This is a genomic window from Methylobacterium sp. 88A, assembly GCF_000376345.1.
GTDB lineage: Bacteria > Pseudomonadota > Alphaproteobacteria > Rhizobiales > Beijerinckiaceae > Methylobacterium > Methylobacterium bullatum.
The window spans coordinates 556,223-671,565 of the sequence record NZ_AQVT01000001.1 but is presented as its reverse complement, the minus strand read 5'-3'; the positions used below and the strand labels follow the sequence as shown (position 1 = coordinate 671,565).

At 68.7% G+C, this 115,343-nt stretch carries 86 protein-coding genes (1 of these 86 cut by a window edge); 42 read left to right on the top strand and 44 right to left on the bottom strand.

What is annotated here, in order from left to right:
• The first annotated feature begins 84 nt into the window (after positions 1-84).
• The gene (locus tag A3OM_RS0103045) at positions 85-1,800 is read left to right on the top strand and encodes a DEAD/DEAH box helicase (RefSeq protein ID WP_018042261.1); all 1,716 of its coding nucleotides are present in this window, start codon (positions 85-87) and stop codon (positions 1,798-1,800) included.
• A 261-nt stretch (positions 1,801-2,061) separates the two neighbouring features.
• On the opposite strand, the gene A3OM_RS0103040 is transcribed toward A3OM_RS0103045, so the two are convergent.
• Together A3OM_RS0103040 and A3OM_RS0103035 are read right to left on the bottom strand one after the other, a co-directional pair.
• Positions 2,062-2,745, bottom strand: a complete 684-nt coding sequence (locus tag A3OM_RS0103040; protein ID WP_018042260.1) for a hypothetical protein — start codon at positions 2,743-2,745, stop codon at positions 2,062-2,064.
• Positions 2,746-2,767: 22 nt separating this feature from the next.
• Positions 2,768-3,802, bottom strand: coding sequence for a hypothetical protein (locus A3OM_RS0103035; protein WP_018042259.1), 1,035 nt, complete (start codon positions 3,800-3,802; stop codon positions 2,768-2,770).
• Positions 3,803-4,136: 334 nt separating this feature from the next.
• On the opposite strand from A3OM_RS0103035, the gene A3OM_RS0103030 reads away from it, so the two are divergent.
• Both A3OM_RS0103030 and A3OM_RS0103025 read left to right on the top strand, forming a co-directional pair.
• On the top strand, positions 4,137-5,612 hold the full coding sequence (locus A3OM_RS0103030; RefSeq protein WP_081612610.1) for an ATP-binding protein: 1,476 nt from the start codon (positions 4,137-4,139) through the stop codon (positions 5,610-5,612).
• On the top strand, positions 5,609-6,271 hold the full coding sequence (locus A3OM_RS0103025; RefSeq protein ID WP_018042257.1) for a response regulator transcription factor: 663 nt from the start codon (positions 5,609-5,611) through the stop codon (positions 6,269-6,271). The genes A3OM_RS0103030 and A3OM_RS0103025 overlap by 4 nt, the downstream gene beginning before the upstream one ends.
• 37 nt (positions 6,272-6,308) lie before the next feature.
• Here the strand turns inward: A3OM_RS0103025 and A3OM_RS0103020 are convergent, their stop codons facing one another.
• The 5 genes from A3OM_RS0103020 to tsaD are packed head-to-tail and all read right to left on the bottom strand — an operon-like array spanning position 6,309 to position 10,191.
• On the bottom strand, positions 6,309-6,725 hold the full coding sequence (locus tag A3OM_RS0103020) for an EVE domain-containing protein (RefSeq protein WP_018042256.1): 417 nt from the start codon (positions 6,723-6,725) through the stop codon (positions 6,309-6,311).
• Between the two features lie 50 nt (positions 6,726-6,775).
• Entirely contained in the window at positions 6,776-7,240 is a 465-nt protein-coding gene (locus A3OM_RS0103015) for an opioid growth factor receptor-related protein (RefSeq protein ID WP_018042255.1), read from the bottom strand.
• Positions 7,237-8,226 (bottom strand): NAD(P)H-dependent glycerol-3-phosphate dehydrogenase, encoded by a 990-nt coding sequence (locus A3OM_RS0103010; protein ID WP_018042254.1) that lies wholly within the window; start codon positions 8,224-8,226, stop codon positions 7,237-7,239. Before A3OM_RS0103010 ends, A3OM_RS0103015 begins: the two co-directional genes overlap by 4 nt.
• A complete protein-coding gene (locus tag A3OM_RS0103005; RefSeq protein ID WP_018042253.1) occupies positions 8,223-9,128 on the bottom strand; it encodes a GNAT family N-acetyltransferase in 906 nt (301 codons plus the stop codon). Before A3OM_RS0103005 ends, A3OM_RS0103010 begins: the two co-directional genes overlap by 4 nt.
• Before the next feature lie 19 nt (positions 9,129-9,147).
• Positions 9,148-10,191, bottom strand: coding sequence for a tRNA (adenosine(37)-N6)-threonylcarbamoyltransferase complex transferase subunit TsaD (gene tsaD, locus A3OM_RS0103000; protein WP_018042252.1), 1,044 nt, complete (start codon positions 10,189-10,191; stop codon positions 9,148-9,150).
• A 149-nt stretch (positions 10,192-10,340) separates the two neighbouring features.
• Here tsaD and A3OM_RS23410 point away from each other — a divergent pair, with 149 nt between their 5' ends.
• From A3OM_RS23410 to A3OM_RS0102975, 4 genes are all read left to right on the top strand, one after another.
• Entirely contained in the window at positions 10,341-11,084 is a 744-nt protein-coding gene (locus A3OM_RS23410) for a uroporphyrinogen-III synthase (RefSeq protein WP_051074362.1), read from the top strand.
• A 102-nt stretch (positions 11,085-11,186) separates the two neighbouring features.
• On the top strand, positions 11,187-13,424 hold the full coding sequence (locus tag A3OM_RS23405; protein ID WP_018042250.1) for a hypothetical protein: 2,238 nt from the start codon (positions 11,187-11,189) through the stop codon (positions 13,422-13,424).
• A 138-nt stretch (positions 13,425-13,562) separates the two neighbouring features.
• Positions 13,563-15,143, top strand: a complete 1,581-nt coding sequence (locus A3OM_RS0102980) for a heme biosynthesis HemY N-terminal domain-containing protein (protein ID WP_018042248.1) — start codon at positions 13,563-13,565, stop codon at positions 15,141-15,143.
• 107 nt (positions 15,144-15,250) lie between these two features.
• Positions 15,251-16,384 carry a DUF2336 domain-containing protein gene (locus A3OM_RS0102975; protein WP_018042247.1) on the top strand — a complete coding sequence of 378 codons (1,134 nt, stop codon included), beginning with the start codon at positions 15,251-15,253 and terminating at the stop codon, positions 16,382-16,384.
• Between the two features lie 24 nt (positions 16,385-16,408).
• Here A3OM_RS0102975 and A3OM_RS0102970 read toward each other — a convergent pair whose 3' ends face one another.
• Positions 16,409-16,750 carry a DUF1491 family protein gene (locus A3OM_RS0102970; RefSeq protein ID WP_018042246.1) on the bottom strand — a complete coding sequence of 114 codons (342 nt, stop codon included), beginning with the start codon at positions 16,748-16,750 and terminating at the stop codon, positions 16,409-16,411.
• A 184-nt stretch (positions 16,751-16,934) separates the two neighbouring features.
• On the opposite strand from A3OM_RS0102970, the gene A3OM_RS0102965 reads away from it, so the two are divergent.
• Entirely contained in the window at positions 16,935-18,968 is a 2,034-nt protein-coding gene (locus tag A3OM_RS0102965; protein WP_018042245.1) for a YgiQ family radical SAM protein, read from the top strand.
• A gap of 266 nt (positions 18,969-19,234) precedes the next feature.
• Here A3OM_RS0102965 and A3OM_RS0102960 read toward each other — a convergent pair whose 3' ends face one another.
• Positions 19,235-19,969, bottom strand: a complete 735-nt coding sequence (locus tag A3OM_RS0102960; protein ID WP_018042244.1) for a peptidoglycan-binding domain-containing protein — start codon at positions 19,967-19,969, stop codon at positions 19,235-19,237.
• 161 nt (positions 19,970-20,130) lie between these two features.
• Positions 20,131-22,008: an ATP-binding protein gene (locus tag A3OM_RS0102955; protein ID WP_085984242.1), complete on the bottom strand. Its 1,878-nt coding sequence runs from the start codon at positions 22,006-22,008 to the stop codon at positions 20,131-20,133.
• Positions 22,009-22,416: 408 nt separating this feature from the next.
• Between A3OM_RS0102955 and A3OM_RS0102950 the strand changes: the two genes are divergently transcribed.
• A complete protein-coding gene (locus A3OM_RS0102950; RefSeq protein ID WP_018042242.1) occupies positions 22,417-22,698 on the top strand; it encodes a hypothetical protein in 282 nt (93 codons plus the stop codon).
• Between the two features lie 40 nt (positions 22,699-22,738).
• Here A3OM_RS0102950 and glgX read toward each other — a convergent pair whose 3' ends face one another.
• Positions 22,739-24,838 carry a glycogen debranching protein GlgX gene (gene glgX, locus A3OM_RS0102945; protein ID WP_018042241.1) on the bottom strand — a complete coding sequence of 700 codons (2,100 nt, stop codon included), beginning with the start codon at positions 24,836-24,838 and terminating at the stop codon, positions 22,739-22,741.
• Positions 24,839-24,998: 160 nt separating this feature from the next.
• Complete coding sequence (locus A3OM_RS0102940; RefSeq protein WP_026175661.1) at positions 24,999-26,420, bottom strand: trehalose-6-phosphate synthase; 1,422 nt, start codon at positions 26,418-26,420, stop codon at positions 24,999-25,001.
• A gap of 463 nt (positions 26,421-26,883) precedes the next feature.
• Here A3OM_RS0102940 and A3OM_RS0102935 point away from each other — a divergent pair, with 463 nt between their 5' ends.
• The 6 genes from A3OM_RS0102935 to A3OM_RS0102910 all read left to right on the top strand — a co-directional run bounded on the left by A3OM_RS0102935 (position 26,884) and on the right by A3OM_RS0102910 (position 30,993).
• Positions 26,884-27,336, top strand: coding sequence for a hypothetical protein (locus A3OM_RS0102935; RefSeq protein WP_043764431.1), 453 nt, complete (start codon positions 26,884-26,886; stop codon positions 27,334-27,336).
• Between the two features lie 10 nt (positions 27,337-27,346).
• A complete protein-coding gene (locus A3OM_RS0102930) occupies positions 27,347-27,742 on the top strand; it encodes a phage holin family protein (protein ID WP_018042238.1) in 396 nt (131 codons plus the stop codon).
• Complete coding sequence (locus A3OM_RS0102925; protein WP_018042237.1) at positions 27,739-28,128, top strand: DUF3618 domain-containing protein; 390 nt, start codon at positions 27,739-27,741, stop codon at positions 28,126-28,128. Before A3OM_RS0102930 ends, A3OM_RS0102925 begins: the two co-directional genes overlap by 4 nt.
• Before the next feature lie 80 nt (positions 28,129-28,208).
• A complete protein-coding gene (locus A3OM_RS0102920; protein WP_018042236.1) occupies positions 28,209-28,919 on the top strand; it encodes a YtxH domain-containing protein in 711 nt (236 codons plus the stop codon).
• 323 nt (positions 28,920-29,242) lie between these two features.
• Entirely contained in the window at positions 29,243-29,971 is a 729-nt protein-coding gene (gene pxpB, locus A3OM_RS0102915) for a 5-oxoprolinase subunit PxpB (RefSeq protein ID WP_018042235.1), read from the top strand.
• On the top strand, positions 29,968-30,993 hold the full coding sequence (locus A3OM_RS0102910) for a biotin-dependent carboxyltransferase family protein (RefSeq protein WP_018042234.1): 1,026 nt from the start codon (positions 29,968-29,970) through the stop codon (positions 30,991-30,993). Before pxpB ends, A3OM_RS0102910 begins: the two co-directional genes overlap by 4 nt.
• Positions 30,994-31,223: 230 nt before the next feature.
• Here A3OM_RS0102910 and A3OM_RS0102900 read toward each other — a convergent pair whose 3' ends face one another.
• Complete coding sequence (locus A3OM_RS0102900) at positions 31,224-31,451, bottom strand: hypothetical protein (protein ID WP_026175660.1); 228 nt, start codon at positions 31,449-31,451, stop codon at positions 31,224-31,226.
• Positions 31,452-31,643: 192 nt separating this feature from the next.
• On the opposite strand from A3OM_RS0102900, the gene A3OM_RS0102895 reads away from it, so the two are divergent.
• Entirely contained in the window at positions 31,644-32,195 is a 552-nt protein-coding gene (locus tag A3OM_RS0102895; RefSeq protein WP_018042231.1) for an alpha/beta hydrolase, read from the top strand.
• Between the two features lies 1 nt (position 32,196).
• Here the strand turns inward: A3OM_RS0102895 and A3OM_RS0102890 are convergent, their stop codons facing one another.
• The 8 genes from A3OM_RS0102890 to A3OM_RS0102855 form a co-directional block, all read right to left on the bottom strand.
• The gene (locus tag A3OM_RS0102890; RefSeq protein WP_018042230.1) at positions 32,197-33,228 is read right to left on the bottom strand and encodes a TIGR01620 family protein; all 1,032 of its coding nucleotides are present in this window, start codon (positions 33,226-33,228) and stop codon (positions 32,197-32,199) included.
• A 259-nt stretch (positions 33,229-33,487) separates the two neighbouring features.
• Complete coding sequence (locus A3OM_RS0102885) at positions 33,488-34,927, bottom strand: YcjX family protein (protein ID WP_018042229.1); 1,440 nt, start codon at positions 34,925-34,927, stop codon at positions 33,488-33,490.
• 95 nt (positions 34,928-35,022) lie between these two features.
• Entirely contained in the window at positions 35,023-36,144 is a 1,122-nt protein-coding gene (locus tag A3OM_RS0102880; RefSeq protein WP_018042228.1) for a hypothetical protein, read from the bottom strand.
• Positions 36,145-36,217: 73 nt separating this feature from the next.
• Positions 36,218-36,742 (bottom strand): histidine phosphatase family protein, encoded by a 525-nt coding sequence (locus tag A3OM_RS0102875; protein WP_018042227.1) that lies wholly within the window; start codon positions 36,740-36,742, stop codon positions 36,218-36,220.
• Positions 36,743-36,754: 12 nt separating this feature from the next.
• The gene (locus tag A3OM_RS0102870) at positions 36,755-37,735 is read right to left on the bottom strand and encodes an aldo/keto reductase (protein WP_018042226.1); all 981 of its coding nucleotides are present in this window, start codon (positions 37,733-37,735) and stop codon (positions 36,755-36,757) included.
• 79 nt (positions 37,736-37,814) lie between these two features.
• Complete coding sequence (locus A3OM_RS0102865) at positions 37,815-38,666, bottom strand: MoxR family ATPase (RefSeq protein WP_018042225.1); 852 nt, start codon at positions 38,664-38,666, stop codon at positions 37,815-37,817.
• A 136-nt stretch (positions 38,667-38,802) separates the two neighbouring features.
• Positions 38,803-39,447 (bottom strand): hypothetical protein, encoded by a 645-nt coding sequence (locus A3OM_RS0102860; RefSeq protein ID WP_018042224.1) that lies wholly within the window; start codon positions 39,445-39,447, stop codon positions 38,803-38,805.
• Positions 39,444-40,646: a hypothetical protein gene (locus A3OM_RS0102855; protein ID WP_018042223.1), complete on the bottom strand. Its 1,203-nt coding sequence runs from the start codon at positions 40,644-40,646 to the stop codon at positions 39,444-39,446. Before A3OM_RS0102855 ends, A3OM_RS0102860 begins: the two co-directional genes overlap by 4 nt.
• 362 nt (positions 40,647-41,008) lie before the next feature.
• Here A3OM_RS0102855 and A3OM_RS0102850 point away from each other — a divergent pair, with 362 nt between their 5' ends.
• Entirely contained in the window at positions 41,009-42,862 is a 1,854-nt protein-coding gene (locus tag A3OM_RS0102850; protein WP_051074361.1) for a cation:proton antiporter, read from the top strand.
• A 261-nt stretch (positions 42,863-43,123) separates the two neighbouring features.
• Here A3OM_RS0102850 and A3OM_RS0102845 read toward each other — a convergent pair whose 3' ends face one another.
• Entirely contained in the window at positions 43,124-43,576 is a 453-nt protein-coding gene (locus A3OM_RS0102845; protein ID WP_018042221.1) for a hypothetical protein, read from the bottom strand.
• A gap of 311 nt (positions 43,577-43,887) precedes the next feature.
• Between A3OM_RS0102845 and A3OM_RS0102840 the strand changes: the two genes are divergently transcribed.
• Positions 43,888-45,063 carry a VWA domain-containing protein gene (locus A3OM_RS0102840; RefSeq protein ID WP_018042220.1) on the top strand — a complete coding sequence of 392 codons (1,176 nt, stop codon included), beginning with the start codon at positions 43,888-43,890 and terminating at the stop codon, positions 45,061-45,063.
• A complete protein-coding gene (locus tag A3OM_RS0102835) occupies positions 45,060-45,512 on the top strand; it encodes a VOC family protein (protein WP_018042219.1) in 453 nt (150 codons plus the stop codon). The genes A3OM_RS0102840 and A3OM_RS0102835 overlap by 4 nt, the downstream gene beginning before the upstream one ends.
• On the opposite strand, the gene A3OM_RS0102830 is transcribed toward A3OM_RS0102835, so the two are convergent.
• Entirely contained in the window at positions 45,490-45,810 is a 321-nt protein-coding gene (locus A3OM_RS0102830; RefSeq protein WP_018042218.1) for a 2Fe-2S iron-sulfur cluster-binding protein, read from the bottom strand. The two genes, A3OM_RS0102835 and A3OM_RS0102830, sit on opposite strands and share 23 nt — an antisense overlap.
• A 157-nt stretch (positions 45,811-45,967) precedes the next feature.
• The gene (locus A3OM_RS0102825; protein ID WP_018042217.1) at positions 45,968-46,294 is read right to left on the bottom strand and encodes an Hpt domain-containing protein; all 327 of its coding nucleotides are present in this window, start codon (positions 46,292-46,294) and stop codon (positions 45,968-45,970) included.
• A gap of 292 nt (positions 46,295-46,586) precedes the next feature.
• Between A3OM_RS0102825 and A3OM_RS0102820 the strand changes: the two genes are divergently transcribed.
• Positions 46,587-54,515 carry a hypothetical protein gene (locus A3OM_RS0102820; RefSeq protein ID WP_018042216.1) on the top strand — a complete coding sequence of 2,643 codons (7,929 nt, stop codon included), beginning with the start codon at positions 46,587-46,589 and terminating at the stop codon, positions 54,513-54,515.
• A 58-nt stretch (positions 54,516-54,573) separates the two neighbouring features.
• Here the strand turns inward: A3OM_RS0102820 and A3OM_RS0102815 are convergent, their stop codons facing one another.
• Positions 54,574-55,014 (bottom strand): DUF1489 domain-containing protein, encoded by a 441-nt coding sequence (locus A3OM_RS0102815; RefSeq protein WP_018042215.1) that lies wholly within the window; start codon positions 55,012-55,014, stop codon positions 54,574-54,576.
• 52 nt (positions 55,015-55,066) lie between these two features.
• Positions 55,067-56,149, bottom strand: coding sequence for a hypothetical protein (locus A3OM_RS0102810; RefSeq protein WP_026175658.1), 1,083 nt, complete (start codon positions 56,147-56,149; stop codon positions 55,067-55,069).
• A gap of 171 nt (positions 56,150-56,320) precedes the next feature.
• Here A3OM_RS0102810 and A3OM_RS0102805 point away from each other — a divergent pair, with 171 nt between their 5' ends.
• From A3OM_RS0102805 to A3OM_RS0102785, 5 genes are all read left to right on the top strand, one after another.
• Positions 56,321-57,514 (top strand): MFS transporter, encoded by a 1,194-nt coding sequence (locus tag A3OM_RS0102805; protein WP_018042213.1) that lies wholly within the window; start codon positions 56,321-56,323, stop codon positions 57,512-57,514.
• A gap of 66 nt (positions 57,515-57,580) precedes the next feature.
• Positions 57,581-58,750: an MlaE family lipid ABC transporter permease subunit gene (locus tag A3OM_RS0102800; RefSeq protein WP_018042212.1), complete on the top strand. Its 1,170-nt coding sequence runs from the start codon at positions 57,581-57,583 to the stop codon at positions 58,748-58,750.
• A 14-nt stretch (positions 58,751-58,764) separates the two neighbouring features.
• Positions 58,765-59,583, top strand: coding sequence for an ABC transporter ATP-binding protein (locus A3OM_RS0102795; RefSeq protein WP_018042211.1), 819 nt, complete (start codon positions 58,765-58,767; stop codon positions 59,581-59,583).
• A gap of 308 nt (positions 59,584-59,891) precedes the next feature.
• Positions 59,892-60,974, top strand: a complete 1,083-nt coding sequence (locus A3OM_RS0102790; RefSeq protein ID WP_018042210.1) for an MlaD family protein — start codon at positions 59,892-59,894, stop codon at positions 60,972-60,974.
• A gap of 109 nt (positions 60,975-61,083) precedes the next feature.
• Positions 61,084-61,662: an ABC-type transport auxiliary lipoprotein family protein gene (locus A3OM_RS0102785; protein ID WP_018042209.1), complete on the top strand. Its 579-nt coding sequence runs from the start codon at positions 61,084-61,086 to the stop codon at positions 61,660-61,662.
• Positions 61,663-61,686: 24 nt separating this feature from the next.
• Here the strand turns inward: A3OM_RS0102785 and A3OM_RS0102780 are convergent, their stop codons facing one another.
• From A3OM_RS0102780 to thiE, 4 genes are all read right to left on the bottom strand, one after another.
• Positions 61,687-63,621 carry a calcium-binding protein gene (locus A3OM_RS0102780; RefSeq protein ID WP_157196427.1) on the bottom strand — a complete coding sequence of 645 codons (1,935 nt, stop codon included), beginning with the start codon at positions 63,619-63,621 and terminating at the stop codon, positions 61,687-61,689.
• 181 nt (positions 63,622-63,802) lie between these two features.
• A complete protein-coding gene (locus tag A3OM_RS0102775; protein ID WP_018042207.1) occupies positions 63,803-64,432 on the bottom strand; it encodes an XRE family transcriptional regulator in 630 nt (209 codons plus the stop codon).
• 106 nt (positions 64,433-64,538) lie between these two features.
• A complete protein-coding gene (gene thiD / locus A3OM_RS0102770) occupies positions 64,539-65,345 on the bottom strand; it encodes a bifunctional hydroxymethylpyrimidine kinase/phosphomethylpyrimidine kinase (RefSeq protein ID WP_018042206.1) in 807 nt (268 codons plus the stop codon).
• A 233-nt stretch (positions 65,346-65,578) separates the two neighbouring features.
• Positions 65,579-66,289 (bottom strand): thiamine phosphate synthase, encoded by a 711-nt coding sequence (gene thiE / locus A3OM_RS0102765; RefSeq protein WP_018042205.1) that lies wholly within the window; start codon positions 66,287-66,289, stop codon positions 65,579-65,581.
• Positions 66,290-66,424: 135 nt separating this feature from the next.
• On the opposite strand from thiE, the gene A3OM_RS0102760 reads away from it, so the two are divergent.
• Together A3OM_RS0102760 and A3OM_RS0102755 are read left to right on the top strand one after the other, a co-directional pair.
• Entirely contained in the window at positions 66,425-66,997 is a 573-nt protein-coding gene (locus A3OM_RS0102760) for a sugar O-acetyltransferase (RefSeq protein WP_018042204.1), read from the top strand.
• 82 nt (positions 66,998-67,079) lie between these two features.
• Positions 67,080-68,081, top strand: a complete 1,002-nt coding sequence (locus A3OM_RS0102755) for a hypothetical protein (RefSeq protein WP_051074296.1) — start codon at positions 67,080-67,082, stop codon at positions 68,079-68,081.
• Positions 68,082-68,138: 57 nt separating this feature from the next.
• Here A3OM_RS0102755 and A3OM_RS23400 read toward each other — a convergent pair whose 3' ends face one another.
• The gene (locus tag A3OM_RS23400; protein ID WP_157196426.1) at positions 68,139-68,333 is read right to left on the bottom strand and encodes a MerR family DNA-binding protein; all 195 of its coding nucleotides are present in this window, start codon (positions 68,331-68,333) and stop codon (positions 68,139-68,141) included.
• A gap of 357 nt (positions 68,334-68,690) precedes the next feature.
• Between A3OM_RS23400 and nadA the strand changes: the two genes are divergently transcribed.
• From nadA to A3OM_RS0102725, 4 genes are all read left to right on the top strand, one after another.
• A complete protein-coding gene (gene nadA, locus A3OM_RS0102740; RefSeq protein WP_018042201.1) occupies positions 68,691-69,701 on the top strand; it encodes a quinolinate synthase NadA in 1,011 nt (336 codons plus the stop codon).
• Complete coding sequence (locus tag A3OM_RS0102735) at positions 69,698-71,239, top strand: L-aspartate oxidase (RefSeq protein WP_018042200.1); 1,542 nt, start codon at positions 69,698-69,700, stop codon at positions 71,237-71,239. The genes nadA and A3OM_RS0102735 overlap by 4 nt, the downstream gene beginning before the upstream one ends.
• A gap of 55 nt (positions 71,240-71,294) precedes the next feature.
• The gene (gene nadC / locus A3OM_RS0102730; RefSeq protein WP_018042199.1) at positions 71,295-72,155 is read left to right on the top strand and encodes a carboxylating nicotinate-nucleotide diphosphorylase; all 861 of its coding nucleotides are present in this window, start codon (positions 71,295-71,297) and stop codon (positions 72,153-72,155) included.
• A 274-nt stretch (positions 72,156-72,429) separates the two neighbouring features.
• A complete protein-coding gene (locus A3OM_RS0102725; protein WP_018042198.1) occupies positions 72,430-73,104 on the top strand; it encodes a L,D-transpeptidase in 675 nt (224 codons plus the stop codon).
• 85 nt (positions 73,105-73,189) lie between these two features.
• Here the strand turns inward: A3OM_RS0102725 and A3OM_RS0102720 are convergent, their stop codons facing one another.
• A complete protein-coding gene (locus tag A3OM_RS0102720; RefSeq protein WP_018042197.1) occupies positions 73,190-73,537 on the bottom strand; it encodes a DUF6460 domain-containing protein in 348 nt (115 codons plus the stop codon).
• Positions 73,538-73,789: 252 nt separating this feature from the next.
• Here A3OM_RS0102720 and A3OM_RS0102715 point away from each other — a divergent pair, with 252 nt between their 5' ends.
• Genes A3OM_RS0102715 through pdeM form a run of 3 tightly spaced genes read left to right on the top strand, consistent with a single transcriptional unit; the run spans position 73,790 to position 78,129 of the window.
• Positions 73,790-74,752, top strand: a complete 963-nt coding sequence (locus A3OM_RS0102715) for an alpha/beta hydrolase (RefSeq protein ID WP_018042196.1) — start codon at positions 73,790-73,792, stop codon at positions 74,750-74,752.
• A 6-nt stretch (positions 74,753-74,758) separates the two neighbouring features.
• Complete coding sequence (locus A3OM_RS0102710; RefSeq protein ID WP_018042195.1) at positions 74,759-77,383, top strand: ligase-associated DNA damage response DEXH box helicase; 2,625 nt, start codon at positions 74,759-74,761, stop codon at positions 77,381-77,383.
• Positions 77,384-77,415: 32 nt separating this feature from the next.
• Positions 77,416-78,129 (top strand): ligase-associated DNA damage response endonuclease PdeM, encoded by a 714-nt coding sequence (gene pdeM / locus A3OM_RS0102705; RefSeq protein ID WP_018042194.1) that lies wholly within the window; start codon positions 77,416-77,418, stop codon positions 78,127-78,129.
• 107 nt (positions 78,130-78,236) lie between these two features.
• Here the strand turns inward: pdeM and A3OM_RS0102700 are convergent, their stop codons facing one another.
• Complete coding sequence (locus A3OM_RS0102700) at positions 78,237-78,536, bottom strand: hypothetical protein (RefSeq protein ID WP_018042193.1); 300 nt, start codon at positions 78,534-78,536, stop codon at positions 78,237-78,239.
• A 552-nt stretch (positions 78,537-79,088) separates the two neighbouring features.
• On the opposite strand from A3OM_RS0102700, the gene A3OM_RS0102690 reads away from it, so the two are divergent.
• Positions 79,089-80,555: an FAD-dependent monooxygenase gene (locus tag A3OM_RS0102690; RefSeq protein ID WP_018042191.1), complete on the top strand. Its 1,467-nt coding sequence runs from the start codon at positions 79,089-79,091 to the stop codon at positions 80,553-80,555.
• 4 nt (positions 80,556-80,559) lie between these two features.
• Here the strand turns inward: A3OM_RS0102690 and A3OM_RS0102685 are convergent, their stop codons facing one another.
• Both A3OM_RS0102685 and A3OM_RS0102680 read right to left on the bottom strand, forming a co-directional pair.
• Positions 80,560-80,997, bottom strand: coding sequence for a DUF3429 domain-containing protein (locus A3OM_RS0102685; protein ID WP_018042190.1), 438 nt, complete (start codon positions 80,995-80,997; stop codon positions 80,560-80,562).
• Positions 80,998-81,230: 233 nt separating this feature from the next.
• Positions 81,231-84,728 carry an SEL1-like repeat protein gene (locus A3OM_RS0102680; RefSeq protein ID WP_026175655.1) on the bottom strand — a complete coding sequence of 1,166 codons (3,498 nt, stop codon included), beginning with the start codon at positions 84,726-84,728 and terminating at the stop codon, positions 81,231-81,233.
• 285 nt (positions 84,729-85,013) lie between these two features.
• Between A3OM_RS0102680 and A3OM_RS0102675 the strand changes: the two genes are divergently transcribed.
• The 3 genes from A3OM_RS0102675 to A3OM_RS0102665 all read left to right on the top strand — a co-directional run bounded on the left by A3OM_RS0102675 (position 85,014) and on the right by A3OM_RS0102665 (position 88,808).
• Positions 85,014-86,801, top strand: a complete 1,788-nt coding sequence (locus A3OM_RS0102675; protein ID WP_026175654.1) for an acyl-CoA dehydrogenase C-terminal domain-containing protein — start codon at positions 85,014-85,016, stop codon at positions 86,799-86,801.
• Between the two features lie 206 nt (positions 86,802-87,007).
• Positions 87,008-88,216 (top strand): acetyl-CoA C-acetyltransferase, encoded by a 1,209-nt coding sequence (locus tag A3OM_RS0102670; protein ID WP_018042187.1) that lies wholly within the window; start codon positions 87,008-87,010, stop codon positions 88,214-88,216.
• A gap of 103 nt (positions 88,217-88,319) precedes the next feature.
• On the top strand, positions 88,320-88,808 hold the full coding sequence (locus A3OM_RS0102665; RefSeq protein WP_018042186.1) for a hypothetical protein: 489 nt from the start codon (positions 88,320-88,322) through the stop codon (positions 88,806-88,808).
• 125 nt (positions 88,809-88,933) lie between these two features.
• Here A3OM_RS0102665 and A3OM_RS0102660 read toward each other — a convergent pair whose 3' ends face one another.
• Positions 88,934-89,722 carry an EAL domain-containing protein gene (locus tag A3OM_RS0102660; RefSeq protein WP_018042185.1) on the bottom strand — a complete coding sequence of 263 codons (789 nt, stop codon included), beginning with the start codon at positions 89,720-89,722 and terminating at the stop codon, positions 88,934-88,936.
• A 111-nt stretch (positions 89,723-89,833) separates the two neighbouring features.
• Between A3OM_RS0102660 and A3OM_RS0102655 the strand changes: the two genes are divergently transcribed.
• Positions 89,834-92,038: a 3-hydroxyacyl-CoA dehydrogenase NAD-binding domain-containing protein gene (locus A3OM_RS0102655; RefSeq protein ID WP_018042184.1), complete on the top strand. Its 2,205-nt coding sequence runs from the start codon at positions 89,834-89,836 to the stop codon at positions 92,036-92,038.
• Between the two features lie 60 nt (positions 92,039-92,098).
• Positions 92,099-92,515, top strand: a complete 417-nt coding sequence (locus A3OM_RS0102650) for a DUF779 domain-containing protein (protein WP_018042183.1) — start codon at positions 92,099-92,101, stop codon at positions 92,513-92,515.
• A 125-nt stretch (positions 92,516-92,640) separates the two neighbouring features.
• Here the strand turns inward: A3OM_RS0102650 and A3OM_RS0102645 are convergent, their stop codons facing one another.
• The gene (locus A3OM_RS0102645) at positions 92,641-93,015 is read right to left on the bottom strand and encodes a VOC family protein (RefSeq protein ID WP_018042182.1); all 375 of its coding nucleotides are present in this window, start codon (positions 93,013-93,015) and stop codon (positions 92,641-92,643) included.
• A gap of 185 nt (positions 93,016-93,200) precedes the next feature.
• Positions 93,201-95,732 (bottom strand): glycogen/starch/alpha-glucan phosphorylase, encoded by a 2,532-nt coding sequence (locus tag A3OM_RS0102640; protein WP_018042181.1) that lies wholly within the window; start codon positions 95,730-95,732, stop codon positions 93,201-93,203.
• 318 nt (positions 95,733-96,050) lie between these two features.
• On the opposite strand from A3OM_RS0102640, the gene A3OM_RS0102635 reads away from it, so the two are divergent.
• Both A3OM_RS0102635 and glgA read left to right on the top strand, forming a co-directional pair.
• Entirely contained in the window at positions 96,051-97,676 is a 1,626-nt protein-coding gene (locus A3OM_RS0102635; RefSeq protein ID WP_018042180.1) for an alpha-amylase family glycosyl hydrolase, read from the top strand.
• A 146-nt stretch (positions 97,677-97,822) separates the two neighbouring features.
• The gene (gene glgA, locus A3OM_RS0102630; RefSeq protein ID WP_018042179.1) at positions 97,823-99,352 is read left to right on the top strand and encodes a glycogen synthase GlgA; all 1,530 of its coding nucleotides are present in this window, start codon (positions 97,823-97,825) and stop codon (positions 99,350-99,352) included.
• 117 nt (positions 99,353-99,469) lie between these two features.
• Here glgA and A3OM_RS25670 read toward each other — a convergent pair whose 3' ends face one another.
• From A3OM_RS25670 to treZ, 6 genes are all read right to left on the bottom strand, one after another.
• Positions 99,470-100,651: a DUF6161 domain-containing protein gene (locus A3OM_RS25670; RefSeq protein ID WP_157196425.1), complete on the bottom strand. Its 1,182-nt coding sequence runs from the start codon at positions 100,649-100,651 to the stop codon at positions 99,470-99,472.
• 126 nt (positions 100,652-100,777) lie between these two features.
• Positions 100,778-102,931 (bottom strand): 1,4-alpha-glucan branching protein GlgB, encoded by a 2,154-nt coding sequence (glgB, locus tag A3OM_RS0102625; RefSeq protein ID WP_245257826.1) that lies wholly within the window; start codon positions 102,929-102,931, stop codon positions 100,778-100,780.
• Between the two features lie 159 nt (positions 102,932-103,090).
• Positions 103,091-106,348: a maltose alpha-D-glucosyltransferase gene (gene treS / locus A3OM_RS0102620; RefSeq protein WP_018042177.1), complete on the bottom strand. Its 3,258-nt coding sequence runs from the start codon at positions 106,346-106,348 to the stop codon at positions 103,091-103,093.
• A gap of 169 nt (positions 106,349-106,517) precedes the next feature.
• Complete coding sequence (locus A3OM_RS0102615; protein WP_018042176.1) at positions 106,518-109,901, bottom strand: maltotransferase domain-containing protein; 3,384 nt, start codon at positions 109,899-109,901, stop codon at positions 106,518-106,520.
• 134 nt (positions 109,902-110,035) lie between these two features.
• Complete coding sequence (locus A3OM_RS0102610; RefSeq protein ID WP_018042175.1) at positions 110,036-114,946, bottom strand: malto-oligosyltrehalose synthase; 4,911 nt, start codon at positions 114,944-114,946, stop codon at positions 110,036-110,038.
• A protein-coding gene (gene treZ, locus A3OM_RS0102605; protein ID WP_018042174.1) for a malto-oligosyltrehalose trehalohydrolase crosses the window boundary here: on the bottom strand, positions 114,943-115,343 show its 3' portion. Its footprint extends 1,405 nt past the window's final position; the window shows 401 of its 1,806 coding nt (coding positions 1,406-1,806); the start codon falls outside the window, past its right edge — the gene reads right to left on this strand; it ends in the stop codon at positions 114,943-114,945. Before treZ ends, A3OM_RS0102610 begins: the two co-directional genes overlap by 4 nt.

Genomic DNA, 115,343 nt, shown 5'->3' with positions numbered 1-115,343 from the left:
CCACGACCGGATGAAGCGACGTCGCCACTCAGGGTGACTCGAATCCGCAGGGTTTGCCTTGTCTGCCTGCAAGGCCTCTGCCCCGTGCCCTTTCCTACCCTGCCGGCCCCGCTCGTCCGAGCGCTCGAGGCCCGCAACTACGAAGACCCGACCCCCGTCCAGAGTGCCGTGATCGAGGCGGCGGCCCAGGGCCGCGACCTTCTCGTCTCGGCCCAGACCGGCTCCGGCAAGACCGTGGCCTATGGCCTCGCCTTCGCCGAGACGCTTCTGGGCGATGGCGAGCGGCTGGAGCCGGCCGGCCCGCCCCTGGCCCTGGTCATCGCCCCGACGCGCGAACTCGCGCTTCAGGTCCAGCGCGAGCTCGAATGGCTCTATGCCGAGACCGGAGCGCGCGTGATCGCCTGCGTCGGCGGCATGGACCCGCGCCGCGAGAGCCGGGCTCTCGCCGAGGGCGCCCATATCGTCGTCGGCACGCCGGGCCGCCTGCGCGACCATCTGGAGAGGCGCAACCTCGCCACCCAGAACCTGCGCGTCGCCGTCCTCGACGAGGCCGACGAGATGCTCGATCTCGGCTTCCGGGACGACCTCGAATTCATCCTCTCGGTGACCCCGAAGGAGCGGCGCACCCTGCTGTTCTCCGCGACCCTGCCGAAGGCCATCGCCAGTCTCGCCGAGCGCTACCAGAACGACGCCCTGCGCATCGCCGTGAAGGGCCAGGAGCGCGGCCATACCGACATCACCTACCGCGCCGTGCGGGTAGTGCCGCGCGAGATCGAGCATGTGGTGGTCAACACCCTGCGCTACACCGATGCGCCCACCGCCATCGTCTTCTGCAACACCCGCAACGCCGTGCGGCACCTCCAGGCGGTGCTCACCGAGCGCGGCTTCTCGGCGGTTGCCCTGTCGGGCGAACTCGGCCAGGGCGAGCGCAACGCCGCGCTCCAGGCCCTGCGCGACGGCCGCGCCAAGGTCTGCGTCGCCACCGACGTCGCCGCCCGCGGCATCGACCTGCCGACGGTGAGCCTCGTCATCCATGCCGACCTGCCGCACGACGCCGAGGTGCTGCAGCACCGCTCCGGCCGGACCGGGCGCGCGGGCCGCAAGGGCACCAGCGTCCTGCTGATCCCGGCCTCCAAGCGCCGCCGCGCCGAGCAGATGTTCGCCATCGCCAAGGTCAATGCCGAATGGGCCGCCCCGCCCACGGCCGACGAGATCCGCCGCCTCGACGGCGAGCGCATGTGGCAGGACCCGCTCTTCACCGAGACGCCGGCCGAGGAAGACCTCGCCATGGGCGAGGCGCTGCTCGCCCAGCGCACGCCGCAGGAACTCGCCGCCGCCCTCGCCAAGATCTACCGCGCCCGCCTGCCCGAGCCCGAGGACGTCACCGATCCGGGTGCCGGCCCCGAGCGCAAGGAGCGCAAGGTCTACGACCCGGCCGATTCGGCGCGGATCGATGCGGAAGGCCCCTCGGTCTGGTTCCGGCTCAATCTCGGCCGGCGCGACAACGCCGATCCGCGCCGCCTCCTGCCGATGCTGACCCGTCGCGGCAATATCGGCCGCCAGGAGATCGGCGCCATCCGCATCTTCGACCGGGAGACCAAGTTCGAGATCCGTGGCGGCGCCGCCTCGCGCTTCGCCGCCACCTTCGCCAAGAACGGCTCGCCGGAAATCCAGGTCGAGGCGCTTCTCGGCGGCGAGCCCGACCGCGAGGCCGAGGGCCCGAAGGGCTTCAAGAGCCCCCGCGCCGCCCGCCACGAGCGCGAAGCCGGCAAGAAGCCGCCGCAGCGCCGTCCGCGCTGAACGCTTCTTCTCTCCCTCGTCCCGTGTGCGGCTACGGCATTCCCGCATGTCGCGGGTTGCGCTGTCCTCCCCTCCTCCCCCTTGTGGGGAGGAGTTGGAGGTGGGGGTGGTTGGGTGACCCTCGACCGGCAGAGGCTAGCGGCGCCCCCCCCACTCCTGACCTCTCTCCACAAGGGGGAGAGGGACGCCGTCTGCTTGTCAAAGCAGAGGTATGAAGCCAGCCGCTCAAGGGGAAAGAGCAGTACCGGCGAGCCCGCTCCGTCACTCGAACGACGCCGTGACGAACCGGTCCATCTCGTTCGCGGGCCGGTAGGGCTCCCGGCGCAGGGTCACGGAGCGTCCCGTGAAATCCGGGTCGTCCTCCCGCACCGCCTGGACCTTGCCGTCCGGTGAGACCCGGCTGAACGAGAAGAGCGAGACCGCGAGGTTGTCGAAGGCGGCTTCGGTGGACCGGAACCGGCCGGGGGCACCGTTCGCCCGCTCGAACAGCCGCAGCACCTCCCTCGCCGTCAGCGAGAAGACGCGCTCCTTCCAGACATGCGTCTCGGCATGCCGCGCCTCGACCGTCACGCCGTCCAATCGGCCGTCGCGGTATTCCAGAAGGATCGGCGTGCGGTCCTTCTCGAGGTTCTGCCGGTCCAGGCTCACCAGATCGGTGGCGGCTTGCCTCATGGCCGAGATGTCGGCCGCCGACAGGGATGGACCCAGCTCGGCGATCATGGCGTCCACATCGGCGGCGGCCTGCGCACCTCGGATGAGCGGCGAGGGCGAACCGTAGACCGGGTCCGCCACCGCCGCGACCTCCTCCGGCGTGAGGCCGAAGACGAGGCGACCGATCCCGATACGAGGCGCCACCAGCCAGTCGGGATTCATGACGGTCCCCTGGCGACCAAGCGGATCGGCGAGGGCCGAGGCTGCCGCGAGGAGACAGGCCAGGACTGCCATGCACCGTCGCATGGCTCGCCCGTCAGAACTGGTTCGGCAAGTTTTTCACGGCGTTGCCGAGGGCTTCCACGCTCTCGGCGATCTTGCGGCCGGCCGGGGCGAGGGACGGCACCTTCAGGCCGAAGATCTCGCTCTGTTCGGGTTCCGGCGCGGCGGCGGGGGCCGCTGCGGGTTCGGCGTTGGCCTCCTGCACGGGCTTGGCCGCCTTGACCGGCTTGGGCTTTGCCGCCGCCACGCTGGGCTTGGCGGCGGCGGGTTTCGCCACGACGCTGGCGGCGGGCTTGACCGGCTCGGCCTTGGTCCGGGCGGGCTCGGCGGGAAGCGACGCGAAACTGATCTCGGCCGAGCGAGCCTTGATCGTCTGGGCCGCGCTCGGGGCGATCACGGCGGCGACGCGGTTCGGCACGATGGGCGAGAGCGCGTTGGGCGGCAGGGCGAGACTCACCGGCTCGATCGGCGGCAATGCCTTCGAGCGCGGCACTTCGGCCTTGACGACGGGGGGAACGGGCGTCGCCGCCGCCAGCGTCACCGGAGCTTCGACCGTCGCGGGCGCTTCGACCTTGGCAGCGGCTTCGACCTTGGCAGCGGCCTGGACCGATGCGGGGCTCTGGACCTTCGCAGACGTCTCGGCCGTCGCCGGCTCCTCGACGAGGGCACGCCTTTCCACGAGTTGGATACCGGGATCACGGGGCGGCACGGACGATCCGGTGGCCGAGGCCAGGGCCGGCACGCCGTCGCGCAGGTCGGGCCAATCGGCGGCTTTGGCTTGGGGGCCTTGCGCCTTCTGCATCTGGTAGAGGTTCGGCCGCACCACCTGCGGGCCGGCGAGGCTGCCCATCGCCGAATAGGCCGCGTAGGACAGGCCGGCCACGGCCACGCAGCCGAGCGTCCCGAGGGCGATCATGCGACCGCGTGCGGCGGGCTTCGCCACGGGCTTCACCGGCCGCGCCAGTGCCGGCTTGGCCGGAGCGGGCTTGGCAGGAGCCGGCTTGGCAGGAGCCGGCCCGCGGGAGCCGGTGTCGCGCCTTTCGCTCGGGTCGATGGCAACCTGCATCATCGGGCGAGTTCTCTAGCAATGCTCGAAAAAAACGTTTGACCGTCACGGAATCGCGACGGCGTAGTGCCGACGTGAGGCCGACATTCGGGCACAAAGATGTCCTCGGACACCTCGCCAGTCACGCCCGTGTCGTCGCTCACATGAATCTCGATAAAGCATTGTCGCTTAACGCTCGGTATCCGGCGAGGACTTGAGGCCGGAGGCCATTTCCAGATGGCCTTGCGGCGGGGAGAAAGGAGCGCGGTGCGCGCCGTTCCGGATGCGCGCATTCCAAGCGGATGGGATATCGCTACAAGCGCGACGCCGCCCCCGATCCATCCCGGTACGATCGACGATGACCCTGTCTCCCCCAGGCCCTCCCCCCGTGGAAACCGCGAGTGGCGCCTCGCGACGCCCGACCTGGGCCGCCCTGCCGACGCGGGCACGCCTCGTCGTCCTCGTCCTCGCCATCGACCTCCTGGCCGCCCTCGTCTCCTTCAGCCTGATCGTGGTGAACGCCCGCTCGGCGGTGGAGGTGGAGATGAAGGCGGCTTTGGCCAATATCGAGCTGATCGTCTCCGATACGATCGGTCTCGCCCAGTCCGATTCGCCCGCGCGCCTGCTCCAGACCCTGGAACTGCGCGTCCAGGGGCTTCGCCACGTCCGGGTGGCGGTGTTCGATGCAGAGGGGCGCAAGGTGGCCCTCGCCAATCCCCGCCCCCGCCGCGAGACCCATCTGGCGCCGCGCTGGTTCGCCGAGCTGATCGCCCCGACGCCGCAGCGGGACGACCTGCCCATCGTGGCGCAGGAGCAGCGGATCGGCACCGCCCTCATCACCACGGAGCCCCTCGACGAGATCGACGAGGTCTGGGGCTATACCGTCTCCCTCTCGCTGGCGAGCCTGTGCCTCAATCTCGGCCTGCTCGGCGCCCTCTACATCGCCTTCGGCCGGGTCCTCGCCCCCCTGACCCAGCTCGCCGACGGGCTGACCCAACTGGAGCGGCACGATTACACCGCGCGGCTCGACCCGCCGGCCTCGCGGGAACTCTCCGTCATCGCCGAGCGCTTCAACAGCGTGGCCGGGGCGCTCGCCGAGGCCCGCGCCGCGAACGGCCGCCTCAACCGGCAGCTTCTCACCGCCCAGGACGACGAGCGGCGCCGCACGGCCCTGGAGCTCCACGACGAGTTCGGCCCCTGCCTCTTCGCCCTGGAGGCGAACGCCGCCTCGGTGACGCGGATGGCGCAGGGCGCCACCGAGCCCGACCGCAGCAAGCTCGCCGCCCGCGCCGAGGAGATCAGCGCCATCGTCGGTCAGGTCCAGGGCCTCAACCGCGACCTCCTCAACCGCCTGCGCCCGCACGCCCTCGGGCAGGTGCCGCTCGCCGAGTGCCTGCAGCTGCTCCTGCGCAACTTCCGCAGCCGCCATCCGGGGACGACGTTCTCGGGGACGTTCACCGATCTCGCCCGCGGCTACGGCGACCTCATCGATCTCACGGTGTTCCGCTGCATCCAGGAGAGCATGACCAACGCCGTGCGCCATGGCGCGGCCCGCACCGTGACGGTGGAAGCGAGCGAGCGCGCGGCCGCCGACGAGCTCCGCCTCGTCATCCGCGACGACGGCACCGGCCTGCCCGCCGACCACGGCACCCCATCCGCCAGCCTCGATGGCGGGTTTCGCGGCGGAATGGGTTTATCGGGGATGCGGGAGCGCGTGGAAGCGCTCAGCGGCACATTTCGGCTTGACAATGCGGCGCCGGGGACGGTTGTCCGGATAGCGATACCGCTCGATCCCGAGCGGGCCGAGGACACGAGCCCGATCGTTCCCGCATGAACGCGTTCACACCGACATCGACCCAGGCGCCCGTCCTCGTGATCGACGATCATCCGATCGTCCTCCAGGGCTGCCGCCGCGTCCTCGAAGACGCCGGAATCGAGCGGATCGCCGAGGCCACCAGCACGGTGGCCGGCTATCGCCTGTTCTTCCGCCTGCGCCCGTCGATGGTGATCTGCGACCTGACCTTCCAGGGCAGCGGGCTCGCGGGCCTCGATCTCATCCGCCGGATGCGCAGCGCCTCGCCCGGCATCCGCATCCTCGTCTTCAGCATGCACAACGACCCGGTGATCGTCTCGCGGGCGCTGGAGGCCGGGGCGCTGGGCTATGTGCTGAAGGACCACGCCTCGGTCGAATTGTTCGAGGCGTTCGAGAAGGTCCGTTCCGGCCAGGTCTATCTCGACCGACGTCTGGCCACCGAGGTCGCCATGCTGCGCACCGACCCGCGCCGCACGCCCGAAAGCCAGTTGACCCCGCGCGAGCAGCAGATCCTCACCCGCCTCGCCCAGGGCAAGTCCTACGGCGCCATCGCGAGCGACCTGTCGGTGAGCTACAAGACCGTCACCAACGCCTGCTCGCAGATGCGCCAGAAGCTCGGCGTGCGGACGCTGGCCGAACTCATCCACGTGGCCGTGACCCAGGCGCAGCGGCAGGGCTGAGCCGCGTCGCCGTCGTGACGGCGCGGGTGCCGGATGGTCAGCCCAGCCCACCCATCTCCCGCACGATCCTCCATTCCTCCTCCGTCACCGGCTGCACCGACAGGCGGGAATTGTTGGCGAGCACCATCGCCTTCAGGCGCGGCTCGGCCTTGATCGCCTCCAGGGTCACCGGCTTCTTCAGCGGCTCGATGGCCCGCAGGTCGACCATGCCGAACCGGCCGGTCGGGTCGGTGTCGTCGGGATAGTAGGGCCGGATCACCTCGACGATCCCCACCACCGCCTTGCCCTCGTTGGAATGGTAGAAGAAGCCGCGCTCGCCCACCTGCATCGCCATGAGGTTGAGCTTGGCCACGTGGTTGCGCACCCCGTTCCAGGGCGTGCCGTGCTCCCCCGCCTCGACCTGCTGGTCCCAGGACCAGGTCTTGGGTTCGGATTTGTAGAGCCAGTACGCCATCGGTCGCCTTTTCGATCGTCGCGCCTCCTTAGCGCGGGAAAGCGTGGCCGTCAGGCGTCGCGGAGGGTCGATCCCCAGTAGCGCAGGCTGTCCTGGTTGATGGGCGAGCCGGCTTGTGCGTTGCGCGCGGTCACGAAGGCGTGGAACGCCTCCGCTTCGGCGGGACCGAGGAGGAGGCGGATCGCGGTGAGAATCCGGGTGATGCGCAGGTGGTTGTGGTCGTAGGGGCGGAGCCAGCCGTCGGTGCGGGTATAGAAGAGCCGCATCCGCGCGAGTGCCGAGCGCAGACCCGCTCGCGCGGTCTCGTCGGCGCGGATCGCCTCGGCCTCGTCCTGCCCGAGCACCGGGGCGCCCGGCACCGCGCGGCTGGCCTCGGCCAGGGGAAAGCACCATTGGATGTAGTCGTGGACGCCCTCGATCCGCGCATCGTCGAAGGCGAGGATGTCGGCGAGGCTGCGACGCGCGCCGTCGCGCCCGTGACCGGCAAGGTAAGCGTGGATCGGCCCCGTGCTCATTCGGCTTCCCGCTTGAGGGGGCGGGCGAGGAGACCCGCCACCACGGCGTCGACGCTCGCTTCCCCGGAGACGATGGCGGCCACGGCCTCGGCCACCGGCATCTCCACCGCGTTGCGGCGCGCCAGGGCGATGAGGGCGGCGGCGGTGAAGGCGCCTTCCGCGAGCTTGCCGCCGGAGGCTTCCTCCGGGGTGGCTCCCGCGCCGAGGCGCTGGCCGAAGGCGAAGTTGCGCGATTGCGGCGAGGAGGCGGTGAGCACGAGATCGCCGAGGCCGGACAAGCCCATCAGCGTCTCGGGCCGCCCGCCATAGGCGCGGGCAAAGCGCATGAGCTCGGCGAAGGCCCGCGCGATCAGGGCGGCGCGGGCGCTCTCGCCGAGGCCGCGCCCCGCGACGATGCCGGAGGCGATGGCGAGGACGTTCTTGCCCGCCCCCCCGATCTCGACGCCGCGCACGTCGTCGGTGTGGTAGACGCGCAGAGCCGGGCCGGACAGGGCGGCGGCGAGGCGGCCGGCCAGATCGCCGTCCCCGGCGGCCAGGGTCACGGCGGTGGGCAGGTTGCGGGCGACATCCGCCGCGAAGCTCGGGCCGGACAGGACCGCCACCGACGCGCCGGGCATCGCCTCGGCGGCCACCGCGCTCATGAAGGCGTCGCTGCCGCGCTCGATTCCCTTGGCGCAGAGCACGATGGCCGCCTGCGGATCGATGGACGGGCGGAGATTTTCCAGAACGCTCCGCAGGGTCTGGGCGGGCGTCACCAGCAGGACGATGCCCGCCCCGGCGAGATCGCGCGCTTCGCCGGTGGCGCGGATGCCGTCGTGCAGCGTCACCCCGGGCAGGTAGCGGGCGTTCTCGCGGCTGGCCTGAAGCCGTGCGGCGGCCTCCCCGTCGCGCAGCCACAGGGTCACGGGCCGCCCCGTGGCCGCCGCCGCGTTGGCCAGCGCCGTTCCCCAGGCGCCGCCGCCCACCACCGCAATCCGGTCGCTCATGATCGATGATCCTCTGGCGCCTGGTTCCCCTCTGCGAACGCCCCCTCCGCCGAGAGGCGATAGAGCACGTGCGGCTGGAGGGGGTGGTCCGCCGGCAGGGCGGGATGGAGGAAGTCCTCCGAGAAAGCCATGCCGAGCCGCTCCATGACCCGCCGGGAGGGTGTGTTGCCGGTGGCCGTGAAGGCGACCACCGCCGGCACGCCGCAGCGCCCGAACAGGTCGGCGAGGGCGAGCCTCGCGGCTCGCGTGGCGAGACCACGCCCCCAGGCGGACCGGGCGAGGCGCCAGCCGATCTCCACCACGGAGCCGGCGACGTCCCCGCCCGCGAACGGCATCGGCCGGATCAACCGCATGGCGCCGACGAAGCCGACGAAGCCCTCCCCCGGCAGCTCCACCGCCCAGGGTCCGAACCCGTCGGACTCGAAGCGCCGGTCGATGGCGCGCGCCTCGATCAGGCTCTCGCTCCGGTTCTTGGTGGAGGGGAAATGCCGCATCACCTCCGGATCGGCATTGAGCGCGGCGAAGGGCGCGTCGTCGGCCCTGATCCAGCGCCGGAGGACGAAACCCTGCCCTGTGAGCGAGGCGGGGGTCGAGGTGGGGACCGCGCGCCCGATCTTGCCGCGCCAGGCGAGGGAGCGCCGGTTCAGGAGCCCGAGATCGGCCTTCGCCGCCAGCACCGCCTCGCCGAGATCGATGGCGAAGGCCAGTCGGTCGGGCGGCATGTTGGCCCAGGCCGGCGGGGCGACGCTCTCGCGCCAGGGGCCGCCGCAGGCATTGTCGAGAAGGATGCGCGCGAAGCAATGATCGACGCGCACCGGCCATTCCGGCCGGGCACGGGCGGCCTGGGGAAGCCGCCGGTCGACGAGGTCGCGCCAGCGCCTCTGCAGGGCGACGGGCGGCACGGTCCCTGTCAAAACACCCTCAGGCAACCGCCGCCGCCTCGGCGAAGGGCCAGCGGGCGCGGGCGGGCGCGGTAAGATCGTCCACGAGGCCGAGGCGCAAGCGCTCGATCCCCGCCCAGGCGATCATCGCGCCGTTATCGCCGCAGAGGGAGAGGGGTGGGGCCACGAAAGTGAGGCCGGCCTCGTTGGCCTGTGTCGTCAGCGCACGCCGGATCGCGCCGTTGGCCGCGACCCCGCCGGCGGCGACGAGGGCGGTCGGATGGCCCGCGATGGAGCCGAATTCGCGCAGGGCGACACGGACCCGGTCCACCACCACGTCCACCACCGCCGCCTGGAAACTGGCGCAGAGATCGGCCACATCGGCGCCGGAGAGCGGGGCCAGCCGCTCGGCCTCGATCCGCAGGGCGGTCTTGAGGCCGGAGAGGGAGAAGTTCGGCTCGCGGCGGCCGAGCATGGGGCGCGGCAGGGCGAACCGCTCGGGATTGCCGGTCTCGGCCATGCGCTCGACCTCGGGGCCGCCCGGATAGCCGAGGCCCAGGAGCTTGGCCACCTTGTCGAACGCCTCGCCGATGGCATCGTCCACGGTGGTGCCGAGGCGGACGTAATCGCCGACCCCCTTCACCGCCACGAGCTGCGTGTGCCCGCCAGAGGCGAGCAGCAGCAGATAGGGGAAGCCGATGCCGTCGGTGAGCCGGGCCGTCAGCGCATGCGCCTCCAGATGGTTCACCGCGATGAGGGGCTTTCGCGCCACCAGCGACAGGGTCTTGGCGGTGACGAGGCCGATCAGCACCCCGCCGATCAGGCCCGGCCCCGCCGCCACGGCGATACCGTCCACCTGCGACAGCGTCATCCCGGCCGTGTCGAGGGCGCGGGCCACGAGGCGGTCGAGGACCTCCACATGGGCGCGGGCCGCGATCTCGGGCACGACGCCGCCATAGGCCGCGTGTTCGGCGATCTGGCTCAGCACTTCGTTGGAGAGGATGCGGCCGCGCCCATCCTCGCCCGGCATGACGATCGAGGCGGCCGTCTCGTCGCAGGTCGTTTCGATGCCGAGGACGTTCATGGCGATGCTTTGGACTTTACGGAAACGGAGGTCTCCACCCTAGCCGGGCATGGCGCCCGAGGGCAACGATGGGCACCCGCCGAGGAGACGTGTCATCGAAGCGGCTTGCCAACGCCTCGGCGACGGGCGAATCCGGGGCGATGGTGGCGATGCGGATATGGATCGCGCGGCCCGAGCCGGGGGCCAAGCGCACGGCCGGGCGGCTCGCCGCTTTGGGCTACGAGCCTCTGGTGGCGCCGGTCCTCGTGGTGGAGGCGACCGGTGCGCCCCTGCCTCCGGGCGTCTTCGACGGCATTCTCGTCACCAGCGCGAACGCGCTTCGGCAAGCCTCGCAGTGGCGGCCGATACACCACCTCCCCGTCTTCGCGGTAGGCGTGCGCACGGCGGCATTGGCGCGCGAATGCGGGTTCGTCTCCGTGAAGACGGCGGATGGCAACGCCGCCGATCTCGTCGACCTCGTGGTGCGGGAGGCCGCGCCGGGAGCCTCGCTCCTGCATCTGGCGGGCGAGGACCGCAAGGCGGAGCCGGCGGCGTCCCTGACCCGAGCGGGGTTCCGGGTGACGACCCACATCGCCTATGGGGCGCGACCGGTCGCCTCGCTGCCGACCGTCGTGGCGACGGCGCTCGGCCCCCCCTCCACCCTGACAGGCATGCTGCACTACTCACGAAGAAGCGCGGCCACGGCTTGCGAACTCGCTTGGCAAGCGGGATATGGCGGAGCTTTCGCGGCGCTCAGGCATTACTGCTTGTCGGCGGACGTGGCGGTTCCCCTGGCCCAGGCCGGGATCGCCCCCCATTTCGTCGCGGAACAGGCCAACGAGGTATCACTTCTCGCGGGTCTGACATCAGGTTTCCGACAAGCGGTCTCGCCGAGGCCGCAGCCTCGGTGTTAGGACGAACGCATACGCTGTGACCGCAGGGCGGCAGACCGAGCGCGACACGCGCCGGGGGTGCTTCATGCGGCAGACGCAAGTCGGGAAGGGAGCAAGACGCCCGTGAATCCATCCAACAGCGACGGAAAAGGTCCGGGAACTCCGACGGGGCCGAACGGCCCCAAGCCAGAAGCAGGCAAGCCCGAGACGGCCAAGCCTGAGACGGCCAAGCCCGTCACGACGACTCCCGGCTCCACGACGCTCGGTGCCACGCCCCCCGGCGCGACCAATCCCGGTGCGGTCAAGCCGTCGACGCAGCCTGCGGCATCGCCGTCTCAGCCGGTCCGGACCGATGCACTCAAGCCCGCCGTGCCGCCGGTCTCGACGGCTCCCAAGCCTCCCGAAGGCAAGCCTCTGGAAGCCAAGCCCCCGGAAGCAAAGCCGGGCGATACGAAGCCCGATGCCGCGAAGGCGGCTGCTCTCCAGAACGAGCCCGTCAAATCCGATCCGCCCAAGCCGGCGGCATCGCCCTTCGACGCCGGCAAGGCCGGTGGTCTCAAATCCGAGCCCGCCAAATCCGAGCCTCCCAAGGCTGAGCCGTTCAAGTCCGAGCCGCCCAAGGCCGCCGGTCCGGGCGCTGCGGGCGCGAATCCGTCTTCCATGAGGACCGACCCGCCGAAGACCGGCGCATCCGGCAGCGGCGCTCAGTCCATGCCGTCGAAGGCGGATCTCACCGATGGGCCGATCATCGACCTGAAGGCCAAGCGGGTTCCCGATCCGGCCGAGGCCGCGAAGACCGGTTCCGCGTCGAGCGCGACGAAGCCGTCCGGGTCCGGCACTTTCACCACGAGCGCGGACAAGGCCTCCTCCCCGTCGGATGCCAAGCCCACTGGCTCCGATACCAAGCCCGCCGGCTCCGATACCAAGCCCGCCGGCTCGACGACGCCCAAGATCGGTCCGGCCGTTGCCGCGACCGAACCCAAGCGCGGCGGGGCCGGCTTCGGCTCGGTGGCGGCGGCGGGGCTCCTCGGCGGCGTGATCGGCGCGGGCCTGCTCTTTGCCGTCGAGCGTTCCGGTGCCCTTGGGGTCGCTGACGACGGGCGCATCGCCGCCCTCGACCAGAAGATCGCGACGCTCGCGCCGAAGGACGCCCTTGCCGCCCTCGACAGACGCATCGGGGCCAACGAGGCCACCCTGAAGCCGCTGCCGGAGGCAATTCGCTCCGCCGATGCGGCCGCCAAGGACGCGTTACAGAAGGCGGGTTCCGCCTCGGCGAGCCCGCCGGCCGATGGGTCTGCCCCCGCGGCGGCCTTGCCGCAGGATCTCGTCGCCCGCCTCGACGGGCTCGACCAGCGCGTCGCCGCCCTGCAGGAAGAGCCCGGCCGCGACCAGTCCGGCAACGCCGCCCTCACCGCGATCTCGCCCCAGGCGCTGTCCGGCCTCGACGAGAGGCTGAAGGCCGTCGAGGGCAAGGTGGAGAATGCGGCCAAGCCCGCTGCCGACGATGCCCTGGCCAGCCAGGTCACCGCGCTGAAGGGTGACCTCGAGAAGAGGACCAAGGCGAGTTCGGAGGCGGACGAGGCCCTGACCCAGAAACTCGCCAGCCTCCAGCAAACCCTGGAAGCGCGGGTGAAGGCGGCCACGGAAGCGGTCCAGGCGGCGACGCAGGCGAGCCAGCAGGCGGTCGACGCCAACAAGACGCAGGCGGCGGAAGCGGCCAAGGGCGTCGAGCGGCTCCTCCAGGCCCAATCCGAGAAGATTGCCGGCCTCGACAAGGCCGTGGCCATCCGTGCGGAGGCCTCCACCGTCCAGGCCGCCATGCGGGTCGTGGCGGCGGATCGCATCGTCGGCGCGCTGAACACCGGCTCGCCCTATGCCGATGCGCTGGCGGCCCTGCGCAGTTCCGAGCCGGGTGATCCGGCGCGGCTTACCGCCGTCGCGGCCTTCGCCGACAAGGGCGCCCCGACGGCGCGGAGTCTGGCGGCCGAGTTCCGTCCCATCGCCGAGCGGATCGCCGCGATCCGCAAGGCGGCCCAGGCGAAGTCGGTGGCCGAGACCGGCGACATCAAGCAGCGCCTGATGAGCATGGCCGAATCCATCGTCCAGGTCCGCAAGGTCGACGCTCCCGCCGCCCCCGGCGAGGCCGCGGCCGAGGACGCCGTGCCGAAGGTGCAGGATGCCCTGGATCGCGGCGCCATCGCCGAGGCGGCCAAGGCTTTCGCCGGCCTGCCCGAGGATGTGCGCGCGCAGTTCGGCGAGTTCGGCACCAAGCTCGCCTCGCGCGCCGCGGCGGGTGATGCCGCGCAGGCACTGCTGGCGGATGCGTTCAAGGCGCTGCCCTCCACCGGCGCCGCCCGGTGAGGATCGCCCCTCCGGTTCGGCCGTCCGGCATGCCGGGCGGCGGAACCTCGATCATCATCTGTGGGCGCGGCGCGCCCGCCCTTCCCGATACGCGCGTCCCCTCCCCGGCCGACGCCACCTTCCGGAGTTCGTGATCCCATGTGGCGCGCCCTCGCCTTCCTAGCCCTTCTCGCCCTCGCCGCCTTCGGGGCGACGTGGATCGCCGACCGCCCCGGCACGGTCACCATCGTCTGGAACGGCTACGAGCTCGCCACCAGTCTCGCCATCGCCCTGATCGGCGTGTTCATCGCCGCCATCGTCATCGGCTTCGTCTGGGCCATCGTGCGGGGCATCATCACCCTGCCGGAGACGCTGGTCCGGGGTTCCAAGGAGCGGCGCCGGGCCAAGGGCTTCTCGGCCCTCTCGCGCGGCATGGTCGCGGTCGGCTCGGGCGACCCGCTCGCGGCACGGCGCCATGCCAGCGATGCCGAGCGCCTGCTCGGCGCGGAGCCCCTGGCGCTCCTGCTGAAAGCGCAGGCGGCGCAGATCTCCGGCGACCGCGAGGCGGCGGAACACGCGTTCCAGCGCATGGCCAACGACCCCGAAACGCGGGTGCTGGGCCTGCGCGGTCTCTTCGTCGAAGCCCGCCGCCGCGAGGACGACGTCGCTGCCCGCGCCTATGCCGCGGAGGCCGCACGCCTCGCCCCCAGCGTCACCTGGGCCAACGAGGCCATGCTCGAGGCGCAATGCGCCGATGGCGATTGGAGCGGTGCCGTGCAGACGGTGGAGCGCCGCGCCTCCTCGGGCCTCATCGAGAAGGGGCTCGCCCGCCGCCAGCGCGCCGTGCTCCTCACCGCCGCCGCACAGACCCGCGAGGCGGGTGAACCCGAGGCGGCGACGCAGCGCGCCCTCGACGCGGTGAAGCTGGCGCCGGACCTCGTCCCCGCCGCCTGCGTCGCCGGACGCCTTCTGGCGCGGCGCGGCGACCTGAAGAAGGCCGCCAAGATCGTCGAGGCGGCCTGGCGCGCCAATCCCCACCCGGATCTCGCCAAGGTCTATCTCGGCCTGCGTGTCGGCGATTCCGTGCGCGACCGGCTCGCCCGGGCGGAAAACCTGGCCCGGATCTCCACCTGGCATCCCGAAGCCCGCCTCGCTCTGGCGCAGGCGGCCCTGGAAGCGCAGGAATTCGGCAAGGCCCGCGAGGCCCTGTCGCCTCTCATGGCGGACCGCCCCACGGTGCGCGCCTGCCTGACCATGGCGAAGGTCGAGGAAGCCGAGCACGGTGCCGGCTCCGGCCGGGCGCGCGAATGGCTGGCCCGCGCCGCCCATGCCCCGCGCGATCCCATGTGGATCGCCGACGGCGTCGCTTCCGAGCGCTGGGCGCCGGTCTCGCCCGTCACCGGCCATCTCGACGCCTTCGTCTGGAAGGCACCCACCGAGCTGCTCGAAGGCCCGTCGGGCAACGACGTGACCGGCGACCTCGACGACGGGGACGACCGCAGCCAGCCGGCGCTCGCGACCTCGATTCCGGGCACGGAGATGCCGGCCCCGGTGAGTGCACCCGTGGCCGCGCCGACGAAGCCCGCCGAACCGACGGCCGTGAACGGGGCCAAGATGGTCTCGGCCCCCTCCGCGCCGTCAACCGGACCGATGGCGCCGGGCGCCGCGACACCGGTGGTGTTCCCGCCGCCGAAGGGATCGGATTCCACGGCCGAGACCAAGGCCCGGCTGGTCGGCTGATCCCGCAATGGGGCAAGAAGGGCGCCGCCGCGGCGGCGCCCTTTAAAGGTCGGTTCACGCAAGCTCGCTAAAGCTGTGTCCAGCGAGTTCTGCGTAAACGAAGTGCCATGTCCCCATCTCTCGACGATGCGCCGGACTTCTCCGGCCTGATCGAACTGTCGCGTCTCGGTGACCTCGATCTGAAACCAGTCATCCTCCGGGTGCAGACCGATCTGTTCCTCACCGCCTCGGTGCGGGACCGGAAGACGGTGGAGGCGTTCGAATCCCTCGCCGGCGGTCTGATCCCCACCGTCGACGACGAGACGGCGGAGATCGTGGCGCGCAAGCTGGCGCCCTTCCCCGCGACCCCGCAATCCGTGCTCGCGGCGCTCGCCGCGCGCGGTGGCGAGATCCGGGATCTCATCATCGCGCAGGCGCCGGACCTCTCGGCCCGCGTGATCGAAGCCGCCCTCGCCGACGGCTCCGACATCGCCGCCGCCATCGCCCGCAGGGCCGATCTGAGCCGCAGCCTCATCGAGGAAATGGCCTCGCGCGACGTGGCCGCCATCGATCTCGCTCTCGCCGAGAACTGGCAGCTCGCCCTTCAGGGCACCACCATCGCCCTCCTCGTCGGCCGCGCGCGGACGAAGCCCGACCTGGCCCAGGCGCTTCTCGCCAGACCGGATCTCGCCCCGGGGGATCTGGCACCGCTGTTCCTCTTCGCCGACGAAGAATTGCGCGAGGCGATCGGCCGGGCGGTCGGTTCGCGCGCGGCTCTTCGGCCGTCGCCCCCCATGCCGCGCGAGGCGGGCGCCGTCCTCACCGGTTTCTCGGGCAGGAACGATGTGGCCGGCTTCGTCGCGGCCCTCGCCGAGATGCTCGGCCTCCAGCGCAACTTCCTCGGCGCGACACCGGACCCGAGCCAGCGCTACGAACTCCTCACCCTCGCGCTTCGCGCGGCGGGATTGCATGAAGAGGAGGCAGTGTATGTCTTCCTGACCCTCAACGAGACCGTGGCTCGCTCGGTGGACCGGGTCTACGACCTGGTGAAACTGTTCCGCACCATCCCCAGCGGCGCGGCCCGCGACCTTCTCAGCGCGGTCCTCGACAAGCCGCTGCCCGAGCGGCTCAACGGCGGCACTGCCCACCAGCCCTACACCGCCCCCGATGCGGTCCGCCCGCGCATGGCGCCGGCCGCCGCAGAGCGTGCGCCGCTTCGCCCTGCCCTTCCCGGCCGCGTGAGGCAATCGGCGTCGAACTGACCCTCGCCGGGGCCTCGCCTCGTCCTATTCGGCGAGATCGAGGTGGTGGCGGCCCTGGCGGTCGTCGATCTCGACGATCCAGAGATCGTCGTCGAAGCGCAGTTCCTTGCCGAGGCGGAGCTCGACATCGGGCGGCGAGGCTTCGCTCATCAGCCGGACGAAGCTGCGATCGGCCCCGTCCCCGGTATCGACGAGGGATTGCGGGGCCGGACCATAGAGATCGGCCCGGCCATCCAGGCGATCGACCTTCACGAAGATCGCCCCCGCCTCTGGCGCGCCGCGCCGACGCTGCACCGCGTCGATCCCCTCGACGGCAAGACGGCGGAGATGGGCGGAGACCCAGAAATCGGAGCGCAGGCGAGGCATGGCCCGCCTATAGCACCGAAGGCGTGGCGCGGGGACCGGCCTCAAAGAGAGCCGAAAGGTGGACCCGATCCGACCTTCGGTACCGTCCGGTATTTCTTCAATCTCAGTCACCGTGATGGGATCGCGGCGCCCGGCTCCCTCGCCCTTCGTTGAGCTCTGAGCTTTCGCGGTCTATGCAGACCCCATGGACCTCCAAGTTTCCGCGAGTCGCTCACCGGCTCCCATCGCCTGCAAGCTGCCGCTTTACGGGAAGGCGGCGCCGTTCCTGCCCATGAGCCGCGCCGAGATGGACGCGCTCGGGTGGGATGCCTGCGACATCATCCTGGTGACGGGTGACGCCTATGTCGATCATCCGAGCTTCGGGATGGCGATCATCGGCCGGCTGCTCGAATCGCAAGGGTTCCGGGTCGGCATCATCGCCCAGCCCGACTGGCAATCGGCGGAGCCGTTCAAGGCGCTCGGCCGGCCGAGGGTGTTCTTCGGCGTCACCGGCGGCAATCTCGATTCGATGGTGAACCGCTACACGGCGGATCGTCGCCTGCGAAGCGACGACGCCTACACGGCGGGCGGACAAGGCGGCGCCCGCCCGGACCGCTGCACCATCGTCTACACGCAGCGCTGCCGCGAGGCCTACAAGGACGTGCCGATCGTCCTCGGCGGCATCGAGGCGTCCCTGCGCCGCATCGCCCATTACGATTACTGGTCCGACAAGGTGCGCCGCTCGATCCTGGCGGACGCGAAGGCCGACCTGCTGCTCTACGGCAATGCCGAGCGCGCCGTGGTCGAGGTGGCGAACCGCCTCGCCGCCGGCGCGGCGCCGCACGAGCTCGACTCGGTCCGGGGCGTCGCCCTGTTCCGCCGGGTGCCCGAGCACTATACCGAGCTGCCCGCCGACGATCTCGATTCGGCCGACGAGGCCGCCATGCGCCGCCCCGGCGAGACCGTGATCCGGCTTCCCGCCTACGACGAGGTCAAGGACGACAAGGAGGCCTATGCTCGCGCCTCGCGGGTGCTGCACCGGGAGGCCAATCCCGGCAACGCCCGTCCCCTCGTCCAGCGCCACGGCGACCGCGACCTGTGGCTGAACCCGCCGCCGATCCCGCTCTCCAGTGAGGAGATGGATGCGGTCTACGACCTGCCCTACGCCCGCGCGCCCCATCCCTCCTACGGCGACGCGAAGATCCCCGCCTGGGACATGATCAAGTTCTCGGTGACGATCATGCGCGGCTGCTTTGGCGGCTGCACGTTCTGCTCCATCACCGAGCACGAAGGCCGCGTCATCCAGAACCGCTCGGAGGGCTCGATCCTGCGCGAGATCGAACTGATCCGCGACAAGACGCCGGGTTTCACGGGGGTGATCTCCGACGTTGGTGGCCCCACGGCCAACATGTACCGGATGGCGTGCAAGGACCCGAAGATCGAGGCGGCGTGCCGCCTGCCGTCCTGCGTCTTCCCGGACATCTGCCCGAACCTGAACACCTCGCACGACGACCTGATCCGGCTCTATCGCAAGGTCCGCGAAGTGGAGGGCGTCAAGAAGGTGATGGTCGCCTCCGGCGTGCGCTACGATCTGGCGGTGCGAAGCCCCGAATACGTCGAGGAGCTCGTGACCCACCATGTCGGCGGCCGGCTGAAGATCGCCCCCGAGCACACCGAGCGCGGCCCCCTCGACCTGATGATGAAGCCGGGAATCGGCACCTACGACCGCTTCAAGGAGATGTTCGACGCCGCCGCCAAGAAAGCCGGCAAGAAATACTACCTGATCCCGTATTTCATCGCGGCGCATCCGGGCACGACCGACGAGGACATGATGAACCTCGCCGTCTGGCTCAAGAAGAACGACTATCGCGCCGATCAGGTCCAGACGTTCCTGCCCTCGCCCATGGCGACGGCCACGACCATGTATCACACCGAGATCAACCCGTTGCAGGGCGTGCGGCGCGGCGGCAGCGAGCCGGTGGACGCGATCAAGGGGATGCGGCAGCGCCGGCTGCACAAGGCGTTCCTGCGCTATCACGACCCCGAGAACTGGCCCCTGTTGCGCGAGGCGCTGCGGGCCATGGGCCGGGCGGACCTCATCGGGCCGAGGCCGGACCAGCTCATTCCGTCCTCGCAGCCGCCGGGAACGGGCTCGGGTAAGCCGGGAGGCCAGCCACGCCCCATGCGCCATCCGGGCGCGCCGCGCTTCACCACGAAGGGCGTGCCGCTGCGGAAATGACGGTCTCGCCCGTGCGATGGCCGGATGCGTTGAAAGGCTTTCGGGGTTCTGCGCGCTGAGGCGGACACACGGAAAGCCACTCGTCGTGGGCCTACGATATTCACGCATCTCGCGGACACCGCGGGTCCCCTTTCCTGGAAGGAGAGGTAGCCCGTCGCGCTTCACGTCGAACCCTCTTGGATAGGGGGAACCAGCATCGAGCAGATGTGTGTGTCCGGTAGCCTCACGGAGGCCGCGAGCCGCCTCCGAATGCCGGATTCCTTGCCCTACCCCTTGGTCGAACCGGCGCGCGAGGCGAGTTCGCGCAAGGTGCGACCGGCGGCGACGCCCTTGACCGGCAGCTTGCGGTCGCGCTCGAACTTCTCGATGGCCGCCCGTGTACCGGGGCCGAGGACACCGTCGGCAACGAGCGGTCCGTATCCGAGCTTCACCAGCGCCCGCTGCGCCTGCGCCACGGCCTGATCGGGTTTCGGCGTCACCGAGGCCGTGGTCTCCCCGGCCTTGATGATGTCGGCGATGACGTCGCGCTTGGTGGAGGGCGCGGCAGCCGCTGGCTTTGTGGCGGGTTTCGCCGCCTCGGTCGCCGGCACAGCCTTCGGTTCGGGAACCGTCTCCACCTTCGGCGCCTCGATCCGGCGCGGCGGGGCCTCCGCGAGCTTGACCGGCTCGGGCGACGGGCCGGCCGTGGACTTGGCGGCGGCAGTGCCTTTGCCGAGGGTCGGGAAGAGCGGCGCGGGGTGGCGTCCCCCCTGGTAGCCCAGCGCATTCATGGCCACGGCCGCCACCGCGCCGATGGCCACCACCGAGCCGAGCACTTCGCCGGGCCGGCGCAGGCAGAGCCGGCCGAAACTGCCGATGGCCGAGGCTACGCCGCGCAGCCAGCCGAAGGCGGGCCGGCGGGCGCGGGTCGAGGCGGGTTTCCGGCGCGGAGCGGCGGTCTGCGCGGCCCTGGTGGGAACGACGATCTCGCGCTGGTCGCGCTTCGGCAGCGGTTCGCGCATGGTCTATCCTCTCAAACGCAGAAAACGGCCCGACAGGTCGAGCCGAAAACGGGTCGGTGGCATCGCCGGGACGCAGGATCCGACGGTGAGCTGCGCACCTCGTCCCGGATGCCGGCTCCGGGACGAGGTACGCGTCGGGTTGCGGTGATCGGACAAGGGGCTCATCCGGCGCGCTGCATGGGAATGTAGCGCTCGCTCACCGCTTCGGGCGCGGGGTCGAACAGACCGATCGGGCGGCGCACCGGGACCACGATCCCCTCCGTGACCGGCAGGGGCACCGGGCGACGAACCCCCGTGCGGATCGGGGCCGGGGGAGCGCTGCTGGAGCCGCGCCGGCAATCGATCGGCAGCGTCACGGTCACGCTGGTGCCCTGGCGCTCGGCGCTCTCGATGGAGATGCTGCCGCCATGGAGGCCGACGAGCCCCTGCACCACCGAGAGACCGAGCCCGGTTCCCTCATGGGTCCGGTCGTATCCGCCGCCCGCCTGGAAGAACGGGGCGCCGATGCGGGGCAGGTCGTCGGCGCCGATGCCGATCCCCGTATCCGCCACCACGATGTCGAGATGCGACGCGCTTCGTCGCACGGAGACCTCGACCCGCCCGCCCGGCGCGGTGAATTTCACCGCGTTGGACAGGAGGTTGATGAGCACCTGCCGGCAGGCGCGCGCATCCGCCGTGATCTCGATGCCCGCAGCGTCGGTGCCGCGCACCAGGGTGATCCCGCCCTGATCGGCCCGCAGCTGCATCAGGTCGCAGCAGGTCCGCACCAGGGATCCGACATTCATCGTCTCGGGAACGTAATCGAAATTGCCGCTCTGGATGCGCGACATGTCGAGGAGCGCGTTGACCACGTCGAGGAGATGGCGCCCGGAACTGCCGATGATCTCGGCATATTCGCGGCTGCGCTCGGGGCCGAGGGTCATGGAGCTCTGGCCGGCGAGGACTTCCGAGAAGCCGATGATGGCGTTGAGCGGCGTGCGCAGCTCGTGGCTCACGGTGGCGAGGAAGCGGCTCTTCAGGTCGTCGGCGCGCTCGGCCTCGGCGCGAGCGTGCTCCAGCTCCTCCGCATGGCGACGGTGCTCGCTGACGTCGCGGGTCACGGCGACGACGCTCGACCCCTCGACCCCCGACTGGGTGCCGGCGATGCGGTGGGCCCGCATCTCGGCGAAGATCACCCGCGGCTCGCCTTCGGCGCGCAGGGCCGCCGGGTCGAGATGCAGGCGGAACTGGACGGTGGCCGGCATGCCGCTGGCAGCGACGTCGCTGATCGTCTGCAGAAGGGCCGGACGGTCCCCCACATGGACCCGGTCGAGGAGCCCGTGTCCGCGCAGGCGAACGGACTCGATGCCGACGAAGCGCGACGAGGAGGCGCTGGCTTCGATGACGCGACCGTTCCGGTCGTGCCAGGTGACGAGGTCGTCGATGGCCGAGAGCAGCATGCGGTCGCGCATCTCGTTGTCGCGCATCCGCGCGAGCCAGCGGCCCTCGTGGCGCAGATGCTCCATGGCCTGCGCGGCCACGTGACCGATGGCGGTGATGGCGAAGACCGGCATCGCCAGGGAGCGGGACAGGTCGAGGAGAGGCAGCGAGATGGCGCCGTGCGGCAGGAACGCCACCACCAGGGCGCCGATCATCGCGACGATGGCGGCGGCCAGCGTCGCCCGGCGCGAACCGGACACGACCGCTTCCAGCGGGATCGCCACCAGCCAGATCGCGGCGGCGGAGTTCACGCCGCCCGACATCAGGGCGAGGCAGACCACGAGGCCGGTGAGACCGGCCGACGAGATCGCATGGGCGATCCACAGGATCCCCGTCCGCGACAGGAACACGGCGGCGAAGACCGGCAGCATCAGGCTGGCGATGGCGAGGACTTCGAGGCCGGTGGGGACGCCCCGCCAGAGCAGGTAAGGCGGCAGGGCGGCCATCATTACGATCCCGGTCGCGAGGCGCGACACCAGGAACCGCTCGTGCCGGAACCGCACGGCATCGTCTTCGACCACCGACTCGTGGACGAGCCCGGCGAGCCGGAGATCGATCATGGAAGCCAGGCCGCTGTAGATACGCAATACGCACACGCACAGCGCGAAGTGCCTCGACGGCCGCTTCGTCGCCCCTTGCTGGACTTTGACTCGGGTTCGACTTGAACTCGACTGAGGCCAAACCTCGCAGACCGGACTTAAGCGAGTGTTGCGCAGACCCGACCGATTGTTCGCGGATGCTTTCCGGTCCGTAACCACGCCTATTCGGTGGACGGCCCCTTTCGGGGCACATCGCCCGCTATCCACAGGGCCGGGCACGACATGCCGGTTTGCAGGGGCATGGCGGCAAAGCCGCGTTCACCATGGTTCTGGATTTCAGGGCGTGCGTGAGAGGCGCTTTACGTTCTGCGCCGAGGCTCGGTCACAACGGGCCGCTCACGGCCGGCACCGAACCAACCCGGGACTTCCATGTCGTTCCTCATTCGCGCCTGCCTGGCGATCGGCATCCTCTCCTACCTCGCCGCCCATCGCGACGATCCGGGGCTCGCGGCGCGCCCGACGGCGCCGTCCGTGGAGAACACCGCCTCTCTCGCCTGGGACGCCCTGCCGAGCGATGTCCGCGAGAAGGCACTGCGCCAGGGTGCCGACGCCCTGGTCCAGAAGGTGGCGGGCTCCGTCGCGAGCGCGTCGCGCGACACGCTGGCGGAGGCCGATCGCCGCCCGGCCTGGCGCGGCGTGGACGAGCGCTGATCGGGGCGCGGGCGTCCGAAGCGGCCTGCCGCCCCGTCCGTCAGATCTCGTAGGACGCCGCCTGTCGCGCGCGCAGGACGTAGAGCGAACGGGGATCGAGGCGCAGGCGCGCGTTGGGGGGAAACAGCGCCTGTCCGGCCTGGACCATGCCCGTCGGCCGGGTGGTGTCGAAGACGACCATCCACGGCCCGCCGATGACCGGGGCCAGGGTGAAATCGATCGCCTCGTCGGCGGCGTTGATGAGGATCAGCAGGCGGTCCGCGCTCGGCAGGTCGTTGCCGATCTGCATGCCGAAAGCCTGCCGGTGACCATCGCCCCAGGCCTCGTCGTCCATCTCCGCGCCGCAGGGCGAGAGCCAGTGGACGTCGCGCAGCGGCCCGTCCCCGATGACGGCGCCGGTGAGGAAGGTCAGGCGGCGCAGGGCCGGCTGGTCGCGGCGCAGGGCCGTGAGGTTGGCGACGAACGCCGTAAGGCCGGGGTCGGGATCGGTCTCCCAATCGAGCCAATTGACCGCGTTGTCCTGCGCATAGGCATTGTTGTTGCCGTTCTGGCTGCGCGACCGCTCGTCGCCGGCCAGAAGCATCGGCACGCCCTGGGCCAGGAAGGTCGTCGCCAGGAGATTGCGCTTCTGCCGCGCCCGCACGGCGAGGATCGCCGGATCCTCCGTCGGACCCTCGACGCCGTAGTTGCGGGAGAGGTTGTGGCCGTGGCCGTCGCGGTTGTCCTCGCCGTTGGCGTGGTTGTGCTTCTCCTCGTAGGCCACGACGTCGGCCAGGGTGTAGCCGTCATGGCTCGCCACGTAGTTGATGCTGGCGAGCGGCGACCGGCCGGAGCCGGCGAAGATTTCCCGCGAGCCGGACAGAACCTGCGTGAGCTTCGGCAGAATACCGTGATCGCCGCGCCAGAAGCCGCGCACACTGTCCCGGAACTGGTCGTTCCACTCGGCCCAACCGCGTGGATAGGCGCCGAGCTGGTAGCCGCCCATGCCGATATCCCACGGCTCCGCGATCATCTTGGCGCGGGAGAGGATCGGATCCTGGGCGATGGCCTGGAAGAAGGCGGCTTTGGCGGTGAAATCGTGCGGCGTGCGTCCGAGGCTGGTGGCGAGATCGAAACGGAACCCCGCGACGCCGTAGGCGGTCACCCAGTGCCGCAGGGAATCGAGGACGAGCTGCATCACCCTCGGGTGGTCGAGGTCGAGGGTGTTGCCGCACCCGGTGCAATCGATCTCCTGCCGCCGGTTCTCCGGGTTGAGCTTATAATAGCTGGCATTGTCGATGCCCCGGAACGACAGGGTCGGTCCGGTATGATCGGCTTCGCAGGTATGGTTGTAGACGACGTCGAGGATGACCTCGATCTCGGCCGCGGCGAGTTCGCGGATCGCCGCCTTGAGACCGCCGGTCCCGGCCGCCCCGAGATAGCGCGGCTCCGGCGCGAAATAGCCGAGCGGCGAGTAGCCCCAGAAATTGACGAGCCCCTTCTCCACCAGGAACCGGTCGTCGGCGAAGGCCTGGATCGGGAGGAGCTCGATCGCCGTCACGCCCAGCTTCAACAGGTGCTCGACGATCGCCGGATGGGCCAGGGCGGCGTAGGTGCCGCGCTCCGCCTCCGGGATCGCCGGATGACGCTGGGTCAGCGCCTTCACGTGGGCCTCGTAGATCACCGTCTGGCCCATGGGCCGGCGGATGGGATTGAGCGCCAGATCCGGCAGGTCGGGCGCCGTCACCACCCCGCGCGGCATGAAGGTCGCGCTGTCGCGCCGGTCGATCTGGTCCTCCCGCTGGAGGCCGCGACGGTGCCCGTAGAGGGAATCGTGCCAGCGTATGCGACCCTGGATCTCGCGCGCATAGGGGTCGAGGACGAGCTTGGCCGGATTGAAGCGATGGCCGTTGGCGGGCTCCCACGGCCCATGGACCCGGTAGCCGTAGAGTTGGCCGGGGAACACGCCGCGCAGGTAGCCGTGCCAGACATCGTCGGTGCGGCAGGGCAGCGGGACGACACGGCTCTCATGGCGCTCGCCCGGCTCGAACAGGCACAGATCGACGCCGGTGGCGTTCTCCGAGAACAGCGCGAAATTGACACCCCGGCCGTCGAAATGCGCCCCGAGAGGCCCGGGCACGCCATCGTCGATGCCGATCATAGATGTCTTTCGCAGGTGCATCGGCTCGCTGAACGCGAGCCGGAAATCGGAACGGGGCTACGCAAGAACGATACCCCGGTCTCCCGCCCGCTGCCTATCCCGTCACGCTGCCGAGGGAAACAATCAGGCCCTCCCTGTCGTACCGACGGGGAGGAAACCGCTACTCGGCGGCGGCGGCCGCGCGGGGTGGCTCGCGTTCGATGGTCCGGAAATTCTCGAGGTCGGTGAGGAAATTGCGCGCCCACCAATCCACGTCTTCGCGGGTCATGCGGTCGACCATGGGCTTCCAGCGCTCGATCCGCTCGCCGCGCGGCATGTAGAGCGCCGTGCGGATCGCTTCCGCCACCTCGAACCGGTCGTAGGGATTGACCAGCAGGGCCTCGGGCAATTGCCGGGACGCGCCGGCGAATTTCGACAGGACGAGGACGCCCGGATCGTCCGCCGTCTGGGCGACGATGTATTCCTTGGCGACCAGGTTCATGCCGTCGCGCATGGGCGTCACGAGGCCGACGCGGGCGGCGCGATAGAGGCCCGCGAGGACAGGGCGCGGATAGGCCTTCGTCACGTACTGGATCGGGGTCCAGTTCGGCTCGCCGAGAGCGCCGTTGATCTCGCCGACGGTCTCGTTCACCTCGCGGCTGAGTTCCTCGTATTCCGGCACCTCGGTGCGGGATTTCGGCGTGATCTGGAGGTAGACGACGTTGCCGCGCTGGTCGGGATTCGAGGCGAAGAAGCGGTCCACCGCCTCCATCCGCTCGGGCACGCCCTTGGAGTAATCGAGCCGGTCGACGCCGATGAGGAGCTTGCGGGTGCGCAGGCCCGCCATGGTCTCGCGCACGGTCTTGTTGGCGCCGGCATTCTCCGCCGCCTCCTTGAACCCGGCGACATCGATGCCGATGGGGAAGCTGCGGATGCGGGTGCGGCGCCCGTCGACCATCAGCGAGCCGCCGCCGAGGGGGATCGCCCGCAGCTCGTCGATGAGGTTGCGCGAGAGGTTGTGCACGTCCGGGTCGGTCTGCAGGCCGATCAGGTCGTAATCGGCGATGCCGCGCAGGAGATCGTTGCTGGCGGGAAGCGTGTTGAACACGTCCGCGGCCGGCCAGGGGATGTGGTGGAAATAGCCGATGGGGTTGGCGATGCCGAGGCCGCGCAGCTCCGAGGCGAGCGGCAGCAAATGATAGTCGTGGACCCAGATGATGTCATCGGGCTCGATCAGCTTGGCGAGCGCCCGCGCGAAGATGCGGTTGACGCGCTGGTAGCCGGCATAATCCGAGCGGGAGAACGCGCCCAGGCCGAGCCGATAATGCATGATCGGCCAGAGGGCGCGGTTGGCGAACCCGCTGTAATATTCCCGGTGGTCCTGGGGCGAGAGATCGACGACGGCGTACTGGACACGCCCACGATCGATGAGCTCGGGCTCCTCGGACGGGTCCTCGACGACTTTGCCGCTCCACCCGAACCACAGACCCTCATAGGAGGTGAAGGCCTCCTTGACGGCGACCGCCAAGCCTCCGGCGGCAACGGATTTCCCGCTGTCCTCGGGGATGGCCACACGGTTCGATACGATGACAAGGCGTGCCACTCAGCGGGCTCCGGTCCTCAGCGTGCAGCGCACCAGGGGCGCGCCGGACAAGACATTCCGATGTTCAACGCGCGTAACGCGACCGTGATCCGTCCGATACAGCCACGTCTGTTCATATTCCGTCAGTCAGCCTAACCGACCGCATCGCCCACGGCCAGGGCAGGCAAGGACGAATGTCGGTTCCGCAGTGGATCACCCGACCCGTCCCCCGCCCGACGATGCCGGTCCATCGTCGGTTTTGCGACGCCGAACGGTCTTATGGGAAGGCGGCCCGGCGCGCATCGGCGGGGATGTCGCGGCCGGTCCCTCGCCCACCGTTCGACGATGAGCATTCCTTGCGGAACCGCGTCTGTTTCCATGGTGTTGAAGAGCCACAAGTGACACAGCCCACAAGTGATCGAGGAGTATGCGCGTGAACGCAAATCAACCCACTGGCCCGGCATCCGCGGCGAACGCCCCCGGGATCGGCTCCGGCGAGGCTGCTGCTCCGACCGGTGATTGGCGCGCGCTGAAGGGCGATGTCGAGGGCATCGCCGACGTGGCCGTCGAGCGCGGCCGGGGCTTCGTCGCCGCCGCGCGGGCCCAGGCCACCGACTATGCCGACCGCCGCAAGGGCGACGCCGCCCAGTCGGTGAACGATATCGCCCAGGGCTTGCGGGATTCGAGCAAGTCCTTCGAGGAGCAGCCGAACATCAAGGCGTTCTTCGACAGCGCCGCCGAGGGTCTCGAGCAGCTCGGCACCTCCATCGAGAACCGCAGCTTCGCCGAGTTCTACGACGAAGCGGAAGCCTTCGCCCGCCGCGCTCCCGTCGCCGTTGCCGTCGCGACCTTCGTGACCGGCTTCGTCGTCTCGCGCTTCATCAAGTCGTCGAGCATCGCGCCCCACCGCGATGCCCGCGACGCGTTCCGCAGCTAGGCCGGACGTCATGTCGAACGGCCCGCAATCCAGCATTCAAAGCCTCGTCGGCGATGCCCTGCGTGAGACCAGCGAACTCGCGCGCAAGGAAATGGCGCTCTTTCGCACCGAGATGACGAGCAACGTCCGGACGCTGTTCATCGGCCTCGCGCTGATGGTCGGCGCCGGCGTGTTCGGCGTCGTCGCCCTGTTCGTCCTCGTGGACGCCCTGGTGAAGTGGCTCGCCACGGTGGTGCATTCGGAAGCGCTGTCCGCCCTCATCGTCGGCGGCGTGCTTCTGGTGGTCGCCATCGTCTTCGCCCTGATCGGACGGAACGCCATGTCCCTCTCCACCCTGGCGCCGACCCGCACGACACGGCAGATGCGCCAGGACGCGCGCGCATTGTCGGAAAGGGTATCGGGATGAGTGAATCGTTGAACGATCTCGAAAAGGACATCGAGGCGAGCCGTGCCCGCCTCGACCAGACCATCGACCGCATCCAGGACAGGCTCTCCGTCCCCAGCATCGTCGACGACATGCTGGGCAATGTACGCCGGACACCGTTGAGCGGAGCCTATGACGGCGCCCTCGACGCGATCCGCCGCAATCCCGTTCCCGTCCTGCTCATCGCGGCCGGCATCGGCTGGCTGCTGCATCGCACCGGCAAGGATCGGCAGACGCTGACCAAGCGTTCCCTCATCGATCCCGACGGTGCGCTGCCGGTGACGCCGGGCGCCACCGCCAAGGCCTACGACCCCGACCAGCCGACCCGCCAGCCCGTGAAGGAACTGGCGGAGGAAACACAGATTTAGGCCTGCCAAGGCCGATCGAAACCTGACCGACGCGGCAGCGGCATCGCCGCCCCATCTCCCATCCGACAGGAGTCGCCTCCATGAGCCACAGCAGCATCCCGGGCGAGCCCAAGAGCTCGCTTCCCGACGACATCGCCCTCGCGGCCGGCCTTCCCCATGGCGCCGCCAGCCTTCCGCACGGCGATGAGACCGCTCGTTCGCTCCATGACATCTCCGACCGTGCCCGCAGCGAAACACGGACGACGGCCGGCGACCTTCGCCACCAGGCCGGCGACCTCGCCGACGATGCCCAGGCCAAGGCCGAGGGCTATGCCGACCGCGCCAAGGAGGCCGCACTCGATGCGCGGGACACGGTAAAGGACAAGGCGGAGTCGCTGATCGACCGCGCGTCGGAGACCTATGACGACGCACGCGACTGGGCGTCGGACACTCACCGGTCCACCCGCCGCAGCATCGGCGAGTTCGCCGAGCGCGGCAGCCAGCGCCTCGACCGGGGCAAGACCAATGTGGAGCAGTTCGTCACCGAGAACCCGCTTCTCGTGGGCGTCGTCGGCCTCGCGGCGGGTCTGCTCCTCGGCGCCCTCCTTCCCCGGACGCGCCGCGAGGACGAAACGGTGGGTCCGTGGGCCGACGAGGTGAAGGACCAGGGCATCCGCTACGCCCGCGACTTCGCCGACCGTGGCCGCGAGTTCGTGGAAAGCGCCCTCGACCCCGAGAACCTGAACGCGGCGACCCAGGGCGGTTCCGAGCCGTTCCGGAAGCCCGACGTATCGCCGGGGCGGTCGCACTGAGAGCGCAGTAGATGCATTTATCCAATGCGGCACCTCATCCTGAGGTGCCGCGTAGCGGCCTCGAAGGAGGCTTCCAGGTATCGCGTCGGCATCTGGAGGGCTCCTTCGAGGCCCTTTGCTCATGCAAAGGGCGCCTCAGGATGAGGAGGTCTGCTGGGATGATCTACTTCGGCATGGGCATCCGCTGTTAAATCCAATCACATTGGATTTGAGGGTGGGCTTCCTGTGCGAGCTTCAGGATGAAAGAGGGGGCGGCGCTCGACAGCGCCGCCCCTTCGTGTTGGGACTGGGGAGACGATCCGACGAGCGAGGCCTTGCGACCCGTGGCAGTCCCTCAGCCCCGCCTGCTCTGGTGCGGCGATACCGCGATCACCGTCGAGTTCGGTGAGACCATCGCCCCCGGGGCCAACGCGCTGGTCCTGGCCCTCGACCGCGCCGTGCGGGATGCCGGCATACCGGGGCTCATAGAGGCCGTTCCCACCTACAGGTCGCTCACCGTCCACCTCGATCCCTGCGCGGTCGAGCCCGGCGCGATCGAATCGGCGCTCCTCGCCCTTGTCGGTACGGTCCCCGCCGGGACCACGCCGCGCCGGCTCTGGCGCCTTCCCGTGGTCTATGGCGGTGCGTTCGGCATCGACCTCGCCGATGTCGCAGCCCATCACGGGTTGAGCGCCGACGAGGTCGTGTCCCGGCATGCGGCACCCGAATATCGGGTGGCCATGAACGGCTTCCTGCCGGGCTATGCCTATCTCTCCGGCCTCGACCCGAGCCTCGCTCTCTCGCGCCGGGAGAGCCCAAGGCCGGTGACGCCGGCCGGCACCATCTCCATCGGCGGCGTGCAGGCTCTGGTGGCGAGCATCGCCGCCCCGAGCGGATGGCATCTCCTCGGCCGGACCCCCGTCCGCACCTTCCTGCCCGGGCGCGATCCGGTCTTCCTGTTCGAGCCCGGCGACGCGATCCGCTTCCTGCCCATCGAGCCGGAAAGATGGGACGAACTCGACCGGGCCGCGGAGGCCGGGGAGCGCATCGTCGACTGCGAGACCACGCCGTGAGCGGGCGTCTCGTCATCGCGCGATGCCACGGCGCGCTCAGCCTGCAGGACGGCGGACGACGGGGCTACCAGCGCTACGGCCTCTCCGGCTCCGGCGCCATGGATCGCCTCGCCATGGCGACCGCGAATGTCCTCGTCGGCAATGCCCCCGACGCGCCGATCCTCGAACTCGGCCTCGGCGGCGGTCGCTTCGTCGTGGAGGCGGGACGGGGTTGGTTCGCCTGTGCCGGCGCGCCCTGCACCCTGCGTATCGACGGAGCCCCCCTCACCGGCCACCGCACCGCGACCCTGGCGGAAGGCGCCGAACTCATCGTGGACCCGCCACGTGAGGGAGCGTTCGCCTACTTGGCCGTGGCCGGCGGGTTCGAGGCGGGCACCGTGCTCGGCAGCGTTTCGCTCCATCTCCGCGCCGGCATCGGGGGTGCCGACGGCCGGCTCTTCCAAGCGGGCGACCATCTGGCCTTCGCCGCTGTGGAGGGCAACACACCGGGCGACCGGACCACCGATGCCGTGCCCCTCGACCGCGACGCGACGATCCGCGTCATGCTCGGCCCCCAGGCCGACCGCTTCCCGCATGGCGGGATCGACACCCTGCTGGGCTCGACCTTCACCGTGTCGCACCGCGCCGACCGGATGGGGTACCAGCTCGACGGCCCGGCCATCGCCCATGGCGCGAGCGGCTACAACATCGTCTCCGACGCCACCGTCATGGGCTCGATTCAGGTGCCGGGCAACGGCCGGCCCATCGTGCTGATGGCGGATCGGCAGACCACGGGCGGCTACCCGAAGATCGCGACGGTGATCTCGGCCGATCTGCGCCGCCTCGCCCAAAGCCGGCCGGGCGATCCGATCCGGTTCGAGGCCGTCACCCTGGCAGTTGCGAGAGAGGCCGCGATTCGGCGGCAGCGCGACATCGTCGGCCTGTCCGGCCGCCTTCGGCCGCTGGGAGGCTTCGACGCCGAACGTCTGCTGGGGGCCAACCTCGCCGGTCACGCCGTCGATGCCCTGCGGGAAGGTCCATAGGGCGCGATCCCTTCTGTCTCGTCCCTCTGCGATACGAGATGAACACCACCGGCTGCACCGAGCGGGTCACGGTGTGGAGCGGCCCGGGCCTGGTCCATTTCTGGACGCCCTTCCTCATCGCCGTGTCGGCCTTGGCCTATGGTCTGGGACGGCCGTGATCTTACCTGCCTGGCCGACGATTGCCGCGCCGGAATCGAAGGGAGCCGTCGCCCCCTCGTCTCGTTCACGCTTCACGGGGACTGCCATTCGACGCCGGCATGCTCGCGGATATCACCCGGCGCGGACCCGGTATCGGCATCGCTGACCCAGTCGCTCGGCTCGACCACATCGACGATCTCGTCGTCGGGATAGGCCGCGGCGAGAAAGACCTTGGCCTCACCCTCGGCGGCAGCCCGGACCGTGACCAGCGGGCGAAAGCCCTTGGCTGTGCGGATATTGGCGATGAAGAGCTTCGTCATGTCCATCCTCCTGGGCACGCCTGAGCGCGCGACACTCGGCTAACGCGGGAATCCGTGATCCGCGCGGGCCCTCGATGAAAATGATCGGCCGCCGCCTGTCGTAGCCCAGGGGCACTTCATCCAAGCTGCGATGCCCGCCGAATTCCCCTCATCCGTCTCGACGCCGCGCGAGCGAGCCGCTATCGGGGCAGAATGAAGCTCGCCGATTGCGACATCCTCATCCTCCCCGGCTATGCAGGCTCGGAAGACGGCCATTGGCAGGCCGGCTGGGCCGCCCGCATGGCCAATGCCCGCATCGTCGAGCAGGACGACTGGCACCATCCCGAAGCGGCATCGTGGCGCGCACGCATCGTCGAGGCGGTGGAGGCGGCGACGCGGCCGGTGATGCTCATCGCCCACAGCCTCGGCGTGGTCGCCTCCGTCCAGGCCGCGCCCGCCTTTCCCGAGGGCAAGGTGCGTGGCGCCCTTCTCGTGGCGTTCCCGGACGTGGAGCGGACGCCGGACCTGCCGTCCAGCGTCACGGATTTCGCGCCGGTGCCGCGCGATCCCCTGCCCTTCCCGTCCCTGCTGGTGGCGAGCCGCAACGACCCCTATTGTGCCTATGACCGGGCCGAGGACTTCGCCTATGCCTGGGGCTCCGCCCTGGTGGATGCCGGCGAATCCGGCCACATCAACGTGGCGAGCGGGCACGGTCCGTGGCCGGAAGGGCTGATGCGCCTGGCGGGATTCCTCAAGGGGCTCTGAGTCACGCCTTCTCGGCCCCGCCCATCGGCTTCAGCAACTCCCCGGCCACGTCCGCCAGGCGCGGAGGTTCCTCCCTGACGAAGGGGAGCGGGCGGCAGACGGCCAGGGCGGCGAGGCCGAACCGGGCGGTCATCAGGCCATTGAGCACGCCCTCGCCGAGCTTCGCAGAGACCCGCGCGGCGATGCCGAAGCCGAGCACCTGCTGAATCATGCTCTCGCCCACCGCCATCCCGCCCGTGACGGTGAGATGCGCGAAGGCGGCGCGGGCAAGGCGCAGGAACCCGAGGAAACCCGGCCGTCCGCCATAGATCGTCGCGATCTGGCGCAGGAGGCGCACGGCGGCGAAGACCACGAAGGCCACGTCCACGATGGCGCGCGGGCTGAGCGCCGTCACCGCCGAGACCTGCTTGGCGGCCGACGCGATGGCGTTGCGGGCCTGCCGGTCGAGGGGTTCGAGCAGTTCGTGTTCGGCGAGCCCGATCCGGTCGTCCACGTCGAGGATGGTATCGCCCAGGGCCTTCAGGCGCTGGCGGCCGGCCGCGAGCCCGGTCCTCGTGGCGTAGAGGGTGCAGAGTTCGGCCACCACGGCCTGCGCACCGGTATGGTCCCGCGTGGCGATGGCCTCGATGGCCTTCGCCCGGAGCTTCTCGATCCGGCGCTCGCGCCAGATGCCCGCGAGCTCGCGCATCACCAGGGCGAGGAAGGCGATGGCCGCGAGGACGAGGAGAGCCAGGGCGACCCCGCCGAGCCAGGGCGCGGCGGAGAACAGGTCGGCGATCATCCGCTCCAGCGACAGGCCGACTCCGAGCGAGACGAGGCCGCCCAAAGCCAGCATCAGCACCGACAGCCAGGGCGCCCGCGATTTCGGAGCCACCGGCACGGCGGTGCCGTCCGCCGCCTCGACGATCTCGAACGGCTCTTCGACGATCCTGACCGCGTTCGGCGGCACCGGCGGCGGAACGATGCCCTCCAGTCCCTCGGCCGGCTCGGCGGCGGGGATGCGGAAGGCGCGGGGACGGTTCGGAGAGGTCATGGGCGGACCTTTGGTGATGACATGGTCGCGAAGAGCGATAGGCCGGTGGAGCGCTCCTCTCCCCGCCTGCGGGGAGAGGGACGTGTCTCCCCCTCGCTGGGGAGCACGTCGAGGCGGCAGCCGAGGGTGAGGGGGCGATGACGAAGGTGCCACATCCTGTCCGGCCCCCTCACCCTCGCTCCGCTCGTCGCGGGGACGACAAGGTCCCCACGACCCTCTCCCCGCGCGCGGGGAGAGGGGGACTCGCTCGGTCCGGCGCTCACGTGAGCTTGTCGCCGATGAGGAACTGCATCGCCCGGTCGAGGCGGATCTGCGGCAGGTGGCCGGGGCGGCCATGGGCATCGGGCCGGATCAGCGGGGGGCGAAAGCGCGGAAAGCGAAGGGAGCCGGGCGGCACCGCGCCTTCCAGCACGGATTCGGGCCGGGACGGCAACTCACCGGGGAACACCGCCGCCTCGCTCCGACCGTCGAAGATTTCGTCGCCCACATGCTCCCCCGCCTCGGGCGTTCCCGAGACCGCGCGCAGGGTCACGCCGTCGTCGTGGACCGTGGTTTCCCGTGTGGCCCGCACGGAAGCCAGCGCAACGGTGCCGACGCGGGCGCCGGCCGCCTCGGTCCGGCGCATGGCGCGGGAGACGAGGAGCCGCAGCAACGCCTCCAGCCGGTCGTGGCTGGTCTGGTGCAGGTGATCCGCCTTGGTGGCGGCGAACATGATGCGGTCCGCCCTCGGCGCGAACAGGCGCGACAGGATGGTGTTGCGGCCGATCCGGAAGCTGAGGAGCACGGTGTCGAGCGCCTCCTCCAACTCGGCGAGGGCGGCCGGCCCGGCATCGACGGCGGCGAGCACGTCCACGAGGACGATTTGCCGGTCCACCCGCTGGAAGTGATTGCGGAAGAACGGCTCCACGACCTTGGCCTTGTAGGCCTCGAAGCGCCGCTCCATCAGCCCGGCGAGGCTGTCCGACGAGATCGCCTCCGGCAGAGCGTCGAGGGGCGCGAAGGTGAGAGCCGGCGATCCGGCGAGGTCGCCCGGCATGAGGAAGCGGCCCGGCGGCGTGGTGGCCACCGATTCCGGCCCCGCGCGCAAAGCGGTGAGATAGGCGGTGAAGGCGATGCTGGCGCGCTCGGCCACGACCTCGTCGAGGGGGCCGGACGGGTCGAGGTCCTTCAGCACCGCCAGCCAGGGCGCCGCGATGGCGGATCGCCCGGTGCGGCGGGTGCCCGCGATGGTGGCGGCGGACCATTCCGCGTAGCTCTGGTCGATCAGCGCGAGGTCGAGCAGCCATTCGCCGGGATAATCCACCACGTCGAGCATCAGCGTGCCCGGCCCGGAGCGCCAGCCGCCCTTGCGCTCGTACTCGATGGCGAGGCGGAACTGGCTGATCCGGTCGGTGGAGCGCGGCCACAGGCGCTGCTCCGTCAGGGCCGCGAAATGGTCCTCGTAGGGGAAGCGCGGAACGTCGTCGTCGGGCTGCGGCACGAGGCGCGCCCGGCGCAGCCGTCCCTCATGCGCCGGGGCGAAGGCCGGCAGCGCATGGGTTTCCACCAGATGATGGATCAGCGCCGTCGTGAACACCGTCTTGCCCGACCGAGCGAGACCGGTGACGCCGAGCCTCAGGGTCGGCTGGATCAGGAGATCGCTGGATGCCTCGGCGAAGGCCTGGATCGCGGAGCCCGCGCGCGAGGCGAAGCTGATCATGAAGCGAGGGTCTCGTTTGGCCGGAGGGGGAGGATGGGTGGCGAATGCAGGGGTGAGGTGGCGCGCGTCTCAGGCGAACGCAAGAACCGGACGCGTCATCGCTCCACCGCGCCGGGATCGACTTGGCCAGGATCGACCTGGGCGGCGGCGAGCCGTGCGATGGCGGCTTCCACCAGATCCGGCCCCGCCCGCAGCACGCCGAGTTCCACCGCCGACATGGCGAGCATCACCGGGGCGAGACGAGGCGAGGGCCGGCCATCCGCATCGAACAACGCCAGATCGTCCTCGATCTTGAGGCCGACGCTGGCGGCGATACGGGTGGCGTAATTGCGGATGCGGACCTCGTCATTGCCGCAGAGGGGCGCCGGTGCCGCCAGATCCTGCAGCCGAAGGCCCGGCATCCCGGCCGCGAGGGCGGGCAAAGCCGCGGATTCCGCCGCGAACCGGTCCGCCAGCCGGGAGGACGGCGATGTCGCCCCGGTCTCGGACGGGCTCGCGATGATCGGCGTGATCGCCGGCCGGCCGATGGTCTCGGCCGCCCCCGCGACACGGACGGGCCGGGGCTTCGGCCCACCCGCCATCCTCGCCAGCGGCGACCAGGGCTGGACCCGCAGCGGACCGCCCCGCGCGATCATGCGGGGCTTGCGCCCGCCTCCCCGCGCATGGCGGGCGAGGTAGCGGGCACGAACCGTCTTGCCGAGACCGAGCGGCGCGAGGCCGGTGGAGACCTTTCCGCCCAAAGCGCCGGCGCTGGAAACAGTGCATTCCGCCGGCGCCCATCGGCGGACGATGGACAGGGCGTTGCGGCGGCCGAACTCGCGATAATAGCGCCGCAGCAGGGAGGCCGCCGCATCGGCGCCGTCGCCGGCGGTGGCGAACCCGGTATGCCCCTCGGCATCGCTGCCGATCTCGCCCCGCCAGCGGGCGCTCTTGATGCACCAGTAATTGTTGAGCTTGACGCAGCGCGCCACGAAAGCGGGCGGGACCGGCGCATAGCGGGCCACCAGGGCGAGCGAAGCGGGACGCAAAGTCGTCCCCGCCTCCGCGCGCCAGTTCGACACCGCCCTCTCGCTGGCGAGAAAACTCGGGGTCTCGGAGGGAGGGGCTACCATCGCCACGGCCGATCCCGCGCGAGCGACGCCGGACGTCACGGCGTCGAGGCCGATACCCATGCGCAGCATCAGGGATGTCAGGACGAGAAGCGTGGTGACGAACACGGGATCAGCGGTAGCGGGCCATGTCACTGAGCAACGGCCCAGCCGGTGATCCGTTCAATCGATCCCGATAGCCTCAGGCGGCGTCGTCGCGGTCGAGGCCCTTGGGCGTCACGAAGCGTTCGAGCTGGCCCGCGCGGTGACGGAACCCGGTCCAGGCATCGCCCTCGATATCGATGACGGCGAGCGCCGCGGTCGGGAATTCCACCGAAAGCCGCGCCCTCGCCTCACGGGGACCGTCGCCCACGAGATCGAGGGAGAGATCCTGCAGGCCGGGATTGTGCCCGACCATGAGCAGGGTCCGAATCCCGGTGGGCGTCGCCCGGATGACCTCGAGCAGCGCGCTGTCCGGTGCCTCGTAGATCGCGTCGACGATCTCGGTTTCGGGGTTGCCGAGGGCGGCGGACATGCCATCCCAGGTCTGTCGCGTCCGCAAGGACGGAGAGACGACGACCTTCTGGGGGATCAGATCCTGCGCCGCCAGATAGGCCCCCATCTGCGGCGCGGCCTTGAATCCGCGCGGGTTCAGCGGACGGTCGATATCGCGCACGCCCGGCGAACGGTCGGACTTGGCGTGGCGCAGGAGCATCAGGCGGCGCATGGAGGATGGACCTTACTGGAAGCCGACGACGGGGTGCGGCGTGTAGAGCGCTTCGAGGGCGGAGATTTCGTCGGCATCGAGCGCGAGGTCGAGGGCCGCCACGGCATCGGTCAGGTGGGTGGGTTTCGACGCCCCGATGATCGGCGCGGTGACGATCGGCTTCTGGATCACCCAGGCCAAAGCCACCTGCGCCCGCGACACGCCGCGCGCTTGCGCGATCTCCGCCACCTTGCCGACGATGGCCCGGTCCGCCTCCTCGGCGGAGGCATAGAGCCGCTTGCCGACCTCGTCGGAAGCCTGGCGGGCGCTCCGCTCGTCCCAGTCGCGGGTCAGGCGCCCGCGCGCCAGCGGGCTCCAGGGCAGCACACCGATGCCCTGGTCGGCGCAGAGCGGCAGCATCTCGCGCTCCTCCTCGCGGTGGAGGAGGTTGTAATGGTCCTGCATCGTCGCAAACCGGGTCCAGCCATGGAGGTCGGCGGTGAACAGGGCCTTGGCGAATTGCCAGGCGTACATGGAGGACGCGCCGATATAGCGGGCCTTGCCGGCCTTCACCACATCGTGGAGGGCCTCCATCGTCACCTCGATGGGCGTGCCGTAATCCCAGCGATGGATCTGGAAGAGATCGACATGGTCGGTGCCGAGGCGCTTCAGGCTGGCATCGATGGAGGCGAAGATCGCCTTGCGGGAGAGGCCGCCGGCATTGGGCTGGTCTTTGAGCGGATAATAGCACTTCGTCGCGAGCACGACGCTGTCGCGGTCGGCGAAGTCCTTGAGGGCGCGCCCGACGATCTCCTCGCTGGTCCCGTCGGAATAGTAGTTCGCGGTGTCGAAGAAGTTGATGCCGAGCTCGATCGCCTGCCGGATGAGCCGGCGGCTCTCCTCTTCGCGTAGGGTCCAGGGATGGGGGCCGCGCTCGGGAATGCCGTAGGTCATGCAGCCGAGGCAGAGCGGCGACACGTCGAGGCCGGTCCGGCCGAGTTTCTTCATCTTCATGGGAGCGATCCGCTTGTTGAATGGGGACGCCACGTCAGAGGTTGATGTGTCCGGCGAGTGCGGCTTAGCCAGGGGTGCCCTATCCTCCCCGGCCCTCGCGACGCATCATGAAGGCCAGCTTCTCGAACAGGCTGACATCCTGCTCGTTCTTCAGGAGCGCGCCGTGCAGCGGCGGGATCAGCTTGCGGTCATCGCGCTCGCGCAGGGTCTCGGGGGAGACATCCTCCGACACGAGGAGCTTGAGCCAATCCAGCAATTCCGAGGTGGAGGGCTTCTTCTTCAGGCCCGGCACCTCCCGCGTCTCGAGGAAGACCCGCAGGGCCTCCTCCACGAGGCGATGCTTGATGCCGGGGAAATGCACCTCGACGATGGCCTTCAGCGTCTCGGCATCGGGGAACTTGATGTAGTGGAAGAAGCAGCGGCGCAGGAACGCGTCCGGCAGTTCCTTCTCGTTGTTCGAGGTGATGATGACGATGGGTCGGCGCTCGGCGCGGATCGTTTCGCCGGTCTCGTAGACGTGGAACTCCATCCGGTCGAGTTCGGTCAGCAGGTCGTTGGGGAACTCGATATCGGCCTTGTCGATCTCGTCGATCAGGAGAACCGGCCGCTCGGGATGGGTGAACGCCTCCCACAGCTTGCCACGCCGGATGTAGTTGCCGATCTCCGACACGCGCGGATCGCCGAGCTGGCTGTCGCGCAGGCGCGAGACCGCGTCGTATTCGTAGAGGCCCTGCTGCGCCTTGGTGGTGGATTTGACGTTCCAGGTGAGGAGCGGCGCGCCGAGCCCCTTGGCGATCTCCTCCGCCAGCACGGTCTTGCCGGTGCCGGGCTCGCCCTTCACCAGAAGCGGCCGCTCCAGCACGATGGCCGCGTTGACGGCGGTGGTGAGATCCGAGGTGGCGACGTAATCGGCGGTACCGGTAAAGCGCATGAGGCGTCGGCTTTCTGTTGCGGCTTCATCCATTGGGAAGCTTCAGCGTCTGCGGCGCAGCCGATGCGCGCTTCCCCTAAGCAGGATGGCGACGGGTGCCCTCCCACTACCGAAATTCGGCTGAAGCGTTGAGCCCTCAGAGCGACTTCCCGTCGCTCCATACGCAGTTCGAGGCCAGGATCGCGAGGTTCACGTCGGATTTCTGCGGCTGCGGCAGAACCTTGCCGTCCATGGCGAGGTCGATCTTCATCTCGACCTGGCCCTTGGCCTCGTTGGTCCGTCGCGAGAAGTAGCAATATTGCTGGAAGGGCACTTCCTCGTTGGCGCGGAAGTTCCAGCCGGTGACGATCTGGCCGTCCATGTAGGGCACCTGCTTGAACACCGTGAAGGTGGTGTTCACCGTGGCCTTGGAGGCGGGAGCGGCGTCCTTGCCGAGCTGGGCCTGGGTCGGCGACGGGGAGGAGCGGACGGGGCTACTCTCCAGTTTCAGGACGTTGTCGGTGAGGGTCACCTCGCCCTTGGTCTTCAGCGTCACGTCGGACAACGCGGCCTGCATGGCGGCGGCGATCTTCTCGGCGGCCGAGTCGAACTGGTTCATGTAGGCGTAACCGTAGGACGCCGCGCCGATGCCGATGCCGGCGAGCGCCGCGAAAGCACCCGCCCCGATGGCCCGGAACAGGAAGGCGCGCGCGGCGGTGATCCGCGTCTCGGCTCGGAGCCGGCCATTGACGCTTTGCGCCAGGACGACGTTTTCCGGCGTCCCCGAAGCGTGGATGCTCATGCGCCGGCTCCCGCGCTGGCAACGGGCGGAATGTTGGTGTTGGGCGCGTTGCGGCGATCCAGCGGGATCACTTCACCCGTGGGCGTCACGTCGCGCACGGGCTTGGGCGGCGTAAGGCCCATCTCCTGGCGAATGGAATCGGTGATCGAGTCGAGCATGTAGGGCGTCGCCTCGAGATTTACGGCGGCGCCGAGATCGTCTTCGTCCATGAAGGTCTTGCGCACCGAGACAGCGCAGAGCGCCAGGATCGTCGAGGCGAAGGCGGCGCAGAGGGCCGGAACGAACACGAAGATGCGCAGGAAGGCGTGGACCTGCGCGTCGGTCACGTCGATCGGGTCGACGCCGTAGACCATGGCGGTGAAGGAGTGGAGCTGCGAGCGGTTCACCGAATTGCGGTAGGCCTGCTCGGCATCGGCGACCTTGCGCTCGGCCATGCCGCGGTCGAGTTCGGCGCGCGCCTTGCGGGCTTCCTCGAGAGACTTCGTCACCACGGCCCTGTCGGTGCTCGCCTTGCCGACACTGGCATTCAGGGTGGCGGTGCGCGGATCGGTGACGCATTTCAGGTTGGAATAGCGCTGGCCCTTGCTGTTGGTGCCCGAGACGCGCTCACAGCGCTGGGCGGGCAAGGCCGAAAGCTGGCTCGCGTTCTCGGCGGCGCGCTTCTCGATCTGGTCGAGTTCCGTGGTGTACTGGGCGACGCGGGCATCGGCGGCGGCGATGCGGTTGTCGATGGTCGAGCGGTCGGCCTGCGCGTCCTTGAGGGCGGTCTTGGCCTTGGCCGCATCCATCAGGCGGGGGTGGAACATCATCTCGCCGAGCTGCGACACCGACTTGGTGGTGACGCCTGCGGCGAAGATGATGCCGACGATGGCCAGCGCCCGGATGAAGTAGGAGCGCTGCGTGCGGGCCAGGATGCCCAGCGGCACGCGGCAGAGTTCCACCGCCGCGTAGACCAGCGGCGCGAGGAGCATGAAGTAGAAGGCCTTGTCGTCCCCGTCGCTGTAGACCCCGGCGAACAGCCAGGCGCCCCAAAGGGACGCGCCGATGACCATGAACTCGACGAGATACGCGATCCCGACATAGCCCCACTTGATCCGGTAGCCCTTCTCGAGATGGCGCTCGTGCGTCCAGCGCTCGGACTCACGGATCCAGTCACGTCGTTCGCGCTGAACATCCCGGTTGGGCGGCGACTTTCGCATGAGGCACTCGTGTCTTCAAAAAACGCGACGAACGACGCAACAAACCGTGAGGTAGGCTGGGACTTAACCGATCGTTAAGTTCCGCCCTATGCGGCCATTGTGCCGTTTTTGCGCCATTCCGTATCGCAGCGCAAAACCCCGTCCGCGCCAGCGCGTCCCGCATGCATGGCTGAGTGCGGCGAGGGATCAAATCCGCATGGGCCGGCAAAAAGCCGGTTGCCCAGGCGGCACATGGGCTTGCATGCTCTCATCGCTGCCGGCGACCCGATGGATTCCCGCGGCCGGAGTTCCCTGTGCAGAACTTCGGCTGCCCCGTCTCGGCCAGCGTCGCGCGCACCACCCTCGGGAGTTTGCCCAGCTCGATGACGGACGTTCACGCCGGATCCTACAAGGAAGCGATCATCTTTCTCGTCACCGCAGGCGTGGTGGTGCCGCTGTTCCACCGGCTGCGCATCAGTCCGGTTCTGGGCTTCATCGGAGCGGGCGCGATCCTCGGGCCGTTCGGCCTGGGTCGATTGGCCGACACGGTGCCATGGGTCTCGATCTTCACCATCGGCAACCGGTCCGAGATCGCGCATCTGGCCGAATTCGGCGTGATCTTCCTGATGTTCATGATCGGCGTCGAGTTGTCATGGGAGCGACTCCGCACCCTGCGCCGCCTCGTCTTCGGGCTCGGTTCGGCCCAGGTGCTCGCCTCCTCCCTCGTCATCGGCATCATCCTCTTCGCCCTCGAAGTGCCGTTGGCCGCCTCCGTCATCGTCGGCCTGGCGCTCGCCCTGTCCTCCACCGCCGTGGTCCTGCCGGTCCTGGCCGAACAGAAGCGCCTGAACACGCCCGCGGGCCGCGCCAGCTTCGCCGTTTTGCTGTTCCAGGATCTCGCCGTGGCGCCGATGCTGTTCGCCATCGCCGTGCTCGGCCGCAGCGACGGGGCGGATGTCGGCGGCGCGCTCGCCCTCGCGCTCGGACAGGCGGCCATCGCCCTCGTCCTCATCGTGGTGGCGGGCCGCCTCGCGCTGCGCCCCCTGTTCCAGCTCGTGGCCCGGACACGCTCGCCGGAACTGTTCATGGCCGCCTGCCTCCTCGTCATCGTGGCGACCGCCCTGACGGCGGCGGCGAGCGGCCTCTCGATGACGCTCGGCGCCTTCGTCGCCGGCCTGCTCCTGGCGGAGACGGAGTATCGCCGGGCGATCGAGGCGACGATCGATCCGTTCAAGGGCCTGCTGCTCGGGGTGTTCTTCGTGTCGGTGGGCATGAACCTCGACCCGGCCCAGCTGATGGCGGCGCCGAAGACCATCCTCGGCCTGTCCATCGGGCTGATCCTGATCAAGGGCGCGGTGATCCTCGTGGCGGCCCGGTTCCTGCGCATCCCGCGCGGTGTCGCCCTGGAAGCCGCACTCCTCCTCGGCCCCGGCGGCGAATTCGCCTTCGTCCTCATCGGCGGCGCCATCGCGGGCGGGCTCGTGCCGGATGGCCTCGGCCAGGCGGCGCTGATCGTCACCACGGTGACGATGATCGCGATTCCGGGGCTGGCGAGCCTGGCCCGGCGCCTCGGCAAGCGGATGTCCCGCTCCAATCTCGGCCGCGCCCGCGCCGAGCCGGTGCCGGACAAGCAGCAGAACCGCGTCATCATCGCCGGCTACGGCCGTGTCGGACGGCAGGTCGGCGAGATGCTGGCCCGCCACAAGATCCCGTATCTCGCCCTCGATGCGGACGCGGCCCGCGTCTCGGAGCACCGCCGCCTCGGCAACCCGGTCTATTTCGGCGATTCCTCCAACCCGGAACTGCTGCGGCGCTGCGACATCGCCAATGCCCGCGCCCTGGTCGTCACCCTGGACAATCCCCGGGCCGTGGAGGCGGTGGTGGAGGCGGCGCGCGCGGAGCGGCGCGACATCACCATCGTCGCCCGCGCCCGCGACGCCCGCCACGCCACGGCGCTCTACGAGATGGGCGTCGACGACGCCGTGCCCGAGACCATCGAAGCGTCCTTGCAGCTCTCGGAAGCCGTGCTGGTCGATGTGGGCGTCCCCATGGGCCTCGTCATCGCCTCGATCCACGAGCGGCGCGACGAGTACCGCGCCATGCTCAAGCGCAAGGAGACCGAGGTGAGGCCGGCCTTCCGTGCACGCCGCACCGTGGGCAAGAACGTCGACGCGGGGAAGGTGACGGAGACCCGCGAAGCACCTGCCAAAGACGAGCAGCCCGCGAAGAGTGCCTGATCGATCCGGCGTTGTGTCTTCTTCCGGACAGAGTGATGCAGCAACAATGTCGGGGAAGTGGATAACTCGGGAGAGAGCCTGAATTCAGGCGCATCGACCAACGAATGCTATTGCGAGTACCGGAGCGCGGTATAATTTCGAGTTGTCGATCGTCTTCAAGACGCCGGTATGAAGCCGCGATGATCTTGAAAACGTAGATTTGGCCGGACGATGCTGACCGACCGATCACGGATCGAGACGGATCACGATGAGCGGAAGAAGTTAGAACAGGCGGCCCTGGCCGCGTTCGGGCATGGTGGGGGTCGGCTTGTCCCCCGGCGATGCGGGCGCGGGATCGACGGGCTTGGTACGGGCGGGCGCACGGGCCTTCGGCTCCGATCCCGGCGCGAAGCTGCAGCGATAGATGATCTCGTCGGGCGGCCCCACGCCGGTATTGAGCGGGACGGCCAGGGTGTCGCCGGAATAGCGCCAGTTCCGCGTGCCCTTGTCCCAATAGAGCCAGACCGTCGTCGGATGGCCCTTGATGGCGAAGACCGCCGCCTTCTTCGAGATCGCCTGGACGGTGCGCGGCTCGTACATGCCCTTCTGGCGATAGGCTTCCTGAAACGAGGCCGGCTGGCGCTCGATGAAGGTGTTCCGCACGATCTGAATCGTCGCGCCCGGCTTCGCCAGAAACCGCTTGAAATCACTCAAGGAGCGCAAGACGAGCGCCATGACGTCCACCCTTACTCTGCCAAATACCCCGGCCCTGACTTGGCGTTCACTCTGTCTCCCAGCTGTTTGATTTCAATGACAATGTTGAAGGTGCGAAGAACACAGTAGGCGGTGATATCAACAGAAAACCGGACTTATACCCAGCTTCGTCGGCGCCGGAGAGGGAAAGTGGCGCCCATGTCTCACTGAATTCAGGATTATTTCCGTTATCCGGCTCACGAGTCCGGCGTCGTCGACCGACCGTTCCGGTGGGCATGACCGGTGCGCGGACACCCTTGACCCGGACGCCCGGTTCGCGCGTTCTCTGCCCCATGCTGCTTCACTTCTTCACGGCCCTGCGCGACGCCAAGATCCCCGTCACGCTCCGGGAACATCTCACGCTGCTCGAGGCCCTGGACCGCGATCTGGCGGACAAGCGCGTCGAGGAGTTCTATCTCCTCGCCCGCACCGCCCTGGTGAAGGACGAGCGCCATCTCGACCGGTTCGACCGGGTGTTCGGCACCGTGTTCCAGGGAATCGAGACCCTCGGCGAGGCGGCGGAGCCGACGGCGATCCCCGAGGAATGGCTGCGCAAGCTCGCCGAGAAGTACCTCACCGACGCCGAGAAGGACGAGTTGAAGGCGCTGGGGTGGGACAAGCTGTTCGAGACGCTGAAACAACGGCTCGCCGAGCAGAAGGAACGCCACCAGGGCGGCAACAAGTGGATCGGCACCGGCGGCACCTCACCGTTCGGCGCCTATGGCTACAACCCCGAAGGCATCCGCATCGGCCAGGACGGCAACCGGAACTTCCGCGCGGTGAAGGTCTGGGACAAGCGAGAGTTCAGGGATCTCGACGACGGCGTCGAACTCGGCACCCGCAACATGCGGGTCGCCCTCCGGCGCCTGCGCCGTTTCGCCCGCACGGGCGCCGCCGACGAACTCGATCTCGACGGCACGATCCGCGAGACCGCCAGCAAGGGCTATCTCGACGTGAAGCTGCGCCCGGAGCGTCGCAACGCCGTGAAGGTCCTGCTCTTCCTCGATGTCGGCGGGTCGATGGACTGGCACGTGGCGCTCGCCGAGGAGCTGTTTTCGGCAGCGCGCGCCGAGTTTAAGTATGTGGAGCATTTCTACTTCCACAATTGCCCCTATGAACGCGTCTGGAAGGAGAACCGCCGGCGCCACGACGAGGCGATCCCGCTCCTCGACGTGCTGCGCACCTACCCGCCCGATTACCGTGCCGTCTTCGTCGGAGACGCCTCCATGAGCCCCTACGAGATCGCCATGCAGGGCGGCTCGGTGGAGCATTGGAACGAGGAGCCGGGACAGGTCTGGCTGGAACGGGTGCTCGAACGGTTTCCGAAATCGGTCTGGCTCAACCCGGTCCCCGCCGAGCACTGGGCCTACACCCAGTCGATCGGCATGATCCGCAGAATCGTCTCGGACAGGATGTTTCCGCTCAACATCGAGGGGATCGACGGGGCCATGCGGGCGCTGGTGAGATGACCGGCGACAGGCTGCCCCATGGCGGGTTCAGCCCCCTCGTTCCGGAACTCGACGTCCACGACCTTCCAGCCAGCCTCGCCTTCTGGTGCGGGACGCTCGGATTTACGGTCGCCTATTCTCGACCGGAGAACGGCTTTGCCTATCTCGAGAGGGGCGGAGCGCAGGTGATGCTCAACGTCGCCAACGGGAACTGGCGGACGGGCGCTCTCGAAAAGCCGCTCGGCCGCGGGATCAACCTTCAGATAGCGGTCGATGCCGTCGATCCGATCCTGGCGGCCCTCGATTCCACGTCCTGGCCCCTGTTCCGGCCCGCGCACGAGGCCTGGTACCGGGTCGGCGTGGTGGAGGTCGGCGTCAGGCAATTCCTGGTTCAGGACCCCGACGGGTACCTGCTGCGCTTCGCCGAGAGTCTCGGCCGGCGCCCGCTCAGCCCTGGCGAGCCGGCGTGATGACCGTCAGGCCGTCGAGTTCCGGCTTGATCCGGATCTGGCAGCACAGGCGGGACGTCGCACGCACGTCGGAAGCGAAATCGAGCATGTCCTGCTCCATCGGTTCGGCCGGTCCCACGGCATCGACCCACTCGGCATCCACATAGACGTGGCAGGTGGCGCAGGCGCAGGCGCCGCCGCATTCGGCGTCGATCCCCGGTACGTTGTTACGGATCGCCGCTTCCATGACGGTCGATCCTACGTCGGCTTCCACGGTCCTGGCCGTTCCAGCATGGTCGACGTAGGTGATCTTAGGCATCGAAGACTCCAGGCTCGTACAACGCGTCTGCGGCCGGTTGTGCGGCGCGACTGCCTTGAAGGCGCGGCCCGGTGAATGCAAGCGGCACCGGCCTCATCGCCTCACATTCCTGCGCTTACGCCGCAGACGCCGACCCGTTCCGTCCACGCGGCCGAGATCAGGCGGGTGCGTCGATTTCCGACAGGGTCGCCTCCACCGCATCGGCCAGCGCGCCATAGGCCGGTGCCGGAACGCCGCCCCCCCGCCTCAGTCCATCCTCGATGGCGGCGCTGAGTTCGGCCACCCGCGCGGCGCCGACGCCGAGGGCGGAGCCCTTCAGTGTGTGGGCGAGGTCGGCGCGGTGGTGGTCGTCGAGGCGCGGATCGGTGATCCCGGGCAGCAGCCGGCGGCATTGGCCGGAAAAGAGCACGAGCAGTTCCAGGGCGAGGTCGACGTCGCCGAAAGTCTGCTCGGCGAGGTAGGCACGATCGATCAGACTGGTCACCCGCCGCCTCGTCTTAACCCAACGGGGCGTTCGAGCGCCCCTCCACCGGTCTATCCACAGGAGCGTCCGAGATCGTTCGCTTCCGTTTAAGCCTTGCGGCATCATGCATAAAGCCGACGGAATGAAACCGGCCACACGCTTGGTAACCATTCCGTTAAGGTTTTTTGGACGGTTCGATCCACTCGGGTATCCGGGTCTCGCGCCGAGGTCTAAAGTTCCTTGGTAAATTGGTAAAAATGTCGTCGATCACCGGATGCGGCCGGTCTCGACGACCTGCGTAACGAGGCGTTGGATGGCCACGGAAAAGAAGCTCAAGGACCCGGCCGAGGCGGCTCTTTCCGCCATCGAGCAGGCCCTCAACCTGGACTTCCCCTCGACGCAGGCGACGGAACCGCGCGTCGAACCGCGGCTTCCCGATGTGGGCGACAACGATCCCCTGAGCGACCCCAGCGGCCGCCTCGCCCCCCCGCGCCTCGACCTCGACCAGCCCCTGGCCTCCGACCTGCCGCCGCCGGACCGCAACCGGCCGCGCCGGGAGGGTGGCCTGCTGCCGCCGGACCGCTCGATGGTCGCCAACGACGACCGACAGAACATCGGCATCCTGCAGCAGACCCTGCGCGTGCGGCCGTCGGGCACGCCCTACATCGTCGCCGCCATCGTCTCCGCTCTCTGGTTCGCCGCCCTCCTCGCGCTGGCCTGGAACCAGTCGGGGGGCGAGCTGAAGGGCTTCATCGCCGGGATGACGGCGCTTCAGGCCGCCGTCGGCGCCACCGCCATCGTCGGCCCCATCGTCCTGTTCGCGATCATGGCGATGCTCGCCGTCCGCGCCCAGGAGATGCGTCTCGTGGCACGCGCCGTCGGCGAAGTGGCGATCCGCCTCGCCGAGCCCGAGAACTTCTCCACCGATGCCGTCCTCACCATGTCGCAGACGGTCCGGCGCGAGGTCGCGGCCGTGGGCGACGGCGTCGAACGGGCGCTGGCCCGTGCCGGCGAACTGGAGACCCTGGTGCGCGGCGAGATCGCCACCCTGGAACGCGCCTATTCCGACAACGAGATCCGCATCCGCTCCCTCGTCGACGAACTCGTCGCCCAGCGTGAATCCATCGTCGCCAATGCCGAGCGCGTTCGCGGCGCGATCACCGGATCGCACCAGAACCTGACGCAGGAGCTGGACGGAGCGGCCGAGCGCATCGTCGCCGCCGTCACCGGCGCCGGCGAGCGGGTGACCGGCGCCCTCGACGCCCGCGGTGAGGCCATCACCTCGGCCCTCGGCAACCGCGGCGACGCCATCACGGCAGCCCTCGGCGAGGCCGGGGACCGCGTGGTCGGGCTCGTCACCGACCGTGGCGACGACCTCGTCCAGCGCCTCGCCAGCACCAGCGAAGGCGTGCGCAGCAGCCTCACCGAAGTCGGCAACACCCTGACGCAGTCCCTGGAGAGCCGGGCGGCGGACGTCACCCTCGCCTTCGAGCGCACCGGCGGCATGCTCACCGCGACGCTCGCCGACAATGCCGGCCAGGTCGCCCGCACGCTGGCGCAGACCGGCATGGAGGTGATCGAGAGCCTGAACCGCCAGGGCAGCGAAGTCCGCCAGACCTTCGAGGCCTCCGCGCGCGGGCTCGAGAACACGTTCCTCGCCCGTGGCACCGAACTCACCACGAACTTCTCCCATACCGGCGGCGAGATCACCGCCCGGTTCGCCGAGACCGGCACGGCGCTGCGCGAGCATTTCGCCGCCACGGGGGCCACGCTCACCGATGACATCGCCGCGCGCGGCGCCGCCCTGCGCGCCGAGATCGAGGCCGCCGGCAGCGGCGTGTCCGAGGCGATCGAGATCCGCACCCGCGAGGCCCAGGCGGGCCTGGCCCAGGCATCCGAAGGGATCGTCGAGACCTTCGCCGCACGGACCGGCGCCCTGCGCGACGACCTCGTCCGCTCCATCGAGACCGCCGGCAACGGCATCGACGATCGCGCCGGTCATCTGGCCGAGCGCATCGATACGGTGGCGACCCGCCTGCACGAGACCCTCACCGTCCAGGGCGGTTCGCTCGAGACCAACCTCGCCTCCGCCGGGGAGCGGATGGGAGACCTCGTCACCCAGCGCGCCGAGGAAGCCGCGCGGGCCATGGATGCGGCGCTGGCCTCCCTCGGCACCCATTTCGAGACCCGGGCCATGGGCACGGTGGAGAACCTCCGGGGCACCGTGGCGGGCCTCAACGGCGAGATCGATGCCCGGTCGGCCGAGGCCGCGACCGCTCTGCGCAACAGCGCCGAGGATACGGCCTCCGTCGTCAACACCAGCATCCGCCGCCTCAACAAGGCCGGCGAGCAGGTCGGCGGCCTCGTGACCCAGCGCGTCGAGGATGCCACCCTCACCCTGACGGGCGCCTTCGGGGTTCTCGGCAGCACCTTCGATTCCCAGTCGGGCAGCGCGATCGAGAGCCTGCGTGCCGTCCTCGACACCCTGGCTGCCGAGATCGGCTCGCGCACGAGCGAGGCCGCCGACATCTTCCGCCGCAGTGCGGAAGAGACCACCGTGGCCCTCGGCGCCAGCACGGCGGAGGCCGCCCAGGCCCTGCGGCGCTCCTCGGCGAGCGCCACCGGCGAACTCGAGGCACGGACCGTGGAGGCGGTGCAGATCTTCGAGCGGCGCCTGTCCGCCACGTCCGCCGAGCTCGCCGCCCGCACGCAGGAAGCCGCCCAGCTCCTGCAGCAGGCCGCCAGCGGTCTCAGCGGTGAAGTGGGAGGACGCGCGCAGGACGCGATGGAGGCCCTGCGCCGCACCCTCACCGAGATCGACGAGACCCTGCTCCACCGCGCCAACGAGGCGACGGGCTCCATCGCCCGCGCGGCCGAGAATGTCGGCGGCGAACTCGCCGCCCGGATCAAGGATGTCGAGGCCTCCTTCGGCACGCATAGCCGTGGCCTCACCGACCTCATCGCCACCCATGCCGAAGAGGCGCATGGCCAGCTCGCCAATACCGGCCGCGAGATCGTGCTGGCGGTGACCGCCCAGAGCGCCCGCGTGAGCGACGCCCTCGCGCAGAGCGGCGCCACCTTCGCCGACACCACGGAAAGCCGGGCGAAGGCCATCGACACCGTGCTCAACGACCGCCTCGCGGCCCTGCAGGAGACCATCGCCCGCGGCGACATCCTCGCCGACCGCATCGCCCGCGATACCTCCGCCCTCAGCGAGACCGTCACCGGCCAGCTGCAGGAGATGGACCGCGTCATCACGGTGCAGGGCAAGGCGGTGGCCGACATCATCGCCGAGCGCACCCGCGAAGCCCGCGAGACCGTGGAGAGCCAGCTCGGCGCCCTCGAGGAGCGCTCGGTGAAGCGCTCCGCCGAGATCGGCGAGACCTTCACCCACTTGGTGAGCCAGATCGACGGTCAGCTCGGCTCCCGCGCCACCGCCCTCAACGAGGCCCTGATCCTGCGCACCGGCGAGATGGCGCGCATCATGGTCGAAGGCAGCCGCGACCTCGTCCAGACCCTCGATGCCCGCGCCGACGGCATGGCGCAGGACATCGCCGCCCGCAGCCTGGCCCTGGGCGATACCCTCGGCAGCCGCTCCACCGAAATCGCCGCGCGCTTCGAGCAGCAGGCGACCGACCTGTCCCGCCGCATCGAAGAGGGCGTCGGCCGCTTCGACACCAGCGTCGTCGGGCGTCTCGACGCCATCGCCGCCGCGCTGGAGGAGCGCAGCCGTCTGATCGACGAGACCTTCGGCTCCCAGGCCTTCGAGGCGATCCGCCTCATCGAGAGCCGCACCCGCGCCGTGGACGAGGATCTCGCCAACCGGACCCGCGAACTCGTCGAGATGATCGAGAGCCGGACGGGCCATGCCAACGAGGCCCTGGCCGGACAGGCGGAGGCGATCCGCTCGTCCTTCTCGCACCGCGCGGAAGCCCTGGCTGCCCTCATCGACGAGCGCACGGCCGCCATGGGCCAGGAGCTCGACGAGAAGGGACGCGTGGTCTTCGGCGCCCTAGGCACCCGCATCACCGAGCTGGCGCACCTGTTCGATCGCGGCGGCTCCTCCCTGGCGGAGCTTCTGGAACAGCGCGGCGACACCATCATCGCCCGCCTGCGCGACGTCGTCGCCGATGCGGACCGTCTGCTCAGCGAAGGCGAAGGCCGCCTCGGTTCCACCCTGCAGACGCGGACCACCGATATCGGCAGCCTGCTCGACGAGGGCGTGCGCACCGTGCACCAGCTCCTGGACAACCGGACCAACGAGATCCGGACCATGCTGGACGATCATTCCCAGGTTCTCGCCAGCAGCTTCGAAGACCGGCTGGCTCCGTTGCACGATTCGCTCGGCCAGCATGGCCGGACCTTCGTCGACACGATCGAGGCCAGCCTCGGCGGTGCCGCCGGCGCGGTGGAAGCCCGCACCCGCGACCTCGTTGCGCTGTTCGACCAGCGCATCGGCGCCCTGGACGAACTCGTGGACGGTCGCGGCGCGAGGATCGCGGAATCGGTGGAAGCCCGCACCCACGGGCTGCGGACCTTGTTCGACGACATCCTCACCGCCCTCGACGGTCTCGTGGACAGCCGCGCCGAAGCCCTCACCGACAGGGTCGATGCGCGCACCCACGCCTTGAGCGCCCTGTTCGACGAACGCCTGCGCGCGATCGACGATCTGGTTGAGAACCGCGCGGCCGAACTCGTCCGCACCATCGACACCAAGGGCACGGCCCTCACGCAGACCGTCGACGACCGGACCCACGCGATGGGTGCCCTGTTCGACGACCGCATGCAGGCCCTCGACGCCCTCGTGGCGGAGCGTTCGGCCGATTTCGCCCGCACGCTGGATACCAAGGGCTCCGTCCTGACCCACTCGGTCGATGCGGGCACGGCCATGCTGAGCACGCTGTTCGACGAGCGCCTGCGCGCCCTCGATCAGCTGGTCGAGAGCCGCACCGCGGACCTCGTCCACACGGTGGACGAGCGCGGCGGCAACCTTACCCGGAATCTCGACGACCGCACCGGTTCGCTCCGCGCGCTCTTCGACGAGCGCCTGCATGAGCTCAACGCCCTCGTGGAGACCCGGACTGCGGAGTTCGCCCGGACCATGGAGATGCAGGGCAGCGCCCTGTACCGGTCCGTCGACGAGCGCACGGAATCCATGGGTGCGCTGTTCGACGAGCGCCTGCGCGCCCTCGACCACCTCGTGGACAACCGCGCGGCCGAGTTCGCCCGCACCATCGACGGCCACGGCACGTCGCTGACCCGCGCCGTCGAGGCCGGCGCCCAGTCCATCGGGACCGTCTTCGACGAACGTCTGCGCGCCCTCGACCTTCTCGTGGACAACCGCTCGGCCGACCTCACCCACACCATCGACAACCGCGGCGCATCGCTGGGCCAGGCCGTGGAGGCCGGAGCCCAGTCGATCGGCAGCATGTTCGACGAGCGCCTGCGCGCCCTCGCCGACCTCGTGGACAACCGGACGACCCAGGTCACGCACGCCATCGACGGCCGCGGCACGTCGCTGGGCCAGGCCGTCGAGGCCGGCGCCGAGGCGATCGGCAGGGTATTCGACGAGCGCCTGCGCGCCCTCGCCGACCTCGTGGACGGCCGGACGACGGAGTTCACCCGCACCGTCGACGACCAGGGCGTCTCGCTGGCCCAGTCCGTCGATACCCGCATGCAGGCCATCGCGTCCCTGTTCGACGAGTGCCTGCGCGCCCTCGAGCGGCTGGTGGACGGTCGTACCACGGCGTTCGCCCGGACCATCGACAATCAGGGTGCCGCCCTGACCCAGGCGGTGGATGCCCGAAGCGAAGCCTTCACGAACCGGATCGACAGCCGGATGAAGGTCTTCGCCGCCCTCGTCGCGTCGCGCGGCGATGCCCTCGCCAGCGCCTTCGACGACCGCCAGGACGCCTATGCGGCCCTGGTGGACGAGCACAGCGCCACGATGCTCGCCGCCTTCGACGAACGCGTGGACCGTCACGCCGCCCTCGCCCAGGCCCATGCCGACGCGCTCGCCACGGCACTGGACCAGCGCAACGAGGCCGTCGCCGCCCTCATCGACGGTCGCAACCAGGACATGATCGCCGGCTTCGACCGCCGCTCGACGGCTCTGGCCTCGCTGATCGAGGCTCGCGGGCAATCGCTGGCCCGCCGCCTCGCCGAGAGCGCGGAGACCATCACCCGCGCCATCGAGGAGCGGGGAGGATCGATCGTGGAGACCATCGACGGTCGCGGAAACCATATGGTCGAGGCGATGGCGACCCATTCCGAACGCCTCCGCGAGATCGTCGAAGGCCCGGCCTCCCGGCTCGTCGCCTCCCTGGGCGAGCGCAGCCAGGAGATCGCGCGCATCCTAGACGAGAGCGGAACGCCCCTCGCCGAAACCCTGCGCGAGCGGGTCCGCGACCTCGCCGAACAGTCCGACGCGTCGAGGAACGCGCTGCTCGCGGCCATCGACGGCGGCGCCTCCCGCGCCCTGGCGAGCCTCAACGAGGCCAACGACCGGCTCCGCAGTGAGCTGGGCGGCGTCCTGAACCGGGTCGAGGGGGCGAACTCGGCCCTGCGCGAGCTCATCACCGATGCCGGCGAGAATCTCGGCGCCATCGAGCAGGGCCTCTCGGGCCGGGTCGAGCAGGTGCAGGCGACGCTCTCCGCGATTGGAAGCGAGACCGAGCGCGCCAGCCGGAGCGTGGCCGAACAGGTCGATCAGCTGAAGGCGGTCGCCGAGGGCGCCCTGCGCGATGCGGCCGACCTCGCTGCCTCGCTCGATGCCCGCGGGACCTCGCTCACCGAGATCTCCCGCGCCCATTCCGGCACCCTCACCAGCGCGGCGGGCTCGCTCGAGACCGTCGAGACGCGCCTGATCGATCTCCTCACCAGCCGCGACAAGGCGGTGGAGGACGTGCTGACGCGCATCGAGGCACGGTCCGGCGCCCTGGAGGAGCAGACCGCGCGCTTCGACGCGCTGATGGCCGAGACCCTTCGCTCCGCCGAGGAGCGGGCGCGCGGCATCGCCGGCAGCCTGTCCGAGGCGGCGCAGAGCGCGGGCGCCAGCGTGACCGGAGCCTTCGAAGGCCTTCGCAAGGATGCCGGGAGCGAGGGCGAGCGGACCGCCACCGCCGTCCGCGCGGCGATCTCCGGCGCGTCCGAGCAGATGATGACGGTGTTCGAGGGCGCGGCCAGTCGCTTCGGCGACTCGGTGGCGGGGATGCGCGAGATGGCGGCCGAGATCCGCCGCGAACTCGAGGCGACGCGGGCGGACCTGCAGCGCGGCGTTCTGGAAATCCCCCGCGAGACCCAGGATGCCACCAGCGAGATGCGTCGGGTCGTGACCGACCAGATCAAGGCGCTGAACGAACTGTCCTCCCTGGTCTCGCGTTCGCGCCGCAGCGTCGACGTGACCGAGGCGGCAGCCCCCGCCCCGCGCAAGGCGGAGGTCCAGCCGGCCAAGCAGCAGGACGTGCAGGTCTCGGAAGCCGCGCCTCCCAAGCCGAAGCAGAATGCGGCCAACCCGGTCGCAACATCGGCGAGCGCCAAGCCGTCCGAGCCCAAGGCCCGCGACGACAAGCCGTCCGACCCGCGCCCGACCCAGCAGATGACCATCGTCTCCGCGCCGGCGGCAGCCGGCCGGGCCGGCAACCAGGCCTCCCTGCGGCCCGGTGAGGCCGCGCGCGGCGCCGTCCCGGCGGCCCGCGACGGACGCGACAATCGCGGCTGGCTCTCGGATCTCCTGACCCGCGCCTCCCTCGACGACGACACGGACGGGTCCGATCCGGCGAACGCCTCTCCGGCGCCCGCCGGTCAGCCCAAAGCCGCCAAATCCGGAGCCGCGAAGGCGGAGCCGGCCAAGGGAGCGGCCGGTGCGGAGCCGAACAAGGCCGCCGTCGAGCGGAGCCGCACCGCCCTGGAGACGCTCTCCACCGACATCGCCAAAATGATCGAGCATCAGACGGCGGTGGAATTGTGGGAGCGCTACCGCCGCGGTGAGCCGAACCTGTTCGACCGCCGCCTCTACACGGCCCAGGGCCGGCAGACCTTCGAGGAGATCCGGAGGCGCTACGCGGCCGATGCCGAGTTCCGCCGGACGGTGGACCGCTATGTCGGCGAGTTCGAACGGCTCCTCGGCGAGGTCTCGAAGAACGACCGCGACTCGCGCCGCGCCGATGCCTACCTCACCTCCGAGACGGGCAAGGTCTACACGATGCTCGCCCATGCGAGCGGCCGCTTCGAAGGGGCCTGACATCCCTCGGCGACGGGGCGGCATCGCCGCTCCGTCGCCAAGCCGAAGCCGGGTCGGGTCAGATCAGGCCGAGGACGGAAAGCTCGCGGCGCAAGGATTCCGGCATGTCGGCGAGGTCGTCGGAACGGCCCATGGCGAGATCTGCCGGTGCCGACCGCGCCGTGAGGTAGCGCCAGCCCTGGAAGGGCCGGCAGGGGCGCGGATTGACCGGCACCACGACGGGATCGAGGACGAGGCGGCAGCGGCCGATCCCGTCGGTATCCGTGAACGGCTCGATCGCCGTGATGGCCTGGCGGCAGCACAGGGTGCCCTTGATGACCCAGTAGATCGAGCCCTGCCCGGCAATGGCGGAGGCCCGCTTCGGGACCATCCGGGTGACATGGGTCGTGGACGGTTCGCGCCCGGCCTGCACCGCCTCGTCCCGGTAATGGGCGATGCGCTGTTCGAGGTCCTCGATCGTCGCGGGTCCGACGCAGAGCTTCAGAAGGTGAAGGGCCATGACGGCCCTCTTATCAGCGCCGGCGAGAATGCGCGCGTGACTTTCGTCTCCCTCAGGAGAACAGGGCGAGTTTCTCTTTCTCGCTCAGCCCGTCGATATCGGCGAAGGCCGTGGCGATGTCGGTCTTCTCCGGCGCCGGCTTCGCCTCGTCGGATTCGACGTCCTCGAAGCCGGCCTCGTTCAGATCGGTGGTGTCCGTTTCCTCGGGGGCGGATTCCTCGGGGGCGGGAATCTCGAGAACGGACTCGTCCAGAACGGACTCTTCGGGAGCGGTTTCTTCGGGATCCGCCTCGGGGAACGCGTCCTCTTCGGCGGCCTCGGCCATCACCTCGAGCGAGGGGACCTCCGCGGATTGCGGCTCGTCGTCCACGGTTTTCACAGGGGCGAGGGGCGGCATCGCCGCCTCGGGCTTCACCTCGGACGCCGCCTGGGCCTCCGACCGCAGGGAATCCATGCCGATGAACCGGTCCACGTCGCTCTGGTCGAGATCCTGGGCGACATTCGACGCGGTGGAGCCCGGTGCCGGCGGGATCGGCTCGACCTCACCGCCCCAGATCGCGATCATCGCCGCGAGGCGTTCTTCCAGATAGCGCAGGGTATGGATGATGCGCGCGGTCCGCTGCGCCGTCAGGTCCTGGAACGAGCAGGCCGTGTAGATTTCCGTGGCCCGGCGGTCGAGCACATCGCAGATCTCGGCGTCCGCACCCGATTCGCGCATGGTCCAGGCGGTCTCCTGGACCTCTTCCGCTGCGCCGAGGATATCGGAGGTCGCGCGTTCGGTGGCCCGGACGATGGCGTCGAGGGCGACGGAGGCGATGCCCAGGCGGCTATGGTCCTGATCCACGGTGCTGATCGCCGCGATCTCGGCCTTGGTGCGGGCGATGGCATGGGCCATCTCCATCAGGTCGCCGCGCATGCGTCCGACCCGCTCGGTCTCCCGGTCGGAGGGGCGGTCCGCCGTCACCGCGCTTTCCAGGCGCGCGATGGCGCCGAGCAGCATGTCCGTATCGGCGCTGCGGTTGCGCCTCGTATATTCGGCGAGGAACCAGCGGCCGCGTTCGCTCTCGCTCATCGCCGCTTCGATCCGGTCGTATTCCGACTCATCGACCGAGGTGAGCGAACGCATGACAGACATAGAACTCGTGTCCTCGATGGTGCCTCGCGCCATTGCGCGAAGTCGCGGGTACCAGCACCGGTAGATTGACACGATGGTTTTAACGCCGCCTTTACGGGTCGAATCGTCGTCAGCGGCCGGCAGCGCTTCGCCTTCAGGCCGCTCCGCCCCCTCGATCGAGCGGTCCATCCGGTGTCCCAAACCTCTCCGACGGAGCCGAACGCGACGCGCCTGTCGCTGCTTTATGCCGTCGTCTTCGTCGAGATCGGCATCGCCATGCCGTTCATGCCGGTCTGGCTGAAAGCGCTCGGCCTCGATGCGCGGATCATCGGCGCCCTCCTGGCGCTGCCCATCGCCATGAAGATCATCGCCACGGCGCCCCTGGTGGGGCTGATCGACCGGGGCGTGGCCGCGCGCCGTCTCCTGCTGGTCGGCAGCGTAGCGGTGGCCGCGACCTACGCGCTGATGCCCGCCGGTGCCGCCATCGGCTGGCCCATCCTCGCTGTGCTCGTCGCCGTGAACGCGGCGGCCGGAGCGCCGCTGGTGCCGACCATCGACTACCTCACCCTCGCCGCCGTGCGGCACAGCAAGCGGCTCGACTACGCCCGCATCCGCATGGCCGGGTCCATCGGCTTTCTCATCGCCAGCCTGCTCGGAGGCGCGGCCCTCGGCGCCATGGGGGAACGCCTGGCCGTGCCGGTCCTCCTCACCGGCCTCGCCCTGGTCGCCGCCCTCACCATCTTCGCCAGTCCGGTGGAAGCCCACGTGGCGCAGCCGCGCATCGCGCCGGGTACACGCCCGAAGCTGCCCCGCGTGCTCTGGCTCTGCATCGGAGCGCAGGCGACGATCCAGGCGAGCCACGCGGCGACCTACGCCTTCGGCAGCATCCACTGGCAGGCCAGCGGCATCTCGTCCTCGTGGATCGGTGTCCTCTGGGCGACGGGTGTCGCCGCCGAGATCGTGTTCTTCGCCACCGTGGGGCGCTGGCCCGCCCATTGGCGCACGCCCTTCCGCCTCATCGGGCTCGGCGCCGTGGCGTCCCTGATCCGCGTGGTCGGCCTCTCCCAGGTGGGAGGCGACCTCGTCCCGGCCCTTTTCCTGCAGACCCTGCACGCGTTCAGCTTCGGCGCGACGCAGCTCGGGGCGATGACGGCGATCTCGGCCTTCGCGCCCGATGGGGCGCGGGGACGCGCCCAGGGCCTGTCGAGCGCCGTCAATGCCTGCGCCTCGGCTAGCGCCACCATCCTCTGCGGTGTGGCCTACGAGGCCGGCGGGGGGAGCCTGGCCTTCGCGCTGATGGCGCCGCTCGCCCTGTCCGGCCTGTGCCTCGTGTCACTTTCCGCGCGCATGGCGGCCGGTGAGCCCTTCACACGGCCTCGTTTGTAGGTCAGCACTCCGCCGTCGGTGGCGGACCTTGACCATTCCGTAACCTTGATCTGCTTTTTCTGAAGCATGAACCGGGAGTCGCGCTTCGTGCGCCACGCTGCTGCCAAGCCGAACCCTGACGCCGCCGAAGCCGCGATTCTCGGCGAGGGCGGACGCGTGGTCCTGAGCGGCCGCTGGACGGCGGATCAGGGCTCGTCCGTGGAGAAGGCCGCAGCACAGATCGCGGCACGCACCAACGGCGCTTCCACCCTCATCGATCTCTCCAACGTCGCCCGCCTCGATACGCTCGGCGCCTGGGTCCTGGAGCGGACCCGCGGCGAGATCGAGGCATCCGGCGGGACACTCGCCTACGCGGGCGCCTCGGCCGAGCACCGCATCCTGCTCGGCGAGATGAAGCTGCCGGACGACGGCTATGCCGGCAAGCCGAAGCGCGGACGCCTCGTCGGTTTCCTGCACGATCTCGGGGTCCGGGTCGTCGGCGCGAAATCGGACATGGTGAGCGGCCTCGCCTTCCTCGGGGAGGTGGTGACCGCCTGCATCCGCGTCGCCTCGCGGCCGAGCACGTTCCGCGGCACGGCCCTGGTCAACCAGCTCGAACAGGTCGCCTTCCGGGGCGTGCCGATCATCATGCTGATCTCGTTCCTGGTGGGCGGCATCGTGGCGCAGCAGGGCATCTTCCAGCTGCAGCGCTTCGGGGCGCAGAGCTTCGTCGTCAACCTGATCGGCCTGCTCATCCTGCGCGAACTCGGCGTGCTTCTCACCTCGATCATGGTGGCGGGGCGCTCGGGCTCGGCCTTCACCGCCGAGATCGGCTCCATGCGCATGCGCGAGGAGGTGGATGCCCTGCGGGTGATGGGCCTCGACCCCATCGAGATCCTCATCGTCCCGCGCATCCTCGCGCTGGTGATCGGCCTGCCGATCCTCGCCTTCCTCGCCTCGCTGGCGGCCCTGGCCGGGGGCGGCCTCACCGCCTCGCTCTATGGCGGCATGACCATCGACGCGTTCCTGGCCCGGCTCCAGGCGGCGGTCTCGTTCCACCACGTGGCGGTCGGCCTGATCAAGGCGCCGTTCATGGCGCTGATCATCGGCATCATCGCCACGATCGAAGGTTTCGCGGTCGAAGGATCGGCGGAATCGCTCGGGCGTCACGTCACGGCCTCAGTCGTGAAGTCTATCTTCATGGTCATCGTACTGGATGGACTTTTCGCCGTGTTCTTCGCGGCCATCGATTTCTGACGCCCGTGAATCACATGTCCTCCCCCCCCGCGCGGTTCGACAGCGCCCCAGCCCGCGACGTCATCATCGGCGTCCGCGATCTCGTGGTCGGATTCGGCGACAAGATCGTGATGAAGGGGCTCAACCTCGACATCTATCGCGGCGAGATTCTCGGCTTCGTCGGTCCGTCCGGACAGGGCAAGTCGGTCCTCACACGGACCATCCTCGGCCTGGTGCCGAAGCGCTCGGGCACGATCGAGGTGTTCGGCGAGGACGTCGACGGGATGACGATGACCCGCCGTCGGCAGATCGAGCAGCGCTGGGGCGTGCTGTTTCAGCAGGGCGCCCTGTTCTCGGCGCTCACGGTGAAGCAGAACATCCAGATGCCCATGCGCGAGCACCTGAACCTGTCCGAGCGCCTGCTCGACGAGTTCGCCCGCCTCAAGATCGAGATGGTGGGCCTGAAGCCCGATGCCGCCGACAAGCTCCCCTCCGAACTGTCCGGCGGCATGATCAAGCGCGCGGCCCTGGCCCGCTCCCTCGCCCTCGACCCGGAAATCCTGTTCCTCGACGAGCCGACCTCGGGCCTCGACCCCATCGGCGCGGGCGAGTTCGACGAACTCGTCGCCACGTTGAAGCAGACGCTGGGCCTCACCGTCTTCATGGTGACCCACGACCTCGACAGCCTCTACACCGCCTGCGACCGCATCGCGGCTCTCGGCGACGGGCAGATCATCGCGCAGGGTCCCATCGAGGCGATGCTGGCGAGCGACCACCCCTGGCTGCGCTCCTACTTCCACGGCAAGCGCGCGCGGGCCATCGTCCCGCAGGGAGGCCGGCATGCAACCGCCTGACGCCGTCCTGACGATGCGGGCGCCGGTCGGTCGGACCGGAGCCTGTGTCCTGCCGATCCGGGTCCGGACACGATTCGAGGGCATCGCGGGTTCCCCCTCTTGGAAGGGGAGCCTCGCCGTGCTCCCCGCCGATACATCCGAGCCTTCGGAAGGGCCTTCGGGCCGATCGGCCGGAAGGCCTTCCATCCCATCCGCGCGGCGCCTGTGCGGAGCCGTGCGCCACATCGCGCAGCGATCGATCGGGGCTCGCGCACCGCGTGCGTCCCCGCACCGCACTCGCCCCGCCACGCCGAGGTATCGCTGATCCAATGGAGACTCGTGCGAACTACGCCCTCGTCGGCGCCTTCACTCTCGCGGTCGTCGTGGCCGCCTTCGGCTTCGTGTTCTGGCTTCAGGGCGGATCGCGCAGCCAGGAACGGCAGGGCGTGCGCATCGTCTTCTCCGGCAGCGTGGGCGGCCTCGCCAAGGGCTCGACCGTGGCCTTCAACGGCATCAAGGTCGGCGAGGTGATGGACGTGCGCCTTCTCCCGCAGGACCCGCGCCGCGTGGTCGCCATGGTGGAGGTGGACCGCACCACGCCCCTGCGCGCCGACACCCGCGCCCGCCTCGATTCGGCGATGCTCACCGGCGTCTCGACGATCTCGCTCTCCGGCGGCAACGCGGATGCCCCGGCGCTGACGCCGGGCTCGGGCGATCAGACACCCACCATCTTCGCCGACAGTTCCGACATCCAGGACATGATGACGGCGGCCAAGCAGATCGCACAGCGCGCCGACGACATGCTCCAGCGCCTCGACAAGCTGGTGGCCGGCAACGAAGGCGCCATCACCCGCACCCTCGCCAACGTGGAATCGTTCTCCAAGACCCTCAGCGATGCGGGCCCCGCCGTGAGTTCGCTGGTGAAGGCCATCGACGGGCAGAAGCTCAACCGCGTCATCGACAATGCCGAGCGCTTCTCTGCGGCGCTCAGCACGGCCAGCCCCGACATCGAGGGCGCGGTCAAGGATGCGCGCTCGCTGGCGGCCAAGCTCAACGCCTCGGCCGACCGGGTGGACAACGTGCTGAAGGGCGCCGAGAGCTTCCTCGGTTCCGCCTCGGGCCAGACCGGCAGCAGCACCTTCGCCGAAGTGCGCGACGCGGCGATCTCCGTGCGCGACGCCGGCAAGGCCTTCCGCACCCTCTCCGAGAACCTCGACAAGCGCACATCCACCATCGCGTCGAGCTTCAGCAAGCTCAGCGGGACCGGACGGCGCGAAGTCGAAGCCCTGTCGTCGGACGGCCAGCGCACCCTCAACACCCTCAATCGGACGGTGAAGAGCCTGGAGCGCGACCCGTCCCAGGTCATCTTCGGCGGCAAGCCATCGTTGCCGGAATACAACGGTGGCCGCTGAACCCGGCAAAGCCTAGCCGCATGTGTCCGGCGTCACGGCACGGAAACCGCTATGGCGTAGTTTACGGTTGCGCGTTCTGCCGCGCTGCACAGGTTTCCAGGCTCTTCGGATGACGTTTCGCTCGCATGCCCTGGCGCTCGCCTGCCTCTCCGCCCTGCTAGGCGGTTGCGGCGGCGGCGCGCCCATGACCTTCGACCTCGCCGCCTTGCCGAGTTCCGGCCGGCCGAGCGTGGCGGCACGGTCGATCTCGGTGGCCGAGCCGGTGGGCCTCCAGCCCTTCGAGCAGGATCGCATCATCGTGCGTCAGGCCGGCGGCGCCCTGTCGTTCCTCGGCGGCGGCCAATGGGCCGACCGCCTGCCGCGCCTCGTCCAGACGCGGCTGATCCAGAGCCTCGAGAATTCCGGGCGCCTGAAATCCGTGAGCCGTCCGGGCGACAAGATCGTCGCCGATTACGCGCTGATCAGCGAGATCCGCGCCTTCGACATCGCCTCGAATTCGGGCGAAGCGGTGGTGGACGTCTCGGCCAAGCTCATCGCCGACGGCACCGGCAAGGTGGTCGCCGCCCGCATCTTCACCGCGCGGGTGCCCGTGGCCAAGATCGAGGCGGGCAGCGCCGCGGTCGGTCTCGACGCTGCGCTCAGCATCGTGCTGGCCGACATGGTCCGCTGGGTGAATTCCGGACATTGAGCCCGGTCGGGCGATCGGTAAACCTCAGACGATCAGGAAGTCCTGAGCGGTCAGGGCCGGATGGTCCTTCACAACGGCGAACAGGACGGCCGCAGCGCCGTTGACCCCGTCGGAATCGTAGAGAAGCCGGCCCGTATCGGTTTCGTAGACGATCCGGTCGTCGCTCTGCGTCGCCGTCCCCGTGGTATTCGCCGCGAACAGTCCAGCGGAGAGAACACCGGTCTTTACCAGGGCCGTGAAGATCGCATTGTCCAGCTTGATCGTATCGTTGTTGCCCGAAACATTGGCGAAATCGTTGATCGTGTCGACATTCGTGGCGCCGAGCTTGGTGTCGAACACGAAGCTGTCGTTGCCCATGCCCCCCAAGAGCGAGTCTTTGCCGAGACCGCCCTCGATCGTATCGGTGCCCGCCCCGCCCGAGAGCGTGTTGGCCGCAGCATTGCCGACGATCTTGTTGGACGATTCGTTGCCTGTGGCCGAGATCGCGCCCGTGCCCGTCAGAAGGATCGTTTCCGCGTAGGTTCCCGCCAGCGAATAGCTGACGGAAGAGACGACGACGTCCTTTCCCGTCTCCTTCAACTCGACGATACGGTCGTCCCGCGAATCCACGTAGTAGCGGTCGTTCCCGCTGCCGCCGACCATCGTATCCGCGCCTGCTCCTCCATCGAGGAGGTCGTCGCCTTCTCCGCCATACAGGGCATCCGCACCGTTGAGGCCGTAAAGCCTGTCGGCCCCGTCGCCGCCATTGATTTCGTCATTGACGAAATCGTGCCCGTAGAGGAGGTCGTCGCCGCCGGCGCCGTAGACGAGGCCGTCGCGCGGATCGATGATCTGCATCTTGATGGAGGAGCCCGACGCATCGCCTCCGGCCCCGCTGTAATCTGTCCAGGTCACCATGACGCGACCGTCACGAAGCGCGGTGACGGAGGGATCGAACTGCGAGTTCGACGTCGTCGTGTTGACGATGGCCTCGCCGCCCATCTTCGCGCCGGACCCGTCGAACGCCTGGAGATGGATCGACGAGCCGGATGTGTCGGGTCCGCTGCCGCCGAAGTAGTTTGTTTCCGACCAGGATACGACGAATCCACCGTTATTCAGCGGCGTGAGGGTAGGATCGCCGCCAAAGGTGGTCGAGTTCACGAAGATCTCGCTGGCGATCGGCTGCGCGATGCCGCCATAGACCCCGTAGAGCCGCGCATGGATACCGCCGCCGCTGCCCTGGTTAAACGACGTCCACGTCACCACGAACCGACCGGCACCGATATACGCGACATCGGGCTCCATCGGGATGTCGCCGGTCGGGATGTTGACCTGGAATTCGGACCCGTAGGTTCCGTCGGGTCCAAGCAGCGAACCCTTGATGCTGTTTCCGCTCTGCCAGACGGCCACGGGAAGGATGCTCAGTGGCCCGGCCGAGATGGCAGGGTGCGATTGCACCCCGTCGACCACGCTGTTGACGACGAAGGAGGGCTTGAGCGTTCCGTCCGCGTTGTAGGTCGCGGCGCGGATGTCCCCGTTCGTCGATTCGAGATCCTGCCAGACCAGGATCGATTCCGAGCCGTTTCTCAATTGGGCGACATCGGGCTGATATTGATTGGCAAAGGACGTCGAGACGATCCGGCTCTGATACTTTCCGGCCGCATCGAAGACAGAAGCGTAGAGATCCTGGTTCTCGGGCGAGGCGTAGTGCTGGTAGGTGACGATGAAGCCGCCATTCTCCAGCGGCGCGATGCTCGGCAGCGTGTCGCCGATCGTCGTCTCGTCGACCAGGAACTCGCGGCCGATCCGCGCTCCCGTCGTGTCGAACGTCTGTCCGCGTAGAACCGCAGTGGAACCGCTGCCATCTTGCCAGACGGCCACGACGTTTCCGTTGTTCAAGACCGTGACGACCGCCGATGTCTGGTCACCCGCAGTCTTGGTATTGACCAGCGTCTCCCCGCCCCATTTGCGAACAGGCATGGCACGATCCATCGATTGGCAGCTGAACTACCATCGTTGAATATTCAATCAGCAATTTCGTCAATACGACTCGACTTAGACTACTACCCAATTGTGATCACGTTTCCGTGATCAGTCATAGATTGGATATTCTCAGTTTTGGTATCCTCTCAGGCATCCAATATCAGTCGGATTATTTAGCCTACTCCATCACGGCGGCCTTCATGATCACCACCATGATCGCCTTGGCCGGCTCGGTGCCGACGCAGCGCACGGTGTGCGGCCTGTCGCAGCGGTAGCGCAGCGTCTCGCCCACCCGCGCCCGCTGGAACGTGCCGGCCACCTCGACTTCGAGGGCGCCCTCGGTGACGGTGAGGGATTCCACCGAGCCGCGCTGGTGCGGATCGGAATCGAGCACGCCGCCGGGATCGGCCGTGACCTCGTACCATTGCAGCCATTCCACCGTCTTGATCCAGCCGACGATGGCGAGGCGTATCTTGCCGTCGTCGGAGAGCAGGATCGGCGTGTCGGCGCGCGACGTCTTCTCGATGAAGGGCTCTTCGTCGCTGGTGGCCAGCACGCGCTCGATGGAAACGTCGAGGGCCTGGCTCAGGCGCCAGATCGTCGCCAGGGTCGGGTTGGTCTCGTTGCGCTCGATCTGGCTGATGATCGATTTCGCGACGCCGGACTGCTCGGCGAGTTCGGAAAGCGAGAGATTGTAGGCCTTGCGCAGCCTCTGGATGGTCTTGCCGAGCTGGCCCGAGAGAACCTGTGCCCCGTTCAGGATGTCCCGCTGCCGCCCCCGCTCGGGCGTCGTCGCCTGATCTTGCATTGTCCCAGAACCTATCGCGCCGTTCCGTACATCGAACGATCGTGCGGTACTTCAAACGCAATCAGGCATCCGATGCAAGGCGAAGGAGGCCAACTTCTCCGTCGTCTCAATGCCAAAGGGCGTGGAAATGATGGACCGGTCCGTGTCCTCGTCCCACGTTCACGGAGCCGGATGCGGCGATGGCGGCGGTGACGTAGCGTTTGGCCTGGGCGACGGCCTCCGTCAGGGGAAGGCCGCGGGCGAGGCCCGCCGCCACGGCCGAGGACAGGGTGCAGCCGGTGCCGTGCGTGTTGCGGGTCTCGACGCGGGCCGACGCGAAGCGCCGCAGCGTCCCGTCGGCGCTCATGAGGTGGTCGACGCTCTCGGTGCCCTCCGCATGGCCTCCCTTGATGAGGACGGCGCGGGCGCCCAAGGCCAGGAGCTTGCGCCCCTGCACCACCGCCTCGTTCTCGCTCTTGGCCACGGGAGACTCGATCAGGGTGGCGGCCTCGGGGAGGTTCGGCGTCACCAGATCGGCCAGGGGCAGGAGGTGGCGGCGCATGGCCTCCACCGCCTCGTCGGAGATGAGGCGGTCTCCGCTCGTGGCCACCATGACCGGGTCGAGGACGATGGGGATGCGGGAGGCATGACGGCCGAGCCCGGCGGCCACGGCCTCGATCACCGCGGGCTTCGACAGCATGCCGATCTTCACCGCATTCACGTCGAGATCGGAGAACACGCTGTCGATCTGGGCGGCGATGAAATCGGCCGGCACGTCGTGGATGGCCTGGACGCCCAGGGTATTCTGCGCCGTGAGCGCGGTGATGATGCTGGCGCCGTAGACCTTGAGCGCCGCGAAGGTCTTGAGATCGGCCTGGATACCGGCGCCGCCGCTGGAATCGGAGCCCGCTATGGTGACGGCGATGGGTGTCATGGCGTGTCTCGTCCCTTGCGTTGCAGCAACCCTAAGCAGGTTTAGCAAAAGTGGTCACCGGTTTTGCGTCCTCAAACCTGCGACACTTCAAAGGCCTAAGCGAGGTAAAGCGTTGGCTTGCCAATGCGAACCTGCTTAGACCATCGTCCGGAACGAGGGAATCCGGCCCGATTGAAAATGATTTTAGAACAGAGACTTAGAGAATTTCACCGGCGACCCGCTCAGGCCGGGGCCTAACGGCCCGCGCCCCTCGCCGCGAGGGCCGAATCCACCCGGAAGCGCAGGTCCCTGGCGCGGGCCTCCACCTCCTCGGTGGAAAACAGCGCGGAGATCAGGGCGATGCCGTCGGCGCCCGCCGCGACGATCGACGCGGCGTTGCTGCCGTCGATGCCCGCGATGGCCCCGACGGGAAAGCCGGTGCCCCGGGCGAGGCGCGCCCGGAAGGCGATGCGCGTGAACCCGTCGAGCCCGACCGGCGGATCGGGATTGTCCTTGCTGGTGGTGGCGAAGACGCCGCCGATGCAGGCGTAATCCACAGGCAGGCGATAGAGCTCGTCTGCCTGGGCCGCCGATTTCAGGGTCAGGCCGATGATGGCGCTTGAGCCGAGAATGCGCCGCGCCTCCGCCGGGTGCAGGTCCGATTGGCCGAGATGCACGCCCTCGGCCTCGGCCGCCAGAGCGAGATCGCAGCGGTCGTTGACGAGGAGCGGCACGCCGGTGCCCGTGATGGCCGCGCGGATGGCGCGGATGCGCGCCAGCGCCTCGCGGGCGTTCTCGATGGATTTTTCGCGGTATTGAAGAAGGGTGCACCCGCCCGCGACGGCCTCGGCCGCCATCTCGGCGAGGTCGGCGCCGTCATCGCCGCAGACGCCCACGTCCAGAATGCCGTAGAGCCTCACGTCGACCGGCACGGTCGAGCCCAAGGCGGTGTCGCGTCCGATCACATCGTTCCTCCGGTAAGCCGCAGCGGCGGCATCCTAGGCGGGCGGCGGTGCCACGGGAAGCCGATCCGCGCCGCTTCGCTTGCCGGCCCCGGCCCATCGGCCTACTCCCCGCCTCGACGAAGCACGGAGACTGGCATGACCACCGAAGCCGGGCGCACGCCGAAGCAGAAGATGATCGCGGGGGACCTCTATCACCCCGACGACGCGGAACTCGGTGCCGACCTGCGCGCCTGCCAGGTCTGGCTCGCGCGCTACAACGCCATGCTCGGCCGCCCCGCCGACGAGCGCCGGGTTCTGCTGCGCGAGATCTTCGCGGGGGTCGGCGACGGCGCGGTGATCCGGCCGCCGTTCCATTGCGATTACGGCTTCAACATCAGCATCGGCGCTCACGTCTTCCTGAACTTCAACTGCGTCATCCTCGATTGCACCACGGTGACGATCGGCGACCGGACGCAGATCGGGCCGGGTGTCCAGATCCTCACGGCGGACCATCCCCGCGAGGCGGAGGCGCGCGAGGCCGGGCTGGAATTCGCCCGTCCCATCGCCATCGGCCGCAACGTCTGGATCGGCGGCGGCGCGCTGATCCTGCCCGGCGTCACGGTGGGCGACCATGCGATCATCGGGGCCGGCGCCGTCGTCACCCGCGACGTGGCGCCCGGCGCGACGGTGGTCGGCAACCCGGCCCGGCCGGTGCCCGCCAAGGCGTGAAGCGATGCGCGCACCCTGTCGCGCGTTGATTCCGGCACACAATCTGCCATGAGACCCATTCACGGACCGGGGGGCGGGACAGGTGACGAGGGCGCAGGACGGGTTTGCGGTGGAGGCGACCGGCGCGCTTCCCAATCCGTCGGCGGTCGGGCTCGTCGCCGTCATCGTCGCGGCGACGGACGGTGAGCCACGCGCGCTCACGGTGCGGGTTCCGGGACAGGCCACGGGCCGTGAGACCGGGTTGCCGGCAGGCCCCCTCGTGCCGGAGCACCCCACGCTGGAGCGCGGCCTGCGCGCCTGGGTGGAACGCCAGACGCAGCAGCGCCTCGGCTATGTGGAGCAGCTCTACACCTTCGGCGACCGCGACCGGCAGGGCGACGATTCGGCCGGCCTCCACTCCCTGTCCGTGGCCTACCTTGCCCTCGTGCGGGAGATGCGCTCGGCCTCCCTCCCCGACGCGTCGTGGCACAATTGGTATGCCTTCCTGCCCTGGGAGGATTGGCGCGCCGGCCGGCCGGAGACCCTCGACGGCATCGAGGCCAAGCTCCTGGCCTGGGCCGCCGGGGCGGTGGATGCCAAGGTCAGGCGCCGGCGCGAGGACAGGCTCGGGCTCACCTTCGGCATCGGCGGCGGGGCCTGGAACGAGGAGCGCGTGCTCGAACGCTACGAACTCCTGTTCGAGGCCGGGCTGATTCCCGAAGCGCAGGGGCAGGCCGGCGAGGCATGCGCCGCGGATATCGCCACGACGGGGCGCCCCATGACCTTCGATCATCGCCGCGTGCTCGCCACGGCGATCGGGCGGCTGCGCGGCAAGATCAAGTATCGCCCCGTGGTGTTCGAGCTGATGCCGCCGACCTTCACCCTGTTCCAGCTGCAGCGCACCGTGGAGGCCCTGTCCGGTGCCAATCTCCACAAGCAGAACTTTCGTCGGCTCGTGGCCCAGCAGGGGCTGGTGGAGGAGACCGACGAAGTCACGAGCGGCGCCGCAGGGCGGCCTGCCCGCCTCGTGCGTTTCCGCCGTGAGGTGCTGCTGGAGCGCCCGGCGCCGGGGTTCCGGCTGACCCCGTCGCGGCGGTCGTCCTGACGCAGCGCGTGCCGGGGCGCGGGTCGGCCTCGGCGATGCGGCAATGGCCCGGCGGGACTACATCGTGGCCAGGATCGATTCCAGCAGGCTGCGGCTCTTCGCCAGTTCGGTGATGCGCTCGTCCACCTGCGCGATGTGCCGGCGCAACGTCTGCCGAAGCTCGTCGCAGGGTTCGAATGCGCCGCGCCCGGCGAGCGCACAGGGCAAGAAATCGCGGACATAACCGCAGGCCGACATCCTGGCTGGGGTCACGATGGGAATCATCCGTCGGCGATTGACCGCCCTCGGTGTCCCCCAGCGCGAGGCGGTCATAGCGGCGGACGGGCTCCACGAGTTTGCCGGAGCCGCCGCGATCCGGCGACCTCGCCGCCCTGCTGCATCGTGCCTATCGGACCGAACCGGCGCTCGACGTCTGATCGTCCCTGCATGCGATCAGGAACTATCGCGCTCGACCATGCAGGAAGGGACGGCGGTGGCTGAGGATGACGTTTGCACAATATCGCACTGCAAAATGAATATGCTCAGGCTCAGCATATCTAGACAAGCGTATCTCGCGCGCCTACGTTAGTCGGCACAATGCTCAGATTGAGCATAACTGAGGACGCGTCCATGGCGGCCACGAGTTTTCCGATCGACCGGGTTTCGACCCTGCCTCTGCCCGAGATCTACGCCCGCGTGAGCCGGCATGTCCCGGCCATCGAATGGCCGGCCCTGGCCGACGACGTCGCGGCGATCCTGGAGCTGAAGAAGACCCGCAACGCGGTCATCCTCGCTCATAACTACCAGGCGCCCGAGATCTTCCACACGGTGTCGGACATCGTCGGCGACAGCCTGGCGCTGGCCCGCGAGGCCATCAACGTGGATGCCGACGTGATCGTGCTGGCCGGCGTCCATTTCATGGCGGAGACGGCCAAGCTGCTCAATCCGGGCAAGACCGTCCTGATTCCCGACATGCGGGCCGGGTGTTCGCTCGCCGACTCGATCACCGCCGCCGACGTGCGGGGCTTGCGCGAAAAGTATCCCGGCGTGCCGATCGTGACCTACGTCAACACCTCCGCCGCCGTGAAGGCGGAATCGGACGTGTGCTGCACCTCCGGCAACGCGGTGGATGTGGTGCGCTCGCTCAATGCGCCGCGCGTCCTGATGATCCCCGACGAGTTCCTGGCGCAGAACGTCCAGGTCCTGGTGCCCGAGGTCGAGATCCTCACCTGGGCCGGCCATTGCGAGGTCCACGAGCAGTTCACCCCCGCCGACATCGACGAGGTGCGCGAGAGCTATCCCGGCGTCACCGTCATCGCCCATCCGGAATGCCCGCCCGACGTGGTGGCGGCCTCGGACTTCTCGGGGTCGACCGCGATGATGATGAACTTCGTCACCGAGAAGCGGCCGCGTCAGGTGGTGCTCGTCACCGAGTGCTCCATGGGCGACAACATCGCCGCCGCCAACCCGGACATCGAGTTCATCAAGCCCTGCAACCTGTGCCCGCACATGAAGCGGATGTCGCTGCGGAACATCCGGCATGCGCTGGAGACCCTCACCCACGAGGTGACGGTGGAGCCGGAACTCGCCGAGCGCGCCCGCGCGGCGGTGGAGCGCATGCTCGCGGTGCGTCCGCGATGAACGCGCATTCCCCGTTCTCCTTCACCCTCTCCGGCTCTGATCGGGTGATCGTCGTCGGCGCCGGCGTCGCCGGCCTCGCCACGGCTTTGCGGCTCAGCCCCCGCCCGGTCACCCTCGTCACCGCATCGCCCCTCGGCAGCGGCACGGCGACCGGCTGGGCGCAGGGTGGCATCGCCGCCGCCATGGCCGAGGACGATGCCGCCGCACTGCATGCGGCGGACACGGAGGCCGCAGGCGCCGGCCTCACCGACCCGGCCGTCGCCCTGCGGGTGGCGCAAGCCGGCCCCGGCCTGATCGAGTGGCTCGTCGGCCTCGGCGCGCCCTTCGACCGGGATGCCGCCGGCGCCCTGGCGCTCGGCCTCGAAGCGGCGCATTCGCGCCGCCGCATCGTCCGGGCGGGCGGGGATTCCACCGGGCGGATGGTTCTCGACACGCTGCTGAAGGCCGTGGCGCTGACGCCGTCCATCGAGATCCTGGTCGCCGATGTCCGCGGCCTGCTGCAGGACGGGAGCGGCGCCGTCGCCGGCCTCGTCTGTGAGCGCGACGGTGCCTCGGTGCGGCTCGCAGCGCGGTCGGTGGTGCTCGCCACCGGCGGGCTCGGCTCCCTCTACGCCTCCACCACCAACCCGCGCGGGGCCACGGGCCGGGGGCTGGCGCTCGCGGCCCGCGCAGGGGCGACCCTGCGCGACATGGAGTTCGTGCAGTTCCACCCCACCGCCATCTCGGTGGGGCTGGACCCGATGCCGCTCGCCACCGAAGCCCTGCGCGGCGAGGGCGCGCGGCTGATCGATGCGAATAGCGAGCCGGTGATGGCTGGCATCGCCGGGGGCGATCTCGCGCCTCGCGACGTGGTCGCCCGCGCGATCTTCCAGGCGCGGCGGCGCGGCACCGAGGTGTTCCTCGATTGTCGCGGTGCCCTCGGCGCGCGCATGGCGACGCGGTTCCCCACCGTGGCGGGCCTCTGCGCCGCCTCCGGCATCGATCCGCAGCGCCAGCCGATCCCCGTGCGGCCGGCGGCGCATTACCACATGGGCGGCATCAAGGTGGACGGTGCCGGCGCCAGCACCGTGCCCGGCCTGTTCGCCTGCGGCGAGGTCGCCTCCACCGGCCTGCACGGCGCGAACCGCCTCGCCAGCAACTCCCTCCTCGAAGCGATGGCCTTCGCCCCCTGGATCGCCGAGGCCGTCGCCTCCGTCCCCGCCCCCGGTCCGGCGGTGATGGCCGAGCCACGCCGGCACGACGAGGCCGATCACGACGCGATCCGCCGGGTCATGGAAGCCCAGGTCGGGGTGGTGCGCGACGCGGATGGCCTCACCGACGCTGTGCGCGACCTCGCGCCGGCGGCGAGGCAGGGCTCCGACGCGGCCCTCACCGGGTTGATGGTCGCGACCTCGGCGCTGTCTCGCCACGAGAGCCGGGGTGCCCATTGGCGCAGCGACCACCCGGAGCAGGCACCGGCCCGCCATAGCGACGTGACCCTGGCCGAGGTCTGGCGGATCGCGGAGACCGTCTCGGCCGATACGGTCGCTCCGGTTTAGATCGGACGACCGAGACCGTCGGCCCCCTTCCAGCGACCATCTTACGAGCGACCCCATGAGCGATGCCCGTCTCGTCCCCCTCCCCCGCCTCCTCGTGGAGCCGATCGTCCGCGCGGCCCTGCTGGAAGATCTCGGCCGGGCCGGCGACATCACCACCGACGCGATCGTGCCCGCCGATGCCCGCCTCTCCGGCGTCATCGCCGCCCGGCAGGACGGGGTGATCTCCGGCGTCGATGCGGCCATCATCGCCTTCGCGCTGATCGACCCGGCCGTGTCGGTCGTGGTCGAACGGGGCGACGGCGCGCGGGTCTCGCCCGGTGACGTGGTGATCCGTCTCGACGGTCCGGCGCGCGCCATCCTCACCGCCGAGCGCGTGGCTTTGAACCTCCTGTGCCGCATGTCCGGCGTGGCCACCGCCACGGCAGGGCTCGTGGAGGCGGCCCGGCCGCACGGCAAGGCGCGGATCGTCTGCACCCGCAAGACCACGCCCGGCCTGCGCTCCCTGGAGAAACACGCGGTCCGGGCCGGGGGCGGCTCCAACCACCGCTACGGCCTCGACGATGCCGTGCTCATCAAGGACAACCACGTCGCCGTGGCCGGCGGGATCGTTCCCGCCATCGAACGGGCACGGGCCTATTCCGGGCATCTCGTGAAGATCGAGATCGAGGTCGACACGCTGGATCAGCTGGCCGAGGCCCTGTCTGTCCGCGCCGATGCGGTACTTCTCGACAACATGAGCCCGGACCAGCTGCGCGAGGCCGTGCGGATGATCGACGGGCGCGCCATCGCGGAGGCCTCGGGCCGCATCAACCGCGAGACGGTGGGCGCCATCGCCGCCTCCGGCGTCGACCTGATCTCCAGCGGCTGGATCACCCATAGCGCGCCGATCATCGACCTCGGCCTCGACGCGGTCTGATCCGGAGGACCACGGCGTCCGGCGCGGTTCCGGTTCCGCCGCGTCGGAGATTGTTCCCGGCCGACCTGGCCCCCGGACAATAATCCCTGCGAATACGGCTAAGCCGCCACACTGTGGCCATGGAGTCACGACCCCGGCGCAACCATCGCTTCATCGCGAATTCAGCTTGGCTTTGGGGCGGCAGCGTTTACGTCTTGGCGATCGGAAAACGGTATCCTGCGTCGCGTTACCGACCGTGTTTCCCCCACGTTTCGCCTGCCTTCGAGAGGCTTTGATGCGCCGTATCGCCCCCGCCCTGTCCGGGCTCGCCTGCATGGTTGGAGTCTGGGCCTCGCCCGCCGCCGCCTATGAGATCGACCCCCTCACCCGCCAGCCCCTGGACAACGCGCTGGTGCTGCGCGTGCGTCCGCAGGCGGAGCCCGCCCCCGCCGCCGTGGTGGCGGTGCCCACCGCCAACGCCTCGCTCAACCCGGCCGACCCGATGGCCTCGGCCGTGCCGCAGATGTCGGCGATCCAGCGCGAGCAGGTCGCCTTCGGCGGCAATTACGCTCCCGGCACCATCGTGGTCTCCACGGCCGAGCGCCGGCTCTATTACGTGCTCGGCGGCGGTCAGGCCCTGCGCTACGGCGTCGGCGTCGGTCGTCCCGGCTTCACCTGGGGCGGCACTCAGACCATCACGATGAAGCGGGAATGGCCCGATTGGCGTCCCCCGGCCGAGATGCTGCGCCGTCGCCCCGACCTGCCGCGCTTCATGAAGGGCGGCATCGAGAACCCGCTCGGCGCCCGCGCCATGTATCTCGGCGGCTCGATCTACCGCATCCACGGCTCCAACGAGCCGGAGACGATCGGCACCGCCGTGTCGTCGGGCTGCATCCGCATGACCAACGACGACGTGGCCGATCTCTACACCCGCGCCAAGGTCGGCGCGAAGGTCATCGTCCAGCGCTGATCGTCTTCGACACGCGTCGAATTGAAAAAGGCCGGCGGAAACGCCGGCCTTTTTCATGTCCCTCGGTAGAATGCGGTCCGCTTGCCTATTTCGAGACCGACAGGAACCGCGACAGCAGCCAGAGCGGCACCACCACCACGGCACCGGCCAGGATCCAGCGGCCGAAATCGTGGAAGGTCTCGAACCCGAGGTCGATGAGCGCGCGGCCCGCATCGTAGATGTGCCAGAACAGCAGGCCGGGCGTAATGCCCAGCGTCGCCATGATGGCGCCGACGAGGATGGACAGGAACAGCAGCTTCACCAGCACCGCCATGGGCGAACCGCCGAGGAAGCGCCGCAGGGCCGAACGCGGTTGTCCATCGGAATAGCCACTCCCGACGGGGGGACGGCCCTGGTACGGTCTCTGTCGGCGCGGGTCGTTGTCGACGATCATGCTGTCATCCTCTGGCCGTGATCCGACGGCTGAACTCTTTCGGACATATGGGGCCTCATCGGCGTCTCTGAAGCCGGCGAACCCGGCGGAAGCGTGACCGATGCGACACACCCGAACGAAACCGTCTGTCCATTGGGGCGTTAGGGCGTTTCGCGCCGGCCTTGCGACTGGCATCGGTGCGGGCTTCGCCCACATTCGACGCGCCAGCCCGAATGCCGCTTCGGCCCCACACTGGATGAGACGAACCGTTCCATGATCGACCACGCCCTCTTCGACCCGGCGACGATCGATCCGGAGACCCACCGCCTCAACGCCGAGATCGTCGCGGCCCATGCGGCCCAGGCCGATCCCTGGTCGATCCCCCTCTCCGAGGTGCGCGCGCGCCGCCGGCAGGGAACCCAGGCCTCGCCCGCGATGCCGCGCAGCGCCCGCGCCGAGACGGTGGTCATCGACGGCCCCGACGGGCCGCTGTCCCTGAGGCTGATCCGCCCCGACGCCCGGAAGTGGAAGAGGCTGCGCGGCGCCTATCTCCACATCCACCGCGGCGGCTGGGTCTGGGGTGCCGCCGACGAACAGGATCCGTGGCTGGAGCGGATCGCCGATGCCTGCGGCTTCGTCTGCCTGTCCGTGGAGTACCGCCTCGCCCCCGAGCATCCCTATCCGGCGGCTTTGGAGGATTGCGAGGCGGCGGCCCTGTGGCTCGCCGGTCCGGGCAAGGCCGAGTTCGGCATCTCGGCGCTCACCATCGGCGGGGAATCTGCGGGCGCGCATCTCGCCGTGATGACGCTCCTGCGCCTGCGCGACCGGCACAACCTGCCCCGCGCCTTCCGTGGCGCCAACCTCAATGCCGGCTTCTTCGATCTCGGCCTGACGCCGAGCGTGCGCAATTGGGGCGAGACCCGCCTCGTGGTGAACACCCAGGACCTCACCACCTTCGCCAACGACTACGTGCGCGACGGCATCGACCGGCGCCGCCCCGACGTGTCGCCGCTCTATGCCGAGCTGAAGGGCCTGCCGCCTGCCCTGTTCTCGGTGGGCACGCACGATCCGCTGCTGGACGACACGCTCTACATGTCGTCGCGCTGGGCGGCGGCCGGCAATGGCGGCCATACCGCGATCTATCCCGGCGGCTGCCACGTCTTCGTGCGCTATCCCGGCGCCATGACCGAGCGCGCCCTCGAACTGATCGACCGGTTCCTGATGGCGCTCGCCTGATGACTCTTGCCTGAGGGCTCCCTCCCCGCGCGGTTCGAGGCCTGGTTCGCCTCGCGCGGATGGGCACCCCGGCCGCACCAGACCGAGTTGCTCCGGATCGTCGGCGACGGGCGCTCGGCCCTGCTGGTGGCGCCGACGGGAGCCGGCAAGACGCTGGCGGGCTTCCTGCCGAGCCTCGTCGCCCTGTCCGAGCGCGCCCCATCGCGAAAAACGCGGGGGCTCCACACCCTCTACATCTCGCCCTTGAAGGCGCTCGCCGTCGACATCGCCCGCAACCTCGAAGCGCCCATCGCCGAGATGGGCCTGCCGATCCGGGTCGAGACCCGCACCGGCGACACCCCCTCGCACAAGCGCACGCGCCAGATCGAGCGCCCGCCCGACATCCTGCTGACGACGCCGGAACAGCTCGCCCTGCTCATCGCCCATCGCGAGGCGGCCGAGCTCTTTGCGAACCTCTCCTGCGTGGTGCTCGACGAGTTGCATGCGCTGGTCACCTCGAAGCGGGGCGACCTGCTGTCCCTCGGGCTGGCGCGGCTCCACCGCCTCAGCCCGAACCTCACCGCCATCGGCCTCTCCGCCACGGTGCGCGAGCCGGACGATCTGCGGCGGTATCTGGTGCCGCAGGGCTCGATGACCCTCCCCCCTCTGCGGGGGAGGGTGCCTGCGGAGCAGGCGGGAGAGGGGTCGACCTCTCCGGAACCGGCGCTCCCCTCTCCCGACCCGCTTCGCGGGCCACCCTCCCCCGCAGAGGGGGGAGGGTTCGGTGATGCCATGGCCGACCTCGTCGTGGTGAAGGGCGGGGCGGCACCCGACCTGCACCTGCTCGATACCGGCCTGACCCTACCACTGGCCGGCCACACCGCCTCACAGGCGATGCCGGCGATCTACGACCTGATCCAGGCGCACCGGACGGTGCTGGTCTTCGTCAACACCCGGCTCCAGGCCGAGTACACCTTCCAGGAACTCTGGCGGATCAACGAAGACTCGCTGCCCATCGCGCTCCATCACGGCTCCCTCGACGCCAGCCAGAGGCGGCGGGTGGAGGCGGCGATGGCGGCGGGGCAGCTGCGGGCCATCGTCTGCACCGCCACCCTCGATCTCGGCATCGACTGGGGCGATGTCGACCTCGTCGTGAATATCGGCGCGCCGAAGGGCGCGAGCCGGATCATGCAGCGGATCGGGCGCGCCAACCACCGCATGGACGAACCGTCGAAAGCCTATCTCGTCCCCGGCAACCGCTTCGAGATCCTCGAATGCCAGGCCGCCCTCGACGCGGTGGAGGCGGCGGCCCAGGACACGCCGGATGCGAGGCTCGGCGCGCCGGACGTCCTCGCCCAGCACGTCCTCGGCATGGCCTGCGCCGATGCGTTCGATCCTTTGCAGCTTTACGACGAGATCGTCTCGGCGGCGCCCTACGCCACCCTGTCCTGGGAGGATTTCGAGGCGGTGGTCGATTACGTGGCCACCGGCGGCTACGCGCTGCGCGCTTACGAGCGCTTCGCCAAGATCCTGCGCGGGCCGGACGGGCTGTGGCGGGTGCGCGATGCGCGAACCGCGCAACAGTACCGCATGAATGTCGGCACCATCGTCGAATCCGCCAAGGTGAAGGTGCGGCTCGCACGCGGGGTGCGCGGCAAGCCGGGCGCCATCCTGCCGAAGGGCGGGCGCGTGCTCGGCGAGATCGAAGAGGATTTCGCCGACACCCTGACGCCGGGCGACACCTTCCTCTTCGCCGGCGAGGTGCTGCGCTTCGAGGGTCTGTCCGAGGACGAGGCCCTGGCGACGCGGGCGGGCCCCGGCACCGACCCGGCGATTCCCTCCTATGCGGGAGCGAAATTTCCGCTCTCGACCTTCCTCGCCGCCCGTGTCCGCGCCCTCATCGCCGATCCGTTCGAGTGGGACCGGCTGCCGAAGCAGGTGGCGGATTACCTCCTGCTCCAGCGCCAGCGCTCGATCCTGCCCGGCCCCGAGGGCTTGCTGGTGGAGACGTTTCCACGTGGCGGCCGCCATTACCTCACGGCGTTCCCATTCGAGGGCCGGCTCGCCCACCAGACCCTGGGGATGCTGCTCACCCGGCGCATGGAGCGCGCGCGCCTGCGCCCGCTGGGTTTTGCCGCCAACGATTACGGCATCGCCGTCTGGATGACCCGCGACGTGAGCGAGGCCATCACCCGCGAGCCCGGTTTCCTGGCCGACTTGTTCGCGCAGGACATGCTCGGCGACGATCTCGAAGCCTGGCTCGACGAATCCTCCATGATGAAGCGCACCTTCCGCCAATGCGCCGTCATCGCCGGGCTGATCGAGCGGCGCCATCCCGGCCAGAAGAAGACCGGGCGGCAGGTCACCATGTCCACCGACCTCGTCTACGACGTGCTGCGCAAGCACCAGCCCGACCACCTGCTCCTGCGCGCCGCCCGGCAGGATGCGGCAACCGGACTCCTCGACGTGGCCCGCCTCGGCATGATGTTGAGGCGCATCCAGGGGCGAATCACCCACAAGGCGCTGGATCGCGTCTCGCCGCTCTCCGTGTCCGTCATGCTCGAAATCGGGCGCGAGAAGGTCTACGGCGAAGGCGCGGACGAGATCCTGGCCGAGGCCGAGGCGCAGCTTCTCGAAGAAGCGCTCGGGTGACGCGCCCCTTTCCCGGATTAGAGGATGCGATCTTGGCGCTCGGCCAGAAACTCGAACGGACCATCAAGACCCCCGGCCTGACGCTGGCCGGCGAAGCCCTCACCCTCGACCTCTGCGGTGGATTGTGGCTCGCCGCGCACCGGACCCTGATCGTCTCCGACCTGCATCTGGAGAAGGGCTCGGCCTTTGCCGCGCGCTCGGGCCAGTTCCTGCCACCCTACGATACCCGCGAGACCCTGGCCTGCCTGCACGAGGCGGTGGCCCGCTTCGACCCGGCCTGCGTCGTGGCTCTGGGCGATTCCTTCCACGATGCGCGCGGCCCCGAGCGGATGGAGCCCGGCGACCGCGCCATGATCGCCGCCCTGCAGGAAGGCCGGGACTGGGTCTGGATCGCCGGCAACCACGACCATGCCGTGTCGGAGGGCGTCGGCGGGCGTTATGCCGAGACGCTGGCCCTCGGTGGCCTGACCCTGCGGCACGAGCCGCTGCCGGATGCGCCGGAGGGCGAGATCGCCGGCCATCTGCATCCCTGCGGCAAGGTCGCCATGCGTGGCCGGGCGGTTCGGCGGCGCTGCTTCGTCACCGACGGGAAGCGCCTGGTGATGCCGGCTTTCGGCGCCTATGCGGGCGGCCTCAACGTGCGCAACCCGGCCTTCGATCCGCTGTTTCCCGCCGGCTTCACCGCGCATCTCCTGGGAGACGGCCGGGTCTTCGCCATCGGCAAGGCGATGCTGGCGCGGGACTAAGAGTGCTCACAAAACTCCCGATCACGGTCGGTTCTCGCTGCGAGCATGACGGCGCAGCGGGAGTTTTGTGAGAGACACTCAGCGCCGATCGAGAGGGAGCCGTCCCGTCAGGCCTTGATGTCGGCGAAGGCCCCGACGATTTTCTCCCGGCCTTGCTTCACCAGTTCCTCGATCTTCTCCTTGATCGCATCGTTGATCTTTTCGAGTTCCTTCTGCGGCATCCCGGCCAACGCTTCCTCCGTGAGGCCCATCTTCTTGAGGATCTGTTCGCGGATCTTCTCGGCGGGCGTCATCTTGGCATATTTCAGGAAGTCGTCCTTCGCCGACGCCTCCGTCGATCCGGACGATGTCGCACGGACGGGGTAGCTCGCTCCCGGGGCGGATATTCCGTTGAGACCGATGGACATGGCGGCACGATTTTCCCAGCGATACACGCCTGCATTGCAAGAACAACGCCGCCGGTCGCGACGGAAAATCCTGTTTTATGTCAGGCACTTATAGAAACCCTGTCGCCGCTGGGGCATCCTGCGCGGTAAATCCTGCCCGGCCATCGATGCCGAGCGACGACGGCGGCATGGGGGTACTCTCCGATCTAAGGGCGTCGTTGATCGGGTTCATGGGTCGACGACCCGGGGAGTATGGACCATCCCAACCAACCCCCTCATCCTGAGGCGCCGCGCAGCGCAGCGGAGGCCTCGAAGGAGGGCTCCAGTTCGCTCGGCGCGTCCTGGAGGGCTCCTTCGAGGCCGCTCACGCGGCGCCTCAGGATGAGGTCGCGTTTCGGTCAGGCAAGCGGCCGGTCGAGGGCGAACGAGAACAGCACGGCTGCACTCAGGGACGCCAATCCGCAGCCGATCGGAAGCCACCACGCGGTCGTCTTCGTCTCCGTCGCTGCCCCCAGCCCGGAATGCCGGTACAGTAGTGGCGAATGCGAATCGCAGCGGAGCCAGGGCACGGTCATGCTTCACGCGCTCATCGTCGGGGCCGGCCCGGTCGGCCTCACCCTCGCCGCCGAACTCGCCCGATACGGCATCGGCCTCCGTCTGATCGACAAGAGCCCGCAGCCGACGCAGACCTCGAAGGCCCTCGTGGTCTGGGCGCGCACCCTCGAACTCATGGACCGGATGGGGTGCAGGCAGGCTTTCCTCGACGCCGGCCTGCGCGCCCACGGGGCGAGCCTGCGCAGCGCCGGCAGCATCCTCGGCTATATCCGGTTCGACACCGTCGCCAGCATCTACAACTTCGCCCTCATGATCCCGCAGCGGGAGACCGAGCGCCTGCTGATCGAGCATCTCGCCACCTTCGGTGTCGCGGTGGAGCGCGAGGTGGAGCTCGTGAACTTCAGACAAGGCGACGACCACGTCGAGGCGACGCTGCGCCACGCGGACGGTGCGGAGGAGACCATGTCGACATCCTGGCTCATCGGCTGCGACGGCGCGCACAGCAAAGTGCGGCACGGGCTCGATCTCGCCTTCGAGGGAGAGGCCCAGGGGGACGATTGGCTTCTGGCCGACATTCGCCTGGAGGGCGACGGCGCACCGCCCGGCGACGAGATCGCGACCTATCTCCACCGGGACGGGCCGCTCGTCGTCTTCCCGATCCCCGGTGGCCGCGCGCGGGTGATCGCCCAGGTCGGCAAGACCAATCCGGCGCATCCGCGTCCGGACCCGACCCTCGACGCGGTACAGGCCCTGGCGGACCGGCGCGCGGGCGGCTTCCGTGTCGCCGATCCGGTCTGGCTCACGCATTTCCGCATCAACGAGCGCAAGGTCTCGCAATATGCGCGGGGGCGCGCGATCCTGGCCGGCGACGCGGCGCATATCCACAGCCCGGCCGGTGGCCAGGGCATGAATACCGGGATGCAGGACGCCATCAACCTCGCCTGGAAACTGGCGATGGTGCAGCGGAAGCAGGCCGCGCCCTCGCTCCTCGACAGCTACGGCCCCGAGCGCAACGCCGTCGGCGACATGGTTTTGCGCAATGCCGGCCGGCTCACCGACATGGCGACCCTGTCGAACCCTGTGGCGCAGGGCGTGCGCAACCTCGGGCTCCGGTTCATGCTCGGCTTCCATGCCGTGCAGGACAAGATGGCGACCACGATGAGCGAGGTGGGAATCGCCTATGCCGACAGCCCGCTGTCGCACGGCCCGGAGGCCGGGATGCGCTGGGCACCGGCGCAGGATGACGGAAAGCCCCCCGGTTCCGGATCGGTGCCGCTCTTCGTCCTCTATGCGGCGGATTCGGAACGAGGCGCCGCCTTCGCCGCGCGGTTTCCCGCCCTCGTCGAGCCGACGCCGCGACGCCCGCCCGACGGCGACCGGCTGATCCTCGTGCGGCCCGACGGCTATGTCGGCTTTTCCGGCACGGCCGAATCCTGGGAAGAAGCCGGGGACTATCTCGCCCGGCTGAGCCCGGACCGGCCCTGAACCCTCACGCCGCGATCAGCAGGGCGCAGCCGGCCACCACCGACAGGACGAGCCGCAGACGCCCGAGCCAGCTCGGAACGAGTCCGCGCCGGACGAGGTCGAGATCGACGATGCCCCAGCCGAGGACGAGGAGGCCGAGCACCCGCAGGTCCCACGGAACGGGACAAGCGAGCGCCGCCCAGGCGATGAGGGAGGGCAGGATGGCGATGACGTAGTCGCGCCCGCCCGTACCGCCGGAAGCGGCAGCCCCCCAGCGGATGCCGCCGAGGAACGAGGCGATGACCGCGCCGTAGGTGGAGAGGATGGTGCGCGGGGCCAGGCCGACATTGCCGAGGCCGCCATCGCTGCCGCTGAGGGAGAGAACCGCGAAACCCAGAAAGGGAATGAGGCCGGCGACGCCGAGAACGAGGGCTGACGTCGGTATGGGCGTCACACGCGCCATCAAATCTCCGGCTCCGTTATCCGCGATCCGGGAGGCTGGATCGCATCGATCTCGATCATATACACGGTTGCGACGGCCCGGAACGCCGACCGGACGCCACGCCACCGACGGGCTGGCGCCTCGCCAAAACCCGGACAAGCTCTTGTTACGAAACGCCGTTTCGCTGCGGCGCCGCGTTCTTACCGGCCATGCGCGTCGCTATCACGCGCGGTCCCTGTCATGCGCGGCTCATGTCATGCGCCCGTGCTGCGGCGCGGCGCCGGCACCGGCGCGGCGGGGGGCGGAGCGCCGATCAGGCTCATCGATCCGTCCACCCCGGTGCCGGTCGGCGCGGGGGGCTCGTTCACGGCCGGGAGCGCCGCCTTCGGTTTGAAGGCGGTGCTCAGGCTCTGCGCCGTGACGAGATCCTTCGGCGAGAGCTTCGCGGCGACGTCGTCGCGCTTCCGGCCCGCATCGTCGTCGCCCTGGGCCGCGGCAGCGGAGAACCAGAGGTAGGACTGGACGAGATCCTGCTGCACACCGAGGCCGCGCGCGTAGAGGACGGCGAGGTTGTACTGGCTGTCGCGCATGCCGTATTCGGCGCCGCGCCGGAACCATTGCGAGGCCGTGGTGTAGTCCGGCTTGCCGTTCGCGGCGGGGTTCTCGGCATAGACCACGGCGAGGTTGTGCATCGAGCGGGCATGACCCTGCTCCGCCGCACGCCCGTACCAGAGCTTGGCCTGGGAGAGGTCGCGCACCACCCCGGAGCCCTTCTCGTAGAGGCCGCCGAGCTTGTACTGCGCCGGGGCGTAGCCGGCACCGGCCAAGGCCTCGAACAGCTTCGCCGCCACGGCGAAATCGCGCGGCATGCCGCGCCCTTCGAGGGCACGGGAAGCGAGGTCGTAGACGGAGGCGCCGTCGCCATCGAGGGCGGCCTTGCGAAGCTGCGCGAGCCCGGTGGGCACGGCGCCGAGATCGCCCGCCAGGTCGTGCAGCGCGGCGACCTTCGGCACGGTGCGCTGGGGCGGCCGAGATGCGGCTTCGGCAGTAGCGGTCGCCGGGACGGTCGGTGGCGGCGCGACGTCGGAAATCGACTGGGTGGTCTCGGGGTCGGGCCGAGCGGTCGTTTCCGTGCCGGCCGGTGAAGCGCTGGCCGGAGAGGTGCCGGCCGTCGCGGCGGTGGAGGCCTTGTCCGGGCTCTCGGACGGTTCGGCCGGAGCCGCCGTCGTCGCGGCGAGTTTCGGCGCGGACGCGTCGGCGCCCCCACGGCGGGTGTTGATGGCCTGCAGCGCTCCGAGTGCCAGGACGATGGCGGCGAGGCCGAGGAGCAGCGGCTTACGGCGCTTGTCCAGTTCGGCGCGCAGCCGCGCGCCGCGCCCGGGGACGGGGGCTTCCGCGGCGTTGTCGGATGAGGCGCGACCGCGCATCCCGGGCGAGCGGGCAGCCTCGGCCGCCTCGTTCTGCGCCGCCTGCGCCGCGCGCCGGGCGGCGGCGATGAAGCTCGTCTTGATGTCGCTCTCGGTCGGCGCGGCAGCGTCCGTCGCGGCGTCGGCGGGACGATCCGGGCTCGGACGCCGGGTGCCGGGCTCCAGCGGCAGGTCCGTGACATGGCCGAGTTCGAAGGATTGTGTCGTGGGGCTCACCCGCAGGGCTTCGGGGCGCCGAACGCCGATTCCGCTCTGCATCGGCGCACGCTCGTCCACGCGGCCGGTGGCGACCGCGAGGCGCTCGGCGAGGTCATGGGTCGACCAGGCGTGGTTGGTGGGGAGGGCTCCGCCCTCCGCCAGGGCGCCGAGCTGGCCGACGAGCTTGTGCAGGGTCGAATGGACACCGTCGAGGGTCGCCTGCATCCGCTGCTCGGAGGCGGCCTGATGCATGCGAAGGTCGGCGAGGCTGGCCTTGAGCAACTCGAGTTCGCCGGTATCGCCGGTGGTCCCGATGCTCTCGGCGACGGCGTTGCGCGCCGCCCGCTCCACGGCGGCCTCGATCGGTGCTTCGTCGCGCAGGGCCGAGACCTGGGCCAGAAGATCGGACATCGTCCGCTCGAGCCCCGCGAGGGCCGGGTCGGCGTCCCGCGTGTCGATACGGCTGGCGAGCGCCAGGACCTGCTTTTCCAGGGCATCCAGCCCCTCGGCGCGCGGCCCGACGGGTCCGCCCACACGGTCGAGCTTCTCGGCGAGGTCGTGGAGCATGCCGTGGATCGAGGCGAGGTCGCCGCCGGGAATCACCGGCCGGCGCAGGGTCTCGCCCAGGTCTTCGAGGCGGCCGATCAGGTCGCCGACGGGATTGACGCTGGCCCGCTCGACCTTGTCGGCCAGGGCGTCGATGCGCACGATGATCGCGTCCGAATTGCCGCCGCCGCCGGAGGCACCGTCACGCAGGGCGTCGAGCTTGGCGCCCATCGCCTGGATCTGTTCCTCGATCCCCCCCGATTGCGGGGTCCGCAATCCGGTGCGGATCTCTTCGAGCAGGGGCCGCAGCTCGGCCATGTTGGAGCCGTCGCCGCCGACGCCGCCCTGCAGCTCGGTGATCTGGGCGCTGATGGCCTGGAGACCCTGCGCGAGGCTCTGGATCCGTTCCGGCCCGGCCAGGGCGGCGATCAGGCGGCGGATCTCGTCGAGCTCGCGGAACAGGTTGCCGAGCTCGTCGCGGTCGGCGAAGCCCGGCGTGCTGTTGCTGAGCGCGCCGTCGACCTTCGCCGCGAGGCGCTCCACGTCATTGGCGACGCGGGCATGGACGTTCTCGGCCACGTCGTCGGCGAGACGGGTGACCTGAACGCGGATCAACTCGATCGGGGCCGCGATGGCGGCGAGGTCGGCCGGCTCCTGGGCGCGCTGGACCCCGGTGACGAGGGAGCGCATGGCCTGTTCGAGGGCGCCGACGTCGCGACCCGTGGCGAGGCCGCCGATCGATTCGCGCAGGCGGCTCGTCTCGGCCTGCAATTCGGAAATGGCGGGAGACGGCATCCGGAGAGCGGCACCGCTCGCCTTGCCCTGGGCGGGCGTCCCGTCGGAATCGAGTTCGCGCTGGCGCTGGCGGATCTCGGCGACGGCGTCGCGGATCTCGGCCTCCGCCGGACGGCCGCGCCGGCCGATCGGCCGCGGGGACGCCAGCTGCTCGCCGAGCTCGACCATGCGGCGCTCGATCTGGCCCAGGCGCTCGGCCATCTGCGCGGCCGGGGACAGGCCGGCATCGAGCACGGTGCTGATCCGGGCCTCGATCTCCTCGATCGTCCGGCTCGCCGCCTGTTGCGAGGCCTGCTGGTCCTGACCGATCTTGTGGTCGATCCGGTCGAGACGCCGCATCATCTCGGCGATCGAGTTCGTGAACGGCTCGACCGGGTCCGAAGCGACGGCCGCGACTTCGGTGGGTGCAGCGACTTCGGCGGGGGCAGTGACTTCGGTGACGGCCGCGACTTCGGTGACGGCGGCGATCTCGGCGACGGGCTCGGCCTCCGGGGAGGATTCGGGAGCGGCGGCGGCCTCGACGACCGGTGAGGGTTCGGGAACGGCGGCGGTCTCCACCGGGGCGGGCGGCACCGGCGACGGGACCTGTCCCTCCGGGCGGGGCCGGGCCTGATGGTGCGTGGACGAGGAGGTGCGGGAACGGCGCGCCTTGGGCTTCTGATCCGGCGAGACGATGGACGCGATCCAGGCTTCCACCGGCACGCCGGCGCGGCGCGCCACGTCGCGCGCGGCGTCGAGGACTTCCGGGTCGAACTCTTCCAGGTTCAGCGTCGCGGTGCGTTTCATCGTCAAACCCGGGGCAGCGAGGTCCGTGACCCAATCCGACGTGTCGTTGTGCAACGTGGGGGTGTCGCAGCGGCAGGCAAACGGATCGATTGCCCACGACATTTGATACTCTTGGTAAACAGCGGGTTAAGCCCTGTACCAAACTGACCATATCTCTCGGGAAAGGCGCCGGAAGGAGACCCCCCTTCCCCTCTCGGGCTCGATAGTTTATATGTGAACTATCAAGCGGGCCGTGGCCTCCGGGCCGAATCGAGCACGCGGTCGAACGGGTGGAGGACAGACGACATGCCGACGTACCGGGCACCTGTGGAGAACGTTCGGTTTCTCCTCGACGACGTCTTCGCGTTCCACGGCCGCAACAACCTGCGCGGGTTCTCAGATGCGTCGCCCGACCTGATCCAGGCCGTGCTCACCGAGGGCGCCAAGCTCGCCGAAGAGGTGCTGACCCCCCTCAACGCCATCGGCGACAGGCAGGGCTGTACCCGGCACGCCGACGGCAGCGTCACCACGCCGGACGGGTTCAAGGCCGGCTACGCCGCTTATGCGGCGGGCGGCTGGATGGGCATTTCCGTGCCGGAGGAATATGGCGGCCAGGGCCTGCCGCACACGATCAACACCGCGATCTCCGAATTCGCGTCGTCGGCCAATCTGGCGCTGACGATGTATCCCGGCCTGACGCAGGGGGCGATGGCCGCCCTCCTCGTCCATGGCTCGGAGGAGCAGAAGGCGACCTACCTGCCGAAGATGGTCGAGGGTGCCTGGACCGGCACGATGAACCTCACCGAGCCCCATTGCGGCACGGATCTCGGACTCCTCAAGACCAAGGCGGTGCCGAACGGCGACGGCTCCTACAGCCTCACCGGCACCAAGATCTTCATCTCGGCCGGCGAGCACGACCTGTCGGAGAACATCGTCCATCTCGTCATCGCTCGGATCGAGGGCGCGCCGGCCGGCACCAAGGGCATCTCCCTGTTCGTGGTGCCGAAATTCCTCGTCAACGCGGATGGCTCGGTGGGCGAGCGGAACGGCGTCTCCTGCGGTTCCCTCGAGCACAAGATGGGCATCCACGGCAATTCCACCTGCGTCATGAACTATGACGGCGCGAAGGGCTGGCTCGTCGGCCAGGAGAACCGCGGTCTCAACGCGATGTTCGTGATGATGAACGAGGCGCGCCTCGCGGTGGGCGTCCAGGGTCTCGCCCAGTCGGAGGTCGCCTACCAGAACGCCGTGGCCTACGCAAAGGACCGGCTCCAGGGCCGCTCGCTGACGGGGGCGAAGGCACCCGACAAGGTCGCCGACCCGATCATCGTCCACCCGGACGTGCGCCGGACCCTCATGGGCATCCGCGCCTTCAACGAGGCCGCCCGCGCCTTGGTGCTGTGGACCGCGCTCCAGGCCGATATCGGCCACCGATCCGACGACGCGGCCGAGCGCCAGAAGGCCGAGGACCATATGGGCCTGATGACCCCGGTGGTGAAAGGCGTGCTCACGGACAAGGGGTTCGACAACGCGGTGGCGGCCCAGCAGCTCTTCGGCGGCCACGGCTACATCGAGGAATGGGGCATGTCGCAATTCGTGCGCGATGCCCGCATCGCCATGATCTACGAGGGCGCCAACGGCATCCAGGCCATGGACCTCATCGGCCGCAAGCTGCCCAAGGATGGCGGCCGGGCGATGATGGGCTTCCTCGCCGAGGTCCAGACCTTCATCAAGGACCATGCCGAGGTGGAGGGCATGGCCCCGTTCACCGCGCCGCTCCAGGCCGGCCTGAACGACCTTCAGGGCGCCACCATGTGGTTCATGCAGAACGCCTTCTCCAAGCCCGACAATGCCGGGGCCGGCGCCACCGACTACATGCACCTCCTCGGCCTCGTCGCCATGGGCTACATGTGGGCCCGGATCGCCAAGGCGGCGCTGGCCCGCATCGCGCAAGGCCCGTCGCCGGAGATGGACGACAAGCTCGTCACCGGCCGGTTCTACATGGAGCGGACGCTGCCCGAGACCGCTCTCCGGCTGGTGCGGATCAAGGCCGGGGCCGACACGACCATGGCGCTCGGCGCCGAGGCGTTTTAGAGCGGACGACAGACTTTCGGTTCACCACGTCATTCCGGGGCGCTCGCAGAGCGAGCCCGGAATCCAGAACCGCCGACGCGACAAACCTTGGATGTGTTCGCGGATCTGGATTCCGGGCTCCGCTTCGCGGCCCCGGAATGACGGTGAGACCGAGAGCAGACTTTGAAAGCCGTCGCTCCGCAGGAGCGGACAACAGGGAAACGCATATGCCCGAGGCCTTCATCTACGATCACGTCCGCACGCCGCGCGGCCGCGGCAAGCCGGATGGCGCGCTGCACGAGGTGACGGCCCTGCGCCTCGCCGAGACGGCCTTGCGCGCCCTCAAGGAGCGCAACGGGCTCGACACGCGGCAGGTGGACGACGTCATCCTCGGCTGCGTCGATCCCGTCGGCGAGGCCGGCGGCGACATCGCCCGCGCGGCGGCCCTCGTGGCCGATTACGGCGACCACGTGCCCGGCGTGCAGATCAACCGGTTCTGCGCCTCCGGACTCGACGCGGTGAATTTCGCCGCGGCCCAGGTCATGGCCGGCCAGCACGACCTCACCATCGGCGGCGGCGTCGAATCCATGAGCCGCGTCGGTCTGGGCGCCTCGGGCGGGGCCTGGCCGGTGGACCCGGCCATCGCGATCAAGTCGTGGTTCATGCCCCAGGGCGTCTCGGCCGACCTCATCGCCACGAAATACGGCTTCTCCCGCGACGATTGCGACGCCTATGCGGTGGAGTCGCAGAAGCGCTCGGCGAAATCCTGGGCCGACGGGCTGTTCGGCAAGTCGGTCGTGCCGGTGCGCGACGTCAACGGCATCACCTTGCTCGACACCGACGAGCACATGCGTCCTTCCACCGACATGCAGTCGCTGGCCGGGCTGAAGGCCTCCTTCGTCCAGATGGGCCAGATGGGCGGGTTCGACGCCGTGGCGATCGACGCGCATCCCGACGTGGAGACGGTGAACCACGTCCATCACGCCGGCAATTCCTCCGGCATCGTCGATGGCGCCGCCGCCGTGCTGGTGGGCTCGAAAGAGGCGGGCGAGAAGGCCGGCCTCAAGCCGCGCGCCCGCATCCGCGCCTTCGCCAATATCGGCTCGGACCCGGCGCTGATGCTCACCGGCCCGGTGGACGTGACGAAGAAGGTGCTGGCCCGCGCCGGCATGACCGTCGCCGATATCGACCTGTTCGAGGTCAACGAGGCCTTCGCCGCCGTGGTCCTGCGCTTCTGCCAGGCCTTCGGGCTCAACCCGTCCGAGGTGAACGTCAATGGCGGCGCCATCGCCATGGGCCATCCGCTGGGCGCCACCGGCGCGATGATCCTCGGCACGGTGCTCGACGAGTTGGAGCGCACCGGCAAGGAGCGCGCCCTCGTCACCCTCTGCATCGGCGCCGGCATGGGCACCGCCACGATCATCGAGCGGGTGTGATGGGGCGCTATCCCTCCCAAACCCTTCGGAACGCTGCTAAACGGCGCACTCCCGCCGCCGATGCCGGCGGCGCAATCATAAACACACCGGGAGACACGCCACGATGACACGCCTTCTCGCGACCCTGATGCTGACGACCGCGCTCTGCGCGCCGTTCGCCGCCCACGCGGACGACGCCGCCGACCGCGTCGCGGTCGCCAAGGATCTGGTTCAGAAGACCCTGATCAAGAACCTCGAAACCGGCTTCACCGGCGCCCTGGAAAAGACCGTGCAGCCGATGCCCGAGGACAAGGCCGAGGCCATCCGCAAGGAGGTCCGCGCCGAGTTCGACAAGCAGCGCGAGGTGATGATCGAGGGATTGTCGAAGGCCTATGCCGAGAAGTTCAATCTCGACGAGCTCAAGCACCTCAGCGGCATCTACGACGACAAGATCTACCAGAAGTTCCAGGCGATCAATTCGGACCCGGCCTCGACGGTCACGGTGATCTCGCAGGGAGCGGTCACCAAGATCCTGAACATGCTGGCCATCGCCTCGGCCGGCGACCGGCCGGCGGGCGCACCGCCGCTGCCCGGAACGGCGCCGGCCAAGTAAAACCCGATTGAGGTCGATCCAGCGGAGGATCGACGGCAGGGCCGCACCGCTTGGGGCGGCCCTGCATGAGACCGACGACACGAACTTGCAGGCACAGCGACGCGACGGGCGCGCCGAGAGGAGCGCTATGACGCCAGGGCGGCGAGGCGCGGCTCCCGTGTCTCGAAACCGGCGACACTCGGGAGGGCTTCGAGTTGGGGGCGGGCGAAATGATAGCCTTGGAACAGCGTCGCCCCGAGCTCGCGCAGGGTCTCGAGTTCGCCCCGCGTCTCGACACCTTCCGCGATGACCGAGACGCCGAGCTGCCGCGCCATGGAGATGATCCCCGCCGTGATGATCTGACGGCCCTTGTCCGTGTCGATGCCGCGCAGGAGCTCCATGTCGATCTTGATCAGGTCGGGACGGAAGTTCGCCAGGAGGTTGAGGCCGGCGAAGCCCGCGCCGAAATCGTCCAGCGCGGTGAGAAAGCCCTGCTTGCGATACTCGGCGACGATGCGCTTCACATGGTCGATGTCCCGGAACTTCTCGTTCTCGGTGAACTCGAACATGATCCGGTCATGGGCGAATCCGGCCCGGCGCGCCGCCTCCAGCGAGGAGCGGATGCAGGCCGCCGGCTCGTAGACCGCGTTCGGCATGAAGTTGATGGACAGCTTGGTCTCGTCGTCGACGGGGAACAGCCGGCCGGCCAGCTCGATGGCACGTACCCGCGCGGCCTGATCGAAGCGATAGACCGTCGTCTCGGTGACGCGATCGAGGATGGAGGCGGCGGACTGGCCTTCGGGGCCGCGCACCAGCGCCTCGTATCCCCACACGCGCTGAGCGTCGAGATCGAGGATTGGTTGGAACGCCATGGTAAACGTAAAGTCGAGATCGGCGCCGTCGCGGCATCCCTGGCAGACGTTTCGCGCCAACATTCGATAACTTTCCCTGTTCCACCTTTTCGATCCTGGAATTCTTTATCCAGCCCAAATTTTTAAAACGTCTTAATAGCCTCACGCCTCAAGCCGACCCCACAAGGATCAGACATGAATCTCACGAACTTCAGCTTCGAGGTCGATTCCGACGGTATCGCGCTCGCGACCTGGGACATGCCCGGCCGCTCGATGAACGTCTTCACCGAAGGGGTGATGAGCGACCTGCATCAGGTCATCGACGCCGTGGTGGCCGATCCGGCCGTGAAGGGCTGCGTTATCACCTCGGGCAAGGACAACTTTTCCGGCGGCGCCGACCTCACCATGCTCCAGGGCCTCGGCCAAGCCTACGAGACGCTGAAAGCCGAGAAGGGCGAAGAAGAGGCCATGCGCCACTTCTTCGAGGAATCGCGCAAGCTCACCTTGGTCTTCCGCAAGTTGGAGACCTGCGGCAAGCCCTTCGCGGCGGCGGTGAACGGCATCTGCCTCGGCGGCGCCTTCGAACTTTCGCTTTCCTGTCACCACCGGGTGCTGTCCGACGATCCGAAGACCCGCGTCGGCCTGCCCGAGATCAAGGTCGGGCTGTTCCCCGGCGCGGGCGGGACCCAGCGCGTCCCCCGCCTGATGCAGACCGGTGACGCCCTGCAGATGTTGTTCAAGGGCGAGCAGATCCGCCCGCTCATGGCCAAGAACATGGGCCTCGTCCACGAGGTCGCGCCGAAAGACGAGATCGTGGAGAAGGCCAAGGCCTGGATCAGGGCCGGCGGCTCGCCCGTGGCTCCCTGGGACCAGCCGAAGTTCAAGGCCCCCTCGGGTAAGGTCTATTCGCCTGCCGGCATGATGATCTGGCCGCCGGCCAACGCGATCTACCGCCGCGAGACTCACGACAATTATCCGGCGGCCAAGGCCATCCTCGCCTCGGTCTACGAGGGCCTGCAGCTGCCGATGGATCTCGCGCTGCGGGTCGAGAGCCGGTACTTCGCCAAGATCCTGCGCTCCAAGGAGGCGGCGGCGATGATCCGCACGCTGTTCATCTCCATGGGCGAGCTGAACAAGGGCGCGCGCCGGCCCAAGGAGATCGCCAAGACCAGCGTGAAGCGGGTGGGCGTCGTCGGCGCCGGCTTCATGGGCGCCGGTGTCGCCTATGTCACCGCCAATGCGGGGATGGAGGTCATCCTCCTCGACCAGTCCACCGAGGCGGCCGAGAAGGGCAAGGCCTACGCCCACAAGCTCGTCACCGACCAGATCAACAAGGGCCGCGCCAAGACCGCCGACCGTGAAGCCTTGCTGGCGCGCATCACCACCAGCGCCGATTACGCCGACCTGTCATCCTGTGATCTCGTGATCGAGGCGGTGTTCGAAGACCCGAAGGTGAAGGCCGACGTCATCGCCAAGGTGGAGGCGGTGATCGGCGAGGACGTGATCTTCGCCTCCAACACCTCGACCCTGCCGATCTCGGGCCTCGCCAAGGCGTCCCGGCGCGCGGGCAATTTCGTGGGCATCCACTTCTTCTCGCCGGTGGAGAAGATGATGCTCGTGGAGATCATCAAGGGCGAGGAGACCGGGGACGCGGCGCTCGCCACCGCGCTCGACTACGTCCGCGCGATCAAGAAGACGCCCATCGTCGTCAACGACAGCCGGGGATTCTTCGCCAATCGCTGCGTCGGCGCCTATCTCTACGAGGGTCACAAGATGCTCATCGAGGGCATCCCCGCCGCCATGATCGAGAATGCCGGCCGCCAGGCCGGGATGCCGGTGGGGCCCCTCTCCCTCACCGACGAGGTGGCCGTCGACCTCGCCCTGAAGATCGTCAAGGCCACCGAAGCGCAGCTCGGCGCCGAGGCGATCGACCCCGCCCAGAAGGCTCTGCTCACCACCCTGGTGGAGGGCGAGGGCCGGCTCGGGCGCAAGAACCGGAAAGGCTTCTACGACTATCCGGACGGCGCCTCGAAGAAGCTCTGGCCCGGATTGGCGGAGCTCCAGGCGACCCGAATCGACCCCGACGACGTCGATTTCACCGAGCTGAAACAGCGGCTCCTGGTGGTTCAGGCCCTGGAGGCCGCCCGCACCGTGGGAGAAGGCGTCATCACCGACCCGCGCGAGGCGGATGTGGGCTCCATCCTCGGCTTCGGCTTCGCCCCTTTCACCGGCGGCGCCCTGTCCTACATCGACTTCATGGGTGCGAAAGCGTTCGTGGCCCTGGCCAAGGGACTGGAAGCCAGGCACGGGTCGCGCTTCGCGGTGCCGGAGAACCTCCTGCGCATGGCGGAGGCCGGCGGCACTTTCTACGGCGAGGCCGCGGCCAAGAAGGCGGCATGAACGAACATCCCGGCTCGGGACATCCCCCGGCCGGGTTCACATGACGGGAGGGAGCGTTCCATGAGCACGACCGAAGCGACCACGGCCGATCAGGTCGGCGCCGACGGAACGCCCCTGCGGGTCACGGCGACACCGGCCGCCATCGCCCTAATCGAGGAATTGCGCGCCGAACACGGGCCGGTGATGTTCCACCAATCGGGCGGGTGCTGCGACGGATCCTCACCCATGTGCTACCCGGTGGGCGATTTCCTCACCGGGGACAGCGATGTCCATCTCGGCCAAGTCGCCGGCGCCGATTTCTGGATCAGCCGCCCGCAATTCCAGGTCTGGAAGCACACCCACCTGATCCTCGACGTGGTGCCCGGCCGAGGCGGCATGTTCTCCCTGGAGAACGGCCGCGACCGGCGCTTCCTCATCCGCTCGCGGATTTTTACCGAGGCGGAGAACACGGCGCTCGAAGGGGCGTGCCGGATCTGATCCGCACGCAGCGCCCACGATTGGTCCTGACCGGAGATGTGCGATAGCTGTCTCGCACGGTCGAAATCGCCATGCGCCGACGCCCGGCATGCGCCCACGCACCACCCACGGGGCCGCGACTGTCTTCACCTCGCCGGCACGGTCCGTGCGGTGAGCTTGTTGCCATCGGGATCACGAAGGTAGGCGACGAAGGCGCCGTTCGGACGCTCAGAGGGCGGGCTCTCGATTGCGCTGCCCCCGTGCTCGGTGCCGGCCCGATGCCAGGCGAGAACATGGTCGTGGCTCTCCGCGGCGATACCGATCGTTCCGCCGTTGGCGGCGGTTGCCGGCTCACCGTCGATGGGCGTCGTAATCATCAGCCGCCCGCCTTCATGGGAATAGATCAGCCTGCCTCTGGCATCCATCTCGCCAGACTCGCCTCCCAGAGCGGCGAATGTCGCGTCGTAGAAGGCCCGAGCCCGGTCCAGATCGTTGCTGCCGATCATGACGTGCGTGAACATCGCGTCTCTCCGGTAAGGGACGGCACGAGATAACGGGGGCCGAGCCTGGAGCCGAGTCCAGTCCGTCTGCGAACGCGCAACCGGCGTTCGCCGAACCACCGCTCCCCATCCCTGATGCGCCGGCAGGGGGTGCCGGATCGTCCGTTCTCGACCGCCTTGCGGAAGAAAAAGAAGGGCCGCTCGGCTCACCCCACCTTCACCCGCCAGATGTCGTCGGCATATTCGCGCATGGAGCGGTCGGAGGAGAACCAGGCCATCCGGGCGGTGTTGAGGATGGCCTTCTTCCACCAGCTCGCCTTGTCGATCCAGGCGGCGTCGATCTCGCGCTGGACGCGCCAGTAATCGTCGAAATCGACGGTGAGCAGGTAGCGGTCGTTGTGGCGCAGGTCGTCCACGATCGGCTGGAAGCGGCCGCGCTCCTCCGGCGAGAAACCGCCCGCCTCGATGAAGTCGAGGGCGGCGGCGAGGCGCGGCGAGGCCGCGATGGCCCGGGCAGCGTAATCCGGCTCGGCCGCGCGCTTTTGAATCCCGGCCGCATCGAGGCCGAAGATGAAGATGTTGTCCGCCCCCACATGGTCGCGGATCTCGATATTGGCGCCGTCGAGCGTGCCCACGGTGAGGGCGCCGTTCAGCGCCAGCTTCATGTTGCCGGTGCCCGACGCCTCCATGCCGGCGGTGGAGATCTGCTCCGACAGGTCGGAGCCGGGGATGATCGCCTCGGCGAGGCTGACGCGGTAATTCGGCAGGAACACCACCTTGAGGCGCCCGGCGATATCCGGGTCGCTATTGACGAGTTTGGCCACATCGCAGGCCAGCTTGATGATGAGCTTGGCCTGGACGTAGCTCGGCGCCGCCTTTCCGCCGAAGATCTTGACGCGCGGCGTCCAGTCCTTGTGCGGCTCGGCCTTGATCGCCTGATACAAAGCCACGGTCTCGATCACGTTGAGGAGCTGGCGCTTGTATTCGTGGATGCGCTTGATCTGCGTGTCGAACAGGGCAGAGGGATCGACGACGATGCCGGTATTCTCGGCCACCACCTTGGCCAGCGCCTCCTTCCGGGATGTGCGCATGGCGGCGTAGCGGGCCTGGAAGGCGGAATCGGCGGCGTAATCGGCCAGCCCCAGCAGCGCCTCGGGATCGTCGAGGACGCGCTCGCCCACCACCTCCACGGCGAGCTTCGTCAGCTCCGGGTTGCAGTTGTGGAACCAGCGCCGAAAGGTGATCCCGTTGGTCTTGTTGACGATCTTGTCGGTATCGAGGGCGTGGAGGTCCTTGAACACCGTGGAGCGCATCAGGTCGGTGTGGAGCGCCGAGACGCCGTTCACCCGGCGGGCGCCGAGGAAGGCGAGATGGCCCATCCGCACGCGCTTACCGTTGGCCTCGTCGATGAGCGAGACCGAGGCGAGTTGCGCCGCATCGGCCCTGCCGTGGCGTCCCTGCTCTTCGAGATGCATCCAGTTGATCAGGTAGATGATCTGCATGTGGCGCGGCAGCAGCCGCTCCATCAGCTCCACCGGCCAGGTCTCCAGCGCCTCGGGCAGGAGGGTGTGGTTGGTGTAGCTCAGGGTATGGGTGGTGATGTGCCAGGCATCCTCCCAGGCGAGGCCGTGATCCTCGAGGAGGATGCGCATCAGCTCCGGCACGGCAATGGCCGGGTGGGTGTCGTTGAGCTGGATCGCGGCATGGTCGGGCAGCGAGCGCAGGTCGCCGCGCTCGGCCACGTGCCGGGAGACGAGGTCCTGCAGCGAGGCCGAGGTGAAGAAGTATTCCTGGCGTAGACGCAGTTCCTGGCCGCTCTCCGAGGAATCGCTCGGATAGAGCACCCGCGAGATCGCCTCGACCTTGGACCGGGCGGCCACCGCGCCCACATGGTCGCCGCCGTTGAACTGCGCGAGTTCGAGGGGCGAGTTCGCCTCCGCCTTCCAGAGCCGCAGGGTGTTGACGTGTTTGCCGCGCCAGCCGACCACGGGGACGTCGTGGGCCACGGCCCGCACGGTCTCGGCCGGGTGCCAGTGCCGACGGATCACGCCGTCCGAGATCGCCGACATGGTGACATGGCCGCCGAACCCGATCGCGTAAGTCGCCTCGGGCCGGACGAATTCCCAGGGATTGCCCTCGGCGAGCCAGGTTTCCGGCGCCTCCTTCTGCCAGCCATCCTCCAGGGATTGCTTGAACAGGCCGTGATCGTAGCGGATGCCGTAGCCGATGGCGGGGATCGACAGGCTCGCCATGCTCTCCATGAAACAGGCGGCGAGACGCCCGAGACCGCCATTGCCGAGCGCCGCATCCGGTTCGGCCGCCTCGACGTCGCCGAGATCGATGCCGAGGTCGCGCAAGGCCCGACGGGTCGTGTCGACGAGGCCGAGATTGTTCATGGCGTCGGACAGGAGCCGGCCGATGAGGAATTCGAGGGAGAGGTAATAGACGCGCTTGTTGGGAATGCTGGTGGACCTGCCGTCCATGCAGGCATCGACGATCCTGTCGCGCAGGGCCAGGGCGGTGGCGGCGAACCAGTCGCGCTCGCGGGCGGTCTCGGGGGTCTTGCCGATGGCATAGGCGAGCTTGGCCAGGATGGCTTCGCGCAGGTCCGCCACGGGGTCGCCGGAGGCGGGCTTGGCCGGAGCGGTCCAGCCCGGCCGGGCCGGGGCGTCTCCGGCGGCGGTACGCGTGCCGATGTCCTCGCTCCGAGCGGTGGCGGCCAGGATTTCGTTCAGCATGGTCTCATTCCCCCTCAGTGTCGCTGCCGCAGAGCGCTGTTCGGCACCCGCTTCTTCCGGCGGTGACCGTGCGGCGGCGTCGCTATGGACAGGTCGGACTTCCGGGATCGACCGATCCCGCTGGCGGTGACCGGTCCCCGCGATTCGCCTGTCTCCCATCCAAACCGTGCGGGAATGAGACCATTTAGCGCTGAAGGTTTCATGAATGCGGCGGAAGCGCGCTGGCGCGGCAGCGGCAAGGAGGCCCGGGGCGGGGTCGCTTGGTGCTCCGCCACAGGCTAGGCTGTGACCGGCATCGGGGTGTGAATCGGGGGACGGATGACGTCAGGCGAGACGACTGTTCCGGGTCTGGCGAAAGCCGTCTGGTGGAAGCGGGGGACCGTCTATCAGGTCTATCCGCGCTCGTTCCAGGACACCAACGGCGACGGTGTCGGCGATCTGGCCGGCATCACGCGCCGGCTCGACTATCTCGCCTGGCTCGGCGTCGACGCCGTCTGGATCTCGCCGATCTATCCCTCGCCCATGGCGGATTACGGCTACGACGTCGCCGATTACTGCGGCGTCGACCCGCTCTTCGGCAGCCTGGCCGACCTCGACGCGCTGATCGCGGAGGCCCATGCCCGCCGGCTCAGGGTCATCCTCGACTTCGTGCCGAACCACTCCTCCATTGCGCATTCGTGGTTCACCGAGAGCCGCGCCTCGCGCGAGAATCCGCGGCGGGACTGGTACATCTGGCGCGATCCCGCGCCGGATGGCGGGCCGCCCAACAACTGGCTGAGCAATTTTGGCGGCCCGGCCTGGACCTTCGACGAGGCCAGCGGCCAGTATTACTATCACGCCTTCCTGAGTCAGCAGCCGGACCTGAACTGGCGCAATCCGGCGGTGCGGGAAGCGATGCACGACGTGCTGCGCTTCTGGCTCGACCGGGGGATCGACGGGTTCCGCGTCGACGTGATCTGGCATTTGATGAAGGACGAGGGGTTTCGCGACAATCCGGCGAACCCCGCCTTCCACCCCGAACAGCCGGAGATCAACCGGTTCGATCAGGTCTATTCCGCCGACCGCCCGGAAGTGTTCGACATCATCGCCGGCATGCGCCGCGTACTCGACGGTTACGACGACCGGGTCCTGATCGGCGAGATCTACCTGCCGATCGAGCGGCTGGTGGCCTATTACGGCCCCGGTCTGACCGGCGTCGACCTGCCGTTCAACTTCCAGCTGATCCAGACCCCGTGGCAGGCCGATGCCGTGGCGGCCCTGGTGGACGAGTACGAGGAGGCGTTGCCCCCCGGCGGCTGGCCGAACTGGGTGCTGGGCAACCACGACCAGCCCCGCATCGCCGCACGGATCGGCGAGGCGCAGGCGCGGATCGCCGCGATCCTCCTCCTCACCTTACGCGGCACACCCACGGTCTATTACGGCGACGAGATCGGCCTCGCCCATGTGGAAATCCCGCCGGAGCGGATGCGCGACCCCTGGGGCTTCAACGAGCCGGGCCATGGCCGCGACCCGGAACGGACCCCGATGCAGTGGGACGACACCGAACATGCCGGCTTCAGCGAGGCCGAACCCTGGTTGCCCTTGAGCGCCGACCGGGACAGGCGGCATGTCGAGGCGTTGCGGGACGATTCCACCTCGATCCTCACCCTTTATCGGAGGCTCCTGCACCTCCGCCGCGCCTATCCGGCCCTGGCGGTGGGAAGCTACCGCAGGCTCGATACGGACGGGCTCGAACACGTCCTCGCCTATGAGAGGGTGGAAGCCGGCGAGACCGTGCGGATCGTGCTGAACTTCTCGGGCTGGCCGGTCCGGTTCCCCCTGGCGGGCGAATCAGGCTGGAGCGTTCTCCTCTCCACCCATCCCGGACGAGCCGATATCGGCGCCTCGGAGGTGCTCGACATGGCCGGAAACGAGGGCGTGATCCTGCTCCGGCACCCTGACTGAAGGCGGCGGAGCCGAGGGAGGCCGAAAAAACTATCGCGGCGCGACATTTTCCCCGCGCCGCAGCAAACTGAACGTAGTATTAACCGACCCAGTGGCTTGAGTTGTGCATCGCGAAGAGCACGATCTGCCCTAGAGGTCTCCATCATATGCCGGCGACGACCACCTCCAGTGCCGACCTCGCCTCGCCGATTTTCGCCTCCGGCGCGGCCGACGCCGAGGTAATTCGGGGCCTTTCGCTCCAGCCGCGCATCCTCTACGCGACCCCGGAGATGGCGGATTTCGTCAAGACCGGCGGTCTGGGCGAGGTCGCCGGCGCCCTGCCCCGGTCGCTGCGCCGCCATTACGATGTCCGTGTCCTCATCCCCGGCTATCGCCAGGTGGTGGACCGGTTCGATCACATCCCCGTCGTCGCCCATCTGCGCGGCCATGCCGGCATCCCGCCCTGCGATCTCGGGCTCATCGAGACGGGTGACGGCCTCAAGGTCTACATCATCCTGAGTTCCGACCTCTACCAGCGCGACGGCACGCCCTATGGCGATGCGCAGGGGGATTTCCGCGACAACGACCTGCGCTTCGCGCGCCTCAGCCTCGCGGCGGCGGAACTGACCGGCGGGGTCGACCCGTCCTGGTCGGCCGACCTGCTTCACCTCAACGACTGGCAGACGGCGCTCGCCCCCGCCTATCTCGAATGGACCGGGCAGCGCGTCCCCAGCGTCCTGACGATCCACAACCTCGCCTATCAGGGCCTGTTCCCGAGCGATTCCCTCGGACGCCTCGGCATCCCGGACGGGGCCTTCCAGATGGATGGCTGCGAGTTCTACGGGCATCTCTCCTTCCTCAAGACTGGCATCTATTACGCCTCGCACGTCACCACGGTGAGCGAGACCTACGCCCGCGAGATCATGATGCCGGAATCCGGCTGCGGCCTCGACGGATTGCTGCGCACCCGCGCCGCACAGGGGCGGCTGGCCGGCATCCTCAACGGGATCGACGAGAGCTGGGACCCGCGCACCGATCCCCACCTCGCCACGCGGTTCGAGGCGGACGATTGGAAGGGCAAGCGCGCCAATGCCGAGACGGTGCGCCGGAAGTTCGGCCTCGCCGTGTCGCGCGGACCGCTCTTCGCCATCGTCTCGCGCCTCGTCCACCAGAAGGGCATCGACCTCAGCCTCAGCGCGGCCGAAACCATCGTGGCCGAGGGCGGTCAGATCGTCGTCATCGGCGAGGGCGAGCGCCGCTTCGAGACCGCGTTGAGCGATCTCGCCCGCCGCCATCCGGATGCCGTCGGGGTCCATGTGGGGTTCGAGGAGAAGGAAGCGCGGCGGATGTTCGCCGGAAGCGACTTCCTGCTGATGCCCTCCCGCTTCGAGCCCTGCGGCCTCGCGCAGATGTACGCCCAGCGCTTCGGATCGCTGCCGATCGTGCGCCGCACCGGTGGCCTCGCCGATACGGTGGAGGATGGCGTGACCGGCTTCACCTTCGGCGAAGCCTCGCAGAAGGGTTTCCTCGGCGCGGTCCGCCGCGCCCTCGACACGTTCGGCGAGAAGAAGCGCCTCAACGCCATGCGCCGCCGCGCCATGTCCCGCTCCTTCACCTGGGACGGCGCGGCCATGGACTACTCGGCGCTCTACGCCCGCGCGCTGGGCAATGGCGGCGGTCTTCGCGCCCGCACCTAAGCCACAGCTAAGATATCAGCTTGACAAACCAGAGTAGAAAAGGCTGATCATAACGATCGTCTGCTCAAAGCACGATTGGGCCAAGCTATATGTCAGTTTGGCAATTTATTAAAATATCTATTTGTTCAAATATTTGGATAATACTGAACCTAGCGAGATATCGGCAGGTGCATCATCTTTGATAAGCCCATCTGAAGACGGCCGAAATAAAGGCGTGAGGATTAATGTTTTTTCTCCGGCTGTCAGACTACCTTTTTCAATCAGTGCTAAATAGGTAGTTATCATGACCGCCCTCTCCTCTGCGTCCACAGACAAATGATGCTCGCTCAAATACATTTTTACAACGATTCTGGCGAACCAAAATGCGACGGTAGTAATCAAAACTGCGATAGACAAAAATAGAAAGTTAAATGAAATTTCGTTAGTCATTTTCCATACAATAATACTTATTATTGCAATAATTAAAAGGAAAGCTACGAGTAAGGATGTGCCCCATTTTCCGTATTTTATAATAATCTTTTTGTATTTTTGTGCTTCCGCCTGATGAGAAGTCGATTTTGTCCTCCAATACTCTACCGGAGCTTTCAGCGACATAAAGTTTTGATAAACTTCCTTCGTCTTTCGCAGCTCTTCAAGAACAGCATGCATTTCTTTTCGCCTAGTCTGAGACGAAGCTCGCATCTGTCTTACCGCAATCTGCCTGATTTTTTTAAGTTTTTCATTCTCCTTGGCTCTTGATATTTTTGATGACTGTCGGGCGCGCAAAGCATCAGACGTCATTGTCCTGAGCAATGTCTTAAAACGAGCATCATACTTACGAAGAGATCCAGCTACTGCCCGTGATCTCCGTCTTGTTACACCTTCTTTGAAATTATTCAGAAGAACTAACGCGCTTATACTTTCAAGATCATTATAATTATTCATCCTATCGACTGTTATCGACAGGATTGTCGCAGCAATCACCGGACCATAGTCTTTTTGAACGGATTGAATAAAATTGAACACCTCAGCTTTCGGTAATGGAAATCTCCCATCGAAAAGAGTTCGTTGCACCAGAAGGGTCAGCTCAGTCAGATCGTCAGGACTATCTCTAATTATATTAAAAATATTTACTATATTATCCGAGAACGCCTTTGATAAGCTTGATGTATTTGAGTTTAATCTAACGTCAGAATTTTCGAGCCAATAATAACTAGCCTTAAGTTCTCCAACGAAATTTGTAAATTCCTCAAAATCCTGAAAAAACAACCCATCAGCAGCATGAGATAAACTAAAATAAAGCGACCTTGCTTCAGACATTATACGATCACCTGATAGAAAATCGTTAATACACTCAGCTTTGAAAATTCTCAGCTGAGTGTATTGCTATTAAACGCCGCGTATCGGTAGAATAAATCTACGAGATCTTTTATACTACTATGATCGTCAGCCCTCGCGCACGAAGATCATCGTTCCCAGCGGCGGCGCCGCGAGAACCAGCGAATAGGGCTGGCCGTGGCTCTCCACCGGCTCCGCCTGGACGCCGCCCATATTGCCGACGTTCGAGCCACCATAGCGCTCGGAATCCGAGTTGATCGCCTCGCGATAGAACCCGGCCTCCGGCACGCCGATCCGGTATCCGTCACGCGGAATCGGCGTGAAGTTGGAGACGACGACGGCGACCTCACCCGGATTCGTGCCCTTGCGCGCCCAGGCGATGACGCTGTTGTCCTGGTCGTCGGAGACCAGCCACTGGAAGCCGGCGGCCTCGCAATCCCTCACATGCAGGGCGGGGGTGGAGGTGTAGAGGCGGTTCAGGTCGCGGACGAGATCCTTCACGCCGCGATGCAGCGGGTCGTCGAGCAGGTGCCAGTCGAGGCTCTGGTTGTGGTTCCACTCTTTCTGCTGGCCGAACTCGCCGCCCATGAAGAGCAGCTTCTTGCCAGGATGCCCCCACATGTAGCCGAAATAGGCGCGCAGATTCGCGAATTTCTGCCAGCGGTCGCCCGGCATCTTGTCCAGCAGCGAGCCTTTTCCATGGACGACTTCGTCATGCGACAGCGGCAGGATGAAGTTTTCGGAGAAGGCGTAGAGCAGGCCGAAGGTCAGGTCGTGGTGGTGATAACGGCGATGGATCGTCTGCTTCGACATGAATTCCAGGGTGTCGTGCATCCACCCCATGTTCCACTTGAAGCCGAAGCCGAGGCCGCCCGTATAGGTCGGGTGGGAGACGCCCGGCCAGGAGGTGGATTCCTCGGCGATCGTCATCGTGCCCGGCGCGTGGCTATAGGTCGCCTCGTTGGTCTTGCGCAGGAAGTTGATGGCGTCGAGATTCTCGTTGCCGCCGTACTGGTTGGGGATCCACTCGCCCTGCCGGCGCGAATAGTCGAGGTAGAGCATGGAGGCGACCGCATCCACGCGCAGGCCGTCGAGATGATAATGCTCGAGCCAGAACCGGGCATTGGCGGCGAGGAAGCTCGACACTTCCGTGCGGCCGAAATTGTAGATGTAGGTGCCCCAATCCTGGTGAAATCCCTGGCGCGGGTCGGCATGCTCATAGAGATGCGTCCCGTCGAACTGGCCGAGGCCATGGGCGTCGAGGGGGAAGTGGCCCGGCACCCAGTCCAGCATCACGCCGATGCCGGCCTCGTGGGCCGTGTCGACGAAGGCCGCGAAATCGTCCGGCGTGCCGAAGCGGCTCGTCGGCGCGAACAGCGAGACCGGCTGGTAGCCCCATGAGCCGTCGAACGGATACTCCGTAATCGGCAGCATCTCGATATGGGTGAAGCCCATCTCCTTGACGTAGGGGATCAGGCGCTCGCCCAACTCCTTGTAGGTCAGGTAGCGGTTGCCCTCCTCGGCGACGCGCGCCCAGGAGCCGAGATGCACCTCGTAGATCGAGATGGCGGTGTGGCGCGGATCCTTCTCGCCCCGCGTCGCCATCCACTTGCCGTCGTTCCAGACGGGCGCGTTCGTGCCCTGGAGCACGGAGGCGGTCTCGGGCGGCTTCTGCGCCGCGAAGGCCACGGGATCGGCCTTGAGCGGCAGGAGCGACCCGTCGGGTCCGCGGATCTCGAACTTGTAGTGGACGCCGGCGCGCAGGCCCGGGACGAACAGCTCCCAGATGCCGCCGGTCTGCCAGAGCCGCATGGGGTGGCGACGGCCGTCCCACTCGTTGAAATCGCCGACGATGCTCACCCGGCGGGCATTGGGCGCCCAGACCGCGAAGCGGAAGCCGTCGATGCCGTCGAGCACCATGGATTGGGCGCCGAGCACCCGATAGGTCACGTCGCTGCCGATCTCGCGCAGGTTGTCGATGTCCTGCTGATGCAGCGACGAGCCGAAGCTATAGGGGTCGTGGCGCGTACGCTCGGTGCCGTCCCAGCCCTCCACCGCGAGTTCGTAGAGCGGACGCCCCTCGCTCTGCACGCGGGCGACGTAGAACCCGTCCTGGTGGCGCCGCTCGAACGGAATGCGCTTGCCGGCGGTGAGAAGGGTCGCCGACTTCGCCTCGGGCAGGATGACCCGCACTTCCCAGAGGCCGGGGCCGATCTGGTGAGGGCCGAGCACGGAGAACGGATCGCCGTGATCCGCCCTCATCACAGCGGCGACCGCGTCCGGATGGACGCCCTGAACGGTCGACGTATCGGCATCGGCCTGGCGGGAACTCCCCGACGCGGCCGAGCGGTCCGCGATCCGTTCGGACCGCTTCCGCTCCTGCTCGGACGTCTTCGCCAGGCTCTCGTCGATATCCGTCATTCAAACGCCTCTCTTGGTGTCGTCCAGAATTGTGAGAACCCCACGGGCTGGGATTTCGATCCAATCTGGCCGGTTATTGGCCTCGTAATCGACTTCGTAGAGCGCCTTCGCCAGGAGCGAGAGCGACAGCAGCCGCGTCTCGGTCTCCGGGTCCGTCACTGCGGCGCGGCTGGTGGAGGCCACGGCACGGTAGGCGTCGAGGAACGCGGCATCGATCATGCCGCGCCAGGCGATGGACGCGCTGCGGGCGCGGCCTTCCGAATCCGCGAACCGGCTCGCGATCTCGCGGGTGACGGTCTCGGCGCCGTAAGCGAAGGAGCGCAGCATCCCGGCGACGTCGCGCAGCGGCGTCGACTTGGCGCGGCGCTCGTCGGCGGGGCGAGCGGGCTCGCCCTCGAAGTCGATGATGATGAGGTCGCTCTCGGAGGCGAGAACCTGACCGAGGTGGAAATCGCCGTGGATGCGGGTCTTGGTCGCCCCCACCGGCGCACGCGCCGTCATGTCCTCGATCAGAAGCTCGACCTCGCGGCGGCGACCGGCCAACTCGGTGATCGCCGTGCTGGAGGTGCGTCCCGCCAGGGCGTCGAGGGCGCGGAACGCCCGCTCGCCGAGACGGCGCGCGTCCTCCCCGAGGTCGCGCAGGTCGTCATGCGTGAACGGCTCGGGCGCGAAGGCCGGGTCGTCGGTCTCGATGGCGAAGGCGTTGTGCAACTCGGCGGTGCGGCGTCCGAGGAGCTCGGCCCAGCGCAGATGCGGGGCGAAGGCTTCGGTCGGGTCCGGCGCCTCGCTTTCGGGCGCGAGCACGACGGTGTCGAAGTCGCGACGTAAGCCTTCCAGCATCAGCGTCCAGGCATCGCCCTGGTTCGGCACGAAGGCCTGGAGCACGGCGAGCGCCGTCCGCGTCCCGTCCTCGGACACGTGCTCGACGACGCCGAGGAGAGCCGGCGTGTTGGCGAAACCCGCCTGCTCGGTGAGGAACCGGCCGACCTCGATCTCGGGATGGACGCCCGTCTGCATGCGGCGCAGGAGCTTGAGCATCATCTTCGAGCCGATGGCGATCGAGGTGTTGCTCTGCTCCGCGTTCAGGCTGCGGACTTCCGCAAGATCCACGACGACGTCGCGATCGAAGGCCGAGGTATGGGAGAAGACGAGCTTGCCGGTCTCCGTCGGCAGCTCGACGCCGTTGCGCATGCCGTCGATCAGAGCGACCGAGAAGGCGGGCGAAGCGGAGGCCCCGAACAGGAGGCCCGTGCGCGGTCCGCGACGGACGCGGGCGACCGCGTGCGACAGCAGCGTCTCGTCCTCGCGGCCCTCATCGACCCCGAGGGGCACGAAGTAATCCTGGCGCTCGCCATTGGCGAGATGCACCGCCACGCGCGGCAGCAGGAAGCGGGTGGCGCCGCCGGCATCCTTCAGGGTGGCGCTGTCGATCACCGAGACCGACTTGATGCGGGTGCCCTTGGCGCCGAACCAACGGCGGGTGCCGATGAAGCGCGGCGCCACGGTCCGCTCGAAGGCGGTGCGCTCGCGCCCGGCCATGAGGGTCTCGACCCCGCCGGTGAGGACGAGGGTGAACAGTTCGGGCGTCTCCGGCTGCGGGCCGATCTCTCCGGCATTCGCGGCGTTGAGGGAGAACCAGTAGAAACCATAGGACGGCAGGGTCAGCAGGTAGGGCAACTCGCCGATGGCCGGGAATTCCGAACCGCCGGTGAGCTCGATCGGCACGGCGCTGCGGAATTCGGACAGGTCCAGCTGCACGGCCTGCGGCGCGCGAGACAGGTTGGCCACGCAGAGGACACGCTCGCCCTCGAACTCGCGGATCCAGGCCAGCACCTTGCGGTTGGTCGGATACAGGAACTGCATGGCGCCGCGCCCGAGGGCGACCGAATTGTTGCGGATCGCGATCATGCGGCGCGTCCAGTTCAGCAGGCTCGTCTGCGACTGGGTCTGCGCCTCGACGTTGATGGCGTCGAAGCCGTAGATCGGGTCCTGCACCGAGGGCAGGAAGAGCTTGGCCGGATTGGCGCGGGAGAAGCCGCCGTTGCGGTCCGGGGACCATTGCATCGGGGTGCGCACGCCGTCGCGGTCGCCGAGATAGATGTTGTCGCCCATGCCGATCTCGTCGCCGTAGTAGAGCACCGGCGTGCCGGGCATCGACAGGACGAGGGACTTCATCAGCTCGATCTTGCGGCGGTCGTTCTCCAGCAGCGGAGCGAGACGGCGGCGGATGCCGAGATTGATGCGGGCGCGGCGCTCGGCGGCATAGAACGACCAGAGGTAGTCACGCTCTTCCGCCGTCACCATTTCGAGGGTGAGCTCGTCGTGGTTGCGCAGGAAGATCGCCCATTGGCAGCCCTCGGGGATTTCCGGGGTCTGGCGCATGATGTCGGTGATCGGGTGCCGGTCCTCGCGGGCGATCGCCATGTACATGCGCGGCATCAGCGGGAAGTGGAACGCCATGTGGCATTCGTCGCCATCGCCGAAATACTGCGCTGTCTCCTCCGGCCACTGGTTAGCCTCCGCCAGCAGCATGCGGTCGGGATAGCTCGCGTCGAGGGCGGCGCGGATCGCCTTGATGACCGTGTGGGTCTCCGGCAGGTTCTCGCAATTCGTGCCGTCGCGCTCGATCAGGTAGGGGATCGCGTCGAGGCGCAGGCCGTCGACACCCATGTCGAGCCAGTAGCGCATGACCTCGATCACGCCCTCCAGCACGGCGGGGTTGTCGAAGTTGAGATCCGGCTGGTGGCTGTAGAACCGGTGCCAGAAATACTGCTTGGCGACCGGGTCCCAGGTCCAGTTCGAGGTCTCTGTGTCGAGGAAGATGATGCGCGTGTCGGAATACGGCGTGTCGGTGTCCGACCAGACGTAGAAGTCGCGCTCCGGCGACCCGGCCGGCGCCTCGCGGGCGCGCTGGAACCAGGGATGCTGGTCCGACGTGTGGTTGATGACGAGCTCGGTGATGACGCGCAGGCCACGGTCATGCGCGGCCTCCACGAACTTCCGGAACTCCTCCATCGTCCCGTAGGACGGATTCACGTCGCGGTAGTCTCCGATATCGTAGCCATCGTCGCGCAGGGGCGACGGATAGAACGGCATCAGCCAGATGGCGGTGACCCCGAGGTCCCGCACATAGTCCAGTTTCTGCGTCAGGCCCTCGAAATCGCCGATCCCATCGTTGTTCGAGTCGAAGAACGACTTGACGTGGATCTGATAGATGATGGCGTCACGGTACCATTGCGGATCGCTACGATCGATCATCGCGTCGTTGCCTCATGCGTCGGGTTCAAGGGCGTGTTCGGCGTCACAGCGGCACCGGTCGCGGATGCGAACGGTGCCAGCCGCGTCGGCCGCAGCTTTGGCACCAGCTTCTGGGCGACAACGCGACGGACGGCTGAAAACTCGAAGGTTTGTGCTGACACGCGGGCCGCTACTCCGCAACCCGGCGGGGCGCGCGCAGACGCCAGATCACCGCGGATCGCTCCGCCGGATCGAGGGCGATGCGGTGGGACTTGCCGCGCAGCTCGAACTTGTAGCCGAGGAGCAGGTCCTCCACCTCGACGGCGCCGTCATCGGGCTCTCCGAGGAGCCAGAGCGGCACCTCGTAGGTGCATTCCTGACGGTTCTTCGGATCGAGATTGACCATCACGAAGATGCAGTTGTCGCCTTCGGGCGTCGTCTTGGCATAGGCGACGATCTGGTCGTTATAGGCCCCCGTGAAGGTGACGTTGCGGAAGTCCCAGAGCGCCGGGTTCTCCTGCCTGATCCGGTTGAGCTTGATGATGTGCGCACGGATGTTGCCCGGCGCATGGTAGTCCCAGGCCTTCAGCTCGTATTTCTCTGAATTGAGATACTCTTCCTTGCCCGGATACGGCGCTGCCTCGCACATCTCGAAGCCGTTATAGATGCCGTAGACCGAGGACAGGGTCGCCGCGAGCGTCGCCCGCACGATGAAGCCGGCGCGGCCGCTGGTCTGGAGATAGACCGGGTTGATGTCCGGCGTGTTGGCAAAGAAGTTCGGCCGGTAATATTCCCCCATCTCGCCGGCGAGCTCGGTGGAATAGTCGATGAGCTCCTGCTTCGTGTTGCGCCAGGTGAAGTAGGTGTAGCTCTGCTGGTAGCCGGCCTTGGCGAGCTTCTTCATCATCTTCGGCCGGGTGAAGGCCTCGGCGAGGAAGATCACGTCGGGATAGCGCGCGTTCACCTGCCCGATCATCCATTCCCAGAACGGGATCGGCTTGGTGTGGGGGTTGTCGACGCGGAAGATGCGGGCGCCGAGTTCGGCCCAGCCCATGACGATGTCGCGCAGCTCGATCCAGAGCGAGGGCAGCGCGCCACCGTAGAAGTGGACGTTGGAGATGTCCTCGTACTTCTTGGGCGGGTTCTCGGCGAATTTCAGCGTGCCGTCGGGACGCCACTCGAACCATTCCGGGTGGTTCTTGATCCAGGGATGGTCGGGCGAGCACTGGATCGCGAAATCGAGGGCGATCTCCATGCCGTAGGCGTGGCTGGCCGCGACCAGACGGCGGAAATCGTCGAGGGTGCCGAGTTCAGGGTGCACCGCCTCGTGCCCGCCCGCCTCCGAACCGACGGCGTAGACCGAGCCGACATCGCCTTCGAGCGCTGTGAGGGTGTTGTTCTTGCCCTTGCGGTTGGTCTTCCCGATCGGGTGGATCGGCGTGAAATAGAGCACGTCGAAGCCGAGTTCGCGGATCTCGGGCAGGCGCCGGATCACGTCGTCGAACGTGCCGTGGCGGTTGACGTCCATGGATTGCGAGCGCGGAAAGATCTCGTACCAGGCCGAGAACCGGGCCGCGAGACGGTCGGCGATCACCGGAACGTTCACCGGATAGCGCGAGCGGTTGACCCGCTCGGCGTGCTTGCGGATCAGAGACGCGGTCTCGGGCGCGAGGATGAGATCGAGCTGCGCCGCCGATCCGGTCTTTTCCGCCGCGAGAGCCGACACGATGGCCTGGAGCCGGGCCTGGTCCGGTCCGGTGGCGAGGTCGGCCGCCCCCTGCACGAAGGTGACGCCCTCGATGGTCTCCAGGCGCACGTCCACACCCGCATCGCGCTTCTTCAGCGTGTCGCGGATCCAGGACGAGAAGGCATCGCGCCAGGCCTCGATGGTGAATTCGTAGCGGGCATTGTGTTCGAGGGGGAAGGAGCCGCTCCAGCGGTCGTTGTCCACGAACACCATGCGGTCTCGGCGCCATTCCTCCTCGCCGACGACGCGCGACAGGATCGCGGCGTCGATGATCTCGTGGCCGTCGCTGAAGATGTCGGCGGAGACCGCCACCTGCTCGCCGACCACGCGCTTGACCGGGGAACGGCCCCCGTCGATCTCGGGCGAGACCGCCTCGATGACGACGCGGCCTTCGCCCGACGGCGTGGAGGGAGCCGGGGGCTTCGCCACCACCCGCCGTTCGGCGGCGAGGATGCGGATCTCGCCGGGCGCGAGGTCGAGGCTCGTGCCGGGGAGGAAGTCGATCGGCTCCGCCTCGGGGGTGACGTCCTTGAAGCGGTCGAGCATGCCGCCCGTCCGCGCCACCAGCGGCCCGGCATCCACCGCCACCGCAACGGGGCCGGGATTGAACAGGACGAGGGTGGCGTGGCGCGCGGAGGCGCCGTGCCCGGTATCGAATTTGAGGAGCGCCACGTAATCCGCATCCGGCGCCGAGATCCGCGACTGCGCGCCCTCCACATTGGCGGAAGCGAGGCTGGCCTTCAGGGTGTTGATCGCCGTGACATAGCCGGAAATGTCGATGCCGGTGTCGGTCTCGCGGGAATCCGGTGTGGTCTCGACCACGTGCAGGGCGCGGCGGTAGCCCCATTCGTAGCCGATGGGCAGGAGCACGCCGGCCGAGAAGAACGCGGCCAGGGCGTAGCGCGCCTTCAGGTGCCGCGCCACCGCCTCCGCGTTACCGCCGAGGCCGGCGGCGAGGCGGGGCATGTCGTGGTTCTCGGGGAAGGCGATGGAGGGGGCGATCACGCGCAGGCGGTCGTATTGCTCGAGCGCCCACGGCGCCTTCAGGTCCCACCAGGCGAAGGAATTGAACAGGTAGTCGAAGCCGGCGCCGGCCGTGGCCTGGGCCTCCTCGAAGGTGCAGCCCAGGGTCTCGGCGGCGAACAGGCAATCGGGCTCCAGCGCCTTGGCGGCGCCGATGAGGCTGCGCCAGACATCCGGCGGCACCTTGTAGGCGGCGTCGCAGCGGAACCCGCCGACGCCGAGATCCTGCATCCGGTTGATGTAGCCGGCCCAGAGCCGGGTCAGCTCCTCGCGCGCACCGGCCGAATGGTAGTTCAACTCGGCGAGGTCGCCCCAGACCGTGCGGATCGACGGATCGTCCGGATCGACGGCCGCCGGGCTCTCGATGTTGCCGGCCTCGTCGCGCAGGAACAGGTCCGGCCGCTCCCGCGCGAGGGGGCCGTCCTTGGCCGTGTGGTTGATGACGAGGTCGGTCATCACGCCGATGCCGTGCGCGGCGGCGGCGGCGCAGAAGCGCCGGATCTGCTCGTCGTCCGAGGTGCCGTCATCGTCGCGGAACCGCTCGTCGAGCCGGTCCGGATCGGAGACCGCATAGAGGCTGCGCGAGCCGCCGGTCTGGTGGAACGGGTTGAGGTAGATCCAGTCGAACCCCATCCCGGCGATGCGCGGAAGCTCCGCCGTCCAGGCCGAGACCCGTCCGACGAGGAGGGGGAACAGGTTGTAGATGCGCGGACCCTCGGCGCGGGGGGCAAGGCCCGCAGGCAGCGCCACGGTTCCGGCTTCGGTCCGCTCGGCGGAGATCTTGGCTGGGCTCGGCGCGTTCATGCGTACTCCGTTCTCGTAAAGACGTATCCCCGTCTCCCGCAGGAGCCTCCCGCGCGGCGGCGGGTGGGGTGGGGATGGGCGGTCCTCGGCGAGGACCACCCTTAAAGGTTCGGCGACCGTCCCGGATCCGGGACTCAGGCGATCCGCTTCAGGACCGCGTAGGGCAAACGCGCGAACAGCCGGCCGAGATCGACCGAAGTTCCCTCCGGCTGGACGTCGCCGCCCGTCATGAGGTCGATCCAGCGGCTCTCCGCCGCCACCGGAAGGGTGGTGCCGGCAAAGGCCTCGCCCGACCACGTCGCGTCGCCGACGAGGCCGGAGACGAGGCGCGGCACCGCGACGAGAAGGTCGCCCTCCCCGCTTGTGGCATCCGAGCGTGTGAATGCGATGACATGGGCGGCGAGCCCGCCCTCGGCCGTCACGGCGATATGGTCGGCATCGGCATAGAAGCTGGGTCGCTCCGCCCGGTCGGCGAGGAGACGCGCCAGCGTCGCCTGCTTCACCCGCCCGTCCGGCCAATGGTCGAGCAAGGCGGGCAGATCGGCCGTGTCGCTCAGGGCCTTCTCTCGCGCCGCGTAATCCACCGGGCGGCGGTTGTCGGGATCGACGAAGGAGAAGTCCCAGAACTCGGTGCCCTGGTACACGTCGGGCAAGCCCGGAAGCGTCGCCTTCAGCACCGTCCGGCCGAGGCCGGCGATCATGCCGAGATGGGCGAGCCGCCGCGCGATCGGCCGCATCAGCGTCATGAACTTCGCGCCCGGCGCGATCAGCCCGGCGAAGAGCCGCTTGACCGCCGCCTCGTACCGCTCGTCCACATTGACCCAGCTCGACCGGCGCTTGCCCTCGCGCAGGGCCTTTTCGGAATAGGCGTCGAGACGGTCGCGGAACTCCGCGATGGCGGCCTCGTCGTCCCGCTCCAGCAATTCGAGCGGCCAAGCGCCCAGGATGGCCTGCAGGAACATCCACTGGTCGTTGGCGTCGGGCGCCGGCCCCTCCTCCATGGCGGTGAGGTGGGTGCGGGCCGACTGGCCGAGGATGGTCCAGGCTTCGGCCCATACCTCCGGGATTTCGGACAGGGCCAGCAAGCGCGAGCGGGCATCCTCGCCGCGCTTGGTGTCGTGGGTCGCCGTGGTGATCATGGCGTTCGGCCAGTCACGCGCCCGCGCCGCCTGGAGCGCGTGGAAATGCTCCAGGTCGATGCCGTATTCCCCCGGATCGCCGCCGACCTCGTTGAGGGCGAGGAGTTCCGAGAACCGGTAGAACAGCGTGTCTTCCAGGCTTTTCGCCATGACCGGACCGGTCAGCTGCTGGAACCGGCGGCGGAAGCGCAGGATGACGGCGGGATCGGGACGCCCCGGCCCCCCGGCATCGATCCGGCCGAGCAGGGCCTTCGAGGCAAAGTCGTGGACCGACCGGTCCGGCAGGGCGCTCCAGCGCTTGGCCTTGGCCACCGCGCCCTCGATGAGGCGGACGTCCTCGTCCTCGACGTCGCTCTCGTCGAGGTCGCTCGCCAGGTAGGAGCGGTAGGTGGGAAAGCGCGCGATGATCTCGATCAGCGCCCGGCGGATGGCGTTCACCGAGAAGTCGCGCGTGCGCCGATCGGCATCGGCGATGCGCTTCAGGTCGGCGGTGAGCACTTCGAGCTCGCTGGCGAAGCTGATCTCGAGGATCTCCGCCTTGGCCGCCCGGAGTTGCGCCTTGTAGGGCTCGTCCATGCCGGTGGCCCAGCGATAGAACCGGGTGATCCGGGTGTGCTTCTCCTGGTCCACAAGGATGCCGTCGAGCTGGTTCAGCACGTCGTAGCCGGTGGTTCCGGCGACGGGCCAGGGCCGCAGCTTCTCGCCGGGTTCGAGGATCTTCTCGACCACGACGTAGAAGCCGGGCCCGACGGCGCTCTGCAGGGCGCGCGCATAACCCTGCGGGTCGGCCAGACCGTCGATATGGTCGATCCGCAGCCCGTCGATCCGCCCCTCGGAGATGAGGCGGAACACCGTCTCGTGCGAGCGGTGGAAGATATCTGATTTCTCCACGCGCAGGCCCGCGAGGCCGTTCACGTCGAAGAAGCGGCGGTAGTTGATGTCGCTGGCCGCCACGCGCCAATGGGCGAGGCGGTAGGATTGCTGCTCGAGGAGCCGGTGGAGCGGCCCGAAACTGTCGGGCCGTCCCTCGAAACCGTTGAGCAGGGTCAGAGTCCGGTCGATGGCCTTGGCGATGGCGGGCGAGGCCTCCACCGCGTCGGCGAGCCGGCGCTTGAGGCCGTCGGCCTCTTCCGGGAAGCCCCGGCGGCGCTCCGCACTCGTCTCCTCGCTCATGAGACGCAGGCGCTCGGAGACGGCCAGAACTTCGGCCGCCGCGTCGTCGCCGATCTCGCCATGCGCCGCAAGCGCCCGGTTGAGGATCGAGGGATATTGCAGCGGGCAGATCGGGAACTGATGCTCGTAATGCCAGACGCTGAAGGCGCCGGCCGCCGCGTCGTATTTCAGGTCGAGGGTGCCGTGTTCGAGGGCCTCGCCGTAGCGGTCGCCCAGGAACGGGATGACGAGATTGTTGCGGGCACCCTGCCGCTGCCAGTCGATGTCGAAGGCGTGCGCCAGCGGCGAGAGATCACCCCATTCGAGCACGGAGAGCCACCACGGATTGTCGGCTCCGCCGACGCCCATGTGGTTCGGCACGATGTCGAGGAGCAGCTTCAGGCCGTGCCGGTGCATCACGTCGGAGAAGCGGACGAAGCCCTCCTCGCCGCCGAGTTCCGGGTTGATCGTCGAATGGTCGACGATGTCGTATCCATGGGTCGAGCCCGGCCGCGCCTTCTGGATCGGCGAGGCATAGACGTGGCTGATGCCGAGTTTGGCCAGATACGGCACGATCCGCTCGGCATCCGCGAAGGTGAAGTCCTTGTGGAACTGCAGCCGATAGGTGGCGCGCGGCGGCGGCGAGGAGAGACGCGCCGCACCCGAACGGGGGCCGCGCTCCTCGGCCGAGAGCGCGGCGGCGAGCTTCGCCAGCGGACCGCCCGGCGCGGCGATGGCCTCCAGGCTGCGGTCGAGCTTACGCCGCCAGTTGGGATAGCCTTCCGTCGAGCCCGGCACGTTGGCCTGGCTCAGTTCCGAGACGACGTCCTCGTACTGCACCGCCGTGAGCATGGACGGTGCGCGCGCCAAGTAGCGCGCCGCCGCCTCGAACGGCGCCACCTCGGGCACGTCGTAGCTCGGCAGCAGCTGCTCGGAGGCCAGCGCCTCGGTAAGGCGGGAGCGTTCGGTGACGCGCTCCCGGCGCTCCGCTTCCGCCCGCTCGGCGTCGTAGAGGCCGAGCGCCTGGCGGGTGTCGGTATCGACCCCGCGCCACCAGCCGACGAAGGTCGGAAGGTCGTGCGTGGTAATCGCCGTCAGCGCGTCGCGCGGATAGGCGCCGGGGCTCTTGAAGCGGCCGCCATGCTCGCGCTCGAAGGCGAGGATGCGGTAGCTCAGGATGCCGGCCTGCATCAGCGCGTCGGAGAAGCCCTCCGGCGCGGTGCCGAGATCCTCGGCGATGACGAGGCATTTCGCCCGGTGGCTCTCCAGCCGAAGCACCGCGAGCATGGGCTCGAACGGCATGGCGACATAGGCGCCGTCCTTCGCCGATCCGGTGACAGGGATGAGGAAGAGCCGGGCGAGCTGGAACGCGTGGTCGATGCGGATGGCGCCGGCATGGCGCATGTTCGCCTGGACCAGGGCGCGGAACGCCGCGAGCCCGTCGCGCTCCATTTCGAGGGGGTGGAAGGCCGGCAGGCCCCAATCCTGGCCCTTGGGCGCCAGCAGATCGGGCGGCGCACCGATGGAGACGCCGTTGGCGAAGCGTTCGGGATGCGACCAGACTTCCGATCCGCCGCGATCGGCACCGACCGCGAGATCGCGGTAGAGGCCGAGGCGCATGCCGCTCTCGAGGGCCGCCTTCGACGCATCGGCCAATTGGCGATCGGCGAGGTATTGCAGCCAGATATGGTAGGTGACGGCCTCCGCATGGGCGAGCGCGAACGCCTCCACGGCCGGCGTCCCGGCGCGGCGCATCTCCTCCGGCCAGTCGCCGGACCAATAGGCGCCGAGCGCCTTGTAATGGGCCGACAGGGCCTCGAACGTCCCATGGGCTTCGAGATCCGCGCCGCCCGCGTCCCGGAAGGCCGAGAAGGCGGCGTCGTCACCCGCGCGCGCCGAGGATTCCTGCCAGAACGCTTCCAGCACGAGAGACAGAACGCCCCAGATGCCGGGATGGTCGACCAGGGTTGCGGCCTGAAGGCCGGCGATGTCGGTGGCCTTGTCGGCCAGCAGGGCGGCGGCGCGCGAGCCGGTAAAACCGGGCAACGCGCCGGGCTCGATGAACAGGGTCTCGAGGAAGAGACGCGAGGACGGCGAGTAGGGCGAGATCTTGCTGCGGTCCGATTCGAACAGCGCATGGACCGGGCTCAGGCCCAGGAACGAGGCGCCGCGAATGCCGGCATCCCGCGCGGCGCGGCCCGCATCGGCGTAGCTGCCGATACCGAGATTGTGCGGCGAGCGCAGGCCGTAGAGCTGCGCGGCGAGGCCCCAGTCCCGTGCACCCTCGTCGGCATAGGCGGCGGGACGCCAGCAGCGCTGCGGCGCGGAGATGACCCAGGCTTCCGATTTCCGCTCGCCGAGCGCCACGGTGAGCCGGTGGTAGCCCGGCGTCAGGGGCGGCAACTCGATACGGGGTTCGCCCGCCCCCGTGATCGACGCCCTCCCCTCCCGCGCGAGGCCGCGCTCGTCGACGAGGCGCCACGACACGGCGCCATGCGCATCCACGGCCTGAACAGGGATGGTCGAGGCACGCCGCGCCTCCACCGGAATCAGCGACGGGACGAGCCCGAGCCGCACGGATTCCACCTCCGCGAGGCTCGTCGCGATCTCGTCGTCGGTGCCCGCCGGGAAACCAAGGGCCGCGACCATGCCGCGCCGGGTCTCGATATCGGTCGCCACGGGCTGGCCGAAGGCGTCGGTATAGCCCGATGCGATGCCGAGGAGGTCGGCCAGGCGTTCGAGGTCGCGGCTCATCGGGCGGCTCCCGTCAGCACGATACCAGTCCAGGTGGGAAGCTCGATCTCGCTGCCCGTATGACCGTTCGACCAGATCACCTGACCTCCTTTGGCGTCGACGGCGAGGGGATCCTCGCCGAAATTGGCGACGAAGCGCAGGGTGCCGCCCGCATAGCGCCATGTCACGTCGAGGGAATCCGGGGACGGCCGGGTCACGTCGGCCCCGAGATAGAGGGTCTTCGTCAGGGGCACGACGGATTGGTGCCGGATCTGGAGCAGGTTGCGGGTGTCGGCCCAGACACCGCGATGTGGCTGCCGCTCCGGCTCCGCCCAGTCGAGCTTCGAATCGACGAAGGTCTGCTCGGCGGTCGGATCGGGGATGACCGAGGTGTCGTCGGCGAAAGCCGCGAAGCTCT

Excerpts from the sequence above, each read along its gene's own strand:
- A3OM_RS0103040 (WP_018042260.1), bottom strand. The coding sequence starts at position 2,745 with ATGGCAGTCCTGGCCTGTCTCCTCGCGGCAGCCTCGGCCCTCGCCGAT.
- A3OM_RS0103035 (WP_018042259.1), bottom strand. The coding sequence starts at position 3,802 with ATGATGCAGGTTGCCATCGACCCGAGCGAAAGGCGCGACACCGGCTCC.
- A3OM_RS0103030 (WP_081612610.1), top strand. The coding sequence starts at position 4,137 with ATGACCCTGTCTCCCCCAGGCCCTCCCCCCGTGGAAACCGCGAGTGGC.
- A3OM_RS0103025 (WP_018042257.1), top strand. The coding sequence starts at position 5,609 with ATGAACGCGTTCACACCGACATCGACCCAGGCGCCCGTCCTCGTGATC.
- A3OM_RS0103020 (WP_018042256.1), bottom strand. The coding sequence starts at position 6,725 with ATGGCGTACTGGCTCTACAAATCCGAACCCAAGACCTGGTCCTGGGAC.
- A3OM_RS0103015 (WP_018042255.1), bottom strand. The coding sequence starts at position 7,240 with ATGAGCACGGGGCCGATCCACGCTTACCTTGCCGGTCACGGGCGCGAC.
- A3OM_RS0103010 (WP_018042254.1), bottom strand. The coding sequence starts at position 8,226 with ATGAGCGACCGGATTGCGGTGGTGGGCGGCGGCGCCTGGGGAACGGCG.
- tsaD (WP_018042252.1), bottom strand. The coding sequence starts at position 10,191 with ATGAACGTCCTCGGCATCGAAACGACCTGCGACGAGACGGCCGCCTCG.
- A3OM_RS23410 (WP_051074362.1), top strand. The coding sequence starts at position 10,341 with ATGCGGATATGGATCGCGCGGCCCGAGCCGGGGGCCAAGCGCACGGCC.
- A3OM_RS0102980 (WP_018042248.1), top strand. The coding sequence starts at position 13,563 with ATGTGGCGCGCCCTCGCCTTCCTAGCCCTTCTCGCCCTCGCCGCCTTC.
- A3OM_RS0102975 (WP_018042247.1), top strand. The coding sequence starts at position 15,251 with ATGTCCCCATCTCTCGACGATGCGCCGGACTTCTCCGGCCTGATCGAA.
- A3OM_RS0102970 (WP_018042246.1), bottom strand. The coding sequence starts at position 16,750 with ATGCCTCGCCTGCGCTCCGATTTCTGGGTCTCCGCCCATCTCCGCCGT.
- A3OM_RS0102965 (WP_018042245.1), top strand. The coding sequence starts at position 16,935 with ATGGACCTCCAAGTTTCCGCGAGTCGCTCACCGGCTCCCATCGCCTGC.
- A3OM_RS0102960 (WP_018042244.1), bottom strand. The coding sequence starts at position 19,969 with ATGCGCGAACCGCTGCCGAAGCGCGACCAGCGCGAGATCGTCGTTCCC.
- A3OM_RS0102955 (WP_085984242.1), bottom strand. The coding sequence starts at position 22,008 with ATGATCGATCTCCGGCTCGCCGGGCTCGTCCACGAGTCGGTGGTCGAA.
- A3OM_RS0102950 (WP_018042242.1), top strand. The coding sequence starts at position 22,417 with ATGTCGTTCCTCATTCGCGCCTGCCTGGCGATCGGCATCCTCTCCTAC.
- glgX (WP_018042241.1), bottom strand. The coding sequence starts at position 24,838 with ATGATCGGCATCGACGATGGCGTGCCCGGGCCTCTCGGGGCGCATTTC.
- A3OM_RS0102930 (WP_018042238.1), top strand. The coding sequence starts at position 27,347 with ATGTCGAACGGCCCGCAATCCAGCATTCAAAGCCTCGTCGGCGATGCC.
- A3OM_RS0102925 (WP_018042237.1), top strand. The coding sequence starts at position 27,739 with ATGAGTGAATCGTTGAACGATCTCGAAAAGGACATCGAGGCGAGCCGT.
- A3OM_RS0102920 (WP_018042236.1), top strand. The coding sequence starts at position 28,209 with ATGAGCCACAGCAGCATCCCGGGCGAGCCCAAGAGCTCGCTTCCCGAC.
- A3OM_RS0102900 (WP_026175660.1), bottom strand. The coding sequence starts at position 31,451 with ATGACGAAGCTCTTCATCGCCAATATCCGCACAGCCAAGGGCTTTCGC.
- A3OM_RS0102895 (WP_018042231.1), top strand. The coding sequence starts at position 31,644 with ATGAAGCTCGCCGATTGCGACATCCTCATCCTCCCCGGCTATGCAGGC.
- A3OM_RS0102890 (WP_018042230.1), bottom strand. The coding sequence starts at position 33,228 with ATGACCTCTCCGAACCGTCCCCGCGCCTTCCGCATCCCCGCCGCCGAG.
- A3OM_RS0102885 (WP_018042229.1), bottom strand. The coding sequence starts at position 34,927 with ATGATCAGCTTCGCCTCGCGCGCGGGCTCCGCGATCCAGGCCTTCGCC.
- A3OM_RS0102875 (WP_018042227.1), bottom strand. The coding sequence starts at position 36,742 with ATGCGCCGCCTGATGCTCCTGCGCCACGCCAAGTCCGACCGTTCGCCG.
- A3OM_RS0102870 (WP_018042226.1), bottom strand. The coding sequence starts at position 37,735 with ATGAAGATGAAGAAACTCGGCCGGACCGGCCTCGACGTGTCGCCGCTC.
- A3OM_RS0102865 (WP_018042225.1), bottom strand. The coding sequence starts at position 38,666 with ATGCGCTTTACCGGTACCGCCGATTACGTCGCCACCTCGGATCTCACC.
- A3OM_RS0102860 (WP_018042224.1), bottom strand. The coding sequence starts at position 39,447 with ATGAGCATCCACGCTTCGGGGACGCCGGAAAACGTCGTCCTGGCGCAA.
- A3OM_RS0102855 (WP_018042223.1), bottom strand. The coding sequence starts at position 40,646 with ATGCGAAAGTCGCCGCCCAACCGGGATGTTCAGCGCGAACGACGTGAC.
- A3OM_RS0102850 (WP_051074361.1), top strand. The coding sequence starts at position 41,009 with ATGACGGACGTTCACGCCGGATCCTACAAGGAAGCGATCATCTTTCTC.
- A3OM_RS0102845 (WP_018042221.1), bottom strand. The coding sequence starts at position 43,576 with ATGGCGCTCGTCTTGCGCTCCTTGAGTGATTTCAAGCGGTTTCTGGCG.
- A3OM_RS0102840 (WP_018042220.1), top strand. The coding sequence starts at position 43,888 with ATGCTGCTTCACTTCTTCACGGCCCTGCGCGACGCCAAGATCCCCGTC.
- A3OM_RS0102835 (WP_018042219.1), top strand. The coding sequence starts at position 45,060 with ATGACCGGCGACAGGCTGCCCCATGGCGGGTTCAGCCCCCTCGTTCCG.
- A3OM_RS0102830 (WP_018042218.1), bottom strand. The coding sequence starts at position 45,810 with ATGCCTAAGATCACCTACGTCGACCATGCTGGAACGGCCAGGACCGTG.
- A3OM_RS0102820 (WP_018042216.1), top strand. The coding sequence starts at position 46,587 with ATGGCCACGGAAAAGAAGCTCAAGGACCCGGCCGAGGCGGCTCTTTCC.
- A3OM_RS0102815 (WP_018042215.1), bottom strand. The coding sequence starts at position 55,014 with ATGGCCCTTCACCTTCTGAAGCTCTGCGTCGGACCCGCGACGATCGAG.
- A3OM_RS0102810 (WP_026175658.1), bottom strand. The coding sequence starts at position 56,149 with ATGTCTGTCATGCGTTCGCTCACCTCGGTCGATGAGTCGGAATACGAC.
- A3OM_RS0102800 (WP_018042212.1), top strand. The coding sequence starts at position 57,581 with ATGAACCGGGAGTCGCGCTTCGTGCGCCACGCTGCTGCCAAGCCGAAC.
- A3OM_RS0102795 (WP_018042211.1), top strand. The coding sequence starts at position 58,765 with ATGTCCTCCCCCCCCGCGCGGTTCGACAGCGCCCCAGCCCGCGACGTC.
- A3OM_RS0102790 (WP_018042210.1), top strand. The coding sequence starts at position 59,892 with ATGGAGACTCGTGCGAACTACGCCCTCGTCGGCGCCTTCACTCTCGCG.
- A3OM_RS0102785 (WP_018042209.1), top strand. The coding sequence starts at position 61,084 with ATGACGTTTCGCTCGCATGCCCTGGCGCTCGCCTGCCTCTCCGCCCTG.
- A3OM_RS0102780 (WP_157196427.1), bottom strand. The coding sequence starts at position 63,621 with ATGCCTGTTCGCAAATGGGGCGGGGAGACGCTGGTCAATACCAAGACT.
- A3OM_RS0102775 (WP_018042207.1), bottom strand. The coding sequence starts at position 64,432 with ATGCAAGATCAGGCGACGACGCCCGAGCGGGGGCGGCAGCGGGACATC.
- thiD (WP_018042206.1), bottom strand. The coding sequence starts at position 65,345 with ATGACACCCATCGCCGTCACCATAGCGGGCTCCGATTCCAGCGGCGGC.
- A3OM_RS0102760 (WP_018042204.1), top strand. The coding sequence starts at position 66,425 with ATGACCACCGAAGCCGGGCGCACGCCGAAGCAGAAGATGATCGCGGGG.
- nadA (WP_018042201.1), top strand. The coding sequence starts at position 68,691 with ATGGCGGCCACGAGTTTTCCGATCGACCGGGTTTCGACCCTGCCTCTG.
- A3OM_RS0102735 (WP_018042200.1), top strand. The coding sequence starts at position 69,698 with ATGAACGCGCATTCCCCGTTCTCCTTCACCCTCTCCGGCTCTGATCGG.
- nadC (WP_018042199.1), top strand. The coding sequence starts at position 71,295 with ATGAGCGATGCCCGTCTCGTCCCCCTCCCCCGCCTCCTCGTGGAGCCG.
- A3OM_RS0102725 (WP_018042198.1), top strand. The coding sequence starts at position 72,430 with ATGCGCCGTATCGCCCCCGCCCTGTCCGGGCTCGCCTGCATGGTTGGA.
- A3OM_RS0102720 (WP_018042197.1), bottom strand. The coding sequence starts at position 73,537 with ATGATCGTCGACAACGACCCGCGCCGACAGAGACCGTACCAGGGCCGT.
- A3OM_RS0102715 (WP_018042196.1), top strand. The coding sequence starts at position 73,790 with ATGATCGACCACGCCCTCTTCGACCCGGCGACGATCGATCCGGAGACC.
- A3OM_RS0102700 (WP_018042193.1), bottom strand. The coding sequence starts at position 78,536 with ATGTCCATCGGTCTCAACGGAATATCCGCCCCGGGAGCGAGCTACCCC.
- A3OM_RS0102690 (WP_018042191.1), top strand. The coding sequence starts at position 79,089 with ATGCTTCACGCGCTCATCGTCGGGGCCGGCCCGGTCGGCCTCACCCTC.
- A3OM_RS0102685 (WP_018042190.1), bottom strand. The coding sequence starts at position 80,997 with ATGGCGCGTGTGACGCCCATACCGACGTCAGCCCTCGTTCTCGGCGTC.
- A3OM_RS0102680 (WP_026175655.1), bottom strand. The coding sequence starts at position 84,728 with ATGAAACGCACCGCGACGCTGAACCTGGAAGAGTTCGACCCGGAAGTC.
- A3OM_RS0102675 (WP_026175654.1), top strand. The coding sequence starts at position 85,014 with ATGCCGACGTACCGGGCACCTGTGGAGAACGTTCGGTTTCTCCTCGAC.
- A3OM_RS0102670 (WP_018042187.1), top strand. The coding sequence starts at position 87,008 with ATGCCCGAGGCCTTCATCTACGATCACGTCCGCACGCCGCGCGGCCGC.
- A3OM_RS0102665 (WP_018042186.1), top strand. The coding sequence starts at position 88,320 with ATGACACGCCTTCTCGCGACCCTGATGCTGACGACCGCGCTCTGCGCG.
- A3OM_RS0102660 (WP_018042185.1), bottom strand. The coding sequence starts at position 89,722 with ATGTTGGCGCGAAACGTCTGCCAGGGATGCCGCGACGGCGCCGATCTC.
- A3OM_RS0102655 (WP_018042184.1), top strand. The coding sequence starts at position 89,834 with ATGAATCTCACGAACTTCAGCTTCGAGGTCGATTCCGACGGTATCGCG.
- A3OM_RS0102650 (WP_018042183.1), top strand. The coding sequence starts at position 92,099 with ATGAGCACGACCGAAGCGACCACGGCCGATCAGGTCGGCGCCGACGGA.
- A3OM_RS0102645 (WP_018042182.1), bottom strand. The coding sequence starts at position 93,015 with ATGTTCACGCACGTCATGATCGGCAGCAACGATCTGGACCGGGCTCGG.
- A3OM_RS0102640 (WP_018042181.1), bottom strand. The coding sequence starts at position 95,732 with ATGCTGAACGAAATCCTGGCCGCCACCGCTCGGAGCGAGGACATCGGC.
- A3OM_RS0102635 (WP_018042180.1), top strand. The coding sequence starts at position 96,051 with ATGACGTCAGGCGAGACGACTGTTCCGGGTCTGGCGAAAGCCGTCTGG.
- glgA (WP_018042179.1), top strand. The coding sequence starts at position 97,823 with ATGCCGGCGACGACCACCTCCAGTGCCGACCTCGCCTCGCCGATTTTC.
- A3OM_RS25670 (WP_157196425.1), bottom strand. The coding sequence starts at position 100,651 with ATGTCTGAAGCAAGGTCGCTTTATTTTAGTTTATCTCATGCTGCTGAT.
- glgB (WP_245257826.1), bottom strand. The coding sequence starts at position 102,931 with ATGAGGGCGGATCACGGCGATCCGTTCTCCGTGCTCGGCCCTCACCAG.
- treS (WP_018042177.1), bottom strand. The coding sequence starts at position 106,348 with ATGATCGATCGTAGCGATCCGCAATGGTACCGTGACGCCATCATCTAT.
- A3OM_RS0102615 (WP_018042176.1), bottom strand. The coding sequence starts at position 109,901 with ATGAACGCGCCGAGCCCAGCCAAGATCTCCGCCGAGCGGACCGAAGCC.
- A3OM_RS0102610 (WP_018042175.1), bottom strand. The coding sequence starts at position 114,946 with ATGAGCCGCGACCTCGAACGCCTGGCCGACCTCCTCGGCATCGCATCG.